The sequence below is a fragment of the Nonomuraea sp. NPDC049129 genome (genome assembly GCF_040648495.1).
GTDB lineage: Bacteria > Actinomycetota > Actinomycetes > Streptosporangiales > Streptosporangiaceae > Nonomuraea.
The window spans coordinates 514,357-626,302 of record NZ_JBEZDU010000001.1 but is presented as its reverse complement, the minus strand read 5'-3'; the positions used below and the strand labels follow the sequence as shown (position 1 = coordinate 626,302).

The window sequence follows — 111,946 nt, the reverse complement described above, 5'->3', positions numbered from 1 at the left end:
TGCCGCGCACAAGTCCGGGGCCTTGAGCAGGTAGCCGCCTTTCACCACCACGTGAGCCGGGGTCCCGGTAGTCCGGTAGGACACGAACACATCCCCGCTACGCAGACCATACGATGGCCTTGGCGGTAAAGCGGTGTGGGCGGAGGTGCTCACCACTGACGCAGATCCTTAAATCGGCCTGCATGAATACACAGACCGATTTGCGCTTTGTGCCGGCGGCGGTGTCAGGCCAGGTTTCGTGCGCAGGCGGTGAGCAGGGAGGCCAGCTGTTCCACCTCGCCTGGCGGGAGGTCGGTGATCATGCGTTCCTCCACGTCGAGCACAACCCTGTGGGCCTGGTCGAGCAGGGATTGACCCGCATCGGTGAGGGTGACCGGCAGGGCTCGACCTGAGGTCGGTTGCGTGGCGACGGAGACCAGCCCGGCCCGGGTGAGCCCGGCGAGCACGTCTCGCAGGGACTGCCGGGTGACAAAGGTGCGCCGGGCCAGTTCGGCGGCCGGGGCGCCGGGCGCGTCGGCCAGTGCCCGCAGCACCGCGTACTGGGACATGGACAGGCCCATCTCGCGCAGACGCTCCTCACACGCGCCGCGGAAGGCCTGGCTCACCTGCTTGACCAGATAGCCGACGCGCTGACGGACATCCATTTGACTCATGACAGGAACCTTACACATAATCCTCCGTGTAAGGAACCTGACATGAGGAGAAGCCGTGCCCGCGACCACCACCATCACCGTCGACGCCCCGGTGGCGACCCTGATCAATGTCTTCACCGTCCAGGCCGACCGTCAGCGCGAGCTCGTCGACCTGCTGGTCACCGCCACCGAGGAGGTCATGCAGCACCTCCCCGGATTCGTCGCCGCCAACATCCACGCCAGCGACGACGGCACCAGGGTGGTCAACTACGCCCAGTGGGAGACCGCGGAGGCATTCCAGGCCATGCTCGGCACCCCAGCCGCTCAGGTGCACATGCGCCAGGCCGCCGCCCTGGCAGACGGATTCGACCCCCACTTGTACGCCGTCGCATCAGTGCATCACCGCTGAGCACGTCACGGTCCGAAACAACAGCGACGAACAGACGCTCGTCCGCTACGGCTCCGCTACAGGGCGAGCTGGAGTGTCACCCTCTGATGGGTCGGCATGTAGCCGAGCGCGTCATTGATGGCGCGCATCGGACGGTTGCTGTCGGCCGTGTCGGTCAACAGGCCATCGAGGTACGGATAGCGCTCGCGGGCCTGCCGGATGGCCTCGGCCTTCATCCAGCGGGCCAGGCCGTGCCCGCGATGTTCAGGCAGCACGCCGGTGCTGTAATGCTGGGCATCGCCCTTGCCGTCCCCTGGGACGACCAGTTCGGTGAAGCCGACGACGGAACCGTCCGACTCGGCGACGGCAGCCACGGTGTGGAGCAGATCGCCTCGGTTCTCGATCGTCTGCACCGCCTCCCGTACGCGGTCGACGTCCCAATGCACGCTGCCGTAGTCGGTGTCGTCCATCGGCATGTCGTCCATGGCGCAGCGGGCCGCGGCGAACGTATCAGCCAGTTCGTCGGGCACCATCCCGTCCCACGCGACCAACCGGTACCCGAGGTGCGGGCTGCTGACGATCTCCCGAAGGCCGGCGAGGTCGGCCTGCGCCAGTGGCAGTCGCGTGTAGGTCAGGGTCAGCACTTTGCGGAAGTCGTGTGCCGACAGGAAGGCCTCTCCCGGCGAGCCAGGCTCTGCTTCCGCGATGACGGAGCGTCGGCCCGCATCGCGGGCCGCGGCCAGCGCGGCCGTCAACAGGAGAGAACCAACACCGACGCGCTGTTCGGCCGGGTGGACGTGGAGATCGAGCTCGGCCAGATGATCCTGGCCCGCCCTGGTGAACAGGCGCAGAAAAGCCGACCCGACGGGAACGCCGGTGGATCGGGTGGCCAGCCAGGCGAGGCGCCGGCTGGATGAGGTGAGCTTGGGGTCAATAAGAGGGGTGATGCGAATCGACACGATGTCTCCGGCTTGAGGGGAGGTGGTGGGTGATAGCAGAGCTGCGGCCTTGCCGCTGAACGGTCCTGCGCATCTGCTGCACACCTCCTGCAAGTACGGCCTCGACATCCGACGGGATCGGCAAACTGTAGCGGACGCGATCATCGTGCAGTAGATCGGCTCACGTCAACCGATCGTGCCACCGCCGGCTCAGAAGGTGTCGTCCCAGACCTGAGCAGTTGTGCTGTTGCACCGCCAGATCCGCATCGCGAGGCCCGGCGCTGTCGAGGCATTCGGGATGTCGAGGCAGTGGCGTCACGGTGGACCGGGCGGGCCACCCGATCAGAAGCCGGGTCGCCCGAAGGATCTCCCTCGGACGACTCGGCTTCTTGCCACATTTCCGCCGGCTCAGCCGGTCGTGGCATAGCGCAGCAGGACGTTGTCGGAGCCGTCGAGGCTGCGGACCTCCGCGACGGTGAGCCCTTCGACCGGCTGAGTGAAGATCGGCGTCCCCTCGCCGAGCGCCTTCGCCCCCACGATCAGGTGCAACTCGTCGACGAGCCCGGCGCGGAGCAGAGCGTTCCAGGTGATCCGGCTGCCGAAGGTGACGATGTCGCCGCTGGTACGTTGCTTGAGCTCCTTGACCCACCCCTCGGCGTCGGCGCGCTTGACCACGGTCGTCCGGTCCGCCCACGACGCGATGTCCGAGTCCGTGAGCGAGTCCGACACGACGCTGACCTCGATCCGCCCGTAGATCGCGCCGAACTGCTGGTTCACCGTGGACGTCTCGGGGTTGTCCGCTTGGGCGGGCCAGAACCCCATGAACATCTGGTACGAGTCGGCGCCGAGCAACAGCGAGCCGGCGGCCTGGATCCGCTCCAGGTTGTAGGCGTCGAACGCGGCGTCCATCGACAGCACGAGCGGGTTGCCGTCCGCCGCCGCGTAGAAGCCGTCAAGAGACATGATGTTGCAGACGATGAGCTTGGCCATACCAGGCACTCCGTTTCCTCCGTCGATCAGCTTGTGGCGCCCACCATGTCTGGGAGATGCGTCGGCCGACAGATGCAAATATCACCAGACCCCCGCTGACTTTCGCTACATCAACCGAGGTCAAGCCTGTTGCGGGAACCTGCAACACCCCTGTTCCTCATGCGGCCGGAACGCCCAGGATCGCCTCATGCTCAGTGCTGCGATCAACAGAAGAGGCGCGTTGCGGGCAGGCGCCGTGGCAGGGCTGGCCGCTGCGGGCACCGGATGCCGGGCCAACTCTCGTACGGCCTTCCACGCTCGCGCTTCCGACGCCGTCGCCAGCTTGGGCCGCAAAGCCGTGACGTAAGACGGCTCATGTAGTTGTGATCATCACGCGATACCCTACGCAGGCCACGAGTCGCCACTAGCACTTGGCCAGAGACCTTGATGACAAGGCGGCTCACGTCCGGGGGCGCGGGGGCCGGCAGGCCACCGCCCGGGGTTCGGGGCGGAGCCCCGATGGGCACAGCGCGAGCGTCAGCGAGGAGGGGGCCGAAGGGGGCGGAGCCCCCTGGGAAGCACGCCTGAGCGCCACCCGCGCGTAGCGCGCCCCGATCGCGATGACCGAGCTTTGTCAGGCGCGCCGCCGAGCCCGATAGGCGGCCACGTGCATCCGGTTTCCGCAGGTACGGCTGTCGCAGTAGACACGGGATCGGTTGCGGGACTCGTCCACGAACACCCGGTCGCAATCAGGTGCCGAACACGTTCGCAGCCGTTCCCACTCCTCGTCCACCACCAGGTGCGCCAGCGCCACCCCGCAGTCCGCCGCCAGGTGCTCGGAAAGTGTCGCGTCCGGGGCGAAGTAGTGCATGTGCAGCGGATGTCCGTCGTGCTCCGTCAGCCGGGGCGTGATGCGGGTCCCCGACAGGAGCGTGTTGAGCAGTCGTACGGCCGTCGGCTGGTCCGGGGCGGTGAAGACGCGGTGGAACGCCTCTCGCACCAGTCGCACCTGCCCCAGGTCGCGGGCCGTGAGCGCGCCGATGCCGCTGACCTGCCGCGACTCGACGAACGCGTGCAGGTCGGCCAGCTCGGCCAGGCCGTCGTCTCCGCCGGTCGACGGGGACGTGTTGACCAGCTCTACCACCGTGGCCAGCGAATGCACCATGTCATGGCCAAACGGCATGTTGACTCCTGTCGACGACCGGCTCTAGCGTGGTCGCAGCGTATCTCGCTCCAAGGAGCTCGGGGGTTTCTGTGGGTGCACATCGTCGTATCGTGCTGATTGCGATCGCGGGTGCGCTGATCATCTCCACCTCCGCGCCGCTGGTCCGGTTGTCGGGGGTCTCGCCGGCGACCTCGGCGTTCTTCCGGTGCGCGTACGCGCTGCCGCCGATGCTGGTGCTGGCCTGGCTCGAACGGCGGAGGCTGGGGCCCCTCCCGGCCCGCAGCCGCAATCTGGCGTGGCTGGCGGGCGTGCTGTTCGCGTTCGACCTGCTGTTCTGGCACCACGCTATCAAGTACGTGGGCGCGGGGCTGGCGACCGTACTGGGCAATCTGCAGGTCTTCATCGTGGCCTTCGCGGCGTGGGCGCTGTTCCGTGAGCGGCCGTCGAACCGGCTGATGATGGCCACCCCGGTGGTGTTCGCCGGGGTGGTGCTGATCTCGGGGGTGTTCGACAGCGCGGCGTATGGGGCGAACCCGCTGCTCGGGGTCGTGACGGGTGTGGCCACCTCGATCTCGTACGCGGGGTTCCTGCTCGTGTTGAAGGGCGGTTCGGGGCGTACGGTCGGGCCGTTGACGCACGCCACCGCCGTGGCCACGGTCGGGATGGCCGCGCTGAGCCCGGTGTTCGGGGGCGCCGACTTCGTCCCGAGCTGGCCGGCGCACGGCTGGCTGCTGCTGCTCGCGCTCGGGCCGCAGGTGGCCGGCTGGTCGCTGATCGCGTACTCGCTGCCCAGGCAGCCCGCCGCGCTCACCGCGCTGCTCCTGCTCGTCCAGCCGATGACGACGGTCGGGCTGTCGGCGGTGCTGCTCGGAGAGCACCCGTCGCCGCTCCAGCTCGCCGGGTGCGGGGTGATCGTCTTGGGCGTCCTGTACGGCTCGCGGCGCGCTCAGCCCGCCCGCACCGAGGCCGAGCAGCCGGAGCAGGTGCCGAACACCTCGACCGTGTGAGTGATCTCGGTGAAGCCGTGCTCGGAGCCGACCGTCTCCGCCCAGCGTTCGACGGCGGGACCGGCCACCTCGACGGTCCGGCCGCAGCGGCGGCACACCAGGTGGTGATGGTGGTCGCCGCTGGCGCACGCGCGGTAGACGGACTCGCCGTCGTCGGTGCGCAGCACGTCGACGTGACCGCCGTCGGCCAGCGCCTGCAGCGCCCGGTAGACCGTGGTCAGGCCGATCTTGGCGCCGTGGGCGCGCATCTCGGCGTAGACGTCCTGGGCGCTGCGGAAGCTCTTGCTCTGGCGGAGGGTGTCGTGCACGGCGTCGCGTCTCGTGGACATCATCGTGCGACCTCCTCGACGCGCATGGTGGATCGCTCGCTCACTGTGGACTCCTGGGGTCTGCCTCGCCGTACGAACTTACCGACACCGAGGGCCAGGACGAAGCCGCAGAGGGCAAGAAGCACGATCGCGGCGCCCGGCGGCACCCTGGCGGACAGCGTCGAGGCGAGCAGCCCGCCCACCGCCGCGACGACGCCGAACAGCATGGCCAGCGCCATCGTCGAGCGGAACCCCCTGGTGAGCTGCTGACCGGTCGCCACCGGGATCACCATCAGCGCGCTGACCAGCAGCAATCCGACCACGCGCATGGCGATGACGACGGTCAGCGCGGCCGTGACGGCGATCAGCAGGCTGAGGAAGCGCACCGGCAGGCCGCTGGCCCTGGCCATCTCCTCGTCCTGGCAGAGCACGAACAGCTCCCTGCCGAAGATCACGACCACCGCGATCACCGCGACGGCCAGCGCGCCGATGATCCAGATGTCCTCGGTGGTGACGCTGGCGATGGCGCCGAAGAGGTAGGAGTTCAGCTTGGCGTTGCTGCCACCCGGCGCGATGCCCATGAGCATGACGCCACCCGCGATGCCGCCGTAGAACAGCAGCGCCAGCGCCACGTCGCCGCTGGTGCGCCCGCGCGCCCTGACCAGTTCGATGGCCACGGCGCCGATGACGGCCACGGCCACGGCGGTGAGCACGGGCGCGGTGCCCGTCAGGAAGCCCAGCGCGACGCCGGTCAGCGCCACGTGCCCGATGCCGTCACCGAGCAGCGCCAGCCTGCGCTGGACGATGAACGTGCCGACGGCGGGCGCGCAGAGCCCCACCAGCAGCGCCGCGATCAGCGCCAGCTGGAAGAACTGCTTGCCCAACAACTCGATCATGGCTCTCCCCGCCATCCGGAAAGCGGTCCCGCGCTCGCCTCGGTGGCGTGCGGGTGCACGTGTTCGTGTCCCGGCCGGGCGCAGTCGCCCTCGGGCCGTGGTGGTCTGCCGTCGTGCGCGATCCGGCCCTCACGGACCACCACGCCGCGGGTGATGAGCGGCTCGAGCGGGCCGAGCTCGTGGGCGACGAGCACGATGGTCTTGCCGTTCAGCACCAGCGTGGCCAGCGTATCGGCGAGCAGCTGCTGAGTGTCGGCATCGACACCCGCGGTGGGCTCGTCCATGACGTACGTGTCGGGTTCGCCGGCCAGCGCGCGGGCGATGAGCACCCGCTGCTGCTGGCCGCCGGACAGCGACTGCACCGGGTCGCCCGCCCGGTCCGCCAGCCCGACGGCCTCGAGGGCGCTCGCCGCCGCCGCCTTGTCCGCGGCGCTGGTACGGCGCAGCCGGCTCTGCCTGGCCACACGGCCGGAGGTCACGACCTCCCGGACCGTGGCGGGCACCCCGCCGCCGACGGCCAGGCGCTGCGGTACGTAGCCGATGCGCCACCAGTCGCGGAATTTCGCGGGCGGTGTGCCGTACAGGAGGGTCTGGCCGCCCGAGAGCGGAGTGAGGCCCAGCAGGGCGCGCACCAGCGTGGACTTGCCGGAGCCGTTGGCGCCCATGAGGGCCACGACCTCGCCGGGGCAGATCGTGAGATCGATGCCGCGCAGGATGTCGCGCCGGTCCAGGCTCACCCGGCCGCCGGTCATGGCGAAGGCGGTCTCACCTGTGCCGCTCATGCCGTACGCCCCAATGTGCCGTTCATCTCATACACCCCAATGCGCCGGTCATGCCGTACACCCCAATGCGGTCTGCAAGGTCTTCAGGTTGTCGCGCATTCCCGACAGGTAGTCGCCCGACGGCTTGCTCTCCAGCGGATCGAGCACCGCCGTCCGCGCGCCGACCTCCTTGGCCAGCACCTCGGAGACCTTGGGGCTGACCAGGGCCTCGGTGAAGATCGTGGTCACCTTCTCGTCCTTGGCCAGCTTGGCGACCTCGGCGATGCGGGCGGGGGAGGGCTCGGTCTCCGGGTCCAGGGTGATGCCGATCTGCTTGAGGTGATAGCGGTCGGCCAGATAACCGAACGCCTCATGGGCGGTGACCAGCGTCTTGGTCCCGCAGGTGGTCAGGGCCTTGGCGTACTCCTGGTCGAGGGTCCCCAGGGCGCCCGCCGTCTTGACCGCGCGGTCCCGGTAGCCCTGGGCGTGCGCGGGGTCGGCGGCGGCCAGTCGCTCGCCGAGCTTGGCGGCGACGGTGGCCAGGCGGGACGGGTCCAGCCAGAGGTGCGGGTCGTAGCCGATGTCGTGACCCTCCGCGTGCTCGCCGGCGGGCAGCGTCTTGACGGCGGTCGCGGCGTCGAAGCTCTTGTCCTGGTCGACCGCGTCGTCCACGGCGGGCTGGACGCCCTTGATGTAGACGGTCAGGGTCGCGTCTTCGAGCTGGGCCACCTGGTGCGCGCCCAGCTCCAGGTCGTGCGGTTCGACACCGGGGGCGGTCAGGACCGACACGCTCACGTCGGGGCCGCCGACCTGCTCGGTGAGCCACTGGAGCGGGTAGAAGGCGGCGATCACGGCGGGCTTGCCGGGCGCCGCCGTCTCAGCCGCGCCGGTGTTGGAGCACGCGGCGGCCGTCAGGGTGGTCGCGAGGATGGCAGCACCGATTAGGGGCGTTCGGGACATCACGCCCCCGATTATGGGGAAAATGAAAATGATTGTCAAAATCTCCGGCTAAAACACTCCGAAGCGGTCGGCCGCGAGGACCAGCAGGAAGGCCAGCATCACGACCCGCAGCAGCCGCCCGCCGAGCCCCAGCGACGGCCAGGACAGGTACGCCAGCCAGCCCACGAACCCCAGCACCGGCAGCACCGCCACGCCGCCCAGCCAGCTGTCCACGGCGAACCCGGTCAGCAGCAGCACCACCAGCACGGCGGGCGCCGCCCACTTGGGCACCTGCGTGAACAGGAACGTCATCGGAGTCGCGCTGCGCTCCTCGACCGCCTTGCGCAGGCCGGTCGCGCCGGGTGTGAAGAACTGCTCGCCGGCGGGAAGCGGCCGCTGGGCATTCCCGCGGCGGTTGTCATTGGTGGCCACGGCCCGAGCCTAGCCCCGTCCCAATCGAACAGCAGGTGGGCGGTCGGAGCGCCCGAATCGGTCAGTGGGTGCGGGCAGGTCAGGGACTGGAATCGCCCAGCGGTACGTAATCGTCTGACATCCTGGTGTGCGTGCTCGCCGTCATCCGTTACACCGTCCCAGAGTCCCAGTCCCAAGACTTCGTCAAGCAAGCCCATGTCATCCTTCAGACACTGGCCGACCAGCCCGGATTCCTGCGCGGCCGGTTGGCCCGCTCGGTCGATGAGCCCAACCTGTGGGCGCTGGTCAGTGAGTGGGAGGGCGCCGGGTTCTACCGCAGGGCCCTGTCCGCGGCGCGGATGGCGATGTATCCCCTGATGATCCTCATGGTCAATGAACCAAGCGCGTTCGAGGACGTCTATCTTCAAGACGGCGAGTAGAAATACTCGCGCGCGAGGGCTCGTGAGCGTCCCCTAAGCTGGGAGCTCACCCATTCCCTTCGCCGACCTCCAGCCGGAAAGAGACGCAACCAAAATGGCACGACGCACAGACGTCATGGACACGATCGTCAGCCTCGCCAAACGCCGCGGGCTCGTTTACCCGTCGAGCGAGATCTACGGCGGACTGCGCGCGTCGTGGGACTACGGTCCCCTGGGCGTCGAGCTGAAGAACAACGTCAAGCGGCAGTGGTGGCTGTCGATGGTCCAGTCGCGCGACGACGTGGTGGGCCTCGACTCCTGCGTCATCCTGGCCCGCGAGGTCTGGCAGGCCAGCGGTCACGTGGAGACCTTCACCGACCCGCTGACCGAGTGCCAGTCGTGCCACAAGCGCTACCGCGCCGATCACCTCCTCGAGGCATACGAGGAGAAGAACGGCAAGGCGCCCGAGAACGGCCTGGCCGACATCACCTGCCCCAACTGCGGCAACAAGGGCGCCTTCACCGACCCGAAGCAGTTCAGCGGCCTGCTCAAGACCTACCTCGGCCCGATCGAGGACGAGTCGGGTCTGGCCTACCTGCGCCCGGAGACCGCGCAGGGCATCTTCATCAACTACCTCAACGTGCAGCAGTCGGCGCGTAAGAAGATCCCGTTCGGCATCGGCCAGGTCGGCAAGTCCTTCCGCAACGAGATCACGCCGGGCAACTTCATCTTCCGCACCCGCGAGTTCGAGCAGATGGAGATGGAGTTCTTCGTCAAGCCGGGCAGCGACGAGGAGTGGCACCAATACTGGATCGACGAGCGCTTCCGCTGGTACTCCGATCTGGGCATCAACAAGGACAACCTCCGGCTCTACGAGCACCCCAAGGAGAAGCTGTCCCACTACAGCAAGCGCACGGTCGACGTCGAATACCGCTTCAACTTCGCGGGCGGTGAGTGGGGTGAGCTCGAGGGCATCGCCAACCGCACCGACTTCGACCTGACCGCCCACTCCAAGGCGTCGGGCGTCGACCTGAGCTTCTTCGAGCAGGACACGGGCGAGCGCTACGTGCCCTACGTCATCGAGCCGGCGGCGGGTGTCGACCGGGCCACGCTGACGTTCCTGCTCGACGCCTACAGCGAGGACGAGGCGCCCAACGCCAAGGGGGTCATGGAGAAGCGCACGGTGATGCGGCTCGACCACCGGCTCGCCCCGGTCAAGGCCGCGGTGCTGCCGCTGTCGCGCAACGCCGACCTGTCGCCGAAGGCCCGCGACCTGGCCGCGCAGCTGCGCCGGCGGTGGAACGTCGAGTTCGACGACGCGGGCGCGATCGGCCGCCGCTACCGGCGCCAGGACGAGATCGGCACGCCGTTCTGCATCACGGTCGACTTCGACACGCTCGAGGACCAGGCGGTCACGATCCGCGAGCGCGACACGATGGCTCAGCAGCGCATCTCCCTCGACGCCGTCGACTCCTACCTCCGCCAGCACCTGAACGACTGATTTTTTGTTACGGCCGGCAGTGGCCAGCCCCACCCGCCATACGTGGCCGGGCCCTGTCCAGGGGCACGCTCCTGCGGTTTACGGGGCTGGCCGCCGTGACGTGCGCATTGTTGACCCCGTTCGCGGTCTTTCCTGGACCGTGGGCAGGGTCGACGTCGTCAGGGCGGGTGGGCAAAAGAATCAGCAGCGGGCAAGGGCATCAGCGGCGGGTGCGGCTTCGGCACACCGCCAGGGTGATGGCGTACGCGATCGGGGGCAGGACGAAGATCGCCACGCGCAGCCCGTACACGATCCAGAGGTAGGTCTCGTGCGGTGCCGCGAGCAGCGGCATCGGCGCCTTCGGGTCCGGCGGGGTCTCCGAGAACCACGTCCCGGCCCACAGCACCGTGAAGAACGTGATCACCGCCGCCCCGAGCGCCGTGCGGACGGGCGCGTGCGAGGGGCGGTCCAGGAGGTTGTGCACGCGGCGGTCCCCGGTGAAGCGGCGCTCCAGGAACGGATAGAACAGCAGGACCGTGAAGAAGGCGGCCAGGACCAGCATCGGGATCCAGAGGCCGACCTGCAGGACGAAGCCGCCGACGGTGATCTCCCAGGGCGGCGTCAGGCGTAACGCGCCTTCCAGAACGCCGGAATACCAGAACGGCTGAGCCGACGGCGGCCAGCCGCCGGGCTGGTACGCCCCGTGCTCCCACACCGGGTTGACCCGGACGAAGGTGGCCAGCAGCGTGATGACGGCCATCGTGAACAGCGTGGTGGCGCCGTTCTTGACGGCGAAGTACGGGAAGAACGGGCCGCCCGTGACCCGCGTCTCGTCCGACGCCGGCGTGCGGTGCTCGGTGTGCTTCTGCCGCCAGGTCAGGACGATCCCGTGCAGCGGCACGAGCGCCAGCAGGATGCCCGGCACCAGCAGCACGTGCGTCACGAACAGGCGCGGGATGACCTGGCCGGGAAAGCCGCCGTCGAAGACGAACGCCGACAGGTAGCCGCCGACGAGCGGGATCGACAGCAGCAGGCCCTGAGCCTCCCGCAGGCCGGTCATGGCGAGCTGGTCGGCGGGCAGTGAGACGCCCAGGAACGACTCGAACAGCACCAGCCCGAACAGCAGCACGCCGGTCATCCAGCTCAGCTCCCGCGGCTTGCGGAAGGCGGCGGTGAAGAAGACGCGGAACAGGTGGGCCACGATCGACAGCACGAAGATCGTCGCCGCCCAGTGGTGCATCTGGCGCACCAGCAGGCCGCCCCTGATGTCCAGGCTGAGCTCGCGTACCGAGGCGAAGGCCACGTCGGGGTTGGGCTTGTAGAAGAAGACCAGGAACGTGCCCGTCAGCACGAGCAGGACGAACGAGTACAGGGCGAACTCGCCGAGCAGGAACGACCAGTGGCTCGGAAAGAGCTTGCGCAGGTTCGGGCCGAGCCAGCCGGCCAGCCCGAGGCGCTCGTCCAGGTAGCGCGCGGAGCCCTGAGCGGCCTTGGCCGATCCGGCGACCAGGCGGGCCGAACGCTGGGGCTTCGTAGGAGTGGCCATCGGGCGCCTCCTGCTAGGGGGTGCTCCTGATTGTGAACCTTACCTCTGGATCTTTCAAGAATTGGTTTATACCAATTGGTATAAACCAATTCTTGGTCAAACAGAACATAAATTGGATTAGACCGGTGATAGGCCCTTCACCAGCTGAAACGTTGACTTAACCGATGAGTGCAGTTTCATCATGATTATCGCCGGTAGAGTCCGAACCAGAGGCGTTGATTGGAGCTGTGGTGGCCAAGTACGTTTACGACTTCACCGAGGGCAACAAGGATCTCAAGGATCTTCTCGGCGGCAAGGGAGCAAACCTCGCCGAAATGACCAATCTCGGGCTGCCCGTCCCTCCCGGGTTCACGATCACCTCCGAGGCGTGCCGCCACTATCTGGCCGAGGGCGCGGTCCCCGACGGCCTGGAGCGGGAGGTGGCCGAGCACCTGACCGCGATGGAGAAGCGGATGGGCAAGACGCTCGGCCAGGCCGACGACCCGCTGCTGGTCAGCGTCCGCTCCGGCGCGAAGTTCTCGATGCCCGGCATGATGGAGACCGTCCTCAACATCGGGCTGAACGACGAGTCCGTGCACGGCCTGGCCAAGCAGGCCGGCGGCAACGACCGCTTCGCCTGGGACTCCTACCGCAGGCTCATCCAGATGTTCGGCAAGACCGTGCTCGACATCGACGGCGAGCTGTTCGAGCAGGCGCTCGAATCGCTGAAGGGCGACCGGCAGGACACCGACCTCGGCGCGGCCGAGCTGCAGGGCCTGGTGGAGACGTTCAAGGGCATCGTGCGCGACCAGACGGGCAAGGACTTCCCCGCCGACCCGCGCGAGCAGATGCGCCTGGCCGTCATGGCCGTCTTCGACTCCTGGAACGCCCCGCGCGCCATCCTCTACCGCCGCCAGGAACGCATCCCCGCCGACCTCGGCACCGCGGTCAACATCGTGGCCATGGTCTTCGGCAACGTCGGCAACGACTCGGGCACCGGCGTCGCCTTCACCCGCGACCCCGGCTCCGGTCAGCAGGGCATCTACGGCGATTACCTGCAGAACGCCCAGGGCGAGGACGTCGTCGCCGGCATCCGCAACACGATCCCGCTCCAGGAGCTGGAACGCCTCGACAAGAGCTCGTACGACGAGCTCCTGCGGATCATGGAGACGCTGGAGAACCACTACCGCGACCTGTGCGACATCGAGTTCACGATCGAGCGCGGCAAGCTCTGGATGCTGCAGACCAGGGTCGGCAAGCGCACCGCGGCCGCCGCGTTCTGCATCGCCACCCAGCTCGTCGACCAGGGCCTCATCACGCTCGACGAGGCCGTCACGCGGGTGACGGGCGACCAGCTGGCGCAGCTGATGTTCCCGCGCTTCGACTCGGGCACCGAGAAGAAGAAGATCGCCAAGGGCATGAACGCCTCGCCGGGAGCCGCCGTCGGCAAGGTCGTGTTCTCCTCCGAGCGCGCCGTCGAGCTGGCCGGCCAGGGCGAGGACGTCATCCTGGTGCGCCGCGAGACCAACCCGGACGACCTGTCCGGGATGATCGCCGCGCGCGGCATCCTGACCAGCCGCGGCGGCAAGACCTCACACGCCGCCGTGGTCGCCCGCGGCATGGGCAAGACCTGCGTCTGCGGCGCCGAGGAGCTGGAGGTGTCGATCGGCGAGCGCAGGTTCACCGCGCCGGGCGACATCGTGGTGAACGAGGGCGACCTCATCTCCATCGACGGCACGACCGGCGAGGTCTTCCTCGGCGAGGTGCCCGTGGTGGACTCGGCCGTGGTCGAGTACTTCGAGGGCCGGGAGCCCGACGACGACCTGGTCCGGGCCGTGGACCGGATCATGCGGCGGGCCGACGAGGTACGCCGGCTGGGCGTGCGGGCCAACGCCGACACGCCCGACGACGCGGCCAGGGCGCGCCGCTTCGGCGGTGAGGGGATCGGGCTGTGCCGTACGGAGCACATGTTCCTGGGCGAGCGCAGGCAGCTCGTCGAGGACCTGGTGCTGGCCTCGGGCGACGAGGAGCGCCAGGCGGCGCTGGACGCGCTGGAGCCCCTCCAGAAAGCCGACTTCGTCGGGATATTTCAGGCTATGGAGGGACAGCCGGTCACGGTCCGGCTCATCGACCCGCCGTTGCACGAGTTCCTGCCGGACCTCACCGACCTGTCGGTCAAGGTGGCCACCGGGGACGCCACGGACAAGGACCGCAAGCTGCTGGGCGCCGTCAAGCGGCTGCACGAGCAGAACCCCATGCTCGGGCTGCGCGGTGTGCGGCTCGGCCTGGTCATCCCCGGCCTGTTCGCCATGCAGGTACGCGCCATCGCCCAGGCGGCCAAGGAGGTGCCGGGAGCCAAACCGGAGATCATGATTCCGCTCGTGGCCGCCGTACAGGAGCTGGAGGCCGTCCGCGAGGAGGCCGCCGGGATCCTCGCGGACCTCGGCGTCGAGGCCCTGATCGGCACCATGATCGAGACGCCCAGGGCGGCGCTCACCGCGGGCCAGGTCGCCGAGGCGGCCCAGTTCTTCTCCTTCGGCACCAACGACCTGACCCAGATGACCTGGGGCTTCTCGCGGGACGACGTGGAGGCCGCGTTCTTCTCCCGCTACCTGGAGCTCGGCATGTTCGGGGTCTCGCCGTTCGAGACCCTCGACCGCGACGGTGTCGGGCGCCTGGTCACGATCGCCGTCGAGGAGGGCCGCGCGGCCCGCCCCGACCTCAAGCTCGGCATCTGCGGCGAGCACGGGGGCGATCCCGACTCGGTGCACTTCTGCCACCAGGCCGGGCTCGACTACGTCTCGTGCTCGCCGTTCCGCATCCCGGTCGCCCGCCTGGAGGCCGGCCGCGCGGCCTTCGCCGAATGCGACTCCGACACCCGGTAGGCAGCCGAAGGGGGTACCCCCAGACACCAGCCACGACGGACCGTCAGATCTTCCTCTCCCGAAGGGGGATCACACGACCGCCTCGATCCCTGTGACGGCCCGTTGTGGTGGGGGTCCTTTGGGTGAGATTCCCCCTGCGGGGGAGGGGATGGAGACGGCCCGTCGTGGCTGGTGGCCCTGTGGGGGCCATCGCGGTCAACCGGGTGAGACGGTCGCCTCCGCCTGCTCCAGCGTGGCGGGCACGTAGTCGTGACGCATGCCCAGGTCGCCCAGCCACTTCCGGAGCCCGGGAACGGCGGACGGGTTGGCCGCGACCTGGGCCGCGTACTCCGACAGCGCCACCTCCTCGCCGTCGTCGAACAGCAGCCGCGCCGGCCCTGCCCACGACAGCGTCCACCGGGCCTGGCCGTGCTGGATCAGCACCGCCTCCAGCGCCTGCCCGAGCACCCCGGCCAGCAGCGTCTCCGACGGGTTCCAGCCCAGCTCGCGCAGCTTCTCCTCCAGCTCGGGCCGCCGTCCCCTGGCGATCACCTCGAAGGCCGCGTCGAGGTAGGGCCGGGTGGCGCCCAGCACCCGCTGCCCGGCCAGCGCCAGGTCGTTGAGCGCCTCGGCGTTGCGGGCCGCGTACATGCCCTGGGACACCAGCTCCTCCCACGACACCGCCCGCAGCCCCGTGAGCGCCTCCGGCGTCCACATCGACTGCTCGACCGCCTGCACCGCCACGTTCGCGTCGCGCAGCAGCGTGAGGGCCGAGCGCGGGTCGGGTACGTGCTCCGGCTCCGGAAGCAGCTCGATGGCGGCCAGCCGGTCGGCCAGGCTTGGGTGGGAGTCGTAGAGGGAGGTCTCCCGCGGCTCCTCGCCGAGCTTGGCCACCTCGGCCTGCCTGGCCGGATCGCTCATCAGCGCGTGGAACCCGCCGAACACCGCCGCGGGCCGGTTGCCGCCCGCCCCGGTCATCGACAGGTAGCCCTCGGCGTAGATCTTCCAGGCGGTCGCCGTGCTGTGGATCTTGCGCAGCGCCTCCGACATCGCCTGGCGGCCGCCGATGGCCACCGCGAACCGGTCGGCCTCCAGCTCCTGCCCGCGCGACACGCTCTGGGAGACGAGCATGTAGAGCTTGGCGTAGTACGTGAACAGCCGTTGGACGTACGGGTTGCCGGCCAGGCCCTCGACGGTCGCGATCAGCCCCTCCCGGCCCCGGTAGACCGGCGCGCCCAGGCGGGTGTGGGCGCCGCTGTAGTGGCCCAGCTCGTGGCCGAGCACCGCGCGCATCTCGTCGACCGTGAGGGTCTGCAGCAACGGCAGCCCGATGTACATGCGCCGTCTGGTGGCCTTCATGCCGAGGAAGCGGGTGTCCTCCGCCACGGCCGCGTTGACCTCGGGCACCAGGCGGATCTCGTCGGGTGGCGCCGTACGGACGCGCTGGGACAGGTCGTCGACCATCTGCCAGAGCGCGGGCTCGTGCTCGCGGGTGACCAGCACGCCCGGCTGCTCGCCGTCCTTGCGGCGGCTGACCATGATCAGGGCGCGCACGAGCGCGGCCCCCGCCAGGGTCAGGATGACCGCGTACTTGAGGCCATTGACGTGGAAGTCGACCAGCAGCAGCACATCGAAGAAGACGGCCGCGACCAGCACGAGGCCGACCAGCACGTAGAAGCCGGCAAGCAGGGCGAAGGCCAGCACGGCCCGGAACGCTGTGGTCATGGAGGAGGGGCTCCCGGGGAATGGGGTTCTCGCGAGGGTCGACACTAGCGGAGACCGGAAACTGGATAAAATCACAGCTCTTATGGCCCGTTACGACGAACACGACCAGGCACGGTGGGTGCCGGAACCTCCCGGCAACCCGGAGCGCAGCGCGTTCGAACGCGACCGCGCCAGGGTCCTGCACAGCTCCGCGCTGCGCAGGCTGGCCGCGAAGACGCAGGTCGTGGGGCCCGGCGAGACGCTCGGCGGCGGCCAGCACATCCCGCGCACCCGGCTCACCCACTCGCTCGAATGCGCCCAGGTCGGCCGGGAGATGGGCGCGACGCTCGGCGTCGACCCCGACCTGGTGGAGACCGCCTGCCTGGCGCACGATCTGGGCCATCCGCCGTTCGGTCACAACGGCGAGGTGGCGCTCAACCAGCTGTCCACCTCGTGCGGCGGCTTCGAGGGCAACGCGCAGAGCCTGCGCCTGCTCACCCGGCTGGAGGCCAAGGTCCTCACCGAGGACGGCCGCAGCGCCGGGCTCAACCTCACCAGGGCCGCGCTCGACGCCTCCATCAAATATCCGTGGACCTGCGACAGATCGCCGAAGTTCGGCGTCTACGACGACGACCTGCCGGTCTTCGAGTGGATCAGGGACGGTGCTCCCGACGGCCGGGTAAGCTTCGAGGCGCAGATCATGGACTGGGCCGACGACGTCGCCTACTCCGTCCACGACCTGGAGGACGCGCTGCACTCCGGCCACGTCACGCCCGAGGCGCTCCTGTCGGCCGCCGAGCGCCGCGCGGTCTGCGAGACAACCCGCACCTGGTACGCGCCCACTGCCGACCTCGCCGAGCTCGAGGCCGTCTTCGCCGCACTGATCGCCACCCCGCTCTGGCCGCGCCGCTTCGAAGCCACCTTCGCCGACCTGGCCGGGCTCAAGGCGCTGACGAGCGGTCTCATCGGCCGCTTCTGCCGATCCGCCCAGACCGCCACCAAGGACGCGTACGCCTCGCGGCACCGCGCGGAGCTCGTCGTCCCCCCGGCCACCCGGCTGGAGTGCGCGCTGCTCAAGGGCATCACCGCCCACTACGTGATGACCACCGAGGACCACCACGCCAACCAGGCCAGGCAGCGCGACCTCATCACCGAGCTGGCCTCCCTGATCACGCTCGGCGCGCCCGCCACCCTGGAGCCCGCTTTCCGGCCCACCTACCTCGGCGCGCCCGACGACGCCGGCCGCGTCCGGGTGGTCATCGACCAGATCGCCTCTCTCACCGACACGTCCGCCATCGCCTGGCACAAGCGTCTTTCCCGATGACCCCCGGCAGGCGGATACTGCGGCCATGGCTACATATGTGATCGTCGGCGCGGGACTGGCGGGGGCCAAGGCGGCGCAGACGTTGCGGGAAGAGGGCTCCGACGACGAGATCGTGCTGATCGGCGCGGAGTCCGAACGCCCCTACGAGAGACCGCCCTTGTCGAAGGAATACCTGCAGGGCAAGAGCGAGCGGGAGAAGATCTTCGTCCATGGCGCCGGCTGGTACGCCGACAACGGCGTGGACCTCAGGACCGGCCTGCGGGTCACGCGCCTCGAGCTCGACCAGCACGCGGTCCGGCTCTCCGACGGCTCGCGCCAGCCGTACCACAAGCTGCTGATCGCGACGGGGGCGAGGCCGCGGCGCCTGCCTGGACCGGGCCTCTGCCTGCGCACGGTCGAGGACAGTGAGGCGCTCAAGGCGCGCCTGGCCGGCGCCGAGCGGGTGATCGTGGTCGGCGCGGGCTGGATCGGGCTGGAGACCGCCGCGGCCGCCCGCAAGGCCGGGTGCGAGGTCACGATCGTCGAACCCGACCCCACGCCGCTGTATCGGCCACTCGGGCCCGAACTCGGCGAGGTCTTCGCCGGGCTGCACCGGCGCAACGGCGTCGACGTGCGCACCGGCACCGGCGCCGCGGAGATCACCGAGACCGGCGTGCGGCTCAGCTCCGGCGAGCGCCTGACCGCCGACCTCGTCATCGTCGGCATCGGCGCGGAGCCCGAGGTCGGGCTGGCCCGGGACGCCGGGCTGGAGGTCGGGAGCGGCATCCTCACGGACGCCGCGCTGCGCACCTCGCATCCCGACGTGTTCGCCGCGGGCGACGTCGCCGAGTCGTTCCATCCCCTGTACGGCCGGCGCATCCGAGTCGAGCACTGGGCCAACGCGCTGAACGGCGGCCCCGCCGCGGCCAGGTCCATGCTGGGCCAGGAGGTCTCCTACGACCGCGTGCCGTACTTCTATACAGACCAGTACGACCTGGGCATGGAGTTCTCCGGCGACATCCAGGGCTACGACGAGGTCGTCTACCGGGGTTCGGTCCCCGACCTGGAGTTCGTCGCCTACTGGCTGCGCGAGGGCAAGGTCGTCGCCGGCATGAACGTCAACGTCTGGGACGTCGTCAGCGAGATCCAGCAGCTCATCCGCTCCGGAGTTACCGTGGACCCGAAGGAGCTGACGTCGGACCGGCGATGAAGCTCACGTCGGATTGACGATGATCACCGTAGGAGTCGGCGTGGCGTGGGTCTTCTTTTTCTTCTTCTTGGGCTCCACCACCTTCTTCGACGCGCACTGAACGGCGCACGGCGGCGTCTCGCCCAGCCGGCCGCGCATCTTCAGCGTCTCCTTCTTCGGCGACAGCGTCTTGTTGCCGGTCTGCCAGGCGTCGAGGTAGTCCCAGGGGTTCACCATGCCCCGGCGCACCCACCAGTAGGCGGGGCCGGTCTTCCAGGAGATCGCGAAATAGAGGTTCGTGGCGGTGTCGCGGGCGTTGCCCGAGTTGCCGACCCGGCCGAGCATCTGTCCGACCTTCACCCGTACGCCCGGCTTGAGGCCGTCGGCCACGGCGTCGAGATGGCCGCCGAGGTAGCGGACGCCGTCGTCGCCGATGATCGTGACGAAGCGGCCCTCGCGGTAGGCGCCCACGTCGGTGGTGGGCGACCACTTGTTCAGGGTGTTGACCTCGTCGACCACGCCGTCCACCGGCGCCACGAAGGCGCAGCCCTTGCCCGCCCAGATCACCGTCTTCGGGAGCACGAGCAGCTGGCGCTGGTAGGTCGTCCGGCAGCCCTGGACGGGGAAGGCGTAGGTGTACTTCGACAGCTTCGGTGGCGGGATCTTGACCGGGTCCTCACCCTTGGGCGGGGTCTCGGCCGACTGGGGGTCGGCGGTCGGTGTCTGTGAGGGGATGGTGGCGGTGACGGACGGGCTCGCGCTCGCCGGGGGCGTGGCCGGTGACTGCGCGCTGACGCCCGCCACTCCGGTGGCTTGTGGCGAGCAGGCGCTCGCCAGCAGCGCGGCGCCCGCTAAAGCCGCCCAACGTCCGAGATGCCCCGCTCGCATGATCTCCACCCGTGTCGACGTGTCCACCGCAAACATTTACCTTTGTAGCCGACCGGGGAAGTGCTCCCGACAGATTTCCGCCTTTCGCGACGCGACGGTGACATCCTCTTACCGCCAGGTCACCGTCACCTCACGGAGGGCAGTCATGAGCCCGGGTGGGGACGGTTGTCGTAGCTCGGGAATAGACTCACCGGCGTGGCTGGCAGGATCCGTGACGTCGATATCGCGCTCGTTCGTGAGCGATCGCCCATCGCCGATGTGATCGGCGAACACATCCAGTTGCGCAACGCGGGCGGCGGCAACCTCAAGGGGTTGTGCCCGTTCCATGACGAGAAGAGCCCATCCTTCAACGTCACGCCCGAGCGCGGCATGTATTTCTGCTTCGGCTGCACCGAGGGCGGCGACGTCATCACGTTCGTCGAGAAGATCGAGCACCTGACGTTCGGCGAGGCGGTCGAGCGGCTGGCCCAGCGTGCCGGGATCCAGCTTCAGTACGACCAGGGCGGCTACGTGCCGCGGCGCGACCACGGCGAGCGGGCCCGGCTGATCGAGGCGCACAAGGCCGCCGCCGAGTTCTACGCCGACAAGCTGCTCGGCCCCGAGGCCGCGCCCGGCCGGCGATTCCTGTCGGAGCGGGGGTTCGAGCGGGCCGACGCCGAGATGTTCGGCGTGGGCTACGCGCCCAACGAATGGGAAGGGTTGACGCGGCATCTCCTGGGGCGCGGCTTCACCGCCGACGAGATCGTCAAGGGCGGGTTGGCCAAGGAGGGCCGGCGAGGGCCGATGGACCGCTTCCGCGGGCGGCTGATCTGGCCGATCCGCGACGCGACGGGTGACGTGATCGGGTTCGGGGCCCGTAAGCTGCTCGACTCCGACGACGGGCCGAAATACCTCAACACCCCCGACTCCCCGCTCTACAAGAAGAGCCAGGTGCTCTACGGCATCGACCTGGCCAAGCGGGAGATCTCCAAGCGGTCCCAGGCGGTCATCGTCGAGGGCTACACCGACGTCATGTCCTGCCACCTGGCCGGGGTGCCGACGGCGGTCGCCACCTGCGGCACTTCGTTCGGCGAGGAGCACATCAAGATCCTGCGGCGCTTCCTGCTCGACCAGGCGGAGTTCCGCGGCGAAGTGATCTTCACCTTCGACGGCGACGCGGCCGGGCAGAAGGCGGCGCTCCGGGCGTTCGCCGACGAGCAGAAGTTCGTCACCCAGACCTACGTGGCCGTGCAGCCTGACGGGCTCGATCCGTGCGACCTGCGCGTCAAGCAGGGCGACGCGGCCGTGCGCGACCTGATCGCCAGCCGCGAGCCGCTGTTCCAGTTCGCCATCCGCAGCACGATCTCCCGCTACGACCTGCGCAGCAACGAGGGCAAGATCGCCGCGCTCGACGCGGCGGCGCCGATCGTGGCCGGGATCAAGGACGTCGGCCTGCGCAAGCGCTACGCGATCGACCTCGACCGATGGCTCGGCTTCATGGACGAGCGGTTCGTCATGCAGCGCATCGCCGAGGTCGGCGGCGCCCAGCAGGGTCGCCCGCGGCGGGCGCCGCAGGCCGCGCCCGTCGATCCCAACGTGCGGGTCGAGGGCGAGCTGCTCAAGCTGGCCATCCAGCGGCCCGCGCTGCTCGGTCCCCGCTTCGACGCGCTCGACCCGCGGGCGTTCACCGCGCCCGACCACGTGCTGGTGCACCAGGTGATCACCGCGGCGGGCGGCGCCGCGTCGGCGGGCCACGGCGGCCGCGAGTGGGTCGACCGGCTGCTGGAGCAGTGCCATGACGACGTGACGCGGGCGCTGGTGACCCGGTTCGCGGTCGAGGCGATCCGGGCCGACTCCCACACCGAGGAGCGCTACGGGGCGGCCATGCTGGCGGCGATCGAGGCCATCGCGGTCGACCGGGCGATCGCTCAGGTCAAGTCGCGCATCCAGCGGCTCAACCCGGTGGATGAGCAGCAGGACTACAACCGGCTGTTCGGCGAACTGGTGGCGCTGGAGCAGCAGCGCAGAGTGCTCCGCGACCGGGCCGCGGGCAGCTGAGGGGTTTGGGGACGCTTTCACGGGCAGCCGCGGCAACCGGCTCAGGGTTTCGGCGGGCCCGTGCGCACCCGCTTTGACGTAGCCCATCGGCGGATGACGAGCCGCGAATGGTCCCTGTAACGGCTCGTTCGAGAGTTCCCGAGCAGAAGATGTCGGGAACTTGTTGAATCCAGATAGCGGTGGCGAAATCCTTCACCGGTCGCGTAGGACAGCGGTGTCAGAAGGCATCCGGGCAGGCTACGCCTGGTGTCCGGCGACAACCCCGCCCCGGACACTCCTTACTCGACCGCGTAATTGACTTTACTTTCCTGATCAAAGTGCCGCTAAACCTTTAAGCGATCTCAATTTGGTAAGGGCCACGGCCTTACCTTCGGTTACAAAAATGGGTCTGCCATTTTACGGAACCAATACTGCAGACTGTGTCCCGTGGGTGCATCGGTACTGCCAAGTGGACCGCCATCCGTAGATCAAGTGGCGGACCTCGTCGCGAAGGGAAGGGAGCGCGGAAGCGTAACCGTCGATGACGTCGCAGCCGCGCTTGACCGCTCAGAGTTGCCGTCCGACGCGTTGGAACGCGTCGTGCGGATGCTCGCGGAGAACGGCGTGGAGGTTCTCGAACCCCAGGGAGAGGAAGAGACCACCCGCGCCGACGAGGAAGACGTAGGCAAGCGGGCGCCGACCAGCGATCTAGTCCGTATCTACCTGCGGGAGATCGGCCGGGTGCCGCTGCTGACAGCCGAAGAGGAGGTGGAGCTCGCCAAATCGATCGAAGCCGGTCTGTTCGCCGAGGACAAGCTGGCCAGCGGAGTGTCGCGTCTGGCCTTTCCCGAGTTCAGGGAGCTCGTCTGGCAGGGCACTCGGGCGAAACAGCGCCTCATCGAGGCGAATCTCAGGCTCGTCGTCTCGATCGCCAAACGTTATGTGGGTCGTGGAATGCTCTTCCTCGATCTCATCCAGGAAGGCAACCTCGGGCTCATCCGCGCGGTGGAGAAGTTCGACTACACCAAGGGATACAAGTTCTCCACTTACGCCACCTGGTGGATCCGGCAGGCGATCACCCGTGCGATAGCCGACCAGGCGCGCACCATTCGCATTCCGGTACACATGGTGGAGACGATCAACAAGCTCGTCAGAGTGCAACGGCAGCTCCACCAGGACCTCGGCCGTGAGCCCGCGCCCGAGGAGATCGCCAAGGAGATGGACCTCCCGGTCGATCGTGTGGTGGAGATCCAGCGCATCGCCCAGGAGCCGGTGTCACTGCAGTCGCCGATCGGTGAGGAAGACTCCGACCTCGGTGACTTCATCGAGGACGCCGACGCGGTCGTGCCCATGGAGGCGGCGGCCTTCATCATGCTGCAGGACCAGCTCGACGACATCCTGGCGACGCTGTCGGACCGTGAGCAGCGCATCATCCAGCTCCGCTTCGGCCTGGCCGACGGGCATCCGCGCACGCTGGAGGAGGTGGGCAGGGAATTCGGCGTCACCCGGGAGCGCATCCGGCAGATCGAGTCGAAGACGCTGGCCAAGCTCCGCCACCCGACCAGGGCGCAGATGCTGCGTGACTATCTGGATTGATCGACTCGCGTGGCGACGAACGGCGGGCCCGGGGTTCTCCCCGGGCCCGCCGTTCGTTCGTCTACGCAGCTTCAGGAGCAGCCCTCGAACTGCGGCACCGCGATGGTGCTGAGGTTCAGGCCGGCCTTGCCGAACCACTTGTGCAGCAGCTTCGAGGCCGTCCCGTCCTGGTACATGGTGGTGATCGCCCGGTTGACCGCCTCGCACCCCGCGACGTCGCCCTTGTGCATGCCGACCCCGGTCCGCTGCTCGTTGAACTGGGCGTTGACCAGCCGCAGCCCGCTGCCGTCCTGGACGGCCAGACCGGCCAGGATGACGTCGTTGGTGGTGATCGCGTCCAACCGGCGGTCCTTGAGCGCCGCCAGGCAGGCCGCGTAGTCGTCCACCGGCACCACCTCCGCCGCCACCTTGCGCTCCTCCAGGACCCGCTGGGTCGCGTTCGAGCCCTTCACCTGGCAGATCTTGTGGCCCTTGAGGTCACGGACGTTCTTGATCGACGGCTCGTCCGGCCGTACCAGGATGTCCTGGTAGGAGATGTGGTACGGCCCGGCGAACAGGACCTTCGCCTTGCGGTCCTGGCTGATCGTGTACGTCGCCAGCACGAGGTCGGCCTTGCCGTTGAGCAGGACCTTCTCCCGGTCGGAGGCCAGCACCGGGATGAAGGTGAAGTCCTTGCCGAGCTTCTGGGCGATGTAGCGGGCCACGTCCACGTCGAAGCCCTCGAAGGTGCCGTTGGACTTGCGTACGCCGACCGACGGCAGGTCGGGGCGGACCCCGATGACGATCGCGTCCTTGTCCACGATCGACTCCGTGCCGCCCATGCCGCACGCCCCGGCCAGCAGCGCGGTCAGGACCAGCACCGCCGGTAGCAGCCGCTTCATCGGTACTCCTTGAGCCGTGGCCACACCCCGGCGATGACCAGCAGGCCGAGGCCGCCGATCGCGAACGGGAGCAGCCGCCACAGGTTGTCGAGCGCGCTCTCGCCGGCGTCCGTGGCCCGCTTGAACACCGCCTCATGCTGCTCGGCGAGCTTCAGCAGCGCCTGGTCGTAGGCGTCGAAGGACTCGCGCACCGTCCCCAGCCTGGCCGACACGGCCTGGCTGGCCTGGCCGCTGGCCGCCAGCGCGCGGAACTTGGCGTCGGCGTCCTGGAAGCGTGTGTACGCCTCGAGCGCCCGCCGGCCGTCGCTCCCGCCGAGCTCGGTGCCCAGCAGGCCGAGGAAGTGCTTGGCGCCCTGCGCCACCTTGGCCTGGTAGGTGTCGAGGTTCCCGGCCTCCAGGTAGATCACCGACTGGGACTTGTCGAGGAAGGTGTGCTCGTAGGTGTCGGCCCGCCCCTTGTCGAGCAGGAACCGGCTCTGGTCGCCGTGCAGGCTGTTGCTGATCGCGCGGGCCCTGGCCAGCGTGAGCACCGAGTCGAAGCCGTCGGCCTTGGCGGTGCGCAGCTCTTGCGTGTCCCGGCCGAGCACGTTCACCCCGGCGAGCAGCGCGACGACGGTCACGACGGTCGCGGCCAGCAGCGCCGGCCCGAACACCCGGCGGAAGCGCCGTGCCAGGAAGACCTGCAGCCAGATCAGGCAGGCCAGGGCCAGCAGCCCGGCCACGATCACCGCGAACCGTACGACCGGCACCATGACGCTCTTCTCGTCATAGGTGCTCCGCACGATCGTGCCGCTCTCCAGCGTCAGGTTGTACGCCTGCGGGAGCAGGACCAGCCGCATCAGGTCGGTGGCCTGCCGGTACACCTCGACCACTTTCTGCGGCGGCGGCCCGGCCGCGTGACCGGACTGGGTGTCGAGCAGCAGCGCCTGCCCGGCCAGCCGCTCGTATCGGCCGAGGCCGTCGAGCACGGACTGGACGGTCTGCCGCTCGGCGGGGTTGTCGCCGGACAGCTCGAACGCCTTCAGCAGCGCCTGGTTGGCCTCGGAGCGCCGCCGCTCGTACTGGGCGATGGCGGCCTGGCGCTGCGAGGCGTAGTCCTTGCCCATCAGCAGCGCGTCGGCGACCTGCGCGTCCATGTCGCTCAGCCCGAGATACAGGCCGGCGGTGGCGACCACCTGGGGGCCCGCGTCCCGGCCGATCACCGTCAGCCCGTCGCGCGCGCTCACGCTCCCGGCCGCCAGCGCGGCGAAGAGCAGCGCCAGGGAGGCCACGGTGATGCCGGAGATGACCCGGATCCTCCCCGGCACACTCCGGCGCGCCGGAGCCCCCGGCGGTGCCAGCCCGACCTGGCCTGACGGCCTGGCCTGGACGATGGTCATAATGCCCCCTCGCAGGTCGTGAAGGTAGTCGTGGCGGCCCCCTCGCCGGTCACGGCGTGCCTTCGCGGATCGTGATGACGGTCCAGGCGCCGACGTGGATGCGGTCGCCCGCGCCCACCCGGACCGGCACGTTGACCGCCACCGGCCTGCCGTTGACCTGGGTGCCGTTGGAGGAGCCCGGGTCGACGAGCGTCCACGAGCCGTCGTGCCCGGCGAGCAGCACGGCGTGCAGATGGGACACACCGGGGTCCTCGGGCGGCCCGGTCAGGTCGATCTCCGGCCGCAGGTCGCGGCCCCGGCTGCGGCGGCCGATGCGTACCTGCTCGCCGGACAGCGCGAAGGACCGTTCGGGGCAGTACGGCGGGAAGGCGACGGCGTCGGCATCGGGGCCGCCCTCGGCGATCACCTTCTCGTAGTAGGCGCGGTCGGCGGCGGTGACCGCCTCCCAGCGAGCTCCGGCCACCGGCGGCGCCATGGTGGGCGCGGTGCCGGAGTAGTCGTGGCCGCACACCTCGCAGAACTGCCCGGCACGCGGCGTCTGGCAGACGGGACATTCTTCCACCGCCGCGCCGGAGCCGACACCGGCGGGCGCGGCCGGCGCGGCGGACGACGTGACCGGTGGCGGGGAGGCGGCCAGCTGGAGGCCGCAGACGTCGCAGTATTCGTCGTCGCCCGACGTGTGGCCCTGGGGGCAGGTCGCCATCAGCTGCCCTCCCCGTTCTTGCGCAGCTTGCTGGTACGCACCGAGCCGGTGTCGAGCTCGATCGCGTCGGCCTTGTCGACGTTCTTGCGCAGCCGGGCGGTGCCGGAGGCCGGATCCACCTCGACGACCTTGTCGAGCAGCCGGGCCGTGTCCTCGCGTCCCGAGTCGGCGGCGAGCTGTTTGGCCTTGGCCAGGCGGGCCGTCGCCCTCTCGACGTCGCCGGCCGCGCGGGCGCTCAGCCCGTCCTGGATCAGCTCGTGCAGCTCGGCCTGGCCGGTGTAGTGGGCGACCTTCCCGTTGATCCGGGTGGACTGGGCCAGGTCGTCGGTCCACTGGGCGAGCACGTTGCCACTGGCGAAGACCTCCTGGGTGTCGGGACGGAGCAGTTTCACCCAGCCCGCGCGGATCTCGCTGCCGATCTGGCCGGGCGGCACCTCCACGCACAGGTGGTACTCGCGGTCCTCGGTGCCCCACGAGCCGGTCGGGTAGTCGCCGGTCAGCGGGTTGACGTCGGTGCGCTTGCCGGTCAGGTCGAGCAGCGTGGGGGAGACCTGCTTGACCCACTTGAGCGTCGCCGTCTGCGGCACCCACACCCGCATCACCAGCTCGGCCACGGTCTTGCTCATCGAGGTCTGGGTGAGCTTGCGGAAGAAGTCGGCCAGGTCACCCTGGTTCCGGACGAAGTCAAACGTACCCAGCAGCGCCTCGGCGACCTTGCGCAGCTCGGCGGGCACCCAGTCGTCGCCGACGCCGAGGCTGTCGCAGACGAACGCGCCCTCGCAGCGGGCCAGCGCGCCGGCGAACACGTCGGCGCGCTCGTTGTTCTGGCCGTCGGTCATCAGGATGGCGTGCCTGATCGCGTTCGGGTGGGCCGACAGCAGCTGGGCCGCCAGTTGCAGCCACTGGCCGATCGAGGTGCCGCCGCCGGCGGAGAGCTTGCCGATGGCCCGCTGCGCCTCGGCCCGGGTGGCCGCACTGGCCCTGACCAGCTGGGGGCCGTTCGGGTAGACGACACGGGCCCGGTCGGTCCCGGCGATGACCGCGAAGTGCACGCCGTCGCGCAGGGTCTGCACGGCCGTCGCGGCGGCGGCCCGGGCCTCTCTGATCTTGCCGCCGCTCATCGACCCGGACGTGTCGATGATGATCACCTCGGCGGCCTCGGCCGGGGTGGCGGATTCGGTGATCACCGTGCCGGTGGAGTTGATCGTGAGGATGGCGTGCACCTCGCGCCCGTCGATCGGGAGGTACTTGTTCTGGTCGATGTGCAGGGTGAAAGTGGGCTGGTCACCCATGTGCGTCTCCTAGAGGGATCAGGACGATGGTCACGTTGTCTTGCCCGCCGGAGTCGAGCGCGTGTCGCAGCATCGCGCGGGTCATGTCCAGAGGGCTGCCGGTGGAAGGGAAGGTGTAGCCGTCGAGGTAGCGCCACAGGCCGTCGCTGCACACGAGCAGCAGGCCCGGGGTCTCCGGCTCCAGTACGCGGACGTGCGGGCGCACGTCGCCGTAGTCGGCGCCGAGCCAGGCGGTGATCTCACCCGTCGGCGCGGCGTCGTCCACGGTCAACTGGGTACCGACGACCTGACCGGTCACGGCGGACCGGATGGCGGCCGCCGGAAGAACCCCGACCGGCCGAGTGTCAGCGCTCGCCTCGACCGGCGGGCTGCCCGCGGAAAGATCGGTCTCGACGGGCCGGGTGTCGGTGGGAAGGCCGGTCTCGACCGGCCGGGCATGGGGGGGAGGGTCGGTTTCGACCGGTTGGGTGTCGGCGGACGGGTTGGTTCTGGTCGGCCGGGGGCCGGTGGACAGCCAGTACGCGCGGGAGTCCCCCGCCCAGGCGAGCGTGATCCGGCCGCCTTCGACCACCGCCGAGACGTAGGTGCAGGCGGGGGCGTCGTCCACCGAAGTGGCCAGCTTGCCCACGGCCCGGCTGGCCAGGCCGAACGCCTCCTCGGTTGAGACGCCCCTGGCCAGGGCGGCGCAGGCCGTCTCCACCGCGGCCGCCGACGCCTCGTCCGCGCGCGGCGAGCTGCCCACGCCGTCGCAGACGACGACCACGGTCCGCGTGTCCGTGGACAGCAGCGCCATGGCGTCCTCGTTGCGGCTGCGGCGCAGGCCTTTGTCGGTCACGCCCGCCGTACCGCCGTCGAGTTCGAGCTCCGCGTGGTCGCGGCTGGTGGGCTGGCGCACGCCGCACCGCTCGCAGTAGCCCTCCGCGTCAACGGCGGGGGCGCCGCAGGACGTACAGGCAGGTGCTCCGAGTGGATGCCCGCACGCCTCGCAGAAGGAGTCGCCGGCGAACACAGGGGTCTCGCAGACCGGGCACCGGACGTCCGCCTTTGGAGCGGCGGTGTCGTCCATCACACCCACGTCCGGGGCCGGACGGCGTTGGCCTGGTCGACGAGGGCCTGGCGCTCCTGGCGGGAGCTCGCGGCCACGGCCAGGCGGCGGAAGATGCCCTCCAGCCGCTTGCGTAGGCCGGGTTCGGTGAACTCGGCGCCCGCCAGCTTCAGGCCGCCCGGTGGTTTGTTGTTGTCGAGCCAGGTCAGCGCGCTCTCCAGCAGCTCGGCGGTGAGCAGTTCGCGGCGGCGCGGGTCGAGGTCGGTGAGGTCGTCGAGGCGGTCGGCCGCGGCCGACAGCTCGTTCGGCTTGCCCGGGTCGGCCGCCCCCGTCGTTCTGGCCACCGCGGCCACGACCGCGAGCTGCGCGGCCACGCGGTGGCTCGACGTGGTCGGCACCTCGTCGAGCACCGCGATCCGGCCCGCCCTGGCCAGCCCGAACGCGGCGCTCACGTAGGAGCGGTCGGTACGCCACACGCTCTCGTACCAGCGGACCGGGTTGCCGTTCATGCACTCCAGCGCGAACGCCAGCCCCAGCTTGGGCGCGCACTCGCCGGGCAGCAGCGAGAAGCACTCGTCGAAGATCGGCGCCGCCCGGTCGGCATGACCCGAGGCCAGCAGGTGGACCGCCCGGTACCAGGTCACCCGCCAGTCGCCGGGCAGCGTCCGCCCCGCCTCGTCCAGCGCGGAGAGCGCCTGGTCCGAGCCCTGCTCGGCGAGCAGCCGGGCCTTGGTCAGCAGCGTCTCGGGCGTCCGGGCCATCCCCTCGACCTGGCTGACCAGCACGTCGGGATCGCGGCCGACGAGGCCCGCCAGCGCGCCCGCCGCCGGGTCGGCGGGGTCGGCCAGCGGCACCGGCAGCGCGGCCGCCGCCTCCAGCGGGTCGAGCCCGGCGAACACCCGCCCGCGGTCGGCGGCCAGCGCCGCCCCCGCCGCGAGCCGCTCGGGCCCGAACAGCGCGGACTGCGCCGGGTACGGCACCCCCTCCGCCAGCGCGCTGATCTCGCGCAGCACGCCGACGAGCTGTTCCTCCATCTCCTCGGCGCTCTGGAACCTGGCGGCGGGATCGGGGGCGGTCGCCCGGCGCAGCAACCGCGCGAACGCCTCGTTGCCGCAGTCCGCCGGCAGCGGGTTCTCCACCCCGCCCTTGGCCGGGCTGAACGACGGGATGGTCAGCACCGCCAGCGTCCTGGCCACCGTGTAGAGGTCGGAGGCGACGGACGAGGGCTGGGTCTCCAGCTCGGGCGCGTGGTAGCCGACCGTGGCCCAGGAGGTGCCCGGCGGCGAGCCGACGCGCTGGACCGCGCCCAGGTCGATGAGCTTGAGCCGATTGCCGACCCTGATCACGTTGGCCGGCTTGAGGTCGCAGTAGACCAGGTCGTGCTGGTGCAGGTAGCCGAACGCGCGCAGGATCTCCCGTCCGTACATGAGCGTCTCGCGCAGCGGCAGCGGTCCCTGGCGGCGCAGCTCGTGCAGCGACTGGCCGCCGACGTACTCCATGACGATGTAGCCGAGGCCGCCGGAGCGCTGGAAGTTGATGATCTTGACGATGTTCGGGTGGTCGACCGTGGTGAGGAACTTCCGCTCGGCCTCCGCCGCCGCCAGCGCCTCGGCGTCGGCGGTGTTCAGCAGGCCCTTGAGCACCACCCAGCGGCCGTCGAGGTTCTCGTCGGCGGCCAGGTAGATCCAGCCGAGGCCGCCGTGCGCCAGGCAGCCCAGCACCCGGTACTGGCCGGCCACCAGGTCGTCCTTGGCCAGCTTCGGGGTGAAGGAGAACGAGGTACGGCAGTGCGGGCAGAACCCGTCGGGCAGCCCGGCGCGCCCCTGCCTGGAGCGGCCGACCGGCTCGCCGCACGCCGGGTTGGCGCAGAACCGCTTCTCCTCGGGCACCATGGGATTGGCCATGATCGCGGTGGCCGGGTCCCGGTAGGGCACCGACGGCAGGTCGGCGAGCTCGCCCAGCACGCCCGGCCGTGACCGGCCACTGCTCAGCGGGCCGGTCATCTGCCTGCTCACCGGCCGGGTGTCAGGCGAGTCCGAGGGGCTCGACGCCGTCGCCGGGGTCGAGGCCGCGGCGGGCACGGCGGACGCCGCCGCGTGGCCGCACAGGTCGCAGTAGCCATCTTCGATCGTGCCCGTACAGCCTGGCTGGGCGCATCGGGTCATCGGCCACCTCCGTGGATCGCACGCTGATACAGGTCGACGGCTTGTGCCGCCTTCGTCAGATCGCAGGGAGCGCTCCACAGCAGCAGCCGCGCCCGCTCGTACAGCTCAGTCGCGCCCGGGTCCTCCGCCAGGCCCTTGCGCACCGCCATCGCCTGACACGCGCCGAGCCGCCCGCGTAGCTCATCACGCCTGCCGAGCAGCCCCATCAGCGCCGTCGCCGTGGCCCGTGCCTGCTGGGCGGCCTGCTGGGCGCCCTGCTCCAGGGCCGTCAGCCGCCCGGCCCGGTCGAGCCAGGTGCCGGGCGCGGCGTCGAGCGCGTCCAGTTCGTCGGCCAGCGCGTCCACCTTGCTCCGCGGCTGTGCCTGCGGCGGCAGGGCTATCTTCACCACGACCCTGCCGTGGGCCACCCTGGCCTCGCTCTCGGCCGCGCGTACCCGGTCCAGCGCGGCCACCAGCTCCTCGCGCCGCCTGCCGTACTCCTGACTGACCTGTAGCGCGCGCTCCAGGTCCGCGCGGGTGCTCGCCAAGAGGCGGGTGACGCGCTCCAGCTCGTGCTCCGGCGGCGCCGAGCCGAGCGGATCTTCGAGTACGGCGGTCCGCATCCGCCGCAGATCGGTCTCCGTCTGGGTCAGGTCAAGGCTCTCACCGAGCTGCCGCCGCAGATCGCCGACCGCGCGCAGCTCGGCGTCGGCGGCGTCGAGGCGGGGTAACGCCGCGGACCAGACCGTGTCGATCTCCGTCAGTACGTCCGTGGCCTGCTGGAAGGCCGCGTCCATCCGGGCGACCGTCTCGTCCAGGGTGAGCCGCTCGTCCGCCTGGGGGAGGAGGGATCGTTCCTCGACGGGCTTGGCGGCGGCCTTCAGCACCACCGAGCGGCCCGACAGCAACTCGGTCAGGGTGGCGAGCTGCTCCGCGCCGAGGCGGCCGCGGGCGCCCTTGACCTGCTCGGCCGCGCGTAACACCCCCCGATAGGTGTCATAAAGCGCCCACAGCGCGGCGATGGCGCCCTGCGCGGCGGCCCAGCGGGTCTGGGTCGGGCCGCGTAAGGAGGCGCCCTTGAGTAACTGGTAGGTGGTGTGGGCTTCAAGATCGAGCAGGTCGCCGGAGATGCGGTCGCGCTCGTCGGCTCGGGCGCGCAGTGCGTACTCCGCACCCTCCCTGCTCATGGGTGGTCCCAGACTCATCACGCTCCCCGTGATACGGGCCCCCGCGCCCCGTTGTCTACCGGCTAAACGGCAAAACCGACCGGTTGGTTCCGGGAGGAGGCCGGTTGGTTCCGGGAAGTATGCCGGTTGGTTCCGAGAGTAGGGGAGACCCTGACTTGTCCCTGATTCAACCCTGCCTCACCTGCAATCCGCTTGAACGATCTCGTAACGTCAGAGACATGGGACGCATACTTCTCGCAATCCTGGCGATCATCGCCGTGTTCATCCTCATCGGCCCCCTCGTGGGCTTCGTCTTCACGCTGATCAAGTGGGGACTCATCATCGGAGCCGTGGCCTTCGGCATCATGCTCGTCTCCAAGTGGGCCCGGACGTAGCTTTCCTACGGCCTAGCGGCGCATAGTGGGTTGATGGAGGCGCGGCCCGCGGTCGACGACGCCGCGCTCGGGCGCGAGGCACTGTCCGTGCTCGAGGCGAACTGGACGGGAACCTCCACCGTTCCCGCCCCAGGTCTCTACCCGCACCAGTGGAGCTGGGACTCGGCGTTCGTGGTGATCGGCCTGGCCAGGCACCGGCCTGACCGGGCTCGTGCCGAGCTGCTCAGTTTGCTGGCCGGTCAGTGGGCGACCGGCATGGTGCCGCACATCGTCTTCCACACCCCCGAGGCGTACTTCCCGGGCCCTTCGGTCTGGCGCTCACAGGATCACGACGCCGCGCCGCGCGTGCTCACCTCGGGCCTCACCTCGCCGCCGCTGCACGCGCTGGCCCTGTGGTGGCTCTACCGGCACACCGGCGACGCCGACTTCGTCAGGCGGGCGTTTCCGGCGCTGGCCGCCCAGCACGCCTACCTGGCCGCCGCGCGCGACCTGGGCGGCTCGGGGCTCGCGGCGATCGTGCACCCCTGGGAGTCGGGCATGGACGACAGCCCGGCCTGGGACCAGCCGCTCGCCGCGCTGCCCGAGATCAGGTACGGCTACCGCACTGTCGAACTCGAGCAGCGTTACCCCGACAGCGACCACGACCGCTACGTCTGGCTGGCGCTGCGCTACCGCAACGCCGGCTACCGAGCCGAATACCTGCGCGACGAGCACCCGTTCGCCGTCGAGGACCCGATGTTCAACGGGATCTGGCTCGCCTCCTGCCAGGCCATGGCCGAGCTGGCGCCGCTGGCCCGCGCCGACCCGGTGCCCCACGCCGAGCAGGCCCAGCGCATCAGGTCGGCGCTCCTCGACCGCCTGTGGGACGGCTGCTTCTACGCCCGCGACCTACGGGCCGACCGGTTGATCCGGGTCTGCACGGTCGGCGGCTTCGGCCCGCTGCTCGACCCCGAGCTGCCCAGCGACCGCGTCCACGCGGCCATCGAGATGCTCGAATCGGCCAGGTTCATGGGCGCCACGGGCTATCCGGTGCCCAGCTGCGAGATCCGCGCCGCCCAGTTCGACCGCACCCGCTACTGGCGCGGCCCGTCCTGGGTGAACACCAACTGGCTGCTGCGCCGGGCGGCCGACGTCCACGCGCTCGGCTCGCTCGGCCGGCAACTCGCCAACGGCACGCTCCGCCTGGTCAGGCAGGCGGGGTTCCGCGAGTGCTTCGACCCGTTCGACGGCAGCGGCCGGGGGTGCCGGGACTTCTCCTGGAGTGCCGCGCTCACCCTCGACCTGCTCGCCGATAGCGTGAAGGAATGAGTTTTCTTCGCCGCCTGCCCGCCGACGTCCGCAAGGCCCTGGTCACCGAGCCGGGGGAGCGGGTGCTGACCTTCGCCGCCACCGGCGACGGGCACGTGGTGGCCACCAATCTGGCGCTACACCTGCCCGGCGGGATCCGCGTGCCGTACGAGACGATCGACCGGGCCGCCTGGGACGAGGAGGGGCTGAACATCCTCACCATGTCCGGCGAGCGGCACCGCGTGGAGCTGCCGGAGCCGCGGCTGCTGCCCGAGACGGTCCGGGAGCGGGTCAACGCCACCATCGTGGTGAACAAGCACGTGGACCTGCCCGGTCGTGGCGGGGTACGGCTGGTGGCCAGGCGTCCGCCCGGCGGTGAGGTACTGGGGTGGACCCTCGTCTTCGACGACGGCCTCGATCCGAACGACCCGGGCGTACGCGCACAGGCCGAACAGGCCCTTGAGGGCGTACGGCGCAGCATGGGGGTCTGAGGAGCCGGATCGCGCGGGCGGCATGAGTTCGGGCGCCCGGTAGACGAGCGGGACATGCGTGCGCGCCGGGCTTGTGAGTGGGGTGGGACCCCGGGCTTGTGAGTGGAGTGGGACCCCGGGCTTGTGAGTGGGGTGGCACGCGGGTGCCCCGGGCATGGGCGGTGGTTCGTCCTGCGCTCATGCCCGGGGCCCGGCGTTGCTCGCGGCAGTTCCGCGTCAAGTTCCGCGTCAGTGCGGAATGCCGGTTTGGTCGGTCTTCTTCTGGCCGGCCTGCTCGACCTCTTCGCCGGGCCAGCCGGTGCCGGTGTCGTGGTGGTCGTGGCCGTTGAGGAACGGGATCCGATGCTGGAGTGTGTCCCCCACCTTCGACTTGGCCACTCCGGCCGCCTTCGACAGCTGGGCGCCCATCACGCCCGCGGTCTCCTGGAACCTGGGGCTGTCGGCAACGCGTTGGGCGGCCCGTTTGATCTGCTCATAGCGTTCGCGTCCGGCCCGGCTGCCCAGGACATAGCCGACGGCGAGACCAATGGCGAATGTCATCCGATAACGCATATTGCACCTCCGCTGTCTCCGGGCCTACCCGAATGACGATGCGACACGCACTCCTCGAGTGCGCTAATCTATTCCTGCGCCCAGGGGAGCGGCCCGCAAGGCCCGCCGATCAGCGCGAACGTACGATCCCGCGTAGCTCAACGGCAGAGCAGCCGGCTGTTAACCGGCAGGTTATAGGTTCGAGTCCTATCGCGGGAGCTTCGGCAAGGCCGAGGTAGGCAGAGCTCAGGCCCCTCTCCGGGATCAAGGATGAGGGGCCTGAGTCGTTCCGGGAGCCACTACCCGGTTTGGTCAGCGTGGCCGAAGACGGCTTCCATGGTCTCAGCGCCATGGACGATGACCGGTCTGATCGGGTGTCGGTAGACGGTTGCGTGGTGGTGGGCGTCGAGTCCCCGACGAGATCGGCGATGCGTTCCACCGAGACGTCCCCATCGCTCAGGATCGAGACGAAGCAGTGGCGGAGCTCTCGTACCTTCCAGCGGTTCCCGATGCCCGCCCTTCTTGTGATCCCCGCAGCACGCGCCGTCACTTCCCGTGCAGATCGACGAAGCGGCCAGATGGCACGTGCCCGGAGATAGGCTGATCTGATCTTGTCCGATCGGCCTTGGAGACCACGTGGCGCACCCACTCGTCGTCGGCATCGCCGGCGGCTCCGCGTCAGGCAAGACTACGATCGCCACCTGGTTGCGTACCGCCGTCGAGCAATCCGGACGCACCGTAGACGTGCTCACCAGCGACCCGTACATGTGTCACGACGTCGATCGCGGCCCGACTTTCGTCTCCCCCACGACCGGTGAGGTGACCTTCGACTACAACCGGCCCGAGTCGGTCGACTGGCTCGCTTTCCTGCGCGACCTCGACAGCCGGACCAGCGACGTAGTAGCGCCGGACGTGCTGCTTGTCGAAGGGCTCATGATCTTGCATGTCGCAGCGGTGCGCGAACGGCTCGATCTGCGGCTCTTCGTCGAACTCGACGCGGACGAGCGTGCGCTGCGTCGGCTGCTGCGGGACATGAAGGAGCCGCGCGGACTGAGCGAGCCGGAGATGATCGCTAATTACTACCGGGAGAGCGCTCGGGTCGGGCACGCGCTGTATATCGAGCCGTCCCGGCAGTACGCCGACATCATTGTGCGCGGTGACGCCCCGCTGGATCGGTTGCAACCGTTGTTGCTGGCGATGATCGATCGGCTGCTCGGGGAGCACAGTGCCCGGGAGCCCTCGACCTAGCAGCCGTCGCACCTACGTCACTGAATAAGTACTTTTGCCAGCGATGCCTGGTCCGAGTCCTATCGCGGGAGCAAGGCTGAACCCCCTTCCCGGGTCTCCGGGGAGGGGGTTTCTTGTTGCGGCTAGACCGCGGTGTCCCGCTTGCCGGTCAGCACTCCGTAGAGCGCCCAGCCGAGGCCGAGGAGGACGCCGCCGATCCCGGCGACCAGGCCGATGGCGCCGCTGCCGAGGAGGGCCAGAATGGCGATCAGCGCGGCGAAGACGAGCGACAGGGCGAGCATGACCGTGCGGTAGGTGTGCTTGTTCATGACCATGACGATCACGGTTCCGGCGTCGCCGGGGTATCCACCGATCGGTGGACATATGGCTATAAGGGGGTAAAACTGCAGATCATGGGGAGTCCCGTGGCGGCGCGGGCCGAGAACGCCTGGCTGCGTTCCTATCCGTTCTGGGACGCGTACTTCGCGGTGGTGCTCATCACCACCGTCATTGCGATGGTGGCGGACGGCGGCCCGCCCATCGCCGTCGGACTGGTGCTCCTGATGGCCCTCTCCTACGTCCTGTTCGGCCGCAGAGCCGTCCGCGCGGACGCCATCCCCGTGCGGGAGAGCTGGTGGTACGCGGCGAGCGTGCTCGTCCTGGTCACCGGAGCCGGGCTGCTGGAGTCGGCGGCGGGGATAGCGCTGTCCGCGCTGGTGCCGATGGCGTTCATGTCGCTGCGGGTGGCGCACGCCGTGGTGCTGACGGCGGCGTTCTTCGCCGCGCCGATGATCAACGGACTGACGACGGCCGGGGCGGATCCGCTGATGACCCTCCTCGCCCTGGCCGTCGGACTACCGGCGAGCGCGCTGCTCGGCACGTTCATCAGTCGGCTGTACCAGCAGAACCGCGAACGGGCCGAGCTGATCGAAGAGCTCGACCGCACCCGGGAGGAGCTGGCGGAGGTCGGCAGGGAGGCCGGGGTCCTGGCGGAGCGCGAGCGGCTGGCGGGCGACATCCACGACACTCTGGCCCAGGGGTTCACCAGCATCATCATGCTCCTCCAGGCCGCTGAGGCCGGTCGGGGGGCTGAGCGGCACGTGGCGCTGGCCGTACAGACGGCGAAGGAGAACCTGGCCGAGACGCGGGCGCTCATCGCGGCGCTCGCCCCGCCCGCGCTCGACGGCACGTCACTGGGGCAGGCGCTGCGCCGGTTGGGGGAGGGGTTCGAGGTGCCGGTGGAGGTGACCGTCAGGGGCGAGCCCATCGCGCTGCCCGCCACGGCCGAGGCGGTGCTGGTGCGGGTTGCTCAGGAAGGGCTCGCGAACGTGCGCAAGCATGCCCGCGCTCGGTCCGCACGGCTGGCGCTGGACTACGGGGACACGGAGGTGCTGCCGTCGGTGACCGACTCCTGGGGCGCAGCAGAGCGGTTGTCGGTGAGCGACTCCGGGGACACAGCGGTGCGGCTGTCCGTGAGTGACGACGGTGATGGCTTTGAGCCGTCCACCACCCGTGACGGGTACGGCCTGCGGACCATGCGTGTCCGGGTGGCGCGGCTCGGCGGGACCGTCACCGTGGCGGCCGCTCCTGGGTCGGGCACGACGGTCACGGTGGAGTTGCCATGCTCGCCGTGCTGATCGTCGACGACCACCCGATGGTCCGCGAGGGCCTGCGCGGGATGCTCGTCGCCGAACCGGACATCGAGGTGGTCGGCGAGGCCGGATCCGGTGAAGAGGCTCTCGCGGTCGCGCCACGGCTGCGGCCCGACGTGATCCTCATGGACCTGCGCATGCCGGGCTGCGACGGAGTGACCGCGATCCGGCGGCTGGGCGCGGGCTACCGGGTGATCGTGCTGACCACGTACGAGAACGACGCGGACATAGAGCGTGCCATGTCGGCCGGCGCCGCCGGGTACCTGCTGAAGGACGTGTCACGAGCCGACCTGGCGGCCGCGGTACGGGCGGTGGCGGGCGGCGAGACCGTCCTGTCGCCGTCGGTGTCCGCTCGCCTAGCGGCCTGGCACAAGGCCGGACCCGAAGGGTGGCGCCTGTCGGCGCGGGAGCGGCAGGTGCTGGAACTGGTCGCGGAGGGGCTGACCAATGGGGAGATCGGCCGGCGGCTGTTCATCGGGGAGGCCACGGTCAAGACGCATCTGCTGCGGGCGTACGGCAAGCTGGGCGTCTCCGACCGGACCTCGGCGGTGGTGGTGGCGATGCGGCTCGACCTGGTGCGGCGGCCCGATGGATAGCGTCTTTCACGCTTTGTAGTCGTAAGGTCACGGGATTTTCGATTTGCCGGGACAAACGGCTGTGGACGGTGAAGGATGGCAGGAGCTGCGGGCACGTCGTGAAGGCGGTGTGGAGAGGGCGCCGCCTGCCAGGAGGTGCCGCCGACCCGGAATCGGCGGGGCGCTCCGTTGATGGAAAAGTGCTGGTTACTGCGTGCGTACCTGGATCAGGTCCCTACGTCCCTTCGATGCCATCGCCGTACAGACGCTCATCGAGCGAACGATCGACATTCGCGAGGCGGAGCGCTTCATCAGGCTCTTCCACGCCGAGAATCCCGGCGCGGGTGGCGTGCACGCGCGTCTGCGTGAGGTCGCCAAGGAGATCGCCCGTCATGGGACTTATGCCCATACCTTCGAGGAGTTGCAGTTCGGTGCCAGGGTGGCCTGGCGCAACAGCAGCCGCTGCATCGGGCGGCTCTACTGGCGCTCGTTACGGGTACGCGACCGCAGGCAGGTGACCAGCGCCGAGGGCGTGGCCCTCGAGTGCGTGGCTCATCTGCGCGACGCGACGGGTGAGGGCAAGATCCGGCCGACGATCACCGTGTTCCCGCCGGACACGCCTGAGCGGCGCGGACCCCGGGTGCTGAACGAGCAGCTCATCCGGTACGCCGGGTATCGCATGCGCGACGGGTCGATCGTCGGGGATCCCCGCTATGTCGACTTCACCGAGAAGGTCAGGCGGCTGGGCTGGCGGGGCGGGAAGGGCGGCAGGTTCGATGTGCTGCCCCTGGTCATCCAGCCGGGGCGCGGGCAGAGGCTGCTGTGCAATCTGCCGGGCGACGCGGTGCTGGAGGTGCCCCTCACGCATCCGGACCATCCGTGGTTCGCCGACCTGGGGCTGCGCTGGCATGCCGTGCCGGCCATTTCCGGCATGTGCCTGGAGATCGGCGGGCTCTGCTATCCGTGCGCGCCCTTCAACGGCTGGTACATGGGGGCGGAGATCGGCGCCCGCAACCTCGCCGACACCGACCGCTACGACCAACTGCCCGTGGTCGCCGGGCGGCTCGGGCTGAACACCGCCTCCGACCGGTCGCTGTGGCGGGACCACGCGCTGGTCCAGCTGAACGTGGCCGTGTTGCACTCGTTCGAGCAGGCGGGGGTGATGATGACCGACCACCACACGGAGTCGAACCGGTTCCTCACCCACCTGGGACGGGAGGAGAAGGCGGGGCGCGTGTGCCCGGCCGACTGGTCGTGGATCGTGCCGCCCATCTCCGGCGGCACCACACGCGTCTTCCACCGCTACTACGACAACCCCACGATGACCCCAGCCTTTGTCCACCACGCTGGCTGACCGGAGGTTCGTCTTGTGTTCCACCTCCCCCAACTCCAGCAACCCACTCTGACCTCTGCTTTCGTTCGCTTCGCCCGCTGGTCGGAGGGTTGTCTTGCCCTTCATCGCTAGAATATGATTCTGTTGCCCTATGGCGGAACTCGTTCTCTCCTCGGCCGATCAAGGCGTGCTCACCCTGACCTTCAACCGTCCCGACCGGCTCAACGCCTGGACGGACGCGATGGGCCGGTGTTACTTCGACCTCCTCCAGGAGGCCGAGAAGGACCCGAACGTGCGGGCCATCGTAGTGACCGGCGCGGGCAAGGGATTCTGCTCGGGCGCCGACTTCCAGACGCTCAGCGCCATCCAGACCGGAGACTACGACGAGACGCCGGACCCGCGCCCCAACACCTTCCCGACGACCATCGCCAAGCCGATCATCGCCGCCGTCAACGGCGCCTGCGCCGGTCTGGGTGTGGTCCACGCGCTGGCCTGCGACCTGATCTTCACGGCCGAGGACGCCAAATGGACCACGGCCTTCCCGCGCCGCGGCCTGATCGCCGAATACGGCCTGTCGTGGATCCTGCCCCGCCTCATGGGCCAGCAGAGAGCCATGGACATCCTCCTGTCGGGGCGGGTCTTCACCGGCGCGGAGGCCTACGAGCTCGGCCTGGCCAACCGCTCGGTCCCGGGCGACGCGCTGCTCGCCACAGCCCAGGAGTACGCCCTGGAGCTCGCCACCCACAGCTCCCCGGCCTCCATGGCCGTCATCAAGCGTCAGGTCTGGAACGACTGGGACATCACCCTGGACGAGGCGGCCAAGACGGCGACCCAGGAGATGCTCGCCTCCTTCAACCGCCCGGACTTCGCCGAGGGCGTCGCGAGCTTCCTGGAACGCCGCCCGCCGAACTTCCCGCCCTTGTAATCAGAGGGGTTCCCGAAGACCACGCAGAAGATGTCCGTGCGCACGTTGCGGCGGCGAGCCGGTGAACCGGAGGAGCGTGCCTCTGGACGGGCCCGGCTCTGTGCGGTGGGTCGGACTGACCACGGCCGGGGCCAAGAAGACGCACGTCACGGCGCCCAGCCATCTCCACCGGAGGAGCGTGCCCCTGGACGGGCCCCGGCCCCGGTTGGCGGGTGGGGCCCACCGGGCCTGCCGTAACAAAAGATGTTGATCTAAAGAGAAGTCAGGAAATACGCCGAGCACCCGAAGAGGGGGTGGCGGGGAGGAAGCGGGGGGCCTGCCAGCCGCGCTCGGCGTAAGCCGCGCTCACCGACTCCTTCACGGCCTCCAGGCGCTCGTCGGACACCAGCGCGATCGCCGAGCCGCCGAAGCCGCCCCCCGTCATGCGGGCGCCCCGGGCGCCGCCGCGCAGCGACGCCTCCACGGCCAGGTCCAGCTCCGGCGACGACACCTCGTACTGGTCGCGCAGCGACAGGTGGGAGGCGTTCAGCAGCGCCCCGATCTCCGTGATCGCCCCGGCCCTGAGCAGGCCGATGAGTGCCTCGACGCGGTGGTTCTCCGTGACGACGTGCATCGTGCGCTTGCGCTCGGCGCCCTGCAGCTGGTCGAGGGCCCCGGCCAGGTCCGTGACGTCGCGCAGCGCCGCGACCCCCAGCTTGCGGGCCGCCGACTCGCACTCCGCGCGGCGCTTGGCGTACTCGCCGCCCGCGTGCTCGTGGTGCACCTGCGTGTCGATGATGAGGATGGTCAGCCCGTGCGCGGCCAGGTCGAGCGGGATGTTGCGGGAGCCGAGCGAACGGCAGTCGAGGAACAGCGCGTGCCCCTCGGCGCTCAGCGCGGACGCCGCCTGGTCCATGATGCCGCACGGCATGCCGACGAAGTCGTTCTCCGCCCGCTGGCTGAGCAGGGCGAGCTCCATGGGCGTCATGCCCAGGTCGTACAGGTCGTTGAGGGCCGAGGCGATGGCCACCTCCAGCGCGGCGCTCGAACTGAGCCCGGCGCCCTGGGGCACGTCGCCGTCGATGGCGATGTCGGCGCCGCGCACCCGGTCGCCCAGCATCGCCAGGACGCCGACCACGTAGCGGCTCCAGCCCTGCGACTCCTCGTGACTGGAGATCACCAGCGGGTCGCCGGACGACTGCAGGGACAGCAGCCGGATCGTGGCGTCCTCGCGCGGGCTGACGGCCGCCGTGACGCCCCACGGCACCGCGAAGGGCAGGACGAAGCCGTCGTTGTAGTCGGTGTGCTCGCCGATCAGGTTGACGCGGCCGGGCGCGTGCCAGACCGTCCGCGGGTCGGCGCCGAAGGCGGCCCGAAAAGCATCGACAACGCGCATAATCCAACACTCCTCAACAAAGGTCCGACCGTAGACTAGCGCCATGGAGGAGTTGGTGGATCCGGCGCTCGCCTCTGTCCGGGTCTTCCTGGTCCGCGACGACAACAAGGCCCGCAAGCTCAAGTACAACCTGGGCCATCCTCGCGTGCTCACGTTCGGCGGCGCCTACTCCGGTCACATCAGGGCTGTCGCGGCGGCCGGGCGCCGAGATGGGTTCGCGACCATCGGGGTGATCCGCGGTGAGGAGACGTTGCCGCTCAACCCGTCGCTGGCGTACGCGGAGTCCTGCGGCATGCGGCTCACCTATCTCGACCGGGGGACATACCGCCGCAAGCACACCCCCGAGGTGCAGGCCGCGCTGCGCGAGCAGTGGGGTGACGTGGCGATCCTGCCGGAGGGGGGCAGCAACGCGGCGGCCGTACGCGGGTGCGCCGAACTGCCCGGCGAGATCGGCGGCGACTACGACGTGATCTGCTGCGCGGTCGGCACCGGCGGCACCCTGGCCGGGATCGCCGCCGGGTTGCCGGAGGGCCGGCGGGCGATCGGGTTCGCGGTGCTCAAGGGGGCCGGGTTCCTTGAGGATGAGGTGGCGCGCCTGCAGTGCGAGGCTTACGGGCGCGTGTGGCCGAACTGGTCGGTCAACCTGGACTACCACTTCGGGGGCTACGCCCGCTCAACCCCGGTTCTCGATGACTTCATCGCGAAATATCGGGTCGAGGGGGTGTATGTCGGGAAGATGCTCTACGGCGTCTTCGACCTGGTACGGCAGGGCGTCTTCCAGCCGGGCACCCGCATCGTCGCGGTCGTCACCGGTGAGCCGTGGAGCCCGGCGACCGACCAGCTAGGGAGCGCGGTGACCGGTTAGCCAGGGAGCGCGGTGCCCGATCAGGCGTGGAGCCCGGCGATCGATCAGACCTCGACCCTGGCAACCCATCAGCCCTCGACGCCGGTCCAGGAGTGCGGCGCGCCCACCGGCTTGGACTCCGGCGATCCCCGCTGCCGCAGGTAGATCGACAGCGCCACCATGGAAAGCACGGCGAGCAGCTCCGACTGCCAGTTCTGCAGGCTCCGGTTCCAGAACTCCGGCGAGGTGAAATAGGCGCCCCACGAGACCGGATCCCGCAGGTCGAGCAGCCGCTGCGAGTTGTACGCCGCCACCCCGGCCACCGACTGCGCCAGCCACGACAGCACGAAGACGATCCCCATCACCAGCCCGAGCGAGTTGCTGTACAGCTGGAGCCGAAGCCCGCCGGCCCTCGCCCAGGCCGGGGAGTCGGGCCGGGCGTGGCGGCCGACGAGTTGCTTCTCGTCCGATTCCAGACCCGCCTCCTTGGGATCCTTGGACTCCGGCGAACCCTTCTGCACCAGCCAGATCGTCATCGTGATGAACAGGAAGAACTGCAGGTATTCGGACTGCCAGTTCTCGGCCACGTCCACGGCGAAGTCCGAGGACGTCACGTACGTGAAGACCGACACCGGTTCCCCGCCGTTGACCAGCTGCTGGTCGTTGAACTGGCCCGTCCCCGCGATGGCCTGCCCGGCCAGCGTCAGCAGGAACATCACCAGGAACGCCAGCGACAGCCCGTTCTCCTTGATCTTCTGCTTCATAGGCGGACCAGTCCTGTCGTGAAGAACCAGATCAAACCGGTCGCGATGACGATGAGCGTGATCGTGAACATCACCCGCATCAGCTCTCCACCTCGCAGTCATAGGGGCGGTCTCCCTGCGGGCGGCAGCTCGCGGCCGTGACCCGCCACCCGTCCTGGTAGTGGTGGAGGAAGAGCGTGTCGCCCGCCAGCCGTACCTGGGCGTCGTCGCCCCAGACCTGCGCCGAGGTGACCGGTCCGGCGGCGCCCAGCTTGAGCTCGCGCAGCGCGTCGGCGCACGTCTGGCCGGGGTCGGGCAGCTTCTCCGCGGTCTGCTGGGAGAGCAGCGCGCAGGCGGCGTCCTCCTGGTGCGCGGCGAGGGCGGCGTGGAAGCGCTCGGCCGTGCGGGCCGGGGCGGTCGCGTCCACCGCGCAGCCCGCGGTCAGCGAAATCGACAGCACGGCACAGCCCGCGAGCGACGAAATCGACAGCACGGCGCGCACCATTCTCATGCGCCCCCCGCTACCCAGTTATGTGGCGGGCATGCTGTCAGCCGAGTTGGTCGAGGATGGGGGTGACCAGCTGGTTCAGCTCGCGGACCAGCACCGCCAGGGCCCGCGCCGCGCTCTGCTCGACCTCGTCATGCGGGCCCTCGGGTTCCGGCGGCAGGTCGTCGAGCGGCACCGGCACCTCGACCAGCAGCGTCGCTCGCAGGAACGGGATCCTGGCCAGGTCCTGCTGCGTCGGCTCGACATACTGCCCGAACGTCTCCTGCCAGCCCAGCCAGCCGCGGTCGCGCCACCAGGCCCGTGAGCGGGTGAGCTCCTCGGGCAGCGGCGAGACCAGCCGGATCCGCGCGTTGAGCGTGCCGTCCCACGTGTTGCGGTGGCAGGTCGCCTCAAGGATGCGGCGGTCCCAGCGCACGTAGCCGGGGTTCAGCGACGGCGGCGTGGCCAGCCGCCAGGCCGCGCAGGCGAACCTGACCGGCGCGATGTCGCCCCACTCGAACTCTTCGAGGTTCTTGCGCACGTGTACGGCATAGCGCCCGTCACGATCCCTGTCGAACTCCTGGTCGATCCAGAACGCTTTAGCCATGGCCCCTACGCTACGGCGCTCCGAACCGGGATGGTCGGAAGGTCCCGAGATCGGGGAACGTGCTGTGACCAGAGCGACACATGTGTAGCTTTTTCACAGTATTAAATGACTGGGGAGTGCAATATGGAGTCAGAGCAGCTGGCCGCGGCGATGAAGTGCTGGGAAGCGGGGGATCCCGACGCGGCGGCCGTGCTGTTCAGGGAGATCGCCGCCACCGGCGATCCCGAGGCGTCACACCTGCTGGCCTGTCTGCTGGAGGAGCAGGGCGATCTCGACGGCGCGGAGGCCGCGCACCGGTCGGTGATCCTTTCCGGCGATCCGGTCTTCGGGCAGCGCTCGGCCATCGCCATGGGCATGATGCTGGTCGCCGCCCGCGAATGGCCCGCCGCGCACCGGGTGCTGATGATCGCGTGCGACGGCGCCGACTTCGAGGTGGCCGCGCTCGCCGAGACGGCGCTGGTGCTCGTCCTGACCGAGCTGGGCGATGTCGAGGGCGCGAAGGAGGCGCTGGAGCGGGCGCGCCGGTGCGACAGTCCCGCCGTGGCCGCGATGGCCGCCCAGCTGGAGCTGCCCGACTTCGCCCCCCAAGATCCGGGTACGGCGCGTGACCTGTTCGAGCTGGCGGACAGCGAGGACGACTACCGTGAGCTGCTGACCTGCGGCGATCCCGATGTGGTGTCGCTGTCGGCGTTCCGGCTCTACCGGATCCACGCCGACGAGGGGGATCTCGCGGCCGCCCGCGAGGTGTGCGAGCACGCGATCGCCGTGGGACACCCCGACCACCTGGCCACCGCCCACCGGCTGCTCGGCGCGGTCCTGGTCGATCTCGGCGAGTACGCCGAGGCCGCCGCCTCCTACGCCGAGGCCGCCGAGGACCCCAGGCCCGAGGAGCGGCTGCCCGCGCTCATCGAGCAGGCCAAGGTGACCGCGCAGCTCGGCGACGTGGCGGCGACGAAGGCGATCTTCCACCGGGTGGTCGCCAGCGGCCAGCGGGAGTACGCCGTCGAGGCCCAGGCGTGCCTGGCGCAGATGCACACCGAGGCCGGAGAGGTGACCGAAGCGCTCGCGGCGCTGCGGGCCGTACTGGAGGCGGGGGAGTCGGACTGGTCCTCGATCTCCATCACGCTGCTCGGCCTGCTGCTCGACCGGCACCCGGACGAGCGGGAGAGCGTCATGGCGCTCGTGGCCGAGGCGGCCGAGCACGACGACCCCGACGCGGCGTTCAAGGCCGCGCTGTTGCTCGACCACGCGGCACGGCAGCAGCCGCTCGCCGACCCGGTGGAGGAACAGGCGCTCCTGGACGTCGACGAGGCGCTGCGCCACCTGCAGGCGGGCGACCTGGCCGGGGCGCGACGGCTGCTGCGCGGCGCCATCGACTCCGGCGCCGCCACGCAGTCGGTCCGGGCCATGATGACGCTGGCCGAGCTGGAACTGGGCGAAGGTGATCGGGAGCAGGCCGACGAGCTGCTGTCGTACGTCGCCGAGGGCGACGACCTGCTGCAGGGCTTCAGCGCCGAGTTCTTCCTGCATCTGCTGCGCGAATCGGGCGACGAACCGCACCCGGTGCTGCGGGCGGTCATCGACCACCAGCGCCTGGGCAGGGAGGAGGGGCTGGTCCGCTACCGCGAGGCCATGGAACACCCCGCGACGGCCGCCATCGGCACCGCGGTGTTCGCGCAGGTGCTGGCCTCCATCGGGTACGACCTGTCGGACGCGGCCCGGCTGTTCCACGCGGCGGCCGACTCGGGTGACCCGCTCGCGCTCTCCTATACGGCCACCATCTTCAAGGACGTCCTGGTGAACCAGGGCCAGAGCGAGGAGGCGGTCGCGCTGCTGCGCCGGGCGCGGGCCGACGGGCATCCGGTGCTGGCGGCGTGGGTGGCGTACGGGCTGGGTGAGCTGCTCGGTGAGCGCGTGAACGAGTCCGGCGAGGGCGGCGCTGAGGGTTTCGGTCAGGACTCCGACGGGGATGTGGACGCGGGTACGCGCGAGCATGACCTGGCGGAGGCGCGGGCGGCGCTGACCGCCGCGATGGAGACCGGCCATCGGGGGCTCCGGCTCGAGGCGGTGGGCGCGCTGCTCGGGCTGTTCGAGCGCCAGGGTGACCTGCTGGCCGCGTGCCGCCTGCATGAGCGGCTCGTCGCCGAGGGCGATCCGGTCCAGGCGCCGCGTCACGCGTGGCTGCTCGGGCTCACCCGGGTACGGATCGACGACCTCGACGGCGCGCGGGCCGCGTTCGGCCGCGTTCCGGAGTCTCACCCGGAAGAGGGGGAGACGGGAAGCTACGCCCGGCTCCTGCTCGACCGTGACTTCCGTGCGGCGGCTGCGGCGTTCGAGGCGATCGCTGATGACGGCAGGTCGTGGATGGCGTCCATGCTCGCTCTGCAGGCCGCGCACGCGTGGCGGCGGCAGGGCGAGACGGCCGCTGCCGACGGGTCGCTGTCCCTGCTGGTCGGCGTCGGTCACCCGGACTTCCGGCAGGAGGCGGCCTGCTACCTCGCCGCCCTGCGCCACGACGCCGGTGACGCGCACGGTGCGATCGCCGCCTGGCAGCAGGCGGTGGCCGGTCCTGACGAGCGCCTCGCCGCCGTCGCGCGGCGCGACCTCGGCCGGGCCTGGCACGCGCTCGGCGACCTCGACGCGGCGGCGCGGACGTACCGAGAGATACTCGCCGGGGACGACGGGGCGCATGTGGCTGAGGCCGCGCTGCGGCTGGGGGAGATCCTGGTCGCGACCGGCCTGCCCGGCGAGGCCCGTGAGGTGCTGCGGGAGGCGTTCGGCGAGGTGGCGGCGGCCCCGCGGCTGGCCCGGCTGCTGCGTGACGGCGGCGACCTGGACGGAGCCCTCGTGGCGGCGGCCACCGCGGTGCGGACCGGGCCGGACGAGGAGGCGACGGAGGCCGAGTGCCTGCTGGGCGGGCTCCTCGCGCGGACCGGCGACCTCGAGGGCGCGCGGGCGGCGTTCGAGCGGGCCGTGGCGATCGATCCTGAGGCGGCGGGGGCCACGCTGCTGGAGGCCGGGCGCCACCTGGAGGAGGCGGGTGACCCGGAGGGCGCCCGCTCGGCCTACGAACGCGCGGCGGCCCAGGACGCGGACCCGCGGGCCGCGGCCACGGCCCGGGTCCGGCTCGGTACGGCGTCGCCGGAGGAACGGTCGTGGGTACTGGCCGCCGAGGGCGACCGGCAGGGCGCCCTGGCGGCGCTGACCGAACTGACCGGGTCGGCGCCGATGGCGGGGCTCCTGCTCGCGCTGGACGCCGGCGACATAGCCGAGGTACGCCGTCTGCTGACGGAATCCCACGCGACCGCGGCAGCCGGGGTCCTTGCGGAAGGAGCGCTCACCGAGGCGAGCGAGTTCCCCGCGAGCCGGGCCGAGGCGAGCGGGTTCCCCACCGACGACGCGTTCGCCGAGACGCTGGAGATGGCCAGGGCGAGCCGCGACGAGGACTTCGCCAGGGCGCTCTACCAACTGGTCATCGAGGTGGGCGACCCCCAGTGGGCCGCGCGCGCCGGTCTCGGGCTCGGCGCCGAGCTGGCCGGGGACGGTCAGCACAGCCAGGCCGAGCTGTGCTTCCTGCCCGCGACCGAGAGCGGCGACGACGAGATCGCCCTCATGGCGTGGCGCAACGTCTCCGTCGTCCGACGCCGGCGCGGCGACCTGGACGGAGCCGCCGAGGCGCTGCGGGCCGCGCTGCCGGCCACCGCCGTCGAGCTGGCCGCCCTGCTGGAGGAGCGCGGCGACCTGACGGGCGCTGGTGACGTGCTCGAACGTGGCGCCGCGGCCGGCGATCTCGCCTGCCGGTGCCACCTGCTCGTCAACCTGCTCCAGCGGCAGGAGTACGCGGCCATCGCCGCCGAGGCCGAGCTGGCCGTCGGCACCGGCGATCCCGAGACGGTGGCCATGGGCTACTGGGTGTGGGGCGACGCGCGCAAGGCGACGGGTGACCTGGCGGGCGCGGTCGACCTGTACCGCAAGGGGATCGACACCGGTCAGCAGATCCCCGGCATGCGCGCCGATCTCGCGGAGGCCCTGCACGCGCTGGGCGACAAGGCGGCGGCCGTCGGGCAGGCGCGGCTGGCCGTCGAGTCGGGCGAGGCCGACGCCGCGGCCAGGGGCGGCATCCAGCTCGGCTGCTGGCTGCACGAGGACGGTGACCTGCTCGGGGCGGCCGAGGCGTTCGGCGCCGCGGCGTGGACCGGGTCCGCGCTGGCCCAGACCGCCCTGGACAACCTGAACACCCTGGCCTACCAGGCGTACGAGCGGGGCGAGCACGCGCTGGCCGTACAGGTGCTGGCGCATTTGGGGCCGCACGCCGGCGCCAAGGCCAGGGAGCTCGCGGAGCTCTGCGACGACCCCGAGGCCGTCCACCTCTACTACGAGCTGGTCGGCTCCGACGCCTTCACCGAGCTGGGGGTGGCCGAGCGGCTCGCCGAGCTCGGTGAGACGGAGCGGGCGCGGGCCGTCTACGAGCGGCTGAACGAACACGAGGATCCCGATGTGCGGTTCGTCGCGGGCGGCAGGCTGCTGGCACTCCTCGACGCCGAGGGCGACTCCGCCGCCTTCTACAGCCTGGCCGAACAGCAGGCGGGGGACGCCGACAGCCCGGTGCGGTCGGTGTTCGGCAGCCTGCTCGGCATGCTCCAGGGTCGCCAGGGCGACACCGAGGCGTCGTTGCGCACGCTGCGGGAGGCGGCCGAGGGCGGTGAGCCCACCGCCCTGAGCGTGCTGGCCCAGGCCCTGGTCGGGACCGGAGAGGTGGCCGAGGGCAGGCAGGTGTACGAGCGGGTGCTGGGCGCGGGCGACGAGGAGCTGGCGGCCAGGGCGATGGTCGCGCTCGGCCACAGCTACCACGACGAGGACGAGGACGAGGCCCGCAAGTGGTACATCCAGGCGGTGAACTCGGGCACGGGGCACGTCAGCGCGCTCGGGGCGATGTACCTGGGGGCGCTGGCCAAGCGGGAGCGGGACTTCCCGGAGGCGCTCGGCTGGTACCAGCGGGTCATCGACTCGGGAGACACCGAGTCGGGCATGGCGGCCGCGCATCTGGGGGAGCTCTGTTACTGGCTGAACGACCGCGACGGGGCCGTGCGCTACTACGAGCTCACCTTGGGGTTGACCGAGCAGCCCGAGCTGGTCGCCGAGGCCGCCTTCCGCCTGGGGGAGATCCGGTACGCCCACGGCGACCTCACCGTGGCCAGGCGGATGCTCCGGCTCGCCGCCGGCACCGACGACTCGACCTTCGCGGCCGACGCCGAACAGCTCCTGGCGAAGCTGGGGTGAACTTGCGGTTAATTAAATGACTGCATAGTCTCATCTAGTCAAACATTTGAGGTGAGACGAGATGGCCAGAGTGGGACGGCCCCCGCAGGATCCGAAGCGTCAGCTGGAGCGGGCGCACCGGATTCTCGACGCCGCCGCCGAGCTGTGCCTGCGCTGGGGCTACGACAAGACGACCATCGACGACGTGGCCCGGCAGGCAGAGGTCGCCAAGGGCACGATCTACCTGCACTGGAAGACCCGCGAGATGCTCTTCGCGGCGCTGATCCGCCGTGAGCGGGTCCTTCTGGTGCGGGAGGTCCGCGAGCGCGCGCCCGCGGACCTGCGCGAGCTGCTCCGGGAGCTGGTCGGCGGGCTCTTGCGCCGGCCGTTGATGAGGGCGCTGATCCTGGACGACTCGGAGGTGTTCGGCAAGCTCAGCAGGCAGAAGAAGAGCAGCCAGACCACGCTCGATCTGGGCGCCGCGTTCGGGACGTACCTCCAGGACCTGGCCGGGCGGGATGTGCTCCGCTCGGACCTGACTCCCGCCGAGCACCTCGCGACCCTCGCCTCGGTCATCTACGGGTTCCTGCTCACGCAGAACATGATGCCCGAGCAGATGCGGATGCCGGAGGACCGGCTCGTCGAGCTGGTCGCCGACACCGGCGTCCGCGCGATGGGCACCGGCGCCACGCTGTCGGACGACGACGCGCGGGCCGTCAGGCTGGCCACTCTCGGCTACCTCGACACCATGGAGGAGATCGCGGAGCGGAAGCTCGCGCTCTCCCTGGGCGCTAAGGAGCGTGTCACGTGAGGGTGCTACTCCCTCTCGACGATGCCGCCGCGGACCTCGCGACAGTGGGCGGAAAGGGCGCTTCCCTGGCCAGGCTGACCAGGGCGGGACTGCCCGTTCCCGGCGGTTTCCACATCACCACCGAGGCCTACCGGGCCTTCGCCGCGGACTTCCGCGACCGGATTCTCGACGCGGCCGCCGCCGGCGATGCCGCCGGGATCGCCGCCCTGTTCGCCGGGCACGACATGCCCGCCGCCGTCGCCGCGGAGATCCGCACGGCATATGAGGCGATGGGCGACGACGTGCCGGTGGCCGTCCGCTCGTCCGCCACGGCCGAGGACCTGCCCGGCATGTCGTTCGCCGGACAGCAGGACACCTACCTCAACATCAGGGGCGAGGCGCTGCTCGACGCCGTCAAGCGCTGCTGGGCGTCGCTCTGGAACGCCCGCGCCATCGCCTACCGCGAGCAGAACGGCGTGCCGCACGACGACGTGGCGCTGGCCGTCGTCGTGCAGGAGCTCGTGGACGCCGACGCGGCCGGCGTCATGTTCACCGCGAACCCGGTCAACGGCGCCCGCGACGAGATCGTCATCAACGCCTCCTGGGGCCTGGGCGAGGCGGTCGTCGGCGGCCAGGTCACCCCCGACACCGTCGTGGTCCGCCACGGCGCCGTCACCGAGTCGCGGATCGGCGACAAGACCGTCATGACCGTACGCACGCCGTCCGGCACGCGTGAGGAGCCCGTGCCCGAGGAGCTGCGGCGGCGGGCCGTCCTCGACCCGGCGCAGGCCGCCGAGCTGGCCGGGGTCGGCGCGCGCATCGAGGAGCTGTACGGCACGCCGATGGACGTCGAATGGGCCAGGCGTGACGGCTCGTTCCTCATCGTCCAGGCCCGTCCGATCACCGGCCTCAAGCAGCCGGTCGAGGAGTGGAACGACAGCCTCAAGGGCGAGAACCTGTGGACCGGCGGCAACCTCGGCGAGGCCATCCCCGACGTGATGACGCCCGTGACCTGGTCGTTCGTCCGCTTGTTCATCCATGAGGCGATGGCCGCCTCGGCGCTGCCCGGATTCGACCTGGTCGGCAACATCGGCGGCCGTTTCTACATGAACCTGAGCGTCATGTACACGATGGCCGTCTCGCTCGGCATGCGGTCACGGCTGAGCGCCGTCGAGCAGATCTTCGGCAAGCTGCCGCCCGGCCTCGACGTGCCGCTGCTGAAGGTCTCCCGCTGGGAGATCCTCAAGAAGGTCGTGCCGCTGGGGATCGACATCCAGAAGCGCGTCCGTACGAACCTCAAAGGCATGCCCGCCTTCCTCGCCACCGCGCGGCGGCAAGCGGAGGAGCTGCGCGCCCGCGTCGCCACCATGGAGACCGGCCCCGAGCTGGCCGCCCTGTGGGAGCGCGAGATCGAGCCGTACGTCGTCACCAGCTGCCGCATGCTGGAGGCCGCCGGCCGGCAGGGCGGGGCCACACTCGTCTACACCCGCGACAAGCTGCGCAAGATGATGGGCGACGTCGACGCCGAAGCCATGCTCACCGGCGTCAACATCGACGGCGAACTGGCCAGCCTCGGCCCGGTCATCGGGCTGGGCAGGCTGGCCAGGGGAGAGATCGACCGGGACACCTTCGCCCAGCTGTACGGGCATCGGGGGCCCCACGAGTTCGAGGTCTTCATTCCGCGTCCCGGCGAGGATCCGGCGTGGATCGACGCTCAGCTGGCCGGGCTCCGTGACGTGAGCGCCGACACCGAGGCCCTGCTCGCCCGCCAGACGAAGGCGCGCGAGGAGGCGTGGGCACGCTTCGCCCAGCGTTACCCCCGCAAGGAAGCCAGGATGCGCGACCGGGTCACCCGGTGGAACAAGGTCGTCCGCGACCGCGAGACCGCCCGGTCGGAGAACATGCGGGCGTTCTGGGTGCTGCGCGCCTTCGTGCTGCGGGCCGGGGAGCTCACGGGGCACGGCGACGACCTGTTCTTCCTCTACCTGGAGGAGATCCTCGGCCTCCTGCGCGGCGACACGTCCGCGTTGGAGCGGGTTCCGGCCCGGCGGGCGACCTACGAGATGTACGCGGCGCTGCCGCCGTACCCGACGCTGATCGTCGGCCACTTCGACCCGGTGCGCTGGGCCGCCGACCCCGACCGGCGCGGCGACATCTACGACGCGCGCGGCGGGAGCGCGCCCGTCAGCGACACGGTCACCGGCTTCCCCGGCGCGCCGGGCATCGTCGAGGGCGTCGCCCGGGTGATCTCCTCGCCTGAGGACGGCGACCGGCTCAAGCCCGGCGAGATCCTGGTGACGACGCTGACCAACATCGGCTGGACCCCGATGTTCCCGCGCGCCGCCGCCGTGGTCACGGACATGGGGGCGCCGCTGTCGCACGCCTCGATCGTGGCCCGCGAGCTGGGCATACCGGCGGTGGTCGGCACGGGGAACGCGACGATGCGGCTGCACGACGGCGACCGGGTCCGGGTGGACGGTGAGGCGGGCACGGTCGAGTTGCTGGGCTGAGGGGTGCTCGGGGCGGCCATGGGGTAGGCCGGAGATCATGCACGCCACCGGCCGCACGCCCCGCACCTGAGGGAGCGGCGCGAGCACTCACGCCGGGCCACGATCGGCTGGCTGCGCGGCCGGTGGCGATGACTTGCTATGCGGCTGACTTACCGAGGAAGCCGGAGGTCTTGAGCCAGTCGGCGGTGACCTTGTTCGGCTCCTCGCCGTCGACGTCGACCTGGGCGTTGAGCTTGCGCATGGTCGTGTCGTCCAGCTTGGCGATCACCGGCTTGAGCACCTTCTCCAGCGCCGGGTACTTCTGGTAGGTCTCGTCCCGTACGTTGACCGCGGCGTTGTAGATCGGGAAGAAGCGCTTGTCGTCCTGCAGCACGGTCAGGCCGAGCGCGGAGATGCGTCCGTCGGTGGTGTACACCTCGCCGAAGTTACAGGTCTGGCCCTTGTCGGTCTCGGTGTAGACGACACCGGTGTCCAGCTGGCTGATCTTGTTCTTCGGGATGTTCAGGTCGTACGCCTTGGACAGCCCCGGCAGCCCGTCGTCGCGGGTCGAGAACTCCGACTCGACGCACAACGACGCCTCGTTCGGGTTGGTCTTGGCGAGTTTCGCCACGTCGGAGACCGTCTTGACGCCCAGCTGCTGGGCCTTCTCGGAGCGGATCGCCAGCGCGTAGGTGTTGTTCAGCGGCGTCGGCCCGATCCAGCGGATCTTGTTCTTCGCCAGGTCCTCCTCCGCGGTGGCCTTGAACTGCTTGGCCGAGTCCGGGATGGGAGTGGCGTTCTTCAGGTGCTCGATCCAGCCGGTGCCCGAGTAGTCCCAGTACATGTCGATCGCCTTGGACGTCAGCGCCTGCCGGTTCGGCACGGTGCCGCCGAGGTTGGTCTTGTCCACGACCTCGGCCCCGTGCGCCTTGAGCAGCTGCACGGCGATCTGGCCGAGCACGATGTTCTCGGTGAAGTCCTTGGACCCGACGACGAACTTGGCGCCGGACAGCTCATTGCCCGCGCTGGCGGCCTCGACCTCCCCGCCCGAGCCACAGGCGCTCGTGGCGGTCAGAGTCAGGGCGGCGGCGGTGAGCAGGGTGAACGTCTTGCGGACACGCATACGAAAAACACCTCTTGAAGCTGGGCTTACGGTACTTGCGGTATGAGAGGGGGAGTCAGATGCCGCGCGGCTTGAGCAGGTTCTCGGCGAGCCCGCCGAGCCAGTCGATGAAGAAGGCGATGCTCGCCGTCAGCACGGCGCCCGCGATGGTCACGGGCATGCGGTTCAGCTTGAGCCCGTTGATGATCAGCTCGCCGAAGCCGCCCGCGGCGACGAACGCGCCGAGCGTGGCGACGCCGACGGTCAGCACGAGCGCGGTCCGCAGCCCGGCGAGGATGGCCGGCACGGCCAGCTTGAGCTCCACGCGGCGGAGCACCTGTCCCTTGGTCATTCCCATGCCGCGCGCGGCCTCGATGAGCGCGGGGTCGACCTGCTGCACGCCGACCATCGTGTTGCGCAGTACGGGCAGCACCGCGTAGGCGACCAGGCCGACCAGGGCGGTCTGGAAGCCGACCCCCAGCAGGAACGTGCACAGCACGAGCAGCCCGATGGCCGGGATCGCCTGACCCAGGTTGGCCAGGGTGAGGATGATGGGGGTGATCAGCCGGTTGCGGGCCCGCGAGGCGACGATGCCCAGAGGGATCGCGATGACCACCACGAGCGCGGTCGCCACGAGCGTCATCTGGATGTGCTCCACGGCCTTGGCCAGGAGGACCTCACGGGTGAGGCTGCGGCTCTCGATCGAGTCCAGGTTCTGCGCGCCGAGCCAGGCGTACAGGGCGATCAGTACGCCGCAGAGGGCGATGGGGGTGATGACATACCGCAGACCTGTCAGGCGCCCGAGTGGGCGGGTCCGGTCCGCGCCGAGTGTCGCGGTGGTCACCTGCCGACCGCCTCCTCTCGGGCGGTGTCCGGCACGGGCGCGGCGCTCACCGGCTTCGGTCCGGAGCCCACCGACTTCAGTCGAGGGGCGGGTGCGGGTTCGGTTCCCACGGCCTCGCACAGCGCGTTGTAGGTGAGGACGCCGGACGGCGAGCCGCAGCGGTCGGTGCCGTGCGCGAGCATGACGTCCAGAGCCTCGCGCAGGCTGGCGTCCGCGGTGATCTGCGGCAGGTTCGCGCTGCCCGGCTGCTGCCGGCACTCCACGTCCGCCACGCGCAGCAGCGCGAGGCGCTTGAGCGTGGCGTCCTGGCCGATGAAGCCGGCGACGTAGTCGTCCGCCGGGTTGGCCAGGATGTTCGCGGGAGTGTCGTACTGGGCGATGTGCGATCGCTCCTTGAGCACGGCGATGCGGTCGCCGAGCTTGATGGCCTCCTCGAAGTCGTGCGTGACGAAGATGATCGTCTTTCGCAGCTGCTTCTGGAGCTTGACGAACTCGTTCTGCAGATGTTCGCGAGTGATGGGGTCGGTCGCGCCGAAGGGCTCGTCCATCAGCATCACGGGGGGATCGGCGGCCAGCGCCCTGGCGACGCCCACGCGCTGCTGCTGCCCGCCGGACAGCTCGCGGGGGTAGCGGTCGTGGTAGGCCGACGGCTCCAGGTTGACCAGGGAGAGCAATTCCTCCACCCGGTCGGCGGTCTTGGCGGGGGTCCAGCCGAGCAGCTTCGGCACCAGGCCGATGTTCTGGCCGATGGTCAGATGCGGGAACAGTCCCACCTGCTGGATGGCATAGCCGATGTGCCTGCGGAGCTCGTCGGGATGCAGGCTCAGCACGTCGTCGCCGCCGATGCGGATCTCGCCCGAGGTGGGCTCGACCAGGCGGTTGATCATCTTCATCGTGGTCGTCTTGCCGCAGCCTGACGGGCCGACGAAGACCACGAGCTCGCCGGCGGGGATGTCGAGGTCGACGTGGTCCACCGCCGGCGCGGGCTGTCCCGGGTAGTGCTTGGTCAACGCCCGCAGCTCGATGCTTGCGCCTCCGGTGTCACGATCGAACACGAAGCCCCCTAGGAATGGTCAGTTGACGTACGGCGAAGAAGAACAGGTCGAACAGGACGGCGATGACCACGATGCCGAGCGTGCCGGCGAGCGTCGCGTTCAGCGCGTTCACCGAGCCCAGCCGGGACAGGCCTTCGAAGATCTGCGTGCCGAGGCCGGGGCCGTCGACGTAGGCGGCGATGGCCGCGATGCCGATGAGCATCTGCGTGGCCACGCGCACCCCGGTGAGGATCAGCGGCCAGGCCAGTGGCAGCCGCACTTTCAACAGGACGCGGGTCCGGCTCATGCCCATCCCACGTCCGGCCTCCACCATGGCGGAGTCGACGCCGCGCAGCCCGGCCACCGTGTTCCTGATGATCGGCAGGAACGCGTACGCGGTCAGCGCGACCAGCGTGGATCCCCAGCCGAGTCCGGTGATCGGGATGAGCAGGGTGAGCAGGGCGAGGGAGGGGACCGTCAGGATCGCGGCGGAGATCGCCAGCGAGAATCCCCGGGTTTTCGGAAGGTCGTGGGCGAGCAGCCCGATGCCGACGCCGACTGCCGTGGAGACGCCGATGGCGACGCCGACGACGAGGGCGTGTTCCCCGGCGGCCAGCGAGAGGGTGTCCCAGCGTGAGACGACGTACTCGCTGAAATTCATAGAGTGACCGCCTTTACTTACGCTTGCATGAGTCTGTAAACGTATGTGACTAATGGCCGTCAGCGCAAAGTCAGTCAAGGTCAGAGGCTTGCAATGGCGTTCGTGAGGCCCTGTCCATTGCGGAAATGCGTCCGTTTTGGCATGGTTTGACGGTGGCGTGCCCCCTTACTCTGGCCGGCCGCCCCGTACATGAGACGCTTGATCGCCAGACCACCAAACTGGCCAGGCGACTGGTGCGGAGCTTCGCCGAGGAGATCCCTATCTACCGGCGCTTGCCCAGGGAAGAGCTCGACGGCGACATCACCCGGATCACCGAGGACAACCTGCGGCTGATCTCCCGGATGTTCCGCGACGGCCGCCCGCCGACCAGGGCGGAGCTGGCGCCGCTGCGCTCCTCGTCCGCGCGCCGGGCCCGGGAGGGAGTGCCGCTGGACGACCTGCTCAACGCCTACGCCCGTGGGGCGCGGATGGTGTGGGAGCACCTGTTCGCCGCCGCGACGCCGGCCGACTTCGAGGACGTCCTGGCGGCCAACCGGCTCATCCTCGTCTACACGCAGGCGGTGACGGGCGCCGTGTGCACGGCGTACCTGGAAGAGCGCGAGAGCATGCTCAGTCACGAGCAGCACACCATGCACGCGACGGTGTCCGCGCTGCTCGCGGGCGACAGCGCGGCTCTGGCAGGGGTACGGCTCGCGCGGCGCTACCTCGTGCTGGCCGTCGCGGCGGGCCGGCACGCCGACGAGGACTCCGACGAGCCGGGCGGGTCCATCGCCGGGCGGCGCAAGCTGCACCGGATCACCACCGCGCTGCGCCGGCACGCCGCGGAGCCGGTGCTGTCGGTGCTCGACACCACGGGCGGGCTCGTGCTGGTGCCCTGCGGTCCGCTTGACGGGCGCCTTGCTCATGTCGGTGAGATGGCCGCCGCTACTCGCGCCGACATGAGCAAGGCCGCTGGGGTGCCGGTGTGGGTCGCCGCCGAGCTCGCGCCGCCCGCCGGGGTGCCGGCCGCGGCCAAGCTCGCGGAAGAGGTGCTGGAGGTGGTGCGGCTCTTCCAGCGGCCGCCCGGCGCGTACCGGCTGGCCGACGTGCTGCTCGAATACCAGCTCACCCGGTCGAGCGAGGCGACGGCGGCGCTGGCCGGGCTGCTCGATCCGCTGCTGGACAATCCCGACCTGCTCAGGACGCTCAAGGTGTATCTGGACACGGGGCTCGATCGGCGGCGGTCGGCCTCACTCCTGCACGTACACCCGAACACGGTCGACTACCGCCTGCGCAGGGCCGTCAGCCTGACCGGGCTGGATCCCGTCGACCCCGCGCATCTCCAGCGGATCGGCGCGGCGCTGGCCGCGCGTCGCCGGCTCGGGTTGGACTGGTTAGACGCCTGAGACGGCGGCCGTGACCACGGTGGCGAAGTTGCTCATGCCGAGCGCGTTCGGGTGGAAGGGGGCGGCGGGCGCGGCCGGGACGTACGGCTCGATCCACCGCACACCCGGCGACGCGCACGGGTCGTGGCCGACGCTCGGGGTCTGCAGGTCGATGAAGCCGACACCGGCGGCGGACGCCTGCTCGGCCAGCATCTGGTTGAAGTACTTGAGGGTGGCGCGGATGTAGTTGGCGTCGGCCTTGATGATCGGGACGCGCGGGTAGCAGCCGTTCGGCGGGGCGTAGGTGGCGTAGCCGACCATGAAGATCCGGGCCTGCGGGGCGCGGGCCCGGATGTCGTCCATGAGCGTGGTCAGGCGCGAGCGCAGCGCGTCCGTCTTCACCCGCCAGCTGTCCTGGCCGTCCACGATGTAGTCGTCGTTGCAGGCGTCTCCGACGGGCGGCGGCAGCAGGTTCAGGCAGTCCTCGATGAAGCCCGTCAGGCCGACGTCGTTCGCCCCGATCTGCACGGTGACGAGGGTGGTGTCCTGGCTGAGCGCGTCCAGCTGCGGCGCGACCGAGCCGAGATCCGTGCTCTGCCGCTGGTACATGTCGCCGGTGTCGGCGCCGGAGCACGTGACGTCGCGGAACGTACGGGCGCCGATGGCCTGCGCCGTCAGGTGGGCGTAGTTGTGGTCGGAGCGCCAGCAGCCGAGGTCGGGGATGACCTGGTTGGGCACGAGCGGTCCCGAGGCAGCCGAGTCGCCGAGGGCCACGTACACGTCGCTCTGCGCGGCCTGGGCGGCGGGGGCGAGACCTAACACCAGGGCGGCCGCTGCGAGCACGGTCAACATCCGTCGGACCATGGAGACTCCTTCGGCGAGGGGTTGGTGGGGGGTGAGGAGTTCGAGGTGCAGACAAACGATGAGCCGCGAAGGTCATTCTGTGAATTGGACCAGGCGGTAAATCCGCGCTGTCAAATCTGTGACGCCTCACAAATCCCGGGCGCTCGCTGTTGGGCCGGTCACTTCCGTGCGCCCGCCCTCACGTAGCCGGGCGATGGGGAGCAGCATCGCGGCGGTCAGCCCGCTGAGCAGGCCGAACGCCAGGTGGAAGTCTCCTGTCGCGTCACGTAGCGCTCCCACCAGCACGGGCGCCAGCGCGGCGCAGGCGTAGCCGACGAAGAACGCCATCGCGCTGATCCGCCCGGCCTCGGCGGCGTCGCGGCTCACCGCCACGGGCAGCGTCAGGACGAGCGTGAACAGCCCGCCGTGACCCACGCCCAGGGCGGCGATCCACACCCAGGTGGCCGTCGCCGGAGCCGCCGCCAGCCCCGCGAACCCGATCGCTGTCAACGCCGTCGTCAGGACCAGCCCGGCGCGCCTGTCCCGCCCTTCACCCAGCAGCGCCGGTACGGCCAGCATGGCGACTACCTGGATGGAGATCATCGCGGTCAGCAGCACGCCCGCGCCGGTGGCGTCACGGTGCCCGTCCTCGTGGAGCAGGGGGACGATCCAGGCGAGTTCGCAGTAGTACAGGGCGGAGTTGACGGCGGACAGCACGGTGATGCGCCAGGCCAAGCCGCTCCGCCAGGGCAGCCCTTTGGTGACAGGCCCCGCTGGAGCCGCCGTCTGGCGCGTGCCGGTCTGGCGCGTGCCGGTCTGGCTCGTGCCGGTCTGGCCTGCGCCGGTCCGGTTCGTACCCATGAGGGCTGGGGTGCTGTCGAGGGCCAGGGAGGTGCGGGAGGCCGACCAGATCGCCATGCCCGCCACCGCGAGCACCGACCAGGAGGCCAGCGCGCCCGGCCAGGAGCCGATGGCGTCGGCGAGCGGCGCGGTCACCCCGGCCGCGACCGCGCCGCCCAGGCCGAGGCCGGCGGTGTAGATGCCGGTGACCAGGCCCGCGCGGTCGGCGAAGCGCGTCTTGACCACGGCCGGCAACAGCGTCTGCGCGATCGCGATCCCGGCGCCGACGGCCGCCGCGCAGATCAGCTGCAGCCAGGCGGAGCCGCCGAAGACGCGGGCCGCCGTCGCCACGGCGATGACGGCCAGCCCGAACAGCACGCCGAGCCGCAGCCCGAATCTGCGGCCGACCACGGCGGCCAGGGGCGCGCAGACCCCCATGGCCAGCGTCGGGATGGTCGTCAGCAGCGCCACTCCCGTGGCGGACAGGTCGAGGTCGGTTCGGATGCGGTCCACCAGAGGGGACACGGCGGCGATCGCGGGTCGCAGGTTCGCCGCGGCGACGAACAGCGCGACGGCGGCCGCGCCGAGGGCGGTACGTGTCATGGGGGCTCCCAGTTGATCTCGGATATTTTCCATCCGAGTTCTATCACGGACATTCATTGTCCGGAATGGGTAGGCTGTCTGACATGAAGATGTCCAACGGAGTGGAGTGGGCGCTGCACAGCTGCGTCACGCTCAGCCAGGGCCAGGATCCGGTGCCGGCGGCGCGGCTCGCGGAGCTGCACGGCACCCCGCCGGCGTATCTGGCCAAGCACCTCCAGGCGCTCTCCCGAGCGGGCATCGTCCGGTCTACGGCCGGGCAGGTCGGCGGCTACCTCCTCACCCGGCCGGCCGCCGCGATCACCGTGCTGGAGGTGGTCCAGGCCATCGACGGCGACTCACCCGCCTACCGGTGCACGGAGATCCGGCAGCAGGGGCCGCTGGCCGTACCGGCCGAACGGTGTGACCGGCCGTGCGCGATCGCCCGCGCGATGGCCTCGGCGCAGGAGGCCTGGTCCGGCGCGCTGGCGGGCATCACGATCGCGGACCTCGCGGCGGGCATCGACGCCGACAGTGACGGTACGGCCATGGCGGACGTACGCCGCTGGCTGGCCGCCCCGGCGTGACCTGCGGCTGCGCGACCGGGGGTTGAGGAGCCCCTAGGAACATGACCTGCGGCTCTAGGAAGCCGAGCCCGCCAGGGTGACGGTCACCTCCAGCCCGCCGGCCGGGAGAGCATGGACTTCCAGCGTGCCGTGGTGGGCCTCGACGATGGCGGCGACGATCGACAGGCCCAGCCCGAGGCCGTCGCCCGTGGCTCTCCGGCCGGTCTCCAGGCGCTGGAAGGGTTGCAGGAGCGTCTGGACCCGGTCGGGCGGGATCACCGGGCCGCTGTTGGAGATCCTCAGGGTGGGCCGACCGGACTCCACGGCGGTCGCCACCTTGATCCAGCCGCGTGGGGGCGAGCCGTCCGGGGTTGGGCCGTTTGGGATGTTGTGTCGTGTGGCGTTGTCCAGGAGGTTGGTGACCAGGCGGTCGAGCAGGGCGCGGTCGCCGGACGCGGGGGCCGGGTGCAGTGCGTACTCGACGCGGACGCCCTGGTCGCCACGCTGGTCGAGGGCCTGCCCGGTGATCGCGGCCAGGTCGAGGGGCTGCCGGTGGTGCAGTCCTTGCTGGCTGCGGGCCAGGATGAGCAGGGCTTCGATGAGCCGTTCCTGGTGCTTGCCGTTGGCCAGCAGCCGTTCCAGCACGGTCCGCAATGATCCGACGTCGGCCGCCGGATCGGCGAGCGCGATCTCGACCATGGCCTGCTGCAGCGTCAGCGGGGTACGCAGCTCGTGGGAGGCGTTGGCCACGAACCGCCGCTGCGCCGTGAACGCGGCCTCCAGCCGATCCAGCAGCTCGTCGAAGGTGTCGGCCAGCTCCTTGAGCTCGTCGTCCGGCCCGGAGGCCGCCAGCCGCCGGTCGAGCTGTTCGGCCGTGATGTGCCGGACGGTGGCCGTCATGTCGTGCAGTGGCCGCAGTACGCGACCGGCGGTGAGTCTGCCCAGAAGTACCGACGCGAACGCCATCACCGCCAGCGCGATCAGTGAGTTGACCAGCAGCCGACGCAGGCTCTCGGCCTGCTGCCCCTTCACCTGAGGCTCCAGTACGGGCAGGTCGATCCCCCCGGGCGCAGGGGGAGCGGCGGGCGGCCCCGGGAAGGGCGAGTACACCACCAGGAAGTAGATGAGGGCGACCAGCGCCACCGCGGCCAGCAGGAACAGACCGCTGTACAGGAGGGTCAGACGCAGCCGGGCGGTCCGCTTCATAAACACCACCTCATAACCGGTCGCCCCACAAAGGGTCGCCCCACAACCGGCCGTCTCACAAACGCCCGCCTCACAATCGGTACCCGGCCTGCGGGACCGTCTCGATCAGCGGCGGATCGCCCAGCTTGCGGCGCAACCGGCTGATCGTCACCTTCACCGTCTGCGTGAACGGGTCGGCGAACTCGTCCCAGCCCTGCTCCAGGAGCTGTTCGGCGGAGACCACGGCACCCCTGGCGGCCAGTAGCAGCTCCAGTACGGCGAACTCCTTGGGACTCAACGGCAGCCGGTGCCCGTCGCGGGTGGCGATTCGGGTGGCCGGGTCGAGACGCAGGTCGCCGTGGACGAGCACCGGCGGCAGGGCCGGGCTCGACCGTCTGGCCAGTGCCCGGATCCGGGCGACCAACTCGGCGAAGGCGAACGGCTTGGGTAGGTAATCGTCGGCGCCGACGCCCAGCCCGGTCACTTTGTCATCGATCGTCCCGGCGGCGGTGAGCATCAGCACCCGCGCCGGGTAGCCCGCCCCCACGAGCGACCTGCACACGTCGTCGCCGTGCAGTCCAGGCAGGTCGCGGTCGAGGATGACCACGTCGTAGTGGTTGGCCGAGGTCCGTTCGAGCGCGGCGTCGCCGTCCAGCACCACGTCGACGGCCATACCCTCGCGGCGCAGCCCGGCGGCCACCGTCTGGGCCAGCTCCTCGTGATCTTCGACCATCAGCACCCTCATGATCTCCCCAGGATGCCGCGCCGGCGGTTACAGCGGGGTAACCGCCGCCGTTCCACGCCTGTAACCGCGCTCCGGCTTTGCTGGCTTCACCGACAGAACGGAGGAGCCATCATGTTCGGCTCAACGATCAGGAACGTGATCCTCGCCGCCGCGGTCGTCGCCGCGGCCGTGGGTGGAGGTGTGCTGTCCGCCCCGGGCCACGCCTCCGACGGGGACGGCAAGGCGTTCACCGAGTGCATGCGTGCGAAGGGGTTGCCCGACTTTCCCGAGGTCGCGGTGTCCTCGGACGGGCTGATCAACCTCGACATCAAGGGCGAACGCGTCGATGTCCTCTCCAGCAAGTACGGGGCGGCGGTCAAGGCGTGCGAGCCGCTGTTGCCCTCCGGCGCGCGACTGCCGGGCGCGCCGAACGCTCCCGTGGCACCGACCACGCCGCCGCTCCGGTCCTGAGTCTGCGACCACCCAGGTGTGACCGTTTCCCGTTATGGTCGGGTTTATCGGCCGGTCGCCTGGCGCGAGGGGACCATGGAATCTTCAGCGAGGAGGCGCGGGTGGCGGACAGGGAGACGGTCGGCTTCCGGTACGGGGTCGTGGTGGCCGTCGGAGACCACGGCGAGGAAGGCACCCGGCACCTGGCCGACCAGGGGCGTGCCGTGTTGGGGGTGCGAGCATGACGTTCCCCGGCGGGACCTCCGTCACCCGGTTGTCGGTCTACTCGGGCGCGTGTTCCGATGGTCTGGAGGGCGGTACGCCGCATATGCACACCGCCTCCACCGAGGCGTACGTCGTCATAGGCGGCAGTGGCGCGTTGCAGACCCTCGACCCGCGCGGTTTCCGGGAGACGGAGCTGAGCGGCGGTTCGACGGTGTGGTTCACGCCGGGCACGATCCACCGGGCGATCAACCGGGGCGGTCTGGAGGTGGTCGTGGTGATGCAGAACGCCGGGCTGCCCGAGGCGGGTGACGCGGTGATGACGTTCCCACCGGAGATCGTGGCGGACGCGGCCCGATACCGGGAGGCGGCCACGCTGCCTTCCGGTGCGGGCGCGGAGGAGGCTGTGCGGCATCGCCGTGATCTGGCGGTGGCGGGGTTCCTGCGGCTGTCCGAGAGCTTGGCTAACGGGGATCCGGGACCGTTGCGGGAGTTCTATGACAGCGCGGTCGCGCTGGTACGTCCCAGGGTCGCGGGCTGGCGGCGTACCTGGGAGGACACCGTCGCCCGGCAGACCCGCCACACCGCCGAGGTGCTCGACGCGCTGGAACGCGGCGACGGGACGCACCTAGGCGAGGCCACGCTGCTCGAATCCCCACCCGAAGCCCGCTGGGGCATGTGCGGCAATCTGCACACCCACGACGTCGCCCACCCGCAGGTCCACTCGGCCCCCAGCTGATCGGGACGCGGGTGATCCTGCGCGACAGCACCCCTCCCCGGGCTCGTTGATCGCGAGCCGTATTATCCGCTTATGTCATCGCTGCGCCTCCCACCTGCCGATACCGCATTGTCCGCCTACACCGGCTGGACCCGGGCGCACTGGGAGGCCGTGGCGGATCACCTGCTGGAATCCGTGGTGCCGTACGCCACCGACGACTTCGCGCAGTACCGCATGCCGGGCAGGGAGAGCCGGTCGGGGCCGGTGAGTGACGGCCTGGAGGGGTACGCCCGCACGTTCCTGCTGGCCGCGTTCCGGATCGCCGGGGCGGGCGGCGCGGTGCCGCCCGCTCTCCTCGAGCGGTACGCCCGGGGACTCGTGGCGGGGACCGACCCGGCGCACCCGTACGCCTGGCCGCCGCTGACCGACATGTCCCAGCCGCTGGTCGAAGCGGCCTCGATCGCGCTGGCCCTGCACGAGACCCGGCCCTGGCTGTACGGCCGGCTGTCCCCGGCCGAGCAGGAGCGGGTGGTGGCCTGGCTGGCGGGCTTCGTCGGCAGGCGGACACCGGACAACAACTGGGTGCTGTTCCGGGTGGTCGTCGAGCAGTTCCTGGCCGAGGTGGGCGGGCCGTACAAGCCTGACGAGATCACCGGCGGCCTGGAGCGGATCGAGGACTGGTACGTCGGGGACGGCTGGTACTCCGACGGCGCGGGCAAGAACTTCGACTACTACGCCGGCTGGGCTCTGCACCTCTACCCGCTGCTGTGGGCCAGGATGGCCGGGGACGCGGCCCGCTTGGAACGTTATAGCGAGCGGCTCCGGGCCTTCCTGGGCCAGTACCAGCACCTGTTCGCCGCCGACGGCGGGCCCGTGCACCAGGGGCGGTCGCTGACCTACCGGTTCGCCACGGTCGCGCCGCTCTGGCTGGGCGCGCTGACCGGCTCCTCGCCGCTCCCGCCCGGCCGGACCCGGCGGATCGCCGGTGGGGTGCTGCGTCACTTCGTCGAGCGGGGGGTGCCGGATGAGCAGGGGCTGCTGACGCTCGGCTGGTACGACACGTTCCTGCCGGTCACGCAGAGCTACTCGGGGCCGGGCTCGCCCTACTGGGCCAGCAAGGCGTTCCTCGGCCTGCTGCTGCCCCCCGAACACCCGGTATGGACGGACGCCGAGGTCCCGGCGCCGATCGACCTGGCGGACCAGGCGGTGACGATGCGCCCGCCGGGGTGGCTGCTGCACGCCACCTGCGAGGACGGCGTGGTCCGGCTGGTCAACCACGGCAGTGACCGGGACCGGATTCAGGACCCGTCAGGGGTGCCGGATCCGCACTATCTCAAGCTCGCCTATACCAGTCACACCGGCCCCAACCTGGCCGAGGTGACTGGCGGCGAAGGAGAGACGGCCGGCAACGAAGGGGCGGGAGCCGGTCTCGAAGGGAAGGCTGCCGGAGCCGAAGGGCAGGCGGTCGGTTTCGACAGGGCAGTGGTCGGCGTCGACGGGGAGGTGGTCGTCGTCGCGCCGGACGGGGCCGTCTCCCGCAGGCGGCGCATCGAGCCGCTCACGACGGGCGACCGGTTCGCCGCCTCCGCCTACCGCGACGACCTCCCGGCCGGGCCGGTCCACGTGGTGACGGCCTCGGTGGTGGACGGGGCGGCCGAGGTACGGATCCACCGGGTCACCGCGCCCGCCGGACACCAGGTCAGGGACGGTGGCCACGCCATCGCCGGGGAGGCGCCGCCCACGGCGCGCGGCGGCGAGCTCTGGGCGTCGGCTCGGCGGGCGGACGGGCTGGTCAGCGTGGTGCGCGGGCTGCACGGCTACACGACGGCCGGGGTGGCGACCGCGACGGGCGCGAACGCCTTCGGACGGCACTCGGCCACCCCGTACGTGCTCGCGGACGCCCACCCGGGCGGAACCGCCGTGTACGTCAGCCTCGTCCTGCTCACCGGCACGGCCGAGGCGCCGCCCCCGGGGGTGCGGGTCGACGGCGACCAGGTCACCCTCGACCTGCCGGGCGGCGACACGGCGACGGTCCGCCTCACCGAGACCCCCACCTGCGTCCGCGTCGCCGGCGGCGGGAAGAACCCGACGTGAAGTGACGGCGACGGTCTCCCTACCGGCATCCCGCGTGAGGTGGCGCCCCGCCTCACCGGCATCCCGCGTGAGGTGGCGCCCCGCCTCACCGAGGCCGCACGTGAAGTGGCACCCCGCGTAACCGTTCACCCACCTGAGGAGCCTGCCTGATGTCACGGTCACCCGTCGCGGTCTTCGCCATCGCGCCCTGGGCCTTCCACGACGCCTTCCCCGCCGACCTCATCGAACGGTTGCGGCAGTCGGTGGAGGTCGACGCGACGGTGACGTTCACCTCGTTCGAGGGAGAGGCGGCGGCGCGGGCCCTTGCCGGGGCGGAGTTCCTGCTGACCGGGTGGGGCTGCCCGCGGATCGACGCCGAGGTGCTGAAGGCGGCGCCCGGCCTGCGGGCCGTCGTCCACGCCGCCGGCTCCGTCAAGGCGATCGTCGATCCCGTCGTGTTCGAGCGGGGGATCCTCGTGTCGTCCGCCGCGGAGGCGAACGCCGTGCCCGTCGCCGAGTACACCATCGCCATGCTGGTGCTCGGCGCGAAACGGGTCTTCGAACGGGCCGGTCACTACGCGGCCGGCGCCGACAGGTCGGCCTGGCAGCAGGGCGCGGGCACCGGCCTGTACGACTGCACCGTGGGCGTGATCGGGGCCTCCCGGGTGGGCCGGCACGTGCTGCGGCGGCTGCGCGACTTCGAGGTCGACATCCTGCTGTCCGACCCCTACGTCTCACCGGAGGAGGCGGCCGAAATGGGGGCCGAGCTGGTGGACGTGGACGAGCTGTGCCGGCGCAGTGACCTGGTCACCGTGCACGCTCCGGCCCTCGCCGAGACCCGCCACCTGCTGGACGAGCGCCGCCTCGGGCTCCTGCCGGACCGGGCCGTCGTGATCAACACCGCCCGTGGCTCGCTGATCGACACCGAGGCGCTCACCAGGGCGTGCGCGTCCGGGCGCGTCTCGGCCGTGCTCGACGTGACCGAACCCGAGCCGCTGCCTCCGGGCCATCCCCTCTTCGGCCTGCCCAACGTGCTCGTCACCCCGCACGTGGCGGGCGCGCAGGGGCGTGAGTTGCGGCGGCTCGGCGAGTACGCGATCACCGACCTTGAACACTTCATGCGGGGACGCCCGATGCGCGGCCGGGTGACGGCCGAGCAGCTCGCTCGCCTGGCCTGACGACCTGCCGAAAGCCGAAAACAGCCGAAAACCTTTTCGCAACGCTCGCCAAGGCAGTCTGCCACGCCGATTGACAGGGCCCTTATATCGGTTTACGTTGCCGAAAACCTTTTATTTCACCGATTCGACAGAAAGGATTGTTAGCGCTACCACAACCAAGCGCTAGGTTCGATCACTCCCCCCAAGCGTTCGATCGGATCGGATCACTCTGCATGAGAAGAATCATCACGGCCCTCCTGCTCATCGCGGGATCACTCGTCTTAGGCGCTCCCGCGCAGGCTGCCCAGACCATCGGATACCCCACCTTCAACGGCCCGTCGATCCCGGCCGCGCCCGGTTCGTACACGACCGGCAACATGATGCAGGCCATCTACGACGCGGAGAGCTCGGGCACGGACTTCTGGATGGACCGGCTGCTGGCCCGCCCCGGCAACGACCCGGCCGGAACCTGGCTGATGTCCCGGGGACGCGCCCTGTTCATGAAGACCCACACACCGGGCACGCTCGGCTTCGCCGGTCAGGTGGCGTACTGGGAGAGCATCAGCAACAACGACGCCTACACCGTCGCCATCACGCCGGGCACCTTCACCGAGCAGGTCAACTCCCGCTGGCAGGCGCCGAGCTACTGGAAGAGCGTGCACACCAGCGGCTCTATCACGGTGAACCAGACGAAGTTCATCACCAACAACAACGTCGCCGTGACGAACCTGTCGATCACGAACGGCGGCTCCAGCTCGACCACGCTGCAGCTGCGGGCCACCTCCCCGTACGCCACCTCGGGGAGCGGCAGCGAGCTGACCGGGCAGGTCAACGCCTACAACAACCTCACCACGATCTATCCCCGGCTGACGGGTGACGGCTTCACCGTCTCCAGCGGCGGCCTGAACAGGTCCGTGACGATCCCGGCCGGAGGGACCGTGACCGCCAAGGTGGTCATGGGCTTCGTCACCAACGAGATCCCCGAGTCGCGGACCGAGTACGACGCCTACGCGGGATACACCAACGCCACCGCCTTCGCCACCCACGTACGGGCCTACAACCTGTGGTGGGCGCAGAACGTGCCCTACATCGACGTGCCCGAGCCGGCCATCAAGAAGAACATCTACTACCGCTGGTGGCTGATGCGCTTCAACAACCTCGACGCCGACATTCCCGGGCAGACGTTCCAGTTCCCCACCTCGACCGAAGGCGTGCTGGGCTACAACAACGCCATCGCGCTCACCCAGCCCATGCACATCGACGACCTGAAGTACCTGCGCAACCCGATCTACTCCTACGGCGACTGGCTGAGCGTCGGGCAGATCTCCAAGAACGGCCGCTTCCTCGACAATCCGGGCGATCCCGAGAACTGGTCCAACAGCTACACCCAGTACATCGCCGAGGCGGCGTGGAAGAGCTACCAGATCCACGGCGGCCAGCCGGCGATCGCCGCCAACCTGGCGCGCTACGCCGAGGGGGACGTCAAGGGCCAGCTGTCGTACTACGACCACGACAACAACAAGCTCATCGAGTACGACTGGGGCGCCCTGACCGGCAACGATGCCGACGCCGTCTCCTTCCACTGGAAGCCCGGCAACATGGACCGCGCCGAGTCGGCCTACCAGTACAGTGGCGCGCTGGCCGCCGCGCAGGCGTACGAGGCGGTCGGCAACACCGCCAAGGCCACCGAGATGCGCACGCTCGCCACGCAGATCCAGAACGCCATCGTCAACGTGCTGTGGAACCCCAACCGGCAGCTGTTCGAGCACCGGCTGAAGTCCACCAACGAGTGGGTGCCGTGGAAGGAGATCAACAACTACTACCCGTTCGCCGTCGGCGCCATCCCCAACACCGCGACGTACAAGCAGGCGCTGCGCCTGTTCGACGATCCGGCGCAGTATCCGATCTTCCCCTTCTACACGGCCAACCAGGCCGACAAGGCGGCCTCGGGCACCGGTAGCAACAACTTCTCCACGATCAACTCCACCGTGCAGTTCCGCCTGCTCTCCTCGGTGCTGCGGAACTACTCCAACTCGTGGATCGACGCCACCTGGTACAAGAAGCTGCTGTACTGGAACGCCTGGGCCCAGTACATCAACGGCAACACCCAGTACCCCGACGCCAACGAGTTCTGGGCCGACTGGAACGGCTCCTCGATCACCTACCGCTCCTGGATCCACCACAACATCCTGGGCAGCAGCAACTGGACCGTGATCGAGGACGTGGCCGGGCTGCGCCCGCGCAACGACGCGAAGGTGGAGCTCTCGCCGATCAACATCGGCTGGCCCAACTTCACCGTCAACAACCTGCGCTACCGCAACGCCGACCTGACCATCGTCTGGGACGACCCGGCGGACGGCGTGGTCCGTTATCCGGGCGTGCCCGAGGGCTACTCGATCTTCATCAACGGCAGCAGGGTCGCCACGGTCAACTCGCTGGTGCCGTTCACCTGGGACCCGGCCACCGGTGACGTCACCACGAGCGGCACGGTCACCTATCATGTGTCCTCGCCCGGGCTGCAGGCGCCCGCGCAGGTGACGCAGAGCAGCGCCCGGATGGTGGACCTGCTGGCCAAGGCCGGGGTCGACCTGACCGCCAACCTGACCAACCTGGCTCAGGGGGCGAGCGTCTCGACCTCCTCCACCGCGTCGGGCAGCAGCGCCGCGGGCGCGGTCGACGGCTTCCCGATCAACGAGCCGTTCTGGGGCGGCACGGGCGCCAGTCAGGACTGGTACGAGGTGAACTTCGGAGCCGCCCGCACGCTCAACGAGGTCCGGCTCTACTTCAAGGACAGCCGCCCGGCCAGCGCCACCTACCGGGCACCCGCCTCGTACGACATCCAGTATTACAACGGCAGCGCCTGGGTCAGCGTGCCCAGCCAGGCCAAGAGCCCGTCGGCGCCGCGGGCGAACTACAACGTGGTGCAGTTCCCGGCGATCAGCGCCCAGCGGGTGCGGGTGCTGGCCACCAACGCCTCGGGGGCCAAGACCGGGCTCACCGAGATCAAGATGTTCAACCGCGGCGGCACCCAGCAGCCGCCGAGCGGCAACCTGGCCGCCTCGGCGACTCCGTCGGCGTCGAACACCTCCTCCTGGGAGAGCGTCGCCGCCGTCAACGACGGGATCGACCCGCCCTCCTCCAACGACACCGTGAACCCGCGCTGGGGCTGCTGGCCGGAGACCGGGCAGCAGTGGGTGGACCTGACCTGGTCCTCGGCCCAGAACCTGAACAAGGCGGAGGTGTACTTCTTCGACGATGACGAGGGCATCGACATGCCCGCGTCCTGGAAGCTCCAGTACTGGAACGGCAGCGCCTATGTCGACGTGCCCGGCGCGAGCGCGTACGGGCTGGCCAAGAACCAGTACAACACCGTCAACTTCACCGCGACGAACACCACCCGTCTGCGGGTGCTGATGACCGGCAACGGCACCAGCTCCGTCGGCCTCCTGGAGGTCAAGGCGTACGGACCGTGACCGGCGGGGGCGTGCCTTTCGGGGCACGCCCCCTTCACGGCCTCAGCCGCGGGTGTCGATCCACACGCTGATCGTCGTGTGCGGGCTGATGCCGGTGTACGAGGTGGCTCCGGCGGGCGCCCACGGGCCCTCGATGGGGATGAGCCCGACCTCCGGCAGGAAGTGCCGCTGCAGGACGTGGATCCGGTGCTCACCGGTGCCCGAGGTGCAGTAGCTGGAGGCCCACCGCTCCGCGGTGTTGAGCTGGTAGCTGCAGCCGGTGGGGGCGGCGAAAGCGCTGGGTCCCAGGCCGAGCACCAGCCCGATGGTGAGGGTGAGCGTCGCGGCCGAGGCGGACCATTTTCTCGCGTTCATACAGGGCTCCTGGGTCGGCGAGAATCGTTTAGGAAAGTTTCCTAAGAATGGTTGCGACCGTCAATGGGAGGGGATGGTCCACGTCACGGTGCGGGTCAGCTGCCCGCGCGTGGTGTACGACCTGGCCCAGCCGAGCTCCTCGAAACGACCGTTCTCCTGGTTGATCCACCCGGTCTTGGCGCCGTTGTCGTCGTACTTGTTGAAGTTGTACCGGTCGTGGGCGTGGACGGTGATCTCCATCGTCGCCTGGTTCCCGTCGATCCGGACGTTCCCGCTGCCCCAGATCGAGTGGCTGCCCAGGGCGCCGTTCCAGTTGTCCGTCTCGGTCTTGGCCTTGAGCGGTTGGCCGGTCATCTGGAACTCCGATTTGCCGCTCTCCCGGTAGAGCCGCTCGGCCTGCTCCTGCGCCTGGCGGACCGCCGCGTCGACCGACTGGCGGACGCTCTCGTCCTCGTCGTACGCCTTCTGGTAGTCGACCTCGAAGTCGGTGCCGGAACCGTCCAGATAGTGCTTGACCGTGGCGGCGGCGTCGTCCCAGCCCGGCATCGCTTCCTCGCCGTGCATGAGGCCCCGCCACTTGTACCAGTTCGCGTAGTCCTCAGCGGTGGGCTTGGCGTCGGGGTCGTACGGCCAGGGATCGTCGAAGTGGATGCCAGGGTCCTGGCGCGGGCCGATGCGGTATTCCCCGGTGAACGGGGCGCCCTTGGGGGGAATCGGCGGGTCGTGCGGGTGACGCTCCGGCCGTTCCTCGTCCAGGAACAGGGCGCCTCCGGACGCCGCCAGCATTCCGGCGGGCCCCAGCGCCTTCTTGAGCCGCGAGGCCGTGGCCACGGCCGGGAACTTGGGCGGCTTGGCGCCCAGCAGGCGGCGCAGGCGGGTCTCCAGCGCCCGGATCAGCGTCCGGCCGAAGTAGCGCTCCAGCTTGCGGCGCAGGGTGGCCACGGCCTGCCTGGCGAAGGTGCGCAGCATCCCGACAGTGGCCCGCGCCCGCAGCGCGGCGAGCCCGCCGGAGATCACCGCCGAGGCCAGCGCCCAGGTCAGGGCGATGAGGACGTACATCGCGAGCAGCTTCAGCAGCAGCTTGAGCATCTCGATGAGCCGGGCGAGCAGGTCATGGGCGTCCGCCATGGCGTGCAGCGAGGCCGCGAGGCTGTCCAGGTGGCCGGAGCCGGGCTCGCTGTAGTCGGCCCAGTAGGCGTTGACCGCGTCGATGTGGTCGCCGGCGTTGTTCGTGCCGGCGCGCGCGACGGCCCCGTGTGCCGCGGGGCTCACCTCGCGCTGCAGGGAGGTGGCGCATGTACGGTACGCCGTCGCGCACGTACGGATGCCGTCCTCGTCCTCTTTCGGCCATTTCACACCGAGCAGCCGGAACCCCGGCTCCAGCTCGGGCGTGAGGGTCACCGGCATGAGGCCCGCCTCACGAACCCGTCGCCCGGACGGCCTCCTCCGCGGCGGCCACGCCCTTGCGCAGGTCGTCGGCCATCACCTCGATGCCCGTGCCGGTGGCGTGCAGGTTGTGGTGCGTCTGCCCGCACGCCTGGTGGAGCAGCTCGTTGAGCTGGTCCACGGCCGCGCCCAGAAGGGTGCCGCCGAACGCCGACCCGCCGCTGCCGCCCACGGACAGGAGCAGGCTGTCGGCATGGCGCCGGAACAGGGCGGCGGAGTCCTTCATGTGCCGCCCGGCGCCGCTCAATGCTGCGTGGTCGAAGAGAAGCTCCTGGCCCAACGGTCACCCTCATACAGACACAGGGGCACCTATAGCCCCTTTTGTCCCATGCTAGACCAGGCGTGAGCATGGCTGTTTCCTTCAAGACCGGGGCACGGTGACCGGGTCATGATGAACGCATGAACATCGATCTTTCCGTGGCCGCCGACTTCATGGCCACCCACGCACGGGTCCTGGACCGCCGTCGCTTCCAGCTTCTGATGGGCGAGCGCGATCCGGCCGCCGTGCTGGCCGCGCTCGACGGCTACCGCAATCCGGACGGCGGCTACGGCTGGGGCCTGGAGCCCGACCTGCGCTCGCCCGAGAGTCAGCCGGGGGCCGCGCTGCACGCCTTCGAGGTGTTCGAGGACGTCGCACCGGCCGCCTGCCCGCGGGCGAGCGAGCTGTGCGACTGGCTGGAGTCGGTCTCGCTGCCCGACGGCGGGCTGCCGTTCGCGCTGCCCCGCGCCTCGAACGCCGGCAACGCCCCCTGGTGGGCGGGCGCCGACAGTACGGTGTCCTCGCTGCAGATCACCTCCGTCACCGCGGCCGTCGCGCACCGCGTCGCCGCCCACCTGCCCGACGTGGCCGCACATCCGTGGCTGGAGCGGGCCACCCGGTACTGCCTGGACACGATCGCCGCCCTCGACCGGCAGCCGCCCGCGTACATACTCGCCTTCGCGCTGCGCTTCCTGGACGCCGTGCACGACACCCACCCGGAGGCCGCCGGGCTGCTCGAGCGGCTGGGCGCGTACCTGCCGGCCGGCGGCCAGGTGCGCGTCGAAGGGGGCACCGAGCACGAGATGCTGCGCCCGCTGGACTTCGCGCCGTTCCCGGACCGTCCGGTGCGGGCCCTGTTCGCCCCGGAGGTGATCGAGGCCGACCTCGACCGCCTGGCCGGGATGCAGAAGGACGACGGCGGTTGGACCGTCGACTACGCCCAGATCTCACCGGCGGGCGTCCTGGACTGGCGCGGCTACACGACCGTCGGCGCGCTCGGCATTCTGCTCCGCAACGGGCGGGTCTGACGGCGGGTGCGGGCGAGCAGATGGGTGGGTTTGACGGCATGTACGGGCGGACTGATCGCCCCGCCCCGGCTTCCGCGCACCGGTAGGCTGCTCCGCACTGCGGTGACGTATCCCCTGTGCAATGCTGCGCTGAATGTGCCAGAAGTGAGCAGCTCCGGACTCTTGACAGGAGCGTTGGTGCTCGATTTACTCCGAGGAACGCCGGTATCGAGCACCGGCCCCAGAGGTACGCCTAGCCGGTAAGTGGCCACCGCCACAAGCCCGGACTAAGTCGCCAGGATCGCTGTCAGCGTCCGAGGCGGGGACGTACCCCCTATCGTCTGGAGACGCGACGATGAGCCCCACCCGTAGATGCTTAGGCGCTGCCGTGGCCCTTTCGGCCGCCTTGGTCGCCGTCCCCTCGACCGCCTCGGCGGCCGCGGTGACCCTGCCCCCCGTACATGCCGGGTTCGATTACCAGATCGGCGGCGCGTACACGCCGCCGGCCGGGGTCACCGTGGTCAGCAGGGACCGGGGCGCCGCGCCCGCCGCGGGGCTGTACAACATCTGCTACGTCAACGCCTTCCAGGTCCAGCCGGGCGAGGAGGACGACTGGGACTCCGACCTGCTGCTGCGTGACGCCAACGGCAAGGTGGTCATCGACGAGGACTGGGGCGAGGCGCTGCTGGACCTGCGGACCGACGCCAAGCGCAAGCGGGTCGCCGCGAAGGTGAACGGCTGGATCGACGGCTGCAAGGCCAAGGGCTACCAGGCCATCGAGCCCGACAACTACGACAGCTACACCCGCTCGAAGAAGCTGCTGACGGCCTCGAACGCCCAGGCCTACATCCGGCTGCTCAGCACTCACGCCCACGCCCAGGGCGTGGCCATCGCCCAGAAGAACACCTCGGAACTGGCCGGATCGCGCGTCGCGAACGGGCTCGACTTCGCGGTCGCCGAAGAGTGCGGCACCTGGGACGAGTGCGGCGACTACACGGCGGCGTTCGGCAACAACGTGATCGTGATCGAGTACACCGCGTCGGGCCTGAAGAAGGCGTGCTCGGGCTGGGGCACCAAGCTGAGCATCGTCCAGCGCGACGTGGACGTCTCGCCCAAGGGCGCCAGCGGATACGTCCGCAAAACCTGCTGAACGGTCTCCTGACCCACGGTTTTTGGAGGTAAAGATGGAGCGCGTTGCCCCACCGCCCTCCCGCCGGGACGTGTTGCGCGGCGGATATGCCCTGGCGCTCACGGCGGTGGCGGGAACGGCGCTGGCCGGGTGCGCGAGCGGCGCCGGCGACGGCGTCGGCGCCGACGGGCGGGTCACGATCGAGCTCTGGCACGGCCAGACCGACACCGCCAAAGAGGCCATGGCGCGACTGGTGGCCGACTTCGAGCGCGCCCACCCCGACATCCGGGTGGACATGGGCGGGGGAGTGCTGGCCGACGCGATGCTGCAGAAGATCACCGCCGCACTCGCGTCCGGCTCCTACCCCGACATCGCCTATATCTTCGGCTCGGACCTGGCGAACGTCGCACGCAGCCCGCAGGTGGTGGACCTGACCAGCATGGTCGAGTCCGGTCCCACGCCGTGGAACGACTTCTGGGCGCCGGCGCGGGCCGCCGTCACGATCAACGGCCGGGTACGCGCGGCTCCCGCGCTGCTCGACTCGCTGGCCGTGGTCTGCAACAAGAAGGTGTTCCGCGACGCCGGGGTGCCGCTGCCCCAGCCGGGCTGGAAATGGCCGGAGTTCATCGAGACGGCCAAGCGGCTGACCGACGCGAGCCGCGGCCGGTTCGGCACGGGCTGGCCGGGCGCGGCCGACGAGGACACGGTCTGGCGGCTGTGGCCGCTGATCTGGGACCTGGGCGGCGACTTGATCGGCAAGGACGGGCGCGGCATCGGGTTCGCCGACGTGGGCGTACAGGCGCTACAGGTGGTGGAGTCGCTCGCCAAGGACAAGAGCGTCTACATCGACCCCAAGCCCGGCAGCGAGCAGATGTACCAGGTGTTCCTGTCCGGCCTGATGGGGATGTCGGTCACCGGCCCGTGGCAGCTGCCCGACATCCAGACCGCCAAGATCGACTATCAGGTGGTGCCCCTGCCCACCTTCAGCGGGCGGCCGATCACGATCTCGGGCCCCGACACCTGGACCATGTTCGACAACGGTGAAGCGCGCGTGAAGGCCAGCCGTACCTTCCTGACCTGGCTCATGCAACCCACGCAGGACGTGCGCTGGGACGTGGAGGCGGGCAGCCTGCCGCTGAGCCGCTCCACCCAGCAGTTGCCCGCCTGGCGCAAGCCGGAGGCGGAGACCGAGGGCCTGCCGGTGTTCGTCAAGACGCTGGAGACGGCCCGGGTACGCCCCACGCACCCCGCCTACCCGCAGATCTCCCAGGCGCTCGGGCAGGCCGTCATCGCCGTGCTGCTCGGCAGGAGCACCCCCGCCGAAGCGCTGCGCACCTGTGCCGAAGAGGCCAACGCCGCCCTGCTCATCCCGCGTTGAGGAGCCTCGCATGTCGTCTCTGCCCACCCCCATCACCATCTCCGGCCACGAGCTGCGGCAACGGGCCCGGCGCCAGGCCCGCCGCCAGGAGTCGGCGACCGCCTGGACGTTCATCACCCCCGCCGTCCTGATCATCCTCGGGCTCAGCATCGTGCCCACGGTCTGGTCGTTCCTGCTGTCCTTCCAGGCCGACGACCTGGTCACGCCCAGCCGCTGGGTGGGGCTGGACAACTACTACGCGCTGACCAAGGACCCGCACTTCGGCCAGGCCGTACGCAACACGCTGCTCTACACGGTCCTGTACGTACCGCTCAGCATCGTGCTGGGACTCGCCCTCGCCCTCGCGCTGAACCGGCGGATCAGGTTCGTCGGCCTCTACCGCACGCTGTTCGTCGTGCCGTTCGTCATCTCGGCCACGGCACAGGGGACGCTGTTCTCGTTCATCCTGGACCCGCAGTTCGGGGCGGCCAACTCGGTGCTGCACTGGCTCGGCGTCTCTCCCCAGGGGTTCTTCACCGACCCCGCCCAGGCCCTGCCCGTCCTGGTGGCCGTCAGCCTGTGGAGCGGCCTCGGGTTCTGCGTGGTGGTATACCTCGCGGCCCTCCAGGACGTACCGCAGCCGCTGATCGAGGCGGCGCGGCTGGACGGTGCCGGGCGGTGGCACCTGTTGCGCCACGTCACCCTGCCCACGCTCACGCCGGTCAGCGTGTTCCTGGTGCTCTGGCAGACCATCAACGCCCTGCAGGTCTTCGACCTGGTGTACGTGACGACCAAGGGCGGCCCGCTCGGCGCCACCACGGTGATCGTCTACTTCATCTGGGAGCAGGCGTTCAAGAACTTCACGGCCGGTTACGGAGCCGCCGCCGCATACGTCCTCGCCGTGGCCCTGTTCGTGATCGCCGCCGGGTTGCGCGTGATCCGCAGCCGCGAGCGCCAGCGCCTCGAAGGAGCCACCCGATGACGGCGACCGCCACCACCCAACGCCGCGCCGCGCACGCGGGCGTGCGCCGCCCGGGCCGCGCGCGGCTGCCCTTCAGCCCCTGGCACCTGCTGCTGGCGCCGCTCGCGCTGGTCTTCGCGATCCCGCTGGTCTGGCTGCTGATCAGCTCCGTGATGACCAACGCCGAGATCAACCGGTTCCCGCCCGCGCTATGGCCGTCAGGAATCAACCTGGGCGGCTACCGGTACGTGCTCAACAACGCGCTGTTCCCGCGCTGGTTCGTCAACTCGCTCATCGTCTCCGGTGTCGCGGTCGTGTCCAACCTGGTGTTCGGCGCGCTCGGCGGCTACGCCTTCGCCCGCATGCGGTTCTTCGGCTCCCGCGTCCTGCTGGTGCTGATGCTGGCCACGATGGCCATCCCGTTCCAGCTGACGATGATCCCGACGTTCCTGGTCATGAAGAGCTTCGGGCTCATCGACACGCTGGGCGCGCTGATCGTGCCGTCGCTGGTCACGCCGTTCGCGGTGTTCCTGCTGCGGCAGTTCTTCCTCTCGCTGCCCAGGGAGCTGGAGGAGGCCGCCTGGATGGACGGCTGCTCGCGGCTGCGGGTGTTGTTCCGCATCGTGCTGCCGCTGTCGCGGCCCGCGCTGAGCACCGTGGCGATCCTGACGTTCCTGTCCACCTGGAACGATCTGACCTGGCCGCTGATCGCCATCAACCACGACACCCAGTACACCCTGCAACTGGGCCTGGCCACCTTCCAGGGCAGGCACCACACGCAGTGGGCGGCGGTCATGGCCGGGAACGTCATCACGGTCCTGCCGGTGCTGCTCGCCTTCGTCGGCGCCCAGAAGTCCTTCATCCGGTCCATCACCTCCAGCGGCCTCAAGGGCTGAAATCCATCTCCAGCTACAGGAAGTCCATGTTCGACCTGCTTGTCATCGGCGACGCCAACCCCGACGTCGTCCTCGGCCCCCTGGACGCCCCGCTCGCCTTCGAGCAGCGCGAGCAACTGGTCGGCGCCGGCGCGCTCACCCTCGGCGGCTCCGCGGCGATCATGGCCTGCGGAGCCGCGCGCCTGGGCCTGCGCGTCGCGTTCGCCGGGCGTGTCGGCGAAGACGACGCCGGCCGCTACGTCCGCGACGCCCTGAACGCGCGCGGGGTCGACACCGAGGCGCTGCGCGTGGATCCGAAGCTGTCCACCCCGCTCACCGTCGTGCTCACCCGCGACGGCGGCGACCGCGCGATCCTGACCGCACCCGGCACCCTGACCGCCACCGGCGGAGACGACGTGCCCGAGTCGCTGCTGGCCACCACCCGGCACGTGCACGCCGCCTCCTACTTCCTCATGCCGGGGCTGGCGAAGGCGCTGCCCGGCCTGTTGCGCACCGCGCGGGGCCACGGCGCCACGACCTCGCTCGACACCAACGACGACCCCGCCGGGTTGTGGGATCCGTCGGGGCTGGCCGCCGTACTCGCCGAGACCGACATCCTGCTCCCCAACGCGCACGAGGCACGTCACCTCGCGCGCTCCATGGACGGGTCTTTGGAGGGGGCCGCCGCCGCGCTCGCCGCGCGGGGTCCGCTGGTGGTGGTCAAGAACGGCGCGGACGGCGCCCTCTGCCACGACGGGCGCACGCTCGTCACCACCCGCGGCATCACTGTCACACCCGTGGACGCGGTCGGCGCGGGCGACAGCTTCGACGCCGGCTTCATCGCCGCGACCCTGGCCGGACTGCCCCCCGCCCGAGCCCTGGACCTCGCCGCCGTCTGCGGCGCCCTGTCCACCCGTGCCCAAGGCGGCACCCCGGCCCAGCCCACCTGGGATGAGGCCGTCGCACACGTCCCCAGCAAGGATCAGCAGCCGACATGAACACCCCGAAGATCGCATTCGTCGGCGCCGGGAGCGTCGTCTTCACCCAGGGCCTCCTCGCGGACCTGTTCGCGTTCGCCGAGCTGAAGGAGGCCCGCATCGCCCTGCACGACATCGACGCCGAGCGCCTGAGCACCGCGACCGCCGCCGCCCGGCACATCGCCGCCGAGCGCGGGGCCAGCCCGCAGATCACCGCGCACGCCGACCGGCGGGAGGCGCTCACCGGCGCCGACTTCGTCATCAACATCGTCCAGGTCGGCATGGGCGAGGCGACCCGCACCGACTTCGAGATCCCCGCCCGGTACGGCGTGCGCCAGACCATCGGCGACACCCTCGGCGTCGGCGGCATCTTCCGCGCGCTGCGTACGTTCCCCCTGCTGAAGGCCCTGGGCGAGGACATCGCCGCCGTCTGCCCCGAGGCATGGCTGCTCAACTACACCAACCCGATGGCGATGAACGTCCAGTACCTGGCCGAGGCCACCGGGCTCACCCGCGTGGTGGGGCTGTGCCACTCGGTCTACTGGACGATGCGCGACCTGTCCGACCTGGTGGGCGTGCCGTTCGAACAGGTGACCTACCGGGCCGCGGGCGTCAACCACCAGGCGTGGGTGCTGCGGTTCGAGCACGACGGCGTTGACCTGTACCCCCGCCTCGACGCCCTGATCGCCGCGGACGAGCAGCTGCGCCGCCGCGTCCGCGTCGACATGTACCGGCGGCTGGGCTACTACCCGACCGAGACCAGCGAGCACTCCTCCGAGTACGTGCCCTGGTACCTGGGCCACGACAGCGAGATCGAGCGGCTGCGCCTGCCCATCGGCGCCTACCTGGACATCGTCGACGAGAACGTGGCCATCTACGAGCGGACCCGCGACGCCCTGGCCGCCGGAGAGCCGCTACCGGTCGACGGCACCATGGAGTACGCCCCGCAGATCATCCACAGCATCACCACGGGCACGCCCAGGACCGTCTACGGGAACGTGCCCAACCACGGCCTGATCAGCAACCTCCCCGCCCGGGGGACCGTCGAGGTGCCCTGCCTGGTCGACGCGATGGGCGTGCAGCCCACCCGCGTCGGCGAGCTGCCCCCGCAACTGGCCGCACTCAACCGTACCTACCTCAGCATGAACGACCTGGTCGTACGGGCCGCGCTGGAGGACGATCCACGCCACATCCGCCACGCCGCCATGACGGACCCGGCGACCGCCGCGGCCCTGCCCGTGGAGCGGATCTGGGAGCTGTGCGACGACATGGTACGAGCCCACGCCGATCGCCTGCAGCCCGCCCTGCGCGCCACCCTCGGCTAGTCCTGCCGCCTTTTCATGACCGTCGGCTACCCGAGCTCAGGACAGTAGAAGTCAAGATCCTCACGCATCTTGAGCTCGGGCCCCCGGTGATCGATCATCGACGGCAGTGCCACTTCCTCGATCGGGAAGGATCTTCATGATTCGCCGCGTACTGCTGGCCGTACTCCTCGCCCTCGCCACCCTCACGACCTTCACCAGCGCTCCCGCGTACGCCCGGGCCTGCGCGCTCGGCAACCACTGCGTCACCACGTACTACTCCGACTCCAGCTACACCACGGTGGTGGGCGCCATGTACGAGGACTGTGAGGGCGCCGAGTCCAGATGGGGCTCCCGCTCGATCTACAAGGACTTCGTCGAGACCCCCTGCTGAACCGGGCACCGTGGCCGGGTGGCTTCAGAAGATGAAGCCGCCCGGCCGTCCGTTGCGGTCGGCGAGCAGACCGGCCAGCGTCGCGACGGCGATCTCCGGTGGCATGCGCGAGCCGATGTTGAGCCCGATCGGCCGGTGCACCCGGGCGACGTCCTCCTCCGACGCGCCCAGCTCGGCCAGCGCCTGGAGATAGGGCGCCGGATGGCGCGGGCTGCCCATCACCCCTATCCACCGGCACTTGTGCGCGAGCAGCTCGTGCAGCACAGCGGCGAGTTCGGGACGGTGGTGATCGGTGAGCACGATGTCCGCGGTGCCGTCCAGGTCCGCCGGGGGCGTGGCGACGACCTCGAACCCCTCCGGCGCGGCGGCCCGGCCGGGGTCGGGCTCGAAGAGGATCCCGCGGAATCCCAGGTCGGCGCCGTAACGCAGCAGGTAGTCGGCGACCGGTGAGGCGAACACGGCGACGAGGGTGCGGCCTTCGGCACCGGCCGCCGCCTCACCATGGGCGACGTCACAGAGCGCGTCCGCGTCATGCGCATGGGCGTCATGCGAATGGGCCATGCCAGCAGTCTCGCACGCGATCGGATCGGCTCCATTAGCGTGGACCCATCAACCGTTTCCAAAGCTGGGGGCATGACCATGGCAAGCGTTCTCCCGACGGTACGAGGTCTCGCCGGGGTCGCCCTCGTGGCGAGCGGTGTCGCGCTCGTTCCGGCGCCCGCTTCCGCCGCCGCCCAGCACCGCGCTCCCGCCGCCGCCCAGCACCGCCTCGCCGACACGTACCCGAACTACGCCGAGCTCGCCGCGCACGAGACCGAGGGCACCGACTACCGGCGCGTCAAGCGCTTCCCCCAGGGCGCGAAGGTGGCGCACATCGCCATCCACGGGGGGAGCATCGAGGCCGGCACGTCCCAGCTCGCGGATTACAGCGCCCAAGCGAGCCAGGCCGCCTTCTACGCGTTCGAGGGCATTAAGCCCACGGGCAACGGCACCCTGCACATCACGGCCAGCCGGTTCGACGAGCCGCGGGCGCTCACGCTGCTGTCCCGGGTCGACCGTACCGTCTCCTGGCACGGCTACTCTGACAGCACCGAGGCGAGCACGTACGTCGGCGGCCGGGACACGGCGCTGGTCGAGCGGGTCACCGCTGGGCTGCGCGCCGCCGGGTTCACGGTCGCGCGGGAGATCCCGGACGGTCTCGACGGGTCGAGCCCGGACAACATCGCCAACAAGAACCGCCGGGGCAAGGGCCTTCAGCTGGAGATCAGCAGCGCCCAGCGGAAGCGGTTCTTCGCCGACGGCGATCTCACCCGTAGCTCGATCGAGAATCCGGCGAACCGCACCAAGGCGTTCTACGCCTACACCGCGGTGATCAACAAGGCCCTGAGCGACTGATATCGGGGGCGGTCCGTCGACGCGGCGCCATCAGGTGACGGGCACGATCTCCGTCGACACCAGGCGCCCCTCCTCGATCACGAGCAGACCGATCGTTCCGTGCGGCTGGCGGCGGCGGTCGGTAGGGGAGCCCGGGTTGAAGATCCGCAGCCCGTCCTCGTGATGGTCGAGCGGGATGTGCGAGTGCCCGAACACCACCAGCTCGGCGTCCGGGAAACGCCGCCGCATGCGGTCCCACCGCCCCTTGGCCGTACCGCTGTCGTGGATCATCGCCACCCGGAGCCCGGCGAGCTCGAGCTCCAGTGTCTCGGGCGCGTCCACGTCGGGTCCGTCGTTGTTGCCCTTCACCGCGTGAACCGGCGCGTACGCCGCCAGCTCGGCCAGCACCGCGCCCGTGCAGACATCGCCCGCGTGCAGGATGGCGTCGGCCCCACGCAACTGCGCGGCCACCCGGTCCGGACACGACTTCCAATGCCGAGGGGCATGGGTGTCGGACAGGACCGCCACTCTCATACCCTCGCCTCCCACCGCACCTCGCCGTCCTGCCACTGGTCGGTGGGGCGCAGCCCGACGGAGGCGGCGACGGCGGCCGAGGCGGCGTGGTCGGGGTGGATGTGCGCGACGATCGTGTCGATCTCCTGGCCCGCGATCCAGCCGACCAGCGCCTTGGTGGCCTCGCCGGCCAGGCCGCGGCCCTGCCAGGGGGTGCCGACCACCCAGGCGAGCTCGGCCGTGCGGCGGTCGATCGTGGCCTGCACGTAGCCCACCAGAGCGCCGTCCTCACGCAGCTGGATCACCCAGTTGCGCCAGCCGACCGGCCCGGCGACCAGCCGCTCGTAGCGGCTGCGCAACTCCTGCGCGGTCGCGGGCGCGCCGCCGATGAAGACGTGCAGGGCGGGATCGGCGAGCACGACGGCCATCTCGTCCGCGTGCTCGACCCGCAGGGGCAGCAGGACCAGCCGTGGGGCTTCGATCATGTCCATACGCTCACGATATCCGGGCTGTTCGAGGGTCTATCCCCGGGCTTATGATGCGCTCGACACGCTCCGGGGCGGGGGGTAGTGGATGGCCGATGAGGTGACGCGGCTGACCGTGCACGTGGTCGACGGCGGCGCGGACGCGCAGGAGCTGGAGCGGTTGACGGCCGGGTTGCGCGGCGAATTACTCGAACTCGACGTACTGGACGTCGCCCCCGAGACCGGAGAGCCGCCGCCGGGGGCCAGGGCGATCCTGTCATTCGCCGTGGGCGGCCTGGTCATCTCGCTGGCGGGCATGGACCTGCTCGCGGCGGTCGTGAACGCGGTGACGGCCTGGCTGCAGCGCGATCAGAACCGCTCGGTCAAGCTCGGTGTCGACGGCGACCTGCTCGAACTGACCGGGGTACCGTCCCGCGAGCAGCGGCGGCTCACCGACGAGTGGCTGCGCCGGCGCGCCGCCCGCGGCGGCGAGCGTCCGCTGAGCGGCACTCGGATGGCGCTGATCGTGGCGAGCGACGAGTACGCCGATCCCGGGCTGCGGCGGCTGCGCGCCCCGTCGCTGGACGCCCAGGCATTGGCCCGCGTGCTGGGAGACCGCCGGATCGGCGGGTTCGATGTCCGGACGATGCTCAACGAGACCACGCAGGACGTCAACGAGGCGGTGGAGGAGTTCTTCGCCGACCGCGATCCCGACGATCTCCTCCTGCTGCACTTCTCGGGTCACGGCGTCAAGGACGAATCCGGCGAACTGTACTTCGCCACGCCCACCACCAAGCTCAACCGGCTCGCGGCGACCGCGGTGCCGGCCGAGTTCGTCAACCGGCGGATGAGTCGCAGCCGGTCGCGCCGCATCGTCCTGCTGCTCGACTGCTGCTACGCGGGCGCCTTCGCGCGCGGGGCGCTGCCGCGCGCCGGACTGGGCGTCAACGTCGAGGAGCAGTTCGGCGGGCGCGGTCGCGTGGTGATCACCGCGTCCAACGCCATGGAGTACGCCTTCGACGGCACCGAACTGGCGGACACCCAGGAGCTGTCGCCCTCCGTCTTCACCAGCGCCCTGGTGGAAGGGCTGGAGAGCGGCGAGGCCGACCGGGACTCGGATGGCTATGTCGCCATCGACGAGCTGTACGACCACGTCTACGACACCGTACGGCGCACCACACCCAGCCAGACACCGGGCAAGTGGACGTTCGACGTGCAGGGCGACATGTACATCGCCAGGAGAGCGCGGCCCGTCAGCCGGCCGGTGTCACTGCCGGAAGAACTCCAGCACGCGATCGACCACCCGATCGCCAAGATCAGGGCTGGTGCGGTCGGGGAACTGGAACGGCTGCGCCACAGCAGGCACGAAGGGTTGGCCCTGGCGGCGCGGCTGGCCCTGGAGGCGCTGGCCGACGACGACAGCCGACTCGTGTCGGGGGCCGCCACCAAGGCTCTGGGCGCCGAGGCCACGGCTCCCCGGGTCGCGAAACGGGCCAGTGGGCCCGCCGAGCCCGTCGGGGCAGCACCCAAGACACCAAAGCCCGCTCCACCCACGCCCGCGCCTGCGACACCCGCGTCGCCGACACCGACGCCCGCGACACCGACACCCACGCCTGCGACCAGTACGGTCTCCCCGTCCGTGCCCGTGTCATCGGCGGCCGGGCCGTCGAGGTGGCTCATTCCCGTGCGGGCCTTGGCGCTGTTGGCGGCCCTGTTGCTGGTCAGCACGCCGATGATCGCGCTCGCCACGCCGATCGCCTCGATCTGGCTGGCGCTTCTGGTGACCGCCGCCGTCCTGGTCGGCCTGCTGCCGCCCGGCCGCCTTGAGCGCGATGTGGCCGTCGGCGCCACGTTCGGGCTCACCGCCGTCTACCTCGGCGGGCTGTCCGTCTTCTCCTGGGCACGGGGACCGCAGTCCGTAGCCGGATGGGTGGCGGCCGCCGCGGGCGTCCTGGTGCTCGCGGCCGTGCTGTTCGAGACGACATCCGCCGCCCCCGGCCGGTGGAGATTCCTCGACCGGGTCGTGGCCGTCCTGGCTCTGGCCGCGATCACCGCCCATCTCGCCGCCCCCGAAGCCATCACGCGTGGTCCGGGGGAGACCGCGATATGGATCGCCACGGTCGCCCTCGCCGGCGGCTTCGTCGTGCTGGCCGTCCTCCACCTTGTCCGTCACGCGCGCCAGGGCCTGCCATGGGGCCCGATGGCGCTCGGGCTGGCCGCGACCCTGCTCGTGACGTACGACCTGGTCGACGTGTATCACCTGACCACCGGCAGGAACCAGCTGGCCGCCGCCTACCAGCCCGCGCTGCTCGTGATGCTGCTGATCGCCGCGTTGTCGGCGCGTCCGCGATCGTACTTCCTGGCCGCCGCGCGGCTCTCGGTGATCGTCGGGCTGCTGTACGGGGTCGGCTACTACTACAACTCCTTCCCCAATCTCTCTCAGTGGGGGCCGGAAACCCCGGAGGCGGCTCCGACTCAGCCGGCGCGACTGCTGGTCCTGTCTCTCGCGGCGGTCTGCGTCGCGGTCGGCGCCTATCTGAGCCGTCCGAGCGCCACAACGGAACGCGACCCGTCGCCTGACCCGAGGAGGTGAAAGGATCGGAGTCTTGGCGCCGGCCGCCGCCGATGGCCGGGCGCGGAAAGGTATGGGAAGAAATGGCTCCGAGGGTCGCGACCGCCCGCCGTGTCGAACTGCCCGAACTCCTCGATTTTCTCCGTCCCAGGCATCATGGCCTGCTGTCGACCACCCGTGCCGACGGGCGGCCCCAGCTCTCGCCGGTGTCCTGCGGGGTGGACGAAGGCGGCCGGATCGTGGTGTCGACCTATCCCGACCGGGCCAAGACGCGCAACGCCCGCCGTGACGAGCGGGCGTCGATCTGCGTGCTGTCCGACGACTGGGACGGCCCGTACGTCCAGGTCGACGGACGGGCCGAGGTGCTGGACATGCCCGAGGCGCTCGACGCGCTGGTGGACTACTACAGGTGCATCTCCGGCGAGCACCCCGATTGGGATGACTATCGGGCCGCCATGGAGCGGCAGGGCAAGTCCCTCATCCGCCTCCATATCGACCGTTGGAGTCCGATCGCGACCGGTGGATTCCCGGCCCGTCTGGCGCTCTGACCGGATCAGCTTTGGCGGGATCAGCTCTGACCGGATCAGCTCTGACGGGATCAGCTCAGACGGGATCAGTCGAGAGGCCGTAGTGCGACGACCGCGCGCGGCGCCAGTGTCACCATGCCGTCGGCCGTGGACCCGGTCAGCAGGTCCTCGGCCGGATAGGGGATCGGCACGCGCCGCGTCTCGTCACCGTGGTTGAGCACGAACAGCACGGGCCCCCGGCGTACCGCCTCGACGCCGGGCGGCAGCTCGGGCAGGGCCCCGGCCACGTCCGCGTCGGCCAGCACCCGCGCGGTCAGCTCGGCCAGCCCGTCGGCCTCGGGCACCGTCGCCACGTACCAGGCGACGCCCGCGCCGCTCTCGTGCCGCAGCACCGCCGGGCGGCCGGCCAGATCGCCGTCGGCGAATGTGGCCACCGGCTCGGCGCCCTCGGCGGCCATCAGCTCGGTCCAGATCCGCGCGGTGAAGCCGGTGCCGTCGGCCCAGTGGCAGCGCACCGGCCGGTCCTCCGGCGCGGGCAGCCACTCCTCGCCGGACGCGCCCAGCACCTCGCGCAGCGGCGCGGGAAAGCGGCCGGTACGGACGTGCGCCCGCGGGTCCGCCACCCCGGAGAAGGGGCCGACCAGCAACACACCGCCGCGGTGCACGTACTCGGTCAGGGACGCGGCGTCCCCGTCACTGATCAGGTAGAGGTTCGGCACCACGGTCAGCGCGTACCCACTGAGGTCCGCGGACGGCGGCACCAGGTCCACGGTCACGCCGCGCTCCCACAGCGGCCGGTAGAAGCGCAGGAGCTGGTCGGGCAGGGTGAGCCGGTCACTGGGCCGGCCGCGCTCCTCCAGTGCCCACCAGCTGGCCCAGTCGTGCACCATCGCCACCTTGGCGGGCACCGGCGTGCCCGCCACCGAGGCCAGCCCGCGCAGCTCGTTGCCGTGGGCGCGGACCTCGGCGTGCAGCCGCGTCTCCGGCCCCGCGTGCGGCACCATCGCGGCGTGGAAGCGCTCGGCCCCGAACCGGGAGGCCCGCCACTGGAAGTAGCACAGCCCGTCGGCGCCGCGGGCGAGTGCCTGCAGCGACTCCAGCCGCAGCTGTCCTGCCTGTTTGGGGAGGTTGTGCGGGCGCCAGTTCACCCCGTTCGTGGCCTGCTCCATCAGTAGCCACGGCCGTCCGCCGCCGAGTGAGCGGGTCAGGTCGTGGGTGAGCGCCGAGCGGGCGGGGGAGAGCGGGTCGGCGGGGTCGGGGTACCAGTCGTTTGAGACAATGTCCTCTTCTGGCGCCCACGCCCAGTAGTCGACGGGCTTGAACAGACCCATGAAGTTCGTGGTGATGGGCACGTCCGGTGTTCGTTCGCGCAGGATGTCGCGTTCGGCGCGGTAGTGCGCGAGCAGCGCGTCCGAGCAGAACCGCCAGAAGTCGAGCTGCTGTGTGGGGTTGATCATGTACGGGGCGCGGCGCGGGGTGATGATCTCGGCCCACTCGCCATAATGCTGGCTCCAGAAGCTGGTGCCCCACGCCTCGTTCAGGGCGTCCAGGTCGCCGTAGCGCTCCCGCAGCCAGGTACGGAACGCCGCCGCCGTGTCACCGCAGTGGCAGACCTGGCCGTACTCGTTGCCCACGTGCCACAGCGCCAGCGCCGGGTGGTCGGCGTAGCGGTCGGCGAGGTCGGTGACGATGGCCAGTGCCTTCTCCCGGTAGGCCGGGGACGATGGGCAGAACTGGTTGCGCGAGCCGTACCAGAGCCGGTGTCCCGACTCGTCCACGGGCAGGGTCCGCGGCCAGCGGTGGCCCAGCCACGGCGGCGGCGAGGCGGTCGGGGTGGCCAGGTCGACCGCGATCCCGGCCGAGCCGAGCAGGTCGAGCACCCGGTCCAGCCAGCCGAAGTCGCGCGCGCCCGGCCTCGGCTCGATCCGCGCCCAGCTGAACACGCCGACGGTGACCAGGTTGACCCCGGCCGCCCTCATCAGTTCGACGTCCTCGGTCCAGACCTCTTCTGGCCACTGCTCGGGGTTGTAGTCGCCGCCGAAGAGCAGCCCGCGCTCTTCGGTGAGGGTGTGCGTGCCCAGTCGCGGCGAGGCCATCGAATGCCTGCTCCGTCGCGCCGGGCCCGAGCCTAACGAAGTCATTCCACTCCGGCCTGGGCGGCTCGGCGCAGCAGTGGGCCGAGACGAGTTGGTGAAAACGTTTCGCAAAAAATCTATGGCCCGGTTTGCGGGTATGTCAACGTCTTTAGGTGGTGCGTCCCAAATGTCCAGTCGGGCGGCGTACGAGCCGCCTGACCTGGCCCTTGTCCTTCTGCGCGCTTGGTGGCATCCTGGCCGCCTGAAGGTGACACGTGTAGACCTCGGTCCAGAAGGAGCTAGGGGATGAAGTTCTTCAGGGTGGTTATCGCCACGACAGCCCTGGCCGGCGCCCTGGCCGCCTGCGGCTCAGGTGGGTCGGGCGGGTCGGGCGGTGCGAGCCAGGCCGCCGACGCCTCGGGCCCGATCCAGTTCGTCGGCCCCGAGGACCCCAAGACCTTCGCCCCAGTCATCGCCGGGTTCGAGGCCAAGAACCCGGGGACCAAGGTCAACTACACCCAGGTCCCCTTCGACCAGCTCAACAGCGTGCTCCAGCAGCGCCTCGCGGCCAAGGACGACTCGATCGACGTCTACACGGTCGACCAGCCGCGCGTCGCCGCGCTCGCCACCCGCGGCTTCCTCACCGACCTGAGCGACCTGACGGACAAGGTCAAGAGCGCCGCGCTCCCCGGGCAGTACGAGGTCAACGTCTTCAGAGACAAGCTGTGGGCGCTGCCCATCTGGACCTCCGACCAGTTCCTCTTCTACAACACCGAGTTGCTGGAGAAGGCGGGCGTCCAGCCACCGCCGAGCGACCCGGCCAAGCGGTGGACGTGGGAGCAGACGGTCGAGGCCGGCAAGAAGGCGCAGGAGAAGGCCGGCGCCCAGTGGGCGGTCATCCCTGAGCAGATCGAGCAGTTCTACCAGCTGCAGAGCCTCGCCGAGTCGCTCGGCGGCGGATCCGGGATCACCGGCCCCGAGATGCTGAAGCCCGCCATCACGACCGACGGCTGGCTCAAGGCGATGACCTGGTACCACGGCCTGTTCGCGAACAAGCTGGCCCCGCGCGGCGTCGGCTCCTTCCAGACCTCGCCGCTGTTCAGCGAGGGCAAGGTGGCCTTCTTCGCCGGCGGCCCCTGGGACGTGGGCACGTTCGCCGCGGCCAAGGGGCTGAAGTGGGGCGTGGCACCGTACCCCTACTTCCAGGGCGGCAAGCCGGTGACCCCGACCGGCTCGTGGTCGTGGGGCGTCAACCCGGCCTCCAAGAGGCAGGCGGCGGCGAAGAAGTTCATCGAGTACGCCGCGCTCGACCCCGAAGGCAACCTCCAGACCACGCAGAACACCACGATCATCCCGTCGAACAAGGCGGCGTTCGGCAAGTACGTACCCCTGCTCGACGCCAAGGCGAAGGGCGTCGGCGAGATCATGAAGTACGACGCCCAGAACACGGCGGTGGCGCGGCCCGCGTCGGTCGGCTACATCCAGTTCGAGGACATCATGACCAAGGCGTTCGCCGACATTCGTAACGGCGCCGACCCCAAGGCCCGGCTCGACCAGGCGACCCAGGAGATCACCACCGCCTGGAAGCAGCTTCGATGAAGGTCGCGCTGGCCTTTCTGGCGCCCGCGCTGGTGGCTCTGCTGGCGCTCCGGCTGATCCCCGCGGGCATCGCCATCGGCAGCAGCCTGCGGCACACCAGCCTGGTCACCGGTGAGACGTCGTTCGTCGGCCTCGGCAACTACGCGACGCTGTTCGACGACCCGACGTTCCTACAGAGCGTCAAGGTCACGCTGGTGTTCAGCCTGATCGTGAACCCGCTGCAGATCGCGGTCGCCCTCGCGCTGGCGGTCCTCTACACGCAGAAGTTCGCCGGGGTGCGCTTCCTGCGCTCCCTGGTGATCCTGCCGATCGCGGTGCCGCCGGCGGTGTCGGCGGCCATCTGGAGCGTGGCCTACCGGCCCGACGGGATGCTCAACGCCGTGCTGCACGTGCTGGGCATCCCGCAGCAGCCGTTCCTGACCTCGCCGCAGCAGGCGCTGTGGTGCCTGATCGTGCTGCTGTCGTGGATCGGGGTCGGCTACTGGATGATGTTCCTCATCGCCGGCATGCAGGACATCCCGCGCGCGCTCTACGAGGCGGCGGCCATCGACGGCGCCTCGTCCTGGGCCAGATTCTGGCACGTGACGCTGCCGCTGCTGCGCAGGCCGCTGGCGTTCGTCCTGGTGGCCGACACGGTCTCCAACTTCCTGGTCTTCGCCCCGGTCCAGATGCTGACCAACGGCGGCCCGCAGGGCTCCACGAACGTCACCATGTTCGACATCTTCACCCGCGCCTACAGCGTCGGCGACCTCAATCTGGCCCAGGCCGAGGTCATGCTGCTGGTGCTGGTCGTGCTCGCGGTCGTCATCGTCCAGTTCCGCCTGCTGCGCGCCAAGGACTGAGCATGCTCAGAAAGACACTCGCCGGCGTCGTCGGCCTCGCCTTCGCGCTGCCCCTGCTGTGGGCGCTCAGCAGTTCGCTGCGCGGCACGGGCAACCTCGGCAACTCGCTGATCCCCGCCGACCCGACGCTCGCCAACTATCTGGCGCTGCTGACGGGCGGCTTCGGCCGGGCCATCGCCAACTCGCTGCTCGTCGCGCTGGCCACAGTCCTGATCGGCCTGGCCATCTCCGCGGCGGCGGCGTTCGGCCTGTCGGCCATCAGGTTCCGGGGCCAGGGCGTGCTCTTCGGCCTCGTCGTGCTGAGCTTCCTCATCCCGTTCGACGCGATCGCGATCCCGCTGGCCACGCTGTTTCGCGACTGGAACCTGCAGAACACCTACGCGGGCCTCATCCTGCCCGGACTCGGTCACGGCCTGGCGATCTTCCTGCTGCGTCAGTTCTTCCTGGCCGTCCCGGCCGAACTGGTGGAGGCGGCGCGGATCGACGGGCTGGGGTGGTTCGGGGTGTTCGCCCGGCTGTATCTGCCGTTGTCGCGTCCCGCCCTGGTCAGTGCGGGTCTGACGTTGTTCATCTTCCAGTGGCAGGCGTACGTCTGGCCGCTGCTCATCGGCACCGACGCCGAGCACCAGCTGGGGCCGATCGCGCTGGCCAACATGCGCGGGCAGTTCACCATCGACTACGGGCAGCTGTTCGCCGGCTCGGTCGTGCTGACCGTGATCCCGCTGGTCATCATCCTGCGCTTCCAGCGCCAGTTCACCCAGTCCATCGCGACGACCGGGCTCAAATAGAGAAAGGCCATCATGGCTGACCGTCAGATCGTTCTCGACACCGACCTCGGCTCCGACGTGGACGACGCGCTCGCGCTGGCCGTCCTGCTCGGGTCGCCGGAGGTGGACCTGCTCGGCTGCGTCACCGTCTACGGTGACACGGCGCTGCGGGCGCGCCTGGCCCAGCGGCTGGTACGGCTGGCCGGCCGTACCCTCACCGTGGTGCCCGGCGCGGAGAAGACGCTCACCGACCGCGAGGTCTGGTGGGCGGGCCACGAGGGCAAGCTCTTCCCCGACCTCGACACCGAGCGGGTCTCTCATGAGCCGGACGCCACCGCCTACCTCACCGAGCTGGTACGCCAGGCACCGGGCCAGATCGACGTCGTCGCGATCGGCCCGCTGACCAACATCGCGAACGCCATCCAGGCCGACCCGGAGTTCGCGGCGAACGTCGGGCACCTGTGGATCATGGGCGGGCGCTTCGACTCCGCGAAGCCGGAGCACAACTTCAAGTGCGACCCCGAGGCCGCGAAGATCGTGTTCGACTCCGGCGCCCCGATCACCGTGACCGGGCTGGAGATCACCACGACCGTGCGGCTGGACGCCGGCGACGTGGCCAGGATCGCTGAGGCAGGCGAGTTCGGGCAGGCGCTGAAGGCGGAGATCGAGCAGTGGTGGCGGTTCTGGAACGAGGAGTGGAACAGCCCGCACGACCCGATCACGGTGCTGACCCTGCTGGCGCCCGATCTGTTCGGTTTCACGCCGGACGGCCACGTGGCGATCGGTCCCGATGGGGGGAGCGTGTTCACGGAAGGCGCGGGCCGCACGAGGATCACGGTGGCGGCGCGCGCGGACGAGGTCGCCGCGCAGATCGTCGCCAGGACCGTGGCGGCGGATCACGCCACCTAGGGCGTCCGCCGGTCCTGGCAGCCGCACGAGCCGCGGACCACGAGCTCGGCGGGGTAGATCTTCGTCACCGGCTGGTGGGCGCCCTGCTCGACCCCGGCGATCAGCGTCTCCGTGGCGAAGCGGGCCATCTCGTCGATCGGCTGCCTGATCGTCGTCAGGCCCGGCACGGTGAACGCCGACTCGCGTGCCCCGTCGAACCCGACGATCGCCAGGTCACCGGGCACCCGCAGGCCCAGGTCGGCGGCGGCGCGCATGGCGCCGATCGCCTGATGGTCAGTGGTGGCGAACACCGCGGTCGGCCGCTGGGCCAGCAGCTCGACGGCGGCCGAATAGCCGCCCTCCATGCTGAGCGGGCCCAGCGCGACCAGTGAGCTGTCGAGCCCGGCCTCGGCCAGCCCCCTGCGCCACCCTGCCAGCCGCAGCTCGACGGCCGTGATGTCCAGCGGCCCTCCGATGAACGCGAGCCGGGTGTGGCCGTGCCCCGCCAGGTGCGCGGCCGCCAGCCGGCCGCCCTCCTCATCGTCCACGGCCAGCCTGGAGAAGAAGGGGGGCGCCTCGTGGTCGATCGTCACGACCGGGATGCCGCCCTCCATCTCCTTGACCTGTTGGGGCGACGGGCGCACCCGCATCAGCACCAGGCCGTCGACCTGCCGCTCCATGAACGAGCGCACGTAGCCCTCGGCGCGTGCGGGATCCTCGGCCGAGTTGCCGAGCAGGACGGAGTAGCCGCGCTCCCAGGCCACGTCCTCGCACGATCTGGTGAACTCGCCGAAGAACGGGCTCTTGCCGCCCGCGCTGTCGGAGGCGATGACGCCGATCGTCCAGGTCCGCCGCGCGCGCAGCGACCTGGCCACGGCGTTGGGACGGTAGCCCAGCTCCTCGACGGCCGCCAGCACCCGGCTCCGGGTCGCCGCGGACACCGGCTTGGGGCCGTTGTTCATCACATAGCTGACCACGGCGGGCGAGGTCCCGGCCAGGCGCGCCACGTCGTTACGGGTTACCACGATCACACCACTTTACCGCCCGGTAACCCCCCTTTTCGCGCCGCCCGGGGTGGGGTCCCCCGGGCGCCGCGCGCGTCGCCGGCGGCCGGGACGGCAGGTCTGTCAGGCGCGATCGGCCGCGATGAGCAGGTACTGGAAGCTGCCGTTCTTGTAGGCGTCGAGGAAGGGCTGTTCGATGCCGGTGGCCAGGGCGGTCTGGGCGCGGAGCTCCCAGTAGGGGATCGTCGCGGGCGTGAGGTCCACGACGCTGATGGGGACGAGGCGGTTGGCCGCCATTTCCTTGAAGTACGTGCTGCGCGGATGGATGTCGCAGATGTAGTGCGCGTTGATCTGGCTGATGGCCCGGGACGGCAGGCCGTAGGCGTCGTTGTAACAGCCGGTGATGCACACGTATCGGCCACCGCGGCGCAGCAGCCGGGCGTGTTCGGCGAACAGCAGCGAGAGCTCGACGTACATGGTGCTCTCGTTGTTCCAGATCGCCTGGAACGTTCCAGACTCGAACCCGGTGTCGAGCATGTTGCGGAAGTGGAAGCGCACCTTGTCGGCCACGCCGCGCTTCCTGGCCTGCTCGTTGGCGAAGGCGACCTGCGACTCGGAAATGGAGACGCCGTCCACGTGGCAGCCGAACCGCAGGTTGGCGACGATGCTGGAGCCGCCTCGGCCCGAGCCCGCGTCCATGGCCCGGTGGTGGGGTTCGAGCGGGCCGAGCCGGCTCATGAGGAAGTCGGCCTGCGCGGATTCGAGCCGGTGGAGCTCCTTGATCACGCGTTCGTCCCGGGTCTCCGCAGGGCCGTCCAGGACCGTCCAGTCGACCTCGCCGATGCCGTAGTGATGGTGGTAGATGCCGTCCACTTCGCCCAGCCGGAGGTTGACCGGGTTCTGCTCGGTGTTCCAGTAGTCGGCGACGGATCGCTGGTAGAGGCTGCTGAGAACGGAGGAGTCCTGCGTAGCGGTCACCTGAGGGATTCCCTTCTTCAATGAACTGCTCTTCAATGAACTTCGGGGGGTGCGGTCAAGACTGATAGCGGCTGGTGGAGCCGTGCCATTCGAGGCATCCGGCCATCCACGCCTGCGCGCCGCGCAGGAACCGGTGGAGCTCGGGACACCGGAGGGAAATGAGCGCGCGATGGCTGGATTCGAAGCCCTTGACGAGATCGTTGTGGAGGGCGACCGCGCGTTCGGTCGCCTCGCGGATGGAACACTTCTCCTCGGCCGCGATGAGCAGGATCACGTTGGAGTCGGGGAGTTCGTCCGCGGCCTCCTTCTCGACGGAATACAGGTCGTTGACCAGGACGCTGGCGGTGCCCGCCTGCATGAGCGCGGTGTGGAAGCGCCGCATGAAGAACAGGTCGGCGGCCAGGTTGTAGCCGCCCACGATGTCGATCAGCGTCATAGAGGTGTAGAAGCTGTCGTGCTGACGTGCCGCGAGGTAGCGCCAGACCGGCGGCGGCGTCTCCAGATAGCGCCAAGCCGCGTAGGCGGCCCAGCTCACGTACATCTGGGAAGTGATGTTGCAGACGCGCCCGATCTGTGCCGAGCTGGCGTGGCGGGAGATGTGGCTGATGCTCGACCTCAGTGAGACCAGGACGGGGTCGGCCTGGATCGCCTCCTCGAGCCGGCGGGTGTAGTCGCCCGCGGGCGGCGGCGGGTCCATGGCGGAGGTCACCAGGGCCAGCCGCGGTGGCAGCTCGGTCGGCGTCGCGCCCAGGTCGGTCTCGTCGGCGTAGTAGTCGTCGGCCGCCCACCAGGCGGCGTTCGTCTGCGCCGCGATCAGCAGCATGTCGGGGTCGTCGGCGTCGGGGTGCGTGAGCATGGCCAGCCGGCCGTAGCCCGTGTCGCTGAACTCCGTCATCCGGCCCTCGTGGAGCCTGACCCGCTCCGCCCACGCCACCAGGCGCCGGTTGACCTCGTCGCCCAGGTCCTCGTCGACGCGTACGGTCTCGGGGCAGTACAGCGGGGGGTACGACCCGTCGCCCCACTCCCGCTCCTGGTAGGCGAGCGGCTCGAGGTCGTACGTGAGCATGGCGCTCGACAGGGTCAGCCGCGGCTGCGGGGATTCGTGCCCGTCGTGCTCGCAGACCCTGGGCGGGGGCCACTGGTCCGGGGACGGGACGCGCAGCGCAGAGGTGCCCAGACCGGTGGGGCCCGCCACCATCCGGGCCAGCGCGTCCGCTCCGGCGGGCTTCTCAGGTATGGCCTGGACCCGCGCTTCGGCGGCTCGGTGGACGGAGGGCCCGGTCGGCAGTGTGATGGCGGCCGGAGGTTCTGCGGTGTCGTCTGCGGGCATGCGGCCCTCTTCCTAAAGTTGTCAGGAGCGGGGGGCGGCGATGTTGGCGTTCTCCAGGATCCCGATCGCGTCGGGCACCAGGATCGCCGTCGAGTAATAGGCGCTGACCAGGTAGGACATCACCGCCTGGCTGTTGATCCCCATGAAGCGGACGTTCAGGCCGGGCTCGTACTCCTCGGGGATGCCGACCTGGTGCAGGCCGACCACTCCCTGGTCCTCCTCGCCCGTGCGCATGGCCACGATCGAGCTGGTGTGCCCGTCGGTGATCGGAATCTTGCCGCAGGGGAAGATCGGGATTCCGCGCCAGGCCGGGATCTCGTGCCCGTTGACGTTGGCGCTGCCCACGGTCAGGCCGCGCTTGTTGCATTCGCGGAAGAAGGCCGCGATCGCCTTGGGATGCGCGAGCAGCAGGCGGGTCTTGCGGCGCATGCTGATCAGGTCGTCCAGGTCGTCCGGGGTCGGGGGACCGGACCAGGTGTTGATCCGCTGGCTGTAGTCGGCGTTGTGCAGCAGCCCGAACTCGCGGTTGTTGAGCAGCTCCCATTCCTGGCGCTCGCGGATCTCGTGGATCGTCAGGCGGAGCTGCTCGTCGAACTGGTTCATCGGCTCGTTGTAGAGGTCGGCCACGCGGGTGTGGACCCGCAGGACGGTCTGCGAGACGCTCAGGGGGTATTCGCGAGGGTGGAGCTCGTAGTCCACGAAGGTGCCGCCGATGTCCGGCTCGCCGACGTGCCCGGCGGCCACGTGGACCGCCGCCTCGCCGCGCTTGTTGACCGGTTTGCGGGTGCCCTCCAGGTAACGCTGGATGTGCTCCCGCAGGGCGGGCGACTGGTCGAGCAGCCGCTGGAACTCCCGCCGCGGCGACACCATGACCGTCCCGGCGGTGGTGGCCTGGATCGAGCACGGCCACCGGGCATCGTCCTGGGCGAAGACCTCGTCGCCGAACTGATCGCCGTCCGCGATGACCCCGAGCACCACCGTGCCGCCGTACTGGCCGGTGGACAGCCGGTTGAGCCGGCCGTGGGCGATGACGAAGGTCTCGGTGACCGGCGTCCCGGCCTCGACGATGACCTCCCCGGCCTGGAACTGGCGAGCCGTGAACGTCGAGGCGAGCGCGCTCAGTACGTCGAGGTCGCCGAACCCGCGCAGGGCGGGCAGCTCCGTGAGCGTCTCCGAGATGATCCACACGTCGTCGGCGCCGTTCTGCACCACGCTGACCCGGCCGCGTCCCACCGCGTGGGTCAGGCGGCGGTTGACCCGATAGGTGCCCCCGGCCACGTCCACCCACGGAAGCATGCGCAGCAGCCAGCGGGAGGTGATGGCCTGCATCTGCGGACGGGTCTTGGTGGTGGTGGCCAGGTTGCGCGCGGCCCGGGTGTCCAGGCTCAGCCGGTGTTCCGCTTGCTCGGGGGGCATGTTTCCTCGCACTCTCTGATCGTGGAATGTAACCCGTCGGCTCAGCGGGCCGATTTCGGCGGCTTTGAGAGTACGGGTGGGAAATCTCTTCCGGAGAGCATCAGAGCGATGAGGGTAATTCCTCGGTCGTGGTGGCGCGGAATGTGAGCGGCTCTGTCATCGAATTCTCGGTCGCCTTCACGCTGGTGGTCCGGTCGAGGCGTCTTCGATGCTAAAGGCCGTTCCGCAGCCAATCAATGGCTCTCTCTGGCTATTCGACCATTCAAGCACGTCTGATTTAGACGATAATTCATGAATTACCGGCGGAAAAAGCAGAGGACCCGGTCCGCACCGAAAGTCAGGTGCGGACCGGGTCCTCCTCATGAACTCAGGCCGTTTCGACCCTGAACGTGGTCTGGTAGGTGCGCGACTCCTGAGCCCCCAGCCAGATCATGCTGCCGTCCTCGCGGGCCGCCGTGTCGCCGCCCACGTGGTGGGTGGACGGCTCCAGGCCGATCGCGTAGTTGCCGGAGCGCAGGTTCAGCCACTCGAAGAAGCACGGGAACTGCGCCGCTCGGAACTCCACGCTGACCGCCAGGCCCAGCCGGTCGTTGACCACCGCGACCCGGTGCAGGCCCTCGGCGCCGGGGTTCAGCGCGTGCTCGTACACCTGCTCCACGAAGCCCGGCACCGGCCCCGGCAGCGTCAGGTGGTCGGCCCCCTGCTCGGCGACGCTGTCGCTCTGCCACAGGGTCTCGCGGATGTCCGCCTCGAACCGGGCGCCCTCGTCGAGCAGCGGCCAGCCGAGGTTGATGTGGTAGAGGAACATGTGCGGCGTCGGCTCGAACCCGGCGTTGGTCACGGTGTCGGTCAGCCGGATCTCGTCCCCGCCCAGGTCGGCCTCGATGCGGCGGGTCAGGGTCAGGTTCTCGCCGAAGACCGCCGCCTGCCGTACCTCTCCCTCGGCCCACAGGACGCAGCGGTCGCCGTCCCAGCGCTCGCCGTAGCCGGTCAGCCGGGCGGGCAGGTTGCCCGCGCGGCCGTGCAGGCCATGCCGTACGGACTGGCGGGGCGCATATCGGTAGGTGTCGGCGGGGACCTCGCCGCCGAACAGCGTGTGGTCGAGGCCGCCTGTGACCATGAGCCCGGAGAACGAGCGCAGCCAGGACAGGCCGTCCTCGTCGTTGTTCTCGTGCAGCCCCGGATGGCGGAAGCCGGTGGGGGAGCGCCAGCCGAAGGACCGCCCGGCGTGCTCGGCCGCGCCGATGTCCATGCACCGGTCGACCAGCACGTCGAAGGCCAGCCCCGAGCCGGTGCGGAACTCCAGCGTCCGGATGCCGCGTTCGGCGCCGTCGCCGAGCGTCACCAGGCGCACCCCGCCCATCGCGGCCGGGTCGCCGGTGAGCTCCGCCAGTTGCCTGCGGGTCGGCGTCATGCCATCACCCACCCTCCGTTGACTTCGATGGTCTGGCCGGTGACGAAGGACGCGTCGGGGCCGGCCAGGAAGGACACCACGGCGGCCAGCTCCTCCGGGCGGCCGCGCCGCTGGAGCGCCTGCCGTTCGAGGACGAACCGGTTGTACGCCTCGGGATCCGAATGGATCTCCTCGGCGGCCGTGGGGAACGCGCCGGGCGAGACGCAGTTGACGCGGATCTCGCGCGGCCCGAGCTCGCGGGCCAGGGCCCTGGTCAGGGCGGTGGCGGCGCCCTTGGTGGCGACGTAGGCGGCCAGGTCGGGCCAGCCGCCGTGCATGGTGATCGACGCGATGTTGATGATCGCGCCGGCGCCCAGCGCGGTCATCTGCCTGGCCGCGTGCTGGGCCGCCAGCCAGTAGGCGCGCTGGTTGACCGCGTGCACGTCGTCGTACTCGGCCAGCGGCACCTCCAGGAAGGGCCTGCTGGGATAGATGGCCGCGTTGTTGACCAGGATGCCGACCGGCCCGAGCGCGGCGGCCGTACGGGTGAAGGCGTCCTCGATGGCGGCCGGGTCGCGCAGGTCGGCCGCCAGGTTGAGCGCGCCGTCGAGCGAGCCGGCGTCGAGGTCGAGCGCCGCCACCTGGTGGCCGTCGGCCGTCAGGCGGCGCACGATCGCCTGGCCGAGCGCGCCGGCCGCGCCGGTTACCAGCGCCGTGGTCATGTCCACTCCCTGTGCAGGTCGTCGAGCAGGTCTCTGACCGGTCTGCGGGCGGTCAGCCCGTCGCGGAGCAGGGCGGAGGTCCGCTCCTGCTTGCCGATGTAGCCGGGGAAGCGCGGCCGGATCCAGGCCGCCTCCACGGTGTCGCGGGTGTCGCGGTAGAAGCCCGAGGCGTCCCAGGCGGAGCGGGCGGCGGGCTGGCCGCCGGTGGCGGGGAACAGCCCGGTCTGCACCGGCTCCGAGAGCAACCGGCGCAGGTGGGCTCGTACGGCGTCCTTGGTCCCGCTGTCGCGCACTCGGCTCTTGGAGACCGCCAGCCCGGTGCCGCCGAGCACGCTCCCCGGCGCTTCGCCGGGCCAGGCGGGGGCGTCGGCGAAGGCCAGCGGGTAGGTGGCGTACCCGTACACCAGCGGGCAGAGGTCGGGCCCGCCCGCCGCCATGGCGTCGAGGACGCCGATCGGGTTGCGCAGGGAGACCTCGGGGTCGGCCAGCGCGAGCAGCTCGGCCATGAGCTCCAGCGCCCGCAGTCCCGCCTCGCGGTCGAGGAAGTCGCCGGAGCACAGCGCGCAGAACATGAGGAAGGCGTGCGGCCCGCCCAGGCACAGCGTCAGCCGCCCGCCCTTCCGCGCGAACTCCACCGTCTCTGGCCAGGTCTCCGGAATGTGCGTGCCCGGCCAGGCGGCGGCCACCTGGGCGGCCGCGTCGAGCGGCAGCGCCCACTGGCGCCCGTCCAGGTGGTAGCTCTCATAGGAGCGGCCGACGGTGCGGGCGCGGAAATCGGCCAGCTCGGACGGCGCGAACAACTCGTCCATCGGCACCAGCGAGTCCAGCGCCGCGCCCAGTCCGGGGTGGTCGATCACCAGCACGTCGTATGACGCGCTGAGCGTGGCGATCGGCTCGGACTCGAAGCCTTCGAGCGGCTGCCGGTCCCACTCGATCGGCTCGGGCACGTCGCCGTACGGGTTCGGCCCGGCCAGGTCGAGACGGGTGAGCTCGTCGAGCGGGGCGTGGCCGCGGGGGTGGTCCCAGGTCAGTCCGCGCACGCCAGCACGCCCTTCTCCACCAGCTCGGCGGCGCGCTCCGCCGGGTAGCCCAGCTCGCCGAGAATCTCCGCGGTGTGCTCGCCCACCAGCGGCGCGCCCCTGCGTACCTGGGGCGGGGCGGCGCTGAGGCCGTACGGGAAGCCGGGCGTGGTGACCGTGCCCTCGGTGCGGTGGTCGTAGGTGACGAACGAGCCGTTGTGCCGGACCTGCGGGTCGGCCACCAGCTCCGCGTAGCCGTACACCGGGCCCGCCCACAGGTCGTGGCGGGCGCAGATGTCCAGCCACTCGGTGGTCGTGCGCTCGGGCAGCCGCCGGGCGACGGTCGAGGTGATCTCGTCGCGCTGGGTGTGTCCGTCCATGCCGGCCAGCTCGGGCAGGTCGAGCGCGACGGCCAGCCCGTCGAGCCTGGGCATGCCGAGCGCGAGGTAGCCGTCCTTGGTGGCGAACACCCCGTACGGCGCGCGGATGTAGGTGTGGCCGTGCGGCTCGCGCCCGCGCCGCTGCGGGACCCCGCCGACGGTGAAGACCGACAGCTCCTGCATCTGTACGGCGATGGCCGCGTCGAGCATGTTGACGCTCACCCGCTGGCCCTCGCCGGTGCGCTCGCGGTGCAGCAGCGCGGCCAGGGCGCCCTCGAAGGCGCTGTAGGCGGTGATCGCGTCGATCGCGTACGTGCCCGCGGGCGCCGGGGGGTCGCCGTCGCGGCCGGTGCTGAGCATGGCGCCGCTCATGGCCTGGAGCAGCAGGTCCTGTCCCGGCCGCGTCACGTACGGGCCGCTCTCGCCGTACCCGGACATGGAGACGTAGACGACGCGCGGATTGAGCCCGCTGATGGTGTCGTAATCCATGCCGAGGCGCTCGGCGACGCCGGGCCGGTAGTTCTGCAGGAACACGTCCGCCGTCGCGGCGAGGCGGTGGACGATGTCGCGGCCCTCGTCCGACTTGAGGTTCACGGCCAGGCTGCGCTTGTTGCGGTTGAGGGACAGGAACGAGGCGTTGACCTGGTTGCCCGTGGCGCCTCCCGCGGGGGCGTGGCGCTGCCACTCGCCGGTTACCGGCTCCACTTTGATCACGTCCGCGCCCAGGTCGCCCAGGCGCATGGCGGCCAGCGGGCCGGCCATGGCGATGGACAGGTCGACCACGCGGTAACCGTCGAGGACGCCCATCAGCGCCCCTCGAAGACCGGCTCGCGGCGGGCGGCGAACGCGGCCCGGCCCTCGGCCGCGTCGGCGGTGGCCATGCAGACGGTCTGCAGGTCGCGCTCGTACTGGATGGCCTGGTCGAGCGGCATGGTGTAGGCCGCCTTGAGGTTGGCCTTGGCCGTCTGTGCGGCGATCGGCGGCCGGGCGGCGATCTTCCCGGCCAGCTCTCGTACGGCCGGCAGCAGCTCGTCAGGAGGCAGCACCTCGGTGACCAGCCCCCAGTCCTTGGCCCGTGCGGCGTCGATCGGGTCGCCGGTGAGCAGCATGGTGGCCGCGTTGCCGGGGCCGACGGAGTGGGCGAGCAGGGCGGACTGGCCGCTGCCGCCGATCCAGCCGAGCTTGATCTCGGGCGCGGCGAAGGTGGCGGTGGTGGCGGCCAGCCGGATGTCGCAGGCCATGGCCAGCTCCAGGCCGCCGCCGTAGGCGTAGCCGTTGACGGCGGCGACGATCGGCTTGCGCAGGGCGCGGACCGCGTCGCCGTAGTCGCCACGGTTGCGGAACTCCCACGGCGTGGCGTACGCGTCGAGCTCGCGGATGTCGCTGCCCACGCAGAAGGAGCGCTCCCCCGCGCCGGTGAGCACGGCCACCCGGATGGCGGGGTCGGCGTCCACGCGGTCGAGGCAGGCGCGCAGCGCGCCGGCCATCTCGGGGGTGATGGCGTTGAGTTTGGCGGGTCTGTTCAGGGTGATGACGGCCACCGGGCCGGCCACGTCGAGCAGGACGTCCATGGATTCCCTCAGCAGTGGAGCGCGTCGGCGCGGGCGACCTCGACCACCTCGCGCATGGCCTCCTCGGCCTTGCGGTGATGGCGGCGCCGGATCGCCACGGCTACGCGCTCGTGGTTGGGCAGCGTTTCCTTGTTGTGCGCGACCGATCGGGTGTGCACCTGCCGTACCGAGCGCAGGGCGATGCTGATCATGTCGTAGATGTAGAGCAGCAGGTCGTTGTCGGCGGCGCCGAACACGGCCCGGTGGAAGGCCAGGTCGGCGTCGATGAAGGGGTCGGGGTCGTCGGCCGTGGCGTGCAGCGCGGCCAGGGCCTCGTCGATGCGCTGGATGGCCGCCGCGTCGGCCCGCTCGGCCGCCACGCGGGCCGCCCCGGGCTCCAGCGCGACGCGCAGGTCGGCAAGCACCCGGATGTCCCCGGCCTGGGCGTCGGCGCCGAACCGCCAGCTCAGCACGTCGGCGTCGAGCAGGCTCCAGGACTCGCGCGGCCGGACGCGGGTCCCGGCGCTCCTCCTGGTCTCCAGCAGGCCCTTGCCGGCCAGCACCTTCACGCCTTCCCGTACGGCCGAGCGGCCCACGCCGAGCTCGTTGACCAGTTGCTCCTCGATCGGGATGGGCGTGCCGGGCACCAGCGAACCGTCGACGATCCGGGCACCCAGGGCGTGCACGACGTGAGCATGCCGAGCCGTGTCCGGGTAAGGATCAGTTGCCACGGTTTCCTCCGTATTCGGATGTTTGGCACAGTATCGGGACGGTCGGTTTTTTCATAGACTTTCATCTGATGAAGTTCGGACTTCATCAGATGAAGCTGGGAGTGTCATGCACATCGTACGGTTTGTCAGCCCGCTGACCAGCGCGGACGCGGTCGGCGTCGACGACGGCGACCAGGTGACGCAGCTGGAGGGGGTCACCACCGTCGGAGAGCTGCTCCGCCTGCCCGTCGCGGAGCTACGCGAGCGGTGCGTCGCCGCGGCCGGCCCGCAGCACCCGTCCGCGTCCGTGCGCAGGCTCGCGCCCGTGGACGGGCTGATGGAGGTGTGGGCCGCGGGCGTCACCTACCGGCGCTCGCGCGAGGCGCGGGTGACCGAGAGCGAGCGGGCGGCCGACGTGTACGAGCTCGTCTACGACGCCGAACGGCCGGAGCTGTTCTTCAAGTCGGTGGCCTGGAAGGTGTCGGGGGACGGCGGCCGGATCGCCGTGCGCGCCGACTCCGAGATCGACGTGCCGGAGCCGGAGCTGGGCCTGGTGCTGAACTCCGCGGGCGAGATCGCGGGCTACACGGTGGTCGACGACGTGAGCTCGCGCACGATCGAGGGGGTCAACCCGCTGTACCTGCCGCAGGCCAAGATCTACCTGGGCGCGTGCGCGGTCGGCCCGGCGATCCGGCCCGTCTGGGAGGTGGCCGACCCGTACGCGCTGGACATCACGCTGACCATCGCCAGGGTGGGGGAGACGGTGTGGGACGGCAAGGCGTCCACCTCGGAGCTGCACCGGCGCCTGGACGACCTGGCAGGCTACCTGTTCCGCGCCGACGCCTTCCCCGACGGGGCCGTGCTCTCCACTGGCACCAGCCTGGTGCCCGACCTGCCGTTCACGCTGCGCGACGGTGACACGGTGACCATCGGCATCGCCGAGATCGGCACGCTGACCAGCACCGTGGTGCACGGCCTGGCCGCCATGGGCTGAGCGCGGTTCACCGTATAGCGCTAAGGCAGGCACGACCAGGGCCGGGCACCGTCTTCGGTGCCCGGCCCGTCGTGATTACGGCCCGTCGTGATTACGGCCCGTCGTGATTACGGTCCGCAGGGCGGAGTGAAGATGCGCAGGATCCCCTGCCGTACGCCCCAGCCTCCGGAAGGCTGGCCACAGCCCCTCCAGAACTGGCCGACGAGCTTGTCGTTCCCGTCGAAGTAGTCCATGACAAGCAGGACGTCGCCTCCGCCCGGGGGAGTCGAGATGAAGGTCGACGGCTCGGGCACGGGGGCCGAGGCCGACGCGGTGCTCGCCGGTAGCAGCGTGAGCGCGGCGGCGACGGCCGCCGCCACGAGGACGGCCAGCATCCAGGCCAGGACGAAGCCGACGCCGCGCGGGCGGCTGGATCTGATCATAGAGACGTCCCTTCCTATGAGTTCTCCAAAAGGAAGGCGTTCCATCGCGTTCCGTGATGGGACAGCTGACGACAGCAAACGTTTACCGTCCGGCCATCCAAGATCACCTAACCGGCCAATAATGATCTTTACGTTTGCGGCGTTTGTGCGTTGCCCCCACCGATAGTGGAAGGACATTCGTGCGCATTCCCACCCGGGTCGTCGTCGCCGTCATGTCGGCGATTCTTGCCCTGAGCTCCGTGAACTCCGCCGGCACCCCGGCCTTCGCGGACACCGACCCCGCCCTGGCGGCACTCACCCAGGTCGTCCCCGAGGTCCCGTCCGGCCGTCCCGCTCTCGTACACCCTGAGGCTCAGCGCGCCCGGCGTGCGGCCCCGCCAGGCTCCGGACGGCGGCGTCGAGCTGGTGGACGGCAAGGGCCGGACGACCGCCGCCATCCCGGCGCCCGTCATGTGGGATGCCACGGTGAACCCGGGGTCCGGTGACCACCCGCACCGCGCGCCCGTCGCCATGAAGGTGTCCGGCCAGGACCTCCTCCTCACCCCCGACCCCGCCTTCCTCGGCGACCCGGCCACCAAGTACCCCGTCACGGTCGACCCCTCGCTCAACCTCGGCCAGGTCTTCGACACCTTCGTGCAGGAGGGCCACGGCACCGACCAGTCCGGCTCGACCGAGCTCAAGATCGGCAACAACGGCAGCGGCCAGGTCGCCAGGTCGTTCATCACGTGGAAGACCCCCGGCATCGCGGGCAAGAAGATCGTCTCGGCGTCGCTGAAGCTGTGGAACTTCCACTCCTGGTCGTGCAACACGAGGTCGTGGGAGGTGTGGTCGGCCAACCGGGCCTCGACGTCCTCGCGCTGGCCGGGCCCGGCACTGGCCGATCGCTATGCCGCCTCCAGCGAGACCAAGGGCTGGGGGAGCGGCTGCGCGGACGGCTGGGTGAGCGCCAACGTCACCTCGCTGGTCCAGTACTGGGCCAACGAGGGGTGGAAGGACTCCGGCATGGGCCTGCGGGCCGCGAGTGAGACCGACGAGTACGCCTGGAAGCGGTTCAACTCGGGCAACGCCTCGGCCCACGTGCCGTACATCTCGGTGACGTACAACTCCTACCCGAGCACCCCGGTCTCCACCTGGCTGTCCCCGTACACCGACTACGACGGCACGATCTGGACCAACACGCTCACGCCGCAGCTGCGCAACCACGTGCGCGACCCTGACGGCGGCAACGTGCGCGGCCTGTTCGACGTGTACGCGGGCTCGACGCTGGTCATCGACAACCTCTACGGCGCGTACGTGGCCAGCAACGGCTTCTCCGGCGCGAACGTGCCGGCCGGCAAGCTGGCCAACGGCAAGACCTACACGATCCGGTCGTGGGCCAACGACGGCTCGCTCACGTCGAAGGCGTACCAGACGGCCACGTTCGCCGTGGACACCGTCGCGCCGCCCGCCCCCTCGGTGGCCTCGGCCGACTACCCGGCCGACGGAGGCTGGCACGGCGACGCCGGCAAAGCGGGCACGTTCACGCTCAAGCCCGCGAACACCGACTCCGGCTGGCTCGCCTACCGGCTGGACGGTGCGGCGGTCACGAAGGTGCTCACCACCGGCGCGGCCGTCTCGGTCAAGCTGACCCCGGCCGCCGTCGGTCCCCACACGCTCACCGTGTACACCCTGGACAAGGCCGGGAACGCCTCGCCGGCCACCGCGTACGCCTTCAACGTGGGCTCGGGCGCGGCCGTGGCCACGCTCGCCGCGCCGAAGGACGGCCTGCGGAGCACCGGCAAGGTCCCGCTCGCAGTGACCGGCTTCGGCTTCACCCAGGCGACGTTCCAGTACCGGCGGGCCGACACCGACGAGTGGGCCGACCTCCCCGTGGCGAACGTGCTCACCGCCGACGGCAGGCCCCTGACCGCCTGGCCCGTGGCCGCGCCCAACGGGGTGTCCGGCCTGGTCTGGGACGCCGGAACCCAGCTCGGCGACGCGGCGGCGCAGGTGCGCGCGCTCGTCGGCAGCACGTCGGGCCCGGTGGCGTCGACGTCCGCCGAGATCGTCGTCGACCGCCGCGCCACCGAGGCGGCGACCAGCGAGGTCGGGCCGGGCACGGTGAACCTGCTGACCGGCGACTACCGCCTCCAGACGACCGGGGGCGGCCCGTTCGGCCTGACTCTGACCCGGACGGCCACGTCCCGGAACCCCGGGTGGTCCCAGGGCCTCGCCTCACTCGTGGAGACCTCGCCGAACTCGGTCCAGGTGACCAGGGCCGACGGCACGCCAATCCAGTTCACCAGGACCAAGGACGGATGGCGGCCCGAGCGGGGCGCCGAGGACCTGACGCTCACCGGCACGTACACGCTGAGCGACTCCCGAGGGCAGACGACCACGTTCGCCAAGCAGGGCGACCGGTACCTGCCCACCGAGTACACCTACGACCAGGACCGGCCGAAGTCGCTCACCCGATCCGGCCACACGATCGACTTCGGCTACGGCACGGACGGCCGCCTCAGCACCGTGTCCTTCCAGGGAGCCGTGGTCACCCAGTACTCCTACGACGCCGCCGGACGCCTGTCCGAGACCTGGGACCCGAGAATCACCCCGGCGCTGAAGACCACCTACGGCTATGACAGCGCGGGCCGCGTCACGACGCTCACCCCGCCGGGAGAGCTGCCGTGGACCTTCGGCTACGACGCCGACGGCCGCTTGAAGAGCGTCGCCCGCCCCACGCTCAAGCCCGGCACCGCCGACCAGATCGCAGGCGAGGCCAAGACCACCATCGTGTACGGGGTGCCGCTCAGCAAGGCGGCCGGCGGCCCGGCCGACCTGACGGCCACGACCATCGCGGCCTGGGGGCAGGCGGTGGCACCCGTGACGGCCACGGCGGTCCACCCCCCGAACTCCACCACCCGCCCCACCGTGACGTACCTGGACGAGTCGGGCAGGGCGGTCAACGTGCTCACCCCCGGCGGACACCTGTCCGCCACCGACTATGACCGGTTCGGCCACGCGACGCGCGTGCTCACCGCGGCGAACAGGGAGCTGTCACAGCGGCCGACCACCGACAACCGGCTCGCCGAGCTGGCCATCACCGCCTACAGCTCCGAGGAGCGGGCGGACCTGCTGTCCACCCGCTCGGTCTACGACGACTCCGGCCGTCGCAAGATCGAGGAGCTGAGCCCGGTCCACATCATCAACCTGGAGTCCGACGTGGACGACCTGCCGGCCGGATACGGCATCGGCGCCAGGAGCCGGACCGTCAGCACGTACGACGAGGGCCGCCCGACCGGCGCGGCGGCCCGTGACCTGCCGACCCCCGTCAAGACCGGCGCCGTCATAGTCGGGCGCGAGTCCAAGCCGGACGTGGACGTCAAGGCCACCGCCATCGCCTACGACTGGGCCACCGGCCGGCAGACCAGGACGGTCCGCGACCCCGGCGGCCGGGCGGTCACCGCCGACACCGCCCCGCCCGTCCTCTACACGGCGACCGGCGGCGCCCCTTGCGGCGGGCGGCCGGAATGGGCGGGCCTGGTGTGCCAGGAGGGCGGACGGACCTCCGCCTACACCGCCACCGGCCTGCTGGACACGGTCATCGAGGGCGGCGTCGCCACCACGGTCAAGCGCGACGCGGCCGGTCGGCCCATCACGACCAAAGCCGGCGGGGAGAGCGAGATCGGCATCGGCTACAGCCCGGCCAGCGGCCGGCCCACCGAGCGGTGGCGCGGCACGGAGAAGATCGTGACGGCCTACGACCGGCCGGAACATCCACGGTCAGGAACTGCTGAACATGCGCAGCGACACCATGAGCGAGCGGCAGCTGGGCTACGACAAGGCGGGGCAGCTCGCCTCGGTGCTGGACATGGCGTTCCCGCTGTGCACGCTGCGCCGCTACGGCTACGACGGCGCGGGCAACCGGGTCCGGCTGGCCGTACAGGAGTCCGACGAGGAGTGTCCGGAGGCCAACGACGCGGCTTCGAAGATCACGACCTACGCGTACGCGGACGGCAGGCTGGTGGGTGACGGTTACGCCTACGACCCGGCCGGCCGCACCACCTCGCTGCCCGGTGGCCGGGGGATCGACTACTTCGCCGACGGCGTACCGGTCAAGCAGACAGTCGGCGGCACCAGCCTCACCTGGACCCGCGACCCGGCGGGCCGCGTCAGGTCGGAGACCACCTCGGGGGGCGCGGTCACGGTCCATCACTACGGCTCGGCCGGCGATCAGCCCGCGTGGCTTGTTGAGAAGGGGGAAGTCGTCAGGAACGTCATCGGGGCCGGAGGCGAGCTGGGCGCGCTCACGGGCGCCGGGGGCTCGGTGCGGCTCCAGCTGCTCACCGTCGGGGGGAGCGTCGGGACCGAGCTCGACCTCGGCACCGGCGAGGCCACCGTGCTCGGCTACGACGAGTATGGAGTGGCGTCGCAGCAGCGCAGGTACGGCTGGCTCGGCGGGAAGCTCCACTCGACCACGCCGGACGGGACGGTCCTGATCGGCGGGCGCCTCTACGACCCGCGCCTGGGCCGCTTCCTCCAACGTCCCTACTGATCCCGGGCCGCTTCGCTCGAAGAAGCAGCCCTATTGAGCCGCTTCTTCGAGCGGCCCGACAAAACCGTAAGGGTGCGGTTCCGGTCATCAGGTGATCGGAACCGCACCCTTACGTGGCCGGGGAGACCCCCGGCCCGTGCGGACTCAGCCGCTCATGGCGACCGACTCGGCCTCGGCCTTGGCGTTGTCCGCCTGCGGCTTGACGGCGCCGCGCAGCGGGACCTGGCGGATGAACAGTGCGGCCACGATGCCGATGGCGGCCACGACCGCGCCCCAGGTGAACAGCGCGGTGATGCCGTTGGTGACCGCCTGCTGGAACAGGTTCTGGACCGCCTCGGGCAGGCGGCGCAGCAGCTGCGGGGTCATCGAGGCGGCCTGGCCGGCGACGGCGGGAGTGCCGACGAGGGTGTCGGTCAGGTGGCTGGTGTAGACGGCACCGAGCAGCGAGACACCCAGCGAGCTGCCCATGTTGCGGAGGAAGGTCGACACGCCGGTGCCCGCGCCCATGTCACGCAGCGCGAGGCTGTTCTGCGCGATCAGGGTGCTGGTCTGCATCAGCCCGCCCATGCCGGCGCCGAGGACCACCATGTAGAGGGCGGTCACCGTGGTGGAGGTGGCGACGTCCATGGTGGCGAACAGCGCCAGGCCGATGGTGACCAGGACGGCGCCGACGATCGGCACCGACTTGTAGTGCCCGGTCTTGCTGATCAGCTGGCCGGCGGCCAGGCTGACGGCCATCGAGGCGATCATCATCGGCATCAGCAGCAGGCCGCTGTTGGTGGCCGAGGAGCCCTGGACGAACTGCTGGAACTGCGGCAGGAAGCCCATCGCGCCGAACATCGCGAACCCTGAGATGAAGGCGACCGCGCCGGACAGCGAGAAGTTGAGGCTCTTGAAGACCCGCAGCGGCATGATCGGCTCGGCCACGCGCCGCTCGACGAAGATGAAGGCGACGAACGCGACCACGGCCAGGGCGATCAGCCCGAGGATCTGCCCGGAGCCCCACTCGTACTGGGTGCCGCCCCAGCTGGTGACGAGCACCAGGGCGGTGATCCAGATCGTCAGCAGGCCGGTGCCCCACCAGTCGATCACGGCCTTGCCGGTGCCCTTGGGCAGCTTGGCCAGGGTGATCCAGCACAGGACCAGGGTGACCGCGCCGAGCGGCAGGTTGACGTAGAAGGCCCAGCGCCAGCTCAGGTTGTCGGTGATGAAACCGCCGATGAGCGGGCCGCCGATCATCGCGACCGGCATGACGGCCATCATCACGCCCTGGTACTTGCTGCGGTCGCGCGGCGGGATCATCTCGCCGATGATCGACAGCACGCCGACCATCAGTCCGCCCGCGCCCAGCCCTTGGACGGCGCGGAAGGCGACCAGCTGCGCCATATCCTGGGACGCGCCGCACAGCACCGAACCGAGCAGGAAGATCGCCACAGCGGTGGTGAAGATGATGCGGCGGCCGTAGAGGTCGCCGAGCTTGCCCCAGATCGGTGTGGCCACGGTGGAGGCCAGGACATAGCCGGTGGTCACCCATGCCAGGTGCTCGAGGCCGCCCAGCTCGCCCACGATCGTGGGAATCGCCGGGGCGACGATCATGTTGTCCAGCATCGCCAGCAGCATGGCGACGACCAGACCGCTCATGGTCACCAGGATCTGGCGGTGGCTGAACCCTAACCCGACCTGCTCTTCTTCCGCTCCCGAGGCGGTGTCCGCGCTGTCCTTGGCCATTACGTGCACTCCTGTCGATCCATAGAACTTACCTGTCGGTCGGCAAGCGTACTTGCTAACCGACCGGTAGGCAAATAGGCTGTGTAACAGTTTTGAAGCAAGAGGGAAGAGCCATGACCAAGACGGAGTCGGCGCCGGGTGCGCGGCGCAAGGGCAGCCAGACGCGAGCCGAGATCCAGGAGGCCGCGCTGACCCTGTTCACCGAGCACGGCTACGACGCCACCTCTATGCGCGAGATCGCCGAGCAACTGGGCATCACCAAGGCGGCGCTCTACTACCACTTCGACAGCAAAGAGGCCGTCATCGTCAGCCTCTTCACCGACCACATGCGCGCGATGGACGAGCTGCTCGACTGGGCGGCCGGGCAGCCGCACTCCCCGGAGCTGGCCGCCGAGCTCCTGAGCCGGTGGCTCACGATGAGCAGCCAGCAGGGGGTGCGGAACATGCGGTTCGCCGTCGCCAACCACACCGCGCTGAAGACGGCCATGCCGACGGGTCAGAGCAGCCCGCTGGAGCGGACCGACCGGGCCACCCGGCTCATCCTGGGGCCCGGAGCCTCAGTGCAGGATCAGCTCAGCGTCCGGCTGGCTCTGCTCAGCGTGCACAGCGCCGTGCTGGCCGCTCAGGGCACCGAGGCGACGAACGACGACATCGTCGCCGCCGCGATGCGCACGGCGACACTCCTGGTCAGCCACCTGTTCCCCGACCTGCCTCTCCTCAGCCTCAGGGGACCGGAACCGCCGGCGAAGTGACCGGAGCCTCAGGGGACCCGAACCGCCCGCAGAGTGACCGGGCCGAGGAGCGGGTTCAGTTCGTCGGCTTGCGACTGTCCGGCCGGGGTGAGCACGTCCACGGCCTTGGGCACGCCGCCGGGGTCGACGGAGCACAGGGGAGCGGTCCCGCCGGGGGCGCACACGCCGAACTGGTACGGCTGGGGAGCGGCGGTGAATCCCCTGGCCTGGTCGGCGCTGAACCCGTCCTGACCGGCGAGCACGACCGCGAACCGCCAGCCGGGCCCCGGCGTGCCGAAGTCCGCCTTGGGCAGGGCGATCGTGATCGTGCGGGTGGTGCCGGAGCCGCGGACGGCGGCCCCGGACCGGGCGGCGCCGGCGGCCGTCACCCAGACCGGAGCGGCGAAGCCCTGCGCCTCGACCCGCTGCGACCAGGCGTCCTGCTCGGCGATGCGGTAGTTGCGCTGCGGGAACGCCGGATCGGTCGAGCGTGCGGTCACGGCC

At 70.3% G+C, this 111,946-nt stretch carries 101 protein-coding genes and 1 tRNA gene (2 of these 102 running past the window's edge); 49 read left to right on the top strand and 53 right to left on the bottom strand.

What is annotated here, in order from left to right; all coding sequences use genetic code 11:
• Positions 1-26 carry the 3' portion of a TetR/AcrR family transcriptional regulator gene (locus AB0B64_RS02695; RefSeq protein WP_358174136.1) on the top strand. It extends 571 nt beyond the left edge of the window, so the window shows 26 of its 597 coding nt (coding positions 572-597); the start codon falls outside the window, past its left edge; its stop codon occupies positions 24-26.
• A gap of 198 nt (positions 27-224) precedes the next feature.
• On the opposite strand, the gene AB0B64_RS02690 is transcribed toward AB0B64_RS02695, so the two are convergent.
• A complete protein-coding gene (locus tag AB0B64_RS02690) occupies positions 225-653 on the bottom strand; it encodes a MarR family transcriptional regulator (protein WP_358174133.1) in 429 nt (142 codons plus the stop codon).
• A gap of 55 nt (positions 654-708) precedes the next feature.
• Here AB0B64_RS02690 and AB0B64_RS02685 point away from each other — a divergent pair, with 55 nt between their 5' ends.
• Complete coding sequence (locus AB0B64_RS02685) at positions 709-1,041, top strand: antibiotic biosynthesis monooxygenase family protein (protein ID WP_357947610.1); 333 nt, start codon at positions 709-711, stop codon at positions 1,039-1,041.
• A gap of 56 nt (positions 1,042-1,097) precedes the next feature.
• On the opposite strand, the gene AB0B64_RS02680 is transcribed toward AB0B64_RS02685, so the two are convergent.
• The 3 genes from AB0B64_RS02680 to AB0B64_RS02670 form a co-directional block, all read right to left on the bottom strand.
• Positions 1,098-1,979 (bottom strand): GNAT family N-acetyltransferase, encoded by an 882-nt coding sequence (locus tag AB0B64_RS02680; protein WP_357947613.1) that lies wholly within the window; start codon positions 1,977-1,979, stop codon positions 1,098-1,100.
• Between the two features lie 387 nt (positions 1,980-2,366).
• On the bottom strand, positions 2,367-2,948 hold the full coding sequence (locus AB0B64_RS02675) for a dihydrofolate reductase family protein (RefSeq protein ID WP_358174130.1): 582 nt from the start codon (positions 2,946-2,948) through the stop codon (positions 2,367-2,369).
• A 613-nt stretch (positions 2,949-3,561) separates the two neighbouring features.
• Positions 3,562-4,110 (bottom strand): CGNR zinc finger domain-containing protein, encoded by a 549-nt coding sequence (locus tag AB0B64_RS02670; RefSeq protein WP_357947619.1) that lies wholly within the window; start codon positions 4,108-4,110, stop codon positions 3,562-3,564.
• A gap of 92 nt (positions 4,111-4,202) precedes the next feature.
• On the opposite strand from AB0B64_RS02670, the gene AB0B64_RS02665 reads away from it, so the two are divergent.
• A complete protein-coding gene (locus tag AB0B64_RS02665) occupies positions 4,203-5,099 on the top strand; it encodes a DMT family transporter (RefSeq protein WP_357947623.1) in 897 nt (298 codons plus the stop codon).
• Here AB0B64_RS02665 and AB0B64_RS02660 read toward each other — a convergent pair.
• Genes AB0B64_RS02660 through AB0B64_RS02640 form a run of 5 tightly spaced genes read right to left on the bottom strand, consistent with a single transcriptional unit; the run spans position 5,039 to position 8,435 of the window.
• Positions 5,039-5,428 carry a transcriptional repressor gene (locus AB0B64_RS02660; RefSeq protein WP_357948142.1) on the bottom strand — a complete coding sequence of 130 codons (390 nt, stop codon included), beginning with the start codon at positions 5,426-5,428 and terminating at the stop codon, positions 5,039-5,041. The two genes, AB0B64_RS02665 and AB0B64_RS02660, sit on opposite strands and share 61 nt — an antisense overlap.
• Entirely contained in the window at positions 5,428-6,303 is an 876-nt protein-coding gene (locus AB0B64_RS02655) for a metal ABC transporter permease (protein ID WP_358174127.1), read from the bottom strand. The genes AB0B64_RS02660 and AB0B64_RS02655 overlap by 1 nt, the downstream gene beginning before the upstream one ends.
• Positions 6,300-7,085 carry a metal ABC transporter ATP-binding protein gene (locus AB0B64_RS02650; protein ID WP_357947629.1) on the bottom strand — a complete coding sequence of 262 codons (786 nt, stop codon included), beginning with the start codon at positions 7,083-7,085 and terminating at the stop codon, positions 6,300-6,302. Before AB0B64_RS02650 ends, AB0B64_RS02655 begins: the two co-directional genes overlap by 4 nt.
• Before the next feature lie 48 nt (positions 7,086-7,133).
• A complete protein-coding gene (locus AB0B64_RS02645; RefSeq protein ID WP_357948145.1) occupies positions 7,134-8,024 on the bottom strand; it encodes a metal ABC transporter substrate-binding protein in 891 nt (296 codons plus the stop codon).
• Positions 8,025-8,072: 48 nt separating this feature from the next.
• Positions 8,073-8,435: a DUF6703 family protein gene (locus tag AB0B64_RS02640; RefSeq protein ID WP_358174125.1), complete on the bottom strand. Its 363-nt coding sequence runs from the start codon at positions 8,433-8,435 to the stop codon at positions 8,073-8,075.
• Positions 8,436-8,566: 131 nt separating this feature from the next.
• On the opposite strand from AB0B64_RS02640, the gene AB0B64_RS02635 reads away from it, so the two are divergent.
• Both AB0B64_RS02635 and AB0B64_RS02630 read left to right on the top strand, forming a co-directional pair.
• Positions 8,567-8,854 (top strand): antibiotic biosynthesis monooxygenase family protein, encoded by a 288-nt coding sequence (locus AB0B64_RS02635; RefSeq protein WP_357947635.1) that lies wholly within the window; start codon positions 8,567-8,569, stop codon positions 8,852-8,854.
• Between the two features lie 94 nt (positions 8,855-8,948).
• Complete coding sequence (locus tag AB0B64_RS02630; protein WP_357947638.1) at positions 8,949-10,334, top strand: glycine--tRNA ligase; 1,386 nt, start codon at positions 8,949-8,951, stop codon at positions 10,332-10,334.
• Between the two features lie 199 nt (positions 10,335-10,533).
• Here AB0B64_RS02630 and AB0B64_RS02625 read toward each other — a convergent pair whose 3' ends face one another.
• Positions 10,534-11,859 carry a cytochrome b N-terminal domain-containing protein gene (locus tag AB0B64_RS02625; RefSeq protein ID WP_358174122.1) on the bottom strand — a complete coding sequence of 442 codons (1,326 nt, stop codon included), beginning with the start codon at positions 11,857-11,859 and terminating at the stop codon, positions 10,534-10,536.
• Positions 11,860-12,089: 230 nt separating this feature from the next.
• Here AB0B64_RS02625 and ppdK point away from each other — a divergent pair, with 230 nt between their 5' ends.
• Positions 12,090-14,723 carry a pyruvate, phosphate dikinase gene (ppdK, locus tag AB0B64_RS02620; RefSeq protein WP_358174120.1) on the top strand — a complete coding sequence of 878 codons (2,634 nt, stop codon included), beginning with the start codon at positions 12,090-12,092 and terminating at the stop codon, positions 14,721-14,723.
• Positions 14,724-14,918: 195 nt separating this feature from the next.
• Here the strand turns inward: ppdK and AB0B64_RS02615 are convergent, their stop codons facing one another.
• On the bottom strand, positions 14,919-16,427 hold the full coding sequence (locus AB0B64_RS02615; protein ID WP_357947647.1) for a M48 family metallopeptidase: 1,509 nt from the start codon (positions 16,425-16,427) through the stop codon (positions 14,919-14,921).
• Positions 16,428-16,509: 82 nt separating this feature from the next.
• On the opposite strand from AB0B64_RS02615, the gene AB0B64_RS02610 reads away from it, so the two are divergent.
• Together AB0B64_RS02610 and AB0B64_RS02605 are read left to right on the top strand one after the other, a co-directional pair.
• Positions 16,510-17,730 (top strand): deoxyguanosinetriphosphate triphosphohydrolase, encoded by a 1,221-nt coding sequence (locus AB0B64_RS02610; RefSeq protein WP_357947650.1) that lies wholly within the window; start codon positions 16,510-16,512, stop codon positions 17,728-17,730.
• Positions 17,731-17,755: 25 nt separating this feature from the next.
• Positions 17,756-18,919, top strand: a complete 1,164-nt coding sequence (locus tag AB0B64_RS02605; RefSeq protein ID WP_358174117.1) for an FAD-dependent oxidoreductase — start codon at positions 17,756-17,758, stop codon at positions 18,917-18,919.
• A gap of 3 nt (positions 18,920-18,922) precedes the next feature.
• Here the strand turns inward: AB0B64_RS02605 and AB0B64_RS02600 are convergent, their stop codons facing one another.
• Positions 18,923-19,813, bottom strand: a complete 891-nt coding sequence (locus AB0B64_RS02600) for a peptidoglycan DD-metalloendopeptidase family protein (protein ID WP_357947655.1) — start codon at positions 19,811-19,813, stop codon at positions 18,923-18,925.
• A gap of 168 nt (positions 19,814-19,981) precedes the next feature.
• Here AB0B64_RS02600 and dnaG point away from each other — a divergent pair, with 168 nt between their 5' ends.
• Together dnaG and rpoD are read left to right on the top strand one after the other, a co-directional pair.
• Positions 19,982-21,823: a DNA primase gene (gene dnaG / locus AB0B64_RS02595; protein ID WP_357947658.1), complete on the top strand. Its 1,842-nt coding sequence runs from the start codon at positions 19,982-19,984 to the stop codon at positions 21,821-21,823.
• Positions 21,824-22,294: 471 nt separating this feature from the next.
• Positions 22,295-23,398 (top strand): RNA polymerase sigma factor RpoD, encoded by a 1,104-nt coding sequence (rpoD, locus tag AB0B64_RS02590; RefSeq protein ID WP_214638280.1) that lies wholly within the window; start codon positions 22,295-22,297, stop codon positions 23,396-23,398.
• Positions 23,399-23,469: 71 nt separating this feature from the next.
• Here rpoD and AB0B64_RS02585 read toward each other — a convergent pair whose 3' ends face one another.
• Genes AB0B64_RS02585 through AB0B64_RS02555 form a run of 7 tightly spaced genes read right to left on the bottom strand, consistent with a single transcriptional unit; the run spans position 23,470 to position 32,029 of the window.
• Positions 23,470-24,279, bottom strand: coding sequence for a transporter substrate-binding domain-containing protein (locus tag AB0B64_RS02585; protein WP_358174114.1), 810 nt, complete (start codon positions 24,277-24,279; stop codon positions 23,470-23,472).
• Positions 24,276-25,658 (bottom strand): hypothetical protein, encoded by a 1,383-nt coding sequence (locus tag AB0B64_RS02580; RefSeq protein WP_358174111.1) that lies wholly within the window; start codon positions 25,656-25,658, stop codon positions 24,276-24,278. The genes AB0B64_RS02585 and AB0B64_RS02580 overlap by 4 nt, the downstream gene beginning before the upstream one ends.
• Positions 25,659-25,707: 49 nt before the next feature.
• Positions 25,708-26,361 carry an FHA domain-containing protein gene (locus tag AB0B64_RS02575; RefSeq protein ID WP_357947667.1) on the bottom strand — a complete coding sequence of 218 codons (654 nt, stop codon included), beginning with the start codon at positions 26,359-26,361 and terminating at the stop codon, positions 25,708-25,710.
• Entirely contained in the window at positions 26,361-27,653 is a 1,293-nt protein-coding gene (locus tag AB0B64_RS02570) for a VWA domain-containing protein (protein WP_358174109.1), read from the bottom strand. The genes AB0B64_RS02575 and AB0B64_RS02570 overlap by 1 nt, the downstream gene beginning before the upstream one ends.
• Complete coding sequence (locus AB0B64_RS02565) at positions 27,646-28,719, bottom strand: protein phosphatase 2C domain-containing protein (RefSeq protein WP_358174106.1); 1,074 nt, start codon at positions 28,717-28,719, stop codon at positions 27,646-27,648. Before AB0B64_RS02565 ends, AB0B64_RS02570 begins: the two co-directional genes overlap by 8 nt.
• Entirely contained in the window at positions 28,719-30,863 is a 2,145-nt protein-coding gene (locus tag AB0B64_RS02560) for a tetratricopeptide repeat protein (RefSeq protein WP_358174103.1), read from the bottom strand. The genes AB0B64_RS02565 and AB0B64_RS02560 overlap by 1 nt, the downstream gene beginning before the upstream one ends.
• Complete coding sequence (locus tag AB0B64_RS02555) at positions 30,860-32,029, bottom strand: hypothetical protein (protein WP_357947679.1); 1,170 nt, start codon at positions 32,027-32,029, stop codon at positions 30,860-30,862. Before AB0B64_RS02555 ends, AB0B64_RS02560 begins: the two co-directional genes overlap by 4 nt.
• A gap of 218 nt (positions 32,030-32,247) precedes the next feature.
• On the opposite strand from AB0B64_RS02555, the gene AB0B64_RS02550 reads away from it, so the two are divergent.
• From AB0B64_RS02550 to AB0B64_RS02540, 3 genes are read left to right on the top strand one after another with little or no spacing between them, the layout of a single operon-like run.
• Positions 32,248-32,403, top strand: a complete 156-nt coding sequence (locus AB0B64_RS02550) for a hypothetical protein (protein WP_357947682.1) — start codon at positions 32,248-32,250, stop codon at positions 32,401-32,403.
• Positions 32,404-32,436: 33 nt separating this feature from the next.
• A complete protein-coding gene (locus AB0B64_RS02545) occupies positions 32,437-33,711 on the top strand; it encodes a hypothetical protein (RefSeq protein WP_357947685.1) in 1,275 nt (424 codons plus the stop codon).
• Positions 33,708-34,181: a hypothetical protein gene (locus AB0B64_RS02540; protein WP_357947688.1), complete on the top strand. Its 474-nt coding sequence runs from the start codon at positions 33,708-33,710 to the stop codon at positions 34,179-34,181. Before AB0B64_RS02545 ends, AB0B64_RS02540 begins: the two co-directional genes overlap by 4 nt.
• Positions 34,182-34,409: 228 nt before the next feature.
• Here the strand turns inward: AB0B64_RS02540 and AB0B64_RS02535 are convergent, their stop codons facing one another.
• A complete protein-coding gene (locus AB0B64_RS02535) occupies positions 34,410-34,733 on the bottom strand; it encodes a YtxH domain-containing protein (protein WP_357947691.1) in 324 nt (107 codons plus the stop codon).
• 126 nt (positions 34,734-34,859) lie between these two features.
• Between AB0B64_RS02535 and AB0B64_RS02530 the strand changes: the two genes are divergently transcribed.
• Together AB0B64_RS02530 and AB0B64_RS02525 are read left to right on the top strand one after the other, a co-directional pair.
• Positions 34,860-34,931: transfer RNA gene (locus AB0B64_RS02530), tRNA-Asn, on the top strand.
• Between the two features lie 417 nt (positions 34,932-35,348).
• Positions 35,349-35,960: a hypothetical protein gene (locus tag AB0B64_RS02525; RefSeq protein WP_357947694.1), complete on the top strand. Its 612-nt coding sequence runs from the start codon at positions 35,349-35,351 to the stop codon at positions 35,958-35,960.
• Between the two features lie 122 nt (positions 35,961-36,082).
• Here AB0B64_RS02525 and AB0B64_RS02520 read toward each other — a convergent pair whose 3' ends face one another.
• Positions 36,083-36,268, bottom strand: coding sequence for a hypothetical protein (locus AB0B64_RS02520; RefSeq protein ID WP_357947697.1), 186 nt, complete (start codon positions 36,266-36,268; stop codon positions 36,083-36,085).
• An 84-nt stretch (positions 36,269-36,352) separates the two neighbouring features.
• On the opposite strand from AB0B64_RS02520, the gene AB0B64_RS02515 reads away from it, so the two are divergent.
• The 4 genes from AB0B64_RS02515 to AB0B64_RS02500 all read left to right on the top strand — a co-directional run bounded on the left by AB0B64_RS02515 (position 36,353) and on the right by AB0B64_RS02500 (position 40,424).
• Positions 36,353-37,576 (top strand): sensor histidine kinase, encoded by a 1,224-nt coding sequence (locus AB0B64_RS02515; RefSeq protein ID WP_358174100.1) that lies wholly within the window; start codon positions 36,353-36,355, stop codon positions 37,574-37,576.
• Positions 37,561-38,187 carry a response regulator transcription factor gene (locus AB0B64_RS02510; RefSeq protein ID WP_358174098.1) on the top strand — a complete coding sequence of 209 codons (627 nt, stop codon included), beginning with the start codon at positions 37,561-37,563 and terminating at the stop codon, positions 38,185-38,187. Before AB0B64_RS02515 ends, AB0B64_RS02510 begins: the two co-directional genes overlap by 16 nt.
• 193 nt (positions 38,188-38,380) lie before the next feature.
• A complete protein-coding gene (locus AB0B64_RS02505) occupies positions 38,381-39,520 on the top strand; it encodes a nitric oxide synthase oxygenase (RefSeq protein WP_358174096.1) in 1,140 nt (379 codons plus the stop codon).
• 130 nt (positions 39,521-39,650) lie between these two features.
• A complete protein-coding gene (locus AB0B64_RS02500) occupies positions 39,651-40,424 on the top strand; it encodes an enoyl-CoA hydratase-related protein (protein WP_357947709.1) in 774 nt (257 codons plus the stop codon).
• 262 nt (positions 40,425-40,686) lie between these two features.
• Here the strand turns inward: AB0B64_RS02500 and galK are convergent, their stop codons facing one another.
• Complete coding sequence (gene galK, locus AB0B64_RS02495; RefSeq protein ID WP_357947712.1) at positions 40,687-41,799, bottom strand: galactokinase; 1,113 nt, start codon at positions 41,797-41,799, stop codon at positions 40,687-40,689.
• A 43-nt stretch (positions 41,800-41,842) separates the two neighbouring features.
• Here galK and AB0B64_RS02490 point away from each other — a divergent pair, with 43 nt between their 5' ends.
• Positions 41,843-42,664, top strand: coding sequence for a 1-aminocyclopropane-1-carboxylate deaminase/D-cysteine desulfhydrase (locus AB0B64_RS02490; protein WP_358174093.1), 822 nt, complete (start codon positions 41,843-41,845; stop codon positions 42,662-42,664).
• A 68-nt stretch (positions 42,665-42,732) separates the two neighbouring features.
• On the opposite strand, the gene AB0B64_RS02485 is transcribed toward AB0B64_RS02490, so the two are convergent.
• The 3 genes from AB0B64_RS02485 to AB0B64_RS02475 form a co-directional block, all read right to left on the bottom strand.
• Positions 42,733-43,407 (bottom strand): DUF6766 family protein, encoded by a 675-nt coding sequence (locus AB0B64_RS02485; protein ID WP_357947718.1) that lies wholly within the window; start codon positions 43,405-43,407, stop codon positions 42,733-42,735.
• Between the two features lie 79 nt (positions 43,408-43,486).
• Positions 43,487-43,897, bottom strand: a complete 411-nt coding sequence (locus AB0B64_RS02480; protein WP_358174090.1) for a hypothetical protein — start codon at positions 43,895-43,897, stop codon at positions 43,487-43,489.
• Between the two features lie 37 nt (positions 43,898-43,934).
• Positions 43,935-44,480, bottom strand: coding sequence for a hypothetical protein (locus AB0B64_RS02475; protein ID WP_357947724.1), 546 nt, complete (start codon positions 44,478-44,480; stop codon positions 43,935-43,937).
• Positions 44,481-44,603: 123 nt separating this feature from the next.
• Between AB0B64_RS02475 and AB0B64_RS02470 the strand changes: the two genes are divergently transcribed.
• From AB0B64_RS02470 to AB0B64_RS02460, 3 genes are all read left to right on the top strand, one after another.
• On the top strand, positions 44,604-49,760 hold the full coding sequence (locus AB0B64_RS02470) for a tetratricopeptide repeat protein (RefSeq protein ID WP_358174087.1): 5,157 nt from the start codon (positions 44,604-44,606) through the stop codon (positions 49,758-49,760).
• A 61-nt stretch (positions 49,761-49,821) separates the two neighbouring features.
• Positions 49,822-50,550, top strand: a complete 729-nt coding sequence (locus AB0B64_RS02465; protein WP_358174084.1) for a helix-turn-helix domain-containing protein — start codon at positions 49,822-49,824, stop codon at positions 50,548-50,550.
• Complete coding sequence (locus AB0B64_RS02460) at positions 50,547-53,039, top strand: PEP/pyruvate-binding domain-containing protein (protein ID WP_358174081.1); 2,493 nt, start codon at positions 50,547-50,549, stop codon at positions 53,037-53,039. The genes AB0B64_RS02465 and AB0B64_RS02460 overlap by 4 nt, the downstream gene beginning before the upstream one ends.
• Positions 53,040-53,175: 136 nt before the next feature.
• Here AB0B64_RS02460 and AB0B64_RS02455 read toward each other — a convergent pair whose 3' ends face one another.
• Genes AB0B64_RS02455 through AB0B64_RS02440 form a run of 4 tightly spaced genes read right to left on the bottom strand, consistent with a single transcriptional unit; the run spans position 53,176 to position 56,659 of the window.
• Positions 53,176-54,141 (bottom strand): glycine betaine ABC transporter substrate-binding protein, encoded by a 966-nt coding sequence (locus AB0B64_RS02455; RefSeq protein WP_358174078.1) that lies wholly within the window; start codon positions 54,139-54,141, stop codon positions 53,176-53,178.
• A 55-nt stretch (positions 54,142-54,196) separates the two neighbouring features.
• Positions 54,197-54,964 carry an ABC transporter permease gene (locus AB0B64_RS02450; RefSeq protein WP_357947738.1) on the bottom strand — a complete coding sequence of 256 codons (768 nt, stop codon included), beginning with the start codon at positions 54,962-54,964 and terminating at the stop codon, positions 54,197-54,199.
• Positions 54,961-56,019 (bottom strand): ABC transporter ATP-binding protein, encoded by a 1,059-nt coding sequence (locus AB0B64_RS02445; RefSeq protein ID WP_358174075.1) that lies wholly within the window; start codon positions 56,017-56,019, stop codon positions 54,961-54,963. The genes AB0B64_RS02450 and AB0B64_RS02445 overlap by 4 nt, the downstream gene beginning before the upstream one ends.
• Complete coding sequence (locus tag AB0B64_RS02440; RefSeq protein WP_357947744.1) at positions 56,006-56,659, bottom strand: ABC transporter permease; 654 nt, start codon at positions 56,657-56,659, stop codon at positions 56,006-56,008. Before AB0B64_RS02440 ends, AB0B64_RS02445 begins: the two co-directional genes overlap by 14 nt.
• 152 nt (positions 56,660-56,811) lie before the next feature.
• Between AB0B64_RS02440 and AB0B64_RS02435 the strand changes: the two genes are divergently transcribed.
• Positions 56,812-58,044, top strand: a complete 1,233-nt coding sequence (locus tag AB0B64_RS02435) for a helix-turn-helix domain-containing protein (protein WP_358174072.1) — start codon at positions 56,812-56,814, stop codon at positions 58,042-58,044.
• On the opposite strand, the gene AB0B64_RS02430 is transcribed toward AB0B64_RS02435, so the two are convergent.
• Positions 58,033-58,887 carry an SGNH/GDSL hydrolase family protein gene (locus AB0B64_RS02430; RefSeq protein ID WP_357947749.1) on the bottom strand — a complete coding sequence of 285 codons (855 nt, stop codon included), beginning with the start codon at positions 58,885-58,887 and terminating at the stop codon, positions 58,033-58,035. The two genes, AB0B64_RS02435 and AB0B64_RS02430, sit on opposite strands and share 12 nt — an antisense overlap.
• Before the next feature lie 126 nt (positions 58,888-59,013).
• Entirely contained in the window at positions 59,014-60,309 is a 1,296-nt protein-coding gene (locus tag AB0B64_RS02425) for an MFS transporter (protein ID WP_358174069.1), read from the bottom strand.
• 83 nt (positions 60,310-60,392) lie between these two features.
• Between AB0B64_RS02425 and AB0B64_RS02420 the strand changes: the two genes are divergently transcribed.
• Positions 60,393-60,872: an Rrf2 family transcriptional regulator gene (locus tag AB0B64_RS02420; RefSeq protein ID WP_358174066.1), complete on the top strand. Its 480-nt coding sequence runs from the start codon at positions 60,393-60,395 to the stop codon at positions 60,870-60,872.
• 54 nt (positions 60,873-60,926) lie between these two features.
• On the opposite strand, the gene AB0B64_RS02415 is transcribed toward AB0B64_RS02420, so the two are convergent.
• Together AB0B64_RS02415 and AB0B64_RS02410 are read right to left on the bottom strand one after the other, a co-directional pair.
• The gene (locus AB0B64_RS02415; protein ID WP_358174063.1) at positions 60,927-62,057 is read right to left on the bottom strand and encodes an ATP-binding protein; all 1,131 of its coding nucleotides are present in this window, start codon (positions 62,055-62,057) and stop codon (positions 60,927-60,929) included.
• A gap of 70 nt (positions 62,058-62,127) precedes the next feature.
• Positions 62,128-62,781 carry a response regulator transcription factor gene (locus tag AB0B64_RS02410; protein WP_357947761.1) on the bottom strand — a complete coding sequence of 218 codons (654 nt, stop codon included), beginning with the start codon at positions 62,779-62,781 and terminating at the stop codon, positions 62,128-62,130.
• Between the two features lie 111 nt (positions 62,782-62,892).
• On the opposite strand from AB0B64_RS02410, the gene AB0B64_RS02405 reads away from it, so the two are divergent.
• The 6 genes from AB0B64_RS02405 to AB0B64_RS02380 all read left to right on the top strand — a co-directional run bounded on the left by AB0B64_RS02405 (position 62,893) and on the right by AB0B64_RS02380 (position 70,853).
• Positions 62,893-63,231, top strand: coding sequence for a hypothetical protein (locus AB0B64_RS02405; RefSeq protein WP_358174060.1), 339 nt, complete (start codon positions 62,893-62,895; stop codon positions 63,229-63,231).
• Positions 63,232-63,332: 101 nt separating this feature from the next.
• A complete protein-coding gene (locus AB0B64_RS02400) occupies positions 63,333-63,455 on the top strand; it encodes a hypothetical protein (RefSeq protein WP_357947766.1) in 123 nt (40 codons plus the stop codon).
• Positions 63,452-64,171, top strand: coding sequence for a cupin domain-containing protein (locus tag AB0B64_RS02395; RefSeq protein WP_358174057.1), 720 nt, complete (start codon positions 63,452-63,454; stop codon positions 64,169-64,171). Before AB0B64_RS02400 ends, AB0B64_RS02395 begins: the two co-directional genes overlap by 4 nt.
• Before the next feature lie 72 nt (positions 64,172-64,243).
• Positions 64,244-66,244, top strand: coding sequence for a DUF2264 domain-containing protein (locus AB0B64_RS02390; protein WP_358174054.1), 2,001 nt, complete (start codon positions 64,244-64,246; stop codon positions 66,242-66,244).
• A gap of 149 nt (positions 66,245-66,393) precedes the next feature.
• Positions 66,394-67,401, top strand: a complete 1,008-nt coding sequence (locus tag AB0B64_RS02385) for a hydroxyacid dehydrogenase (RefSeq protein ID WP_358174051.1) — start codon at positions 66,394-66,396, stop codon at positions 67,399-67,401.
• Positions 67,402-67,613: 212 nt separating this feature from the next.
• Entirely contained in the window at positions 67,614-70,853 is a 3,240-nt protein-coding gene (locus tag AB0B64_RS02380; protein WP_358174049.1) for a hypothetical protein, read from the top strand.
• 42 nt (positions 70,854-70,895) lie between these two features.
• Here the strand turns inward: AB0B64_RS02380 and AB0B64_RS02375 are convergent, their stop codons facing one another.
• The 3 genes from AB0B64_RS02375 to AB0B64_RS02365 are packed head-to-tail and all read right to left on the bottom strand — an operon-like array spanning position 70,896 to position 72,933.
• Complete coding sequence (locus AB0B64_RS02375; RefSeq protein ID WP_358174046.1) at positions 70,896-71,207, bottom strand: hypothetical protein; 312 nt, start codon at positions 71,205-71,207, stop codon at positions 70,896-70,898.
• A gap of 60 nt (positions 71,208-71,267) precedes the next feature.
• A complete protein-coding gene (locus AB0B64_RS02370; RefSeq protein ID WP_358174043.1) occupies positions 71,268-72,614 on the bottom strand; it encodes a hypothetical protein in 1,347 nt (448 codons plus the stop codon).
• 10 nt (positions 72,615-72,624) lie between these two features.
• Positions 72,625-72,933, bottom strand: coding sequence for a hypothetical protein (locus AB0B64_RS02365; RefSeq protein ID WP_358174040.1), 309 nt, complete (start codon positions 72,931-72,933; stop codon positions 72,625-72,627).
• 119 nt (positions 72,934-73,052) lie between these two features.
• Here AB0B64_RS02365 and AB0B64_RS02360 point away from each other — a divergent pair, with 119 nt between their 5' ends.
• From AB0B64_RS02360 to AB0B64_RS02325, 8 genes are all read left to right on the top strand, one after another.
• On the top strand, positions 73,053-73,940 hold the full coding sequence (locus AB0B64_RS02360; protein WP_358174038.1) for a hypothetical protein: 888 nt from the start codon (positions 73,053-73,055) through the stop codon (positions 73,938-73,940).
• A 367-nt stretch (positions 73,941-74,307) separates the two neighbouring features.
• Positions 74,308-75,069, top strand: coding sequence for an endo alpha-1,4 polygalactosaminidase (locus tag AB0B64_RS02355; protein WP_357947789.1), 762 nt, complete (start codon positions 74,308-74,310; stop codon positions 75,067-75,069).
• A gap of 34 nt (positions 75,070-75,103) precedes the next feature.
• On the top strand, positions 75,104-76,426 hold the full coding sequence (locus AB0B64_RS02350; RefSeq protein WP_358174036.1) for an ABC transporter substrate-binding protein: 1,323 nt from the start codon (positions 75,104-75,106) through the stop codon (positions 76,424-76,426).
• A gap of 10 nt (positions 76,427-76,436) precedes the next feature.
• Positions 76,437-77,387 (top strand): sugar ABC transporter permease, encoded by a 951-nt coding sequence (locus tag AB0B64_RS02345; protein WP_357947795.1) that lies wholly within the window; start codon positions 76,437-76,439, stop codon positions 77,385-77,387.
• A complete protein-coding gene (locus AB0B64_RS02340) occupies positions 77,384-78,262 on the top strand; it encodes a carbohydrate ABC transporter permease (protein WP_357947797.1) in 879 nt (292 codons plus the stop codon). The genes AB0B64_RS02345 and AB0B64_RS02340 overlap by 4 nt, the downstream gene beginning before the upstream one ends.
• A 26-nt stretch (positions 78,263-78,288) precedes the next feature.
• Entirely contained in the window at positions 78,289-79,239 is a 951-nt protein-coding gene (locus tag AB0B64_RS02335; protein ID WP_357947800.1) for a carbohydrate kinase family protein, read from the top strand.
• Entirely contained in the window at positions 79,236-80,543 is a 1,308-nt protein-coding gene (locus AB0B64_RS02330; protein ID WP_358174033.1) for an alpha-glucosidase/alpha-galactosidase, read from the top strand. The genes AB0B64_RS02335 and AB0B64_RS02330 overlap by 4 nt, the downstream gene beginning before the upstream one ends.
• A 136-nt stretch (positions 80,544-80,679) precedes the next feature.
• Positions 80,680-80,913: a DUF6289 family protein gene (locus AB0B64_RS02325; protein ID WP_358174031.1), complete on the top strand. Its 234-nt coding sequence runs from the start codon at positions 80,680-80,682 to the stop codon at positions 80,911-80,913.
• A gap of 24 nt (positions 80,914-80,937) precedes the next feature.
• On the opposite strand, the gene AB0B64_RS02320 is transcribed toward AB0B64_RS02325, so the two are convergent.
• The gene (locus AB0B64_RS02320; RefSeq protein ID WP_358174029.1) at positions 80,938-81,474 is read right to left on the bottom strand and encodes an XdhC family protein; all 537 of its coding nucleotides are present in this window, start codon (positions 81,472-81,474) and stop codon (positions 80,938-80,940) included.
• Between the two features lie 72 nt (positions 81,475-81,546).
• Between AB0B64_RS02320 and AB0B64_RS02315 the strand changes: the two genes are divergently transcribed.
• Positions 81,547-82,308, top strand: coding sequence for a poly-gamma-glutamate hydrolase family protein (locus AB0B64_RS02315; protein WP_358174026.1), 762 nt, complete (start codon positions 81,547-81,549; stop codon positions 82,306-82,308).
• A 30-nt stretch (positions 82,309-82,338) separates the two neighbouring features.
• Here the strand turns inward: AB0B64_RS02315 and AB0B64_RS02310 are convergent, their stop codons facing one another.
• A complete protein-coding gene (locus AB0B64_RS02310; protein ID WP_357947813.1) occupies positions 82,339-82,821 on the bottom strand; it encodes a metallophosphoesterase family protein in 483 nt (160 codons plus the stop codon).
• Complete coding sequence (locus tag AB0B64_RS02305) at positions 82,818-83,291, bottom strand: GNAT family N-acetyltransferase (protein ID WP_358174023.1); 474 nt, start codon at positions 83,289-83,291, stop codon at positions 82,818-82,820. Before AB0B64_RS02305 ends, AB0B64_RS02310 begins: the two co-directional genes overlap by 4 nt.
• Before the next feature lie 82 nt (positions 83,292-83,373).
• On the opposite strand from AB0B64_RS02305, the gene AB0B64_RS02300 reads away from it, so the two are divergent.
• Entirely contained in the window at positions 83,374-85,857 is a 2,484-nt protein-coding gene (locus AB0B64_RS02300; protein WP_358174020.1) for a caspase family protein, read from the top strand.
• A gap of 62 nt (positions 85,858-85,919) precedes the next feature.
• Positions 85,920-86,384 carry a PPOX class F420-dependent oxidoreductase gene (locus AB0B64_RS02295; RefSeq protein ID WP_357947820.1) on the top strand — a complete coding sequence of 155 codons (465 nt, stop codon included), beginning with the start codon at positions 85,920-85,922 and terminating at the stop codon, positions 86,382-86,384.
• 65 nt (positions 86,385-86,449) lie between these two features.
• Here AB0B64_RS02295 and AB0B64_RS02290 read toward each other — a convergent pair whose 3' ends face one another.
• Positions 86,450-88,459, bottom strand: a complete 2,010-nt coding sequence (locus AB0B64_RS02290) for a beta-galactosidase (protein WP_358174018.1) — start codon at positions 88,457-88,459, stop codon at positions 86,450-86,452.
• Positions 88,460-88,744: 285 nt separating this feature from the next.
• Between AB0B64_RS02290 and AB0B64_RS02285 the strand changes: the two genes are divergently transcribed.
• The 4 genes from AB0B64_RS02285 to AB0B64_RS02270 are packed head-to-tail and all read left to right on the top strand — an operon-like array spanning position 88,745 to position 92,555.
• Entirely contained in the window at positions 88,745-90,037 is a 1,293-nt protein-coding gene (locus AB0B64_RS02285; protein ID WP_358174015.1) for a sugar ABC transporter substrate-binding protein, read from the top strand.
• The gene (locus AB0B64_RS02280) at positions 90,034-90,879 is read left to right on the top strand and encodes a sugar ABC transporter permease (RefSeq protein WP_357947826.1); all 846 of its coding nucleotides are present in this window, start codon (positions 90,034-90,036) and stop codon (positions 90,877-90,879) included. The genes AB0B64_RS02285 and AB0B64_RS02280 overlap by 4 nt, the downstream gene beginning before the upstream one ends.
• Before the next feature lie 2 nt (positions 90,880-90,881).
• Complete coding sequence (locus AB0B64_RS02275; protein ID WP_357947829.1) at positions 90,882-91,667, top strand: carbohydrate ABC transporter permease; 786 nt, start codon at positions 90,882-90,884, stop codon at positions 91,665-91,667.
• A 12-nt stretch (positions 91,668-91,679) separates the two neighbouring features.
• Positions 91,680-92,555 carry a nucleoside hydrolase gene (locus AB0B64_RS02270; RefSeq protein ID WP_358174012.1) on the top strand — a complete coding sequence of 292 codons (876 nt, stop codon included), beginning with the start codon at positions 91,680-91,682 and terminating at the stop codon, positions 92,553-92,555.
• On the opposite strand, the gene AB0B64_RS02265 is transcribed toward AB0B64_RS02270, so the two are convergent.
• The 10 genes from AB0B64_RS02265 to AB0B64_RS02220 all read right to left on the bottom strand — a co-directional run bounded on the left by AB0B64_RS02265 (position 92,552) and on the right by AB0B64_RS02220 (position 103,057).
• On the bottom strand, positions 92,552-93,559 hold the full coding sequence (locus AB0B64_RS02265) for a LacI family DNA-binding transcriptional regulator (RefSeq protein WP_357947835.1): 1,008 nt from the start codon (positions 93,557-93,559) through the stop codon (positions 92,552-92,554). The genes AB0B64_RS02270 and AB0B64_RS02265 overlap by 4 nt on opposite strands.
• 102 nt (positions 93,560-93,661) lie before the next feature.
• The gene (locus AB0B64_RS02260) at positions 93,662-94,516 is read right to left on the bottom strand and encodes a geranyl diphosphate 2-C-methyltransferase (RefSeq protein ID WP_358174009.1); all 855 of its coding nucleotides are present in this window, start codon (positions 94,514-94,516) and stop codon (positions 93,662-93,664) included.
• 55 nt (positions 94,517-94,571) lie between these two features.
• Positions 94,572-95,846 carry a family 2 encapsulin nanocompartment cargo protein terpene cyclase gene (locus AB0B64_RS02255; protein WP_358174006.1) on the bottom strand — a complete coding sequence of 425 codons (1,275 nt, stop codon included), beginning with the start codon at positions 95,844-95,846 and terminating at the stop codon, positions 94,572-94,574.
• A 21-nt stretch (positions 95,847-95,867) separates the two neighbouring features.
• Entirely contained in the window at positions 95,868-97,262 is a 1,395-nt protein-coding gene (locus AB0B64_RS02250) for a family 2B encapsulin nanocompartment shell protein (protein WP_358174003.1), read from the bottom strand.
• A gap of 367 nt (positions 97,263-97,629) precedes the next feature.
• Complete coding sequence (locus tag AB0B64_RS02245) at positions 97,630-98,676, bottom strand: aldose 1-epimerase family protein (protein ID WP_358174000.1); 1,047 nt, start codon at positions 98,674-98,676, stop codon at positions 97,630-97,632.
• On the bottom strand, positions 98,673-99,377 hold the full coding sequence (locus AB0B64_RS02240) for an SDR family oxidoreductase (protein WP_358173997.1): 705 nt from the start codon (positions 99,375-99,377) through the stop codon (positions 98,673-98,675). Before AB0B64_RS02240 ends, AB0B64_RS02245 begins: the two co-directional genes overlap by 4 nt.
• Positions 99,374-100,417 (bottom strand): hypothetical protein, encoded by a 1,044-nt coding sequence (locus AB0B64_RS02235; protein WP_358173994.1) that lies wholly within the window; start codon positions 100,415-100,417, stop codon positions 99,374-99,376. Before AB0B64_RS02235 ends, AB0B64_RS02240 begins: the two co-directional genes overlap by 4 nt.
• Complete coding sequence (locus tag AB0B64_RS02230) at positions 100,405-101,583, bottom strand: CoA transferase (protein WP_358173991.1); 1,179 nt, start codon at positions 101,581-101,583, stop codon at positions 100,405-100,407. Before AB0B64_RS02230 ends, AB0B64_RS02235 begins: the two co-directional genes overlap by 13 nt.
• Entirely contained in the window at positions 101,583-102,347 is a 765-nt protein-coding gene (locus tag AB0B64_RS02225; protein WP_358173988.1) for an enoyl-CoA hydratase/isomerase family protein, read from the bottom strand. The genes AB0B64_RS02230 and AB0B64_RS02225 overlap by 1 nt, the downstream gene beginning before the upstream one ends.
• Before the next feature lie 8 nt (positions 102,348-102,355).
• Entirely contained in the window at positions 102,356-103,057 is a 702-nt protein-coding gene (locus tag AB0B64_RS02220) for a FadR/GntR family transcriptional regulator (protein WP_358173986.1), read from the bottom strand.
• 106 nt (positions 103,058-103,163) lie between these two features.
• On the opposite strand from AB0B64_RS02220, the gene AB0B64_RS02215 reads away from it, so the two are divergent.
• The gene (locus AB0B64_RS02215; RefSeq protein WP_357947862.1) at positions 103,164-104,030 is read left to right on the top strand and encodes a fumarylacetoacetate hydrolase family protein; all 867 of its coding nucleotides are present in this window, start codon (positions 103,164-103,166) and stop codon (positions 104,028-104,030) included.
• A gap of 107 nt (positions 104,031-104,137) precedes the next feature.
• Here AB0B64_RS02215 and AB0B64_RS02210 read toward each other — a convergent pair whose 3' ends face one another.
• Complete coding sequence (locus AB0B64_RS02210) at positions 104,138-104,452, bottom strand: DUF6289 family protein (RefSeq protein ID WP_357947865.1); 315 nt, start codon at positions 104,450-104,452, stop codon at positions 104,138-104,140.
• 366 nt (positions 104,453-104,818) lie between these two features.
• Between AB0B64_RS02210 and AB0B64_RS02205 the strand changes: the two genes are divergently transcribed.
• Positions 104,819-108,460: a DNRLRE domain-containing protein gene (locus AB0B64_RS02205; RefSeq protein ID WP_358173983.1), complete on the top strand. Its 3,642-nt coding sequence runs from the start codon at positions 104,819-104,821 to the stop codon at positions 108,458-108,460.
• Positions 108,461-109,127: 667 nt separating this feature from the next.
• Here AB0B64_RS02205 and AB0B64_RS02200 read toward each other — a convergent pair.
• The gene (locus AB0B64_RS02200) at positions 109,128-110,711 is read right to left on the bottom strand and encodes an MDR family MFS transporter (RefSeq protein ID WP_357947871.1); all 1,584 of its coding nucleotides are present in this window, start codon (positions 110,709-110,711) and stop codon (positions 109,128-109,130) included.
• A 113-nt stretch (positions 110,712-110,824) separates the two neighbouring features.
• Between AB0B64_RS02200 and AB0B64_RS02195 the strand changes: the two genes are divergently transcribed.
• Positions 110,825-111,463 carry a helix-turn-helix domain-containing protein gene (locus AB0B64_RS02195; protein ID WP_358173980.1) on the top strand — a complete coding sequence of 213 codons (639 nt, stop codon included), beginning with the start codon at positions 110,825-110,827 and terminating at the stop codon, positions 111,461-111,463.
• 8 nt (positions 111,464-111,471) lie between these two features.
• Here AB0B64_RS02195 and AB0B64_RS02190 read toward each other — a convergent pair whose 3' ends face one another.
• On the bottom strand, positions 111,472-111,946 hold the 3' end of the coding sequence (locus tag AB0B64_RS02190) for a glucodextranase DOMON-like domain-containing protein (protein ID WP_358173977.1). Its footprint extends 2,792 nt past the window's final position; only the last 475 of its 3,267 coding nucleotides appear in the window; its start codon lies beyond the right edge, outside the window; the stop codon is at positions 111,472-111,474.

What these genes read in the sequence shown, in the direction of transcription:
- AB0B64_RS02690 (WP_358174133.1), bottom strand. Translation starts at nt 653, where the DNA reads ATGAGTCAAATGGATGTCCGTCAGCGCGTCGGCTATCTGGTCAAGCAG.
- AB0B64_RS02675 (WP_358174130.1), bottom strand. Translation starts at nt 2,948, where the DNA reads ATGGCCAAGCTCATCGTCTGCAACATCATGTCTCTTGACGGCTTCTAC.
- AB0B64_RS02670 (WP_357947619.1), bottom strand. Translation starts at nt 4,110, where the DNA reads ATGCCGTTTGGCCATGACATGGTGCATTCGCTGGCCACGGTGGTAGAG.
- AB0B64_RS02660 (WP_357948142.1), bottom strand. Translation starts at nt 5,428, where the DNA reads ATGTCCACGAGACGCGACGCCGTGCACGACACCCTCCGCCAGAGCAAG.
- AB0B64_RS02655 (WP_358174127.1), bottom strand. Translation starts at nt 6,303, where the DNA reads ATGATCGAGTTGTTGGGCAAGCAGTTCTTCCAGCTGGCGCTGATCGCG.
- AB0B64_RS02650 (WP_357947629.1), bottom strand. Translation starts at nt 7,085, where the DNA reads ATGAGCGGCACAGGTGAGACCGCCTTCGCCATGACCGGCGGCCGGGTG.
- AB0B64_RS02645 (WP_357948145.1), bottom strand. Translation starts at nt 8,024, where the DNA reads ATGTCCCGAACGCCCCTAATCGGTGCTGCCATCCTCGCGACCACCCTG.
- AB0B64_RS02630 (WP_357947638.1), top strand. Translation starts at nt 8,949, where the DNA reads ATGGCACGACGCACAGACGTCATGGACACGATCGTCAGCCTCGCCAAA.
- AB0B64_RS02625 (WP_358174122.1), bottom strand. Translation starts at nt 11,859, where the DNA reads ATGGCCACTCCTACGAAGCCCCAGCGTTCGGCCCGCCTGGTCGCCGGA.
- AB0B64_RS02615 (WP_357947647.1), bottom strand. Translation starts at nt 16,427, where the DNA reads ATGACCACAGCGTTCCGGGCCGTGCTGGCCTTCGCCCTGCTTGCCGGC.
- AB0B64_RS02610 (WP_357947650.1), top strand. Translation starts at nt 16,510, where the DNA reads ATGGCCCGTTACGACGAACACGACCAGGCACGGTGGGTGCCGGAACCT.
- AB0B64_RS02605 (WP_358174117.1), top strand. Translation starts at nt 17,756, where the DNA reads ATGGCTACATATGTGATCGTCGGCGCGGGACTGGCGGGGGCCAAGGCG.
- AB0B64_RS02585 (WP_358174114.1), bottom strand. Translation starts at nt 24,279, where the DNA reads ATGAAGCGGCTGCTACCGGCGGTGCTGGTCCTGACCGCGCTGCTGGCC.
- AB0B64_RS02580 (WP_358174111.1), bottom strand. Translation starts at nt 25,658, where the DNA reads ATGACCATCGTCCAGGCCAGGCCGTCAGGCCAGGTCGGGCTGGCACCG.
- AB0B64_RS02575 (WP_357947667.1), bottom strand. Translation starts at nt 26,361, where the DNA reads ATGGCGACCTGCCCCCAGGGCCACACGTCGGGCGACGACGAATACTGC.
- AB0B64_RS02570 (WP_358174109.1), bottom strand. Translation starts at nt 27,653, where the DNA reads ATGGGTGACCAGCCCACTTTCACCCTGCACATCGACCAGAACAAGTAC.
- AB0B64_RS02565 (WP_358174106.1), bottom strand. Translation starts at nt 28,719, where the DNA reads ATGGACGACACCGCCGCTCCAAAGGCGGACGTCCGGTGCCCGGTCTGC.
- AB0B64_RS02560 (WP_358174103.1), bottom strand. Translation starts at nt 30,863, where the DNA reads ATGACCCGATGCGCCCAGCCAGGCTGTACGGGCACGATCGAAGATGGC.
- AB0B64_RS02555 (WP_357947679.1), bottom strand. Translation starts at nt 32,029, where the DNA reads ATGAGCAGGGAGGGTGCGGAGTACGCACTGCGCGCCCGAGCCGACGAG.
- AB0B64_RS02550 (WP_357947682.1), top strand. Translation starts at nt 32,248, where the DNA reads ATGGGACGCATACTTCTCGCAATCCTGGCGATCATCGCCGTGTTCATC.
- AB0B64_RS02545 (WP_357947685.1), top strand. Translation starts at nt 32,437, where the DNA reads ATGGAGGCGCGGCCCGCGGTCGACGACGCCGCGCTCGGGCGCGAGGCA.
- AB0B64_RS02540 (WP_357947688.1), top strand. Translation starts at nt 33,708, where the DNA reads ATGAGTTTTCTTCGCCGCCTGCCCGCCGACGTCCGCAAGGCCCTGGTC.
- AB0B64_RS02535 (WP_357947691.1), bottom strand. Translation starts at nt 34,733, where the DNA reads ATGCGTTATCGGATGACATTCGCCATTGGTCTCGCCGTCGGCTATGTC.
- AB0B64_RS02520 (WP_357947697.1), bottom strand. Translation starts at nt 36,268, where the DNA reads ATGAACAAGCACACCTACCGCACGGTCATGCTCGCCCTGTCGCTCGTC.
- AB0B64_RS02515 (WP_358174100.1), top strand. Translation starts at nt 36,353, where the DNA reads ATGGGGAGTCCCGTGGCGGCGCGGGCCGAGAACGCCTGGCTGCGTTCC.
- AB0B64_RS02510 (WP_358174098.1), top strand. Translation starts at nt 37,561, where the DNA reads ATGCTCGCCGTGCTGATCGTCGACGACCACCCGATGGTCCGCGAGGGC.
- AB0B64_RS02500 (WP_357947709.1), top strand. Translation starts at nt 39,651, where the DNA reads ATGGCGGAACTCGTTCTCTCCTCGGCCGATCAAGGCGTGCTCACCCTG.
- galK (WP_357947712.1), bottom strand. Translation starts at nt 41,799, where the DNA reads ATGCGCGTTGTCGATGCTTTTCGGGCCGCCTTCGGCGCCGACCCGCGG.
- AB0B64_RS02490 (WP_358174093.1), top strand. Translation starts at nt 41,843, where the DNA reads ATGGAGGAGTTGGTGGATCCGGCGCTCGCCTCTGTCCGGGTCTTCCTG.
- AB0B64_RS02485 (WP_357947718.1), bottom strand. Translation starts at nt 43,407, where the DNA reads ATGAAGCAGAAGATCAAGGAGAACGGGCTGTCGCTGGCGTTCCTGGTG.
- AB0B64_RS02480 (WP_358174090.1), bottom strand. Translation starts at nt 43,897, where the DNA reads ATGAGAATGGTGCGCGCCGTGCTGTCGATTTCGTCGCTCGCGGGCTGT.
- AB0B64_RS02475 (WP_357947724.1), bottom strand. Translation starts at nt 44,480, where the DNA reads ATGGCTAAAGCGTTCTGGATCGACCAGGAGTTCGACAGGGATCGTGAC.
- AB0B64_RS02470 (WP_358174087.1), top strand. Translation starts at nt 44,604, where the DNA reads ATGGAGTCAGAGCAGCTGGCCGCGGCGATGAAGTGCTGGGAAGCGGGG.
- AB0B64_RS02465 (WP_358174084.1), top strand. Translation starts at nt 49,822, where the DNA reads ATGGCCAGAGTGGGACGGCCCCCGCAGGATCCGAAGCGTCAGCTGGAG.
- AB0B64_RS02455 (WP_358174078.1), bottom strand. Translation starts at nt 54,141, where the DNA reads ATGCGTGTCCGCAAGACGTTCACCCTGCTCACCGCCGCCGCCCTGACT.
- AB0B64_RS02440 (WP_357947744.1), bottom strand. Translation starts at nt 56,659, where the DNA reads ATGAATTTCAGCGAGTACGTCGTCTCACGCTGGGACACCCTCTCGCTG.
- AB0B64_RS02430 (WP_357947749.1), bottom strand. Translation starts at nt 58,887, where the DNA reads ATGGTCCGACGGATGTTGACCGTGCTCGCAGCGGCCGCCCTGGTGTTA.
- AB0B64_RS02425 (WP_358174069.1), bottom strand. Translation starts at nt 60,309, where the DNA reads ATGACACGTACCGCCCTCGGCGCGGCCGCCGTCGCGCTGTTCGTCGCC.
- AB0B64_RS02420 (WP_358174066.1), top strand. Translation starts at nt 60,393, where the DNA reads ATGAAGATGTCCAACGGAGTGGAGTGGGCGCTGCACAGCTGCGTCACG.
- AB0B64_RS02415 (WP_358174063.1), bottom strand. Translation starts at nt 62,057, where the DNA reads ATGAAGCGGACCGCCCGGCTGCGTCTGACCCTCCTGTACAGCGGTCTG.
- AB0B64_RS02410 (WP_357947761.1), bottom strand. Translation starts at nt 62,781, where the DNA reads ATGAGGGTGCTGATGGTCGAAGATCACGAGGAGCTGGCCCAGACGGTG.
- AB0B64_RS02405 (WP_358174060.1), top strand. Translation starts at nt 62,893, where the DNA reads ATGTTCGGCTCAACGATCAGGAACGTGATCCTCGCCGCCGCGGTCGTC.
- AB0B64_RS02395 (WP_358174057.1), top strand. Translation starts at nt 63,452, where the DNA reads ATGACGTTCCCCGGCGGGACCTCCGTCACCCGGTTGTCGGTCTACTCG.
- AB0B64_RS02390 (WP_358174054.1), top strand. Translation starts at nt 64,244, where the DNA reads ATGTCATCGCTGCGCCTCCCACCTGCCGATACCGCATTGTCCGCCTAC.
- AB0B64_RS02385 (WP_358174051.1), top strand. Translation starts at nt 66,394, where the DNA reads ATGTCACGGTCACCCGTCGCGGTCTTCGCCATCGCGCCCTGGGCCTTC.
- AB0B64_RS02380 (WP_358174049.1), top strand. Translation starts at nt 67,614, where the DNA reads ATGAGAAGAATCATCACGGCCCTCCTGCTCATCGCGGGATCACTCGTC.
- AB0B64_RS02375 (WP_358174046.1), bottom strand. Translation starts at nt 71,207, where the DNA reads ATGAACGCGAGAAAATGGTCCGCCTCGGCCGCGACGCTCACCCTCACC.
- AB0B64_RS02370 (WP_358174043.1), bottom strand. Translation starts at nt 72,614, where the DNA reads ATGCCGGTGACCCTCACGCCCGAGCTGGAGCCGGGGTTCCGGCTGCTC.
- AB0B64_RS02360 (WP_358174038.1), top strand. Translation starts at nt 73,053, where the DNA reads ATGAACATCGATCTTTCCGTGGCCGCCGACTTCATGGCCACCCACGCA.
- AB0B64_RS02350 (WP_358174036.1), top strand. Translation starts at nt 75,104, where the DNA reads ATGGAGCGCGTTGCCCCACCGCCCTCCCGCCGGGACGTGTTGCGCGGC.
- AB0B64_RS02345 (WP_357947795.1), top strand. Translation starts at nt 76,437, where the DNA reads ATGTCGTCTCTGCCCACCCCCATCACCATCTCCGGCCACGAGCTGCGG.
- AB0B64_RS02340 (WP_357947797.1), top strand. Translation starts at nt 77,384, where the DNA reads ATGACGGCGACCGCCACCACCCAACGCCGCGCCGCGCACGCGGGCGTG.
- AB0B64_RS02335 (WP_357947800.1), top strand. Translation starts at nt 78,289, where the DNA reads ATGTTCGACCTGCTTGTCATCGGCGACGCCAACCCCGACGTCGTCCTC.
- AB0B64_RS02330 (WP_358174033.1), top strand. Translation starts at nt 79,236, where the DNA reads ATGAACACCCCGAAGATCGCATTCGTCGGCGCCGGGAGCGTCGTCTTC.
- AB0B64_RS02325 (WP_358174031.1), top strand. Translation starts at nt 80,680, where the DNA reads ATGATTCGCCGCGTACTGCTGGCCGTACTCCTCGCCCTCGCCACCCTC.
- AB0B64_RS02320 (WP_358174029.1), bottom strand. Translation starts at nt 81,474, where the DNA reads ATGGCCCATTCGCATGACGCCCATGCGCATGACGCGGACGCGCTCTGT.
- AB0B64_RS02315 (WP_358174026.1), top strand. Translation starts at nt 81,547, where the DNA reads ATGACCATGGCAAGCGTTCTCCCGACGGTACGAGGTCTCGCCGGGGTC.
- AB0B64_RS02310 (WP_357947813.1), bottom strand. Translation starts at nt 82,821, where the DNA reads ATGAGAGTGGCGGTCCTGTCCGACACCCATGCCCCTCGGCATTGGAAG.
- AB0B64_RS02305 (WP_358174023.1), bottom strand. Translation starts at nt 83,291, where the DNA reads ATGGACATGATCGAAGCCCCACGGCTGGTCCTGCTGCCCCTGCGGGTC.
- AB0B64_RS02300 (WP_358174020.1), top strand. Translation starts at nt 83,374, where the DNA reads ATGGCCGATGAGGTGACGCGGCTGACCGTGCACGTGGTCGACGGCGGC.
- AB0B64_RS02295 (WP_357947820.1), top strand. Translation starts at nt 85,920, where the DNA reads ATGGCTCCGAGGGTCGCGACCGCCCGCCGTGTCGAACTGCCCGAACTC.
- AB0B64_RS02290 (WP_358174018.1), bottom strand. Translation starts at nt 88,459, where the DNA reads ATGGCCTCGCCGCGACTGGGCACGCACACCCTCACCGAAGAGCGCGGG.
- AB0B64_RS02285 (WP_358174015.1), top strand. Translation starts at nt 88,745, where the DNA reads ATGAAGTTCTTCAGGGTGGTTATCGCCACGACAGCCCTGGCCGGCGCC.
- AB0B64_RS02280 (WP_357947826.1), top strand. Translation starts at nt 90,034, where the DNA reads ATGAAGGTCGCGCTGGCCTTTCTGGCGCCCGCGCTGGTGGCTCTGCTG.
- AB0B64_RS02275 (WP_357947829.1), top strand. Translation starts at nt 90,882, where the DNA reads ATGCTCAGAAAGACACTCGCCGGCGTCGTCGGCCTCGCCTTCGCGCTG.
- AB0B64_RS02270 (WP_358174012.1), top strand. Translation starts at nt 91,680, where the DNA reads ATGGCTGACCGTCAGATCGTTCTCGACACCGACCTCGGCTCCGACGTG.
- AB0B64_RS02255 (WP_358174006.1), bottom strand. Translation starts at nt 95,846, where the DNA reads ATGCCCGCAGACGACACCGCAGAACCTCCGGCCGCCATCACACTGCCG.
- AB0B64_RS02250 (WP_358174003.1), bottom strand. Translation starts at nt 97,262, where the DNA reads ATGCCCCCCGAGCAAGCGGAACACCGGCTGAGCCTGGACACCCGGGCC.
- AB0B64_RS02245 (WP_358174000.1), bottom strand. Translation starts at nt 98,676, where the DNA reads ATGACGCCGACCCGCAGGCAACTGGCGGAGCTCACCGGCGACCCGGCC.
- AB0B64_RS02240 (WP_358173997.1), bottom strand. Translation starts at nt 99,377, where the DNA reads ATGACCACGGCGCTGGTAACCGGCGCGGCCGGCGCGCTCGGCCAGGCG.
- AB0B64_RS02230 (WP_358173991.1), bottom strand. Translation starts at nt 101,583, where the DNA reads ATGGGCGTCCTCGACGGTTACCGCGTGGTCGACCTGTCCATCGCCATG.
- AB0B64_RS02225 (WP_358173988.1), bottom strand. Translation starts at nt 102,347, where the DNA reads ATGGACGTCCTGCTCGACGTGGCCGGCCCGGTGGCCGTCATCACCCTG.
- AB0B64_RS02215 (WP_357947862.1), top strand. Translation starts at nt 103,164, where the DNA reads ATGCACATCGTACGGTTTGTCAGCCCGCTGACCAGCGCGGACGCGGTC.
- AB0B64_RS02210 (WP_357947865.1), bottom strand. Translation starts at nt 104,452, where the DNA reads ATGATCAGATCCAGCCGCCCGCGCGGCGTCGGCTTCGTCCTGGCCTGG.
- AB0B64_RS02200 (WP_357947871.1), bottom strand. Translation starts at nt 110,711, where the DNA reads ATGGCCAAGGACAGCGCGGACACCGCCTCGGGAGCGGAAGAAGAGCAG.
- AB0B64_RS02195 (WP_358173980.1), top strand. Translation starts at nt 110,825, where the DNA reads ATGACCAAGACGGAGTCGGCGCCGGGTGCGCGGCGCAAGGGCAGCCAG.